The following is a 97,500-nucleotide window of genomic DNA, read 5'->3' as shown; positions in this document are numbered from 1 at the left end:
TGCATCGCCTCATCCAAACGCAGACCCTCGCGGTAGGGCCATTCCAGAATCGGGAAGCGCGTACCGGGCATCTCATCCGGACGGTAGGCGGTTTCAAAGGCCACGTATTTCGCGCCCTCCTGCACACCCGCCATATTCAACAGGTCGGCCAGTTCGAACCCGTTCCACGGAATCACCATCGACCAGGCCTCGACACAGCGGAAGCGGTAGATGCGTTCTTCGACTGTCATCTCGGACATGATGTCCTTGAAGTCATAGGTGCCGGGGCGATCCACCAGACCGTCGATCTGAATGCTCCAAGGTTCGGTCACGAGGGTATGGGCATATTTGGCTGGGTCGTCCTTTCCAGTGCCGAATTCATAGAAATTGTTGTAGCTGGTGATCTCTTCCCAGGTGTTCGGCTCCAGCGCCTCTTGCGCCGTAGTGGGGCGGGCCATCGCAGTCAGCCCGACACCTGCCAGCCCGGCCAAAACCTGCCGCCGGTTCAGAAACGCCGCCCTTGGGGTGACGTCGGCAAGTGTCAAAGTGTTGGTCCAGCGATGCGCCATTTGGGTCTCCGTAATGAATCCGCCTCAGAGTGAGGTAGTCCGCTGATAACACAGAGCCAAGGAAACAGGCGTCACGATTGAGCGAACAGACTGTAACGCAACTGCGTCAGCCCGCGACTAATGCGTTTTGGGCGGCTGGTTCTAACAGTCTCAATTAGGTATGCGGGAATCATCCAATAGTTGATCAGAGTTGATCCCGTGCTCGTATTTCAGGCCTTTCCTTTTTCGCTGTCCGTTTTGTGGCGCTATATCATTGTCTTTCCCGTCCTGCTGGTCGCGCTTATCGTCTACGGGTTGATAGGCGGGATACTGAGCGCGCTGATCGGGCTGCTCATTCCGGGACTGTCGGTTTTGATTTCGTTTTTTGTAGGCGCATCCTCAGGCGTCATCCCGATGTTGGTCGGCAGCCGTTTGGGCCTGCAAGCCTGCGAGGTTTCTCCGAGTAACAGTTACCGCAAGTTTGTCTTTCCGGCGGTTATCTACGGCGCCGTCGAAGCCATTGGGATCAGTGTGGCCGCCGCGCTAATCGCCGCGCTCTCCATCGGTGCCGTCAGCGTAGGGGGCGGCGTTCCCGAGGACCCGGCCGCGTTCTTCGCGACCCTGTCGCCCGTGCATATCATGATGTTCTCGGGTGTTGTGATCCTGCTCTTTGCAGCGATCTGCGCGCTAAGGGCCGGGTTTCTGGTGCCAATTGCGGCGGCATCGATCGGGCGGGACCCCAATGGCCGCCCTTATACCCCATTCAACCATTTCGGTGCTTTCTTTCTGCAGCTTTTCGCCGTGGTGGCGATCAGCTTTGTCGGTGCTATCTTATTCTTTGCTCTGTTTATCGTTGGACTTACCGCAATCTACGGTCCGAGCACACTGGTCAACGACGTTCAATTGATCGGCGAGATGACGGCCGGGACAGCCCCGTTTTCCGTCACTGCGCCGATGATCGCAACTGTCGTGGCCTATATCCTCCTTGCCAGCTGGGCCTTCAGCTATCAATGCGCAGGCGGGGTTCTGGCTTATCTGCGTCTAAGCGGTGGTGCCGTGCGCAAGGCTCCAAGCACTGAGACACTGATTCAACCCGCACCGCAGCCCACGACCAGCTCAGGCCCAAAAATGAGTTCGGAAGAGCTGCGTGCCCTGCGCAAAAGCCGCGAGTTCCGCTAGGACGCCCCGTACGCCACAACAGACAGCACCCTTTACACGAGAGGGGTCAGCGCGGCACTCTACTTGACAGGTGGTACGGTCCGCGACACCGGTCGCCCGACCCTGCCACCCATCAGGGAGGATACCGTATGTGTGATATTTGCGTAATGAATGCCGTCAAAGACAAGATGCTGTCCCGTCGGAGCTTCTTCAAAGCCGCCGCAGCCACTGGCGTGGCAGCCGCCGCAACAGGCGCGAGTGCTCCGGCGGCCTTGGCCGCAGGGCATGGCGGGGTCGAGGACATGACCCACACCCTCAGCCCCGAGTTTCCGACATGGGGAGGAGAACCCGGCGTCTCCGCCGAACAGGCGTTCAACTTTGCGGATCACGGGTTCAACCTGTTCAACTTGTCGATCAACGAACATACTGGCACCCATATCGATGCGCCCCTGCATTTCTCGGCCGACGGAACCTCAGTCGATGAGATTCCAGTGACAGATCTGGTTGCGCCGCTCTGCGTCGTGGATATCGCCGCCCGCGCCGCCGAAGATGCCGATACTCGCGTGACGCCCGATGATCTCAAGGCGTGGATCGCGGCGAACGGAGACATCCCCGACGGCGCCTGTGTCGCCATGCATTCCGGCTGGGGTGGAAAAACGGCGACCGACGAGTTTCGCAATTTCGACGGAGAAGCTCAGCACTATCCCGGCTTCCACGTCGAGGCCGCCCAGATGCTGATGGAGGAAACCGGCGCGCGATCCTTGGCGGTCGACACGCTGTCGCTGGATCACGGCATGTCCGCCGATTTCGCCACCCACTACGCCTGGCTGCCCACCGGCCGGTTCGGGATCGAGTGTCTGGCCAATCTCGACCGCGTCCCAGCCGCCGGGGCCACCCTGGTGATAGGAGCGCCCAAACACAAAGGCGGTACCGGAGGCCCCGCCCGGATTTTCGCGTTGATCTAGAGGTATCTAAACGCAGAGACTTGTTTACGTTCTCTTGTAAGCCGGGTGGATCTGCATCATCGTCCAAAATCCACCCGGTTCCTTGAGAAGACGCAAAACCAATGATCACAAGTCAACAAATGATGGATGCAACGGCCCTGCCCCCCGTGGCCGAACTCTGCTTTGATGCTTTTTCCGAACAGGATCTTGTGAACCTGATCATGCAAAGATCCAGGATTATTTTCGACCAACCTCGCTCTGGTAGAATAACCAAGGCATGGAGCGCCGGAAACGCTGACCCCGCTCTATCGCTGGTCGAAAAACACGGTATCGAGCTGGCCAAGCGAGCCGCTGCTGTCATTTATCTTGAATACCTGCAGATCCGAAACACGATTCAGGGCCTGAATCCACGATCTGTCGCCGACATCGGGTGCGGCTACGCCATGTTTGATCTGTTTTTGTGGAAAGATCGCCAATGCAGCCTGAATCTCATTGATCTGGAAACCTCTGAGGAAAGGCATTTCGGATATCAGGAAAAGGGAGCAGCTTATTCGAGCTTGTCTGTCGCTCATTCTTTTTTGACACAAAATGGCGTCGAAAGTAGCGACATAACTTGCTTGAATCCCAGAACAGACGATCTGGGCGAAGTTGGACCGATCGACCTTGCCATGAGTTTTATCTCCTGCGGCTTTCACTATCCGGTAAAAACCTACGAGACGTTCTTCAAGACCGCCGTCAAACCGGACGGTGCCATAATTCTTGACCTGAGACCGCGTCAATCAAGAGAGGGCAGGCGGATCCTCAAAGAACTTGGATCAGTTTCTAGCCTTATTGACATTGAAACAGGTGGTACGGATCGGGTGCTGGTCAGAAAACAGTAGCAGATTGCCAATCTTTTGCTCATCTGCGTGACTATGAGTAGATCCGCGAACCTTTTGTTTTACAGTCCAGATTGAACGGTTTGGAACTCAACACCTTAAAGTGGCGACCCGCCGCGTTTGGCAGGTCGCCTTTCACTCAACGTGTTTAATGCACCACGGCATCATCCGGGCGGGGCCGGTCAGAGGTGCCCAGCCGGTCGCCGATGATCAGGCCCTCAGCGCCAGCGGTGACGGGGACGGTCTCGCCATCCTTGATCTCACCAGCCAGCAGCGCCTCGGCCAGAGGATTCTGCAACGCGCGCTGGATCACGCGCTTGAGCGGGCGCGCACCGAAGACCGGGTCATAGCCTTCATCGGCAAGCCACTGTTTTGCGCCCTCGTCCAGAACCAGCTCGATCTTGCGAGTGGCCAGACGTTTTTGCAGACGCGCCATCTGGATATCGACGATGCCATCCATATCGGCCCGCTTGAGCCTGTCAAAGATGATCGTCTCGTCCAGTCGGTTTAGGAATTCGGGCCGGAAATGTGCCCGGACCGCATCCATCACATCGCGCCGCGCCTGCGCGCTGTCGGCCCCTTCGGGCAATTGGCTCAGCGCCTGAGAGCCGAGGTTCGACGTCAGGATGATCAGCGTCTGCTTGAAGTCCACGGTGCGACCCTGACCATCAGTCAGCACGCCATCATCCAGAACCTGCAACAGCACGTTGAACACATCCGGGTGCGCTTTTTCGACCTCATCAAACAGCACAACCTGGTAAGGCCTGCGCCGCACGGCTTCGGTCAGCACTCCGCCTTCGTCATAACCGACATAGCCCGGAGGGGCACCGATCAGACGGGCAACCGCGTGTTTCTCCATGAACTCGGACATATCGATGCGAACCATCGCGTTGTCGTCGTCGAAAAGGAAATTCGCTACGGCTTTGGTCAGTTCAGTTTTACCCACACCAGTCGGCCCGAGAAACAGGAACGAGCCCAGCGGGCGGTTCTCATCGTTCAGGCCCGCGCGCGCGCGGCGCACGGCGTTGGCAACGGCGGTCACGGCAGCATCCTGACCAATCACGCGGGAATGTAGATCGTCTTCCATCCGCAGCAGCTTCTCGCGCTCCCCTTCCAGCATCTTGGCAGTCGGGATACCAGTCCAGCGTTCGACCACGGATGCGATCTGTTCCGGGCGCACCGTTTCCTCGGCCATCATGGCGTTGCTTTCGGCGTTTTCGGCCTCGGTCAGCTTTTTCTCAAGCTCGGGGATGATGCCGTAGGACAGCTCACCTGCCTTTGCCAGATTGCCTTCGCGTTTGGCGATTTCCAGATCAGCGCGCGCCTTGTCGAGCTGTTCTTTCAGATCACGCGCACCCGCGAGCTTGTCACGTTCGGCCTGCCACTGGGCGGTCATCTCAGCCGATTGCTCCTGCAGATCGGCCAGATCCTTTTGCAGGGTTTCCAGACGATCCTTCGAGGCCGCGTCGTCTTCCAGTTTAAGCGCCTCTTCCTCGATCTGCATCTGCAGGATCTGGCGATCCAGCTGATCTAGTTCTTCCGGCTTGGAGTCCACCTCCATCCGCAACCGCGACGCCGCCTCATCAACGAGGTCAATGGCCTTGTCGGGTAGGAACCGGTCGGTGATATAGCGATGCGACAAGGTCGCCGCCGACACCAATGCGGAATCCGAGATCCGCACGCCGTGGTGCAGCTCGTACTTTTCCTTGATGCCACGCAGGATGCTGATCGTGTCCTCGACGGTCGGTTCGGTGACCATCACGGGCTGGAACCGGCGCGCAAGGGCCGCGTCTTTTTCCACGTACTTGCGATACTCATCCAACGTGGTCGCGCCGATACAATGCAGCTCACCCCGAGCAAGCGCAGGCTTGATCAGGTTGGCTGCATCCATCGCGCCATCGGATTTACCGGCGCCAACCAGTGTGTGCATCTCATCGATGAACAGGATGATCTCACCCGCTGCCTCGGTGACCTCGGTCAGCACCGCCTTGAGGCGTTCCTCGAACTCACCACGGTATTTTGCGCCAGCGATCAGCGCGCCCATGTCGAGCGCAAGCAGTTTCTTGTCCTTCAGCGATTCTGGCACGTCACCGTTGATGATGCGCAGGGCCATGCCCTCGGCGATCGCGGTTTTACCAACGCCGGGTTCCCCGATCAGAACCGGGTTGTTCTTGGTCCGGCGCGACAGAACCTGCATCGAGCGGCGAATTTCCTCATCCCGCCCGATGATCGGATCGATCTTACCGTCGGCCGCGGCCTCGGTCAGATCGCGCGCATATTTCTTGAGCGCGTCATAACCCTCTTCCGCCGACGCGGTGTCCGCGGTGCGACCCTTACGGATATCATTGATGGCTTCGTTCAGTTTCTGAGCAGAAACGGCCCCGGCTTCCAAAGCGTCCTTGGCTTTGGATTTGACCATGCAGAGCGCCATCAGCACCCGTTCCACGGGCACAAAGCTATCGCCCGCCTTGGTGGCAATCTTCTCGGCCTCGTCCAAAAGCTTGGCGGTCTGGCCATCCATGTAAATCTGGCTCGCGTCACCGCTGACCTTCGGGATTTTCCCCATCGCGGCATCCAACGCCTCAACCACGCGGTTCGGCGCTCCGCCCGCGCGGGTGATCAGGTTGCTCGCCAGCCCCTGATCATCGTCCATCAACGCCTTAAGTATATGTGTAGGCTCCAGCCTCTGGTGCCCCTCGCGCATCGCAATGGTCTGCGCGGCCTGCACGAATCCCCGTGCCCGCTCGGTGAACTTGTTCAAGTCCATAACATTCTCCTTCTCTCAAGCGCCCCGTTTTGATGCGCCCGCTTGGCGGCACGCGTCGATTGAGGCCTCACATTCAATTTGGGTAATGTCGGCGTGTATTCAAGATTGTCTTGGCAGAATAACATGATGCATGCTGGGAACCTGAATGATCTCGGTCAATTGCGAAAAAAACCGTCTTAGGAGCGCGCCTCTATGATCTCAGCCACCGCGCTACGCAGCTGCATTGCAGAACAATGGTCGCCCACCATTGGCGACCCAAGCGTGATCGGTTGGCTCACGGTTGCCGCATACGGTTTCGCCGCACTGCTATGCCTACGCGCAAGGCGAAATTCCCACGTCCGGTGGTTCTGGCTGATCCTCGCGCTGCTGTTGTTTGCTTTGATGATCAACAAACAACTGGATCTGCAATCCGCGCTTACGGCCAGCGCCCGCTGTCTGTCGCAGATGCAAGGCTGGTACGAGGATCGCAAGTCTGTCCAGATCGGCTTTATCATTGTGGTCGTGTTCAGCGGCTTCTGGATCTCGCTTGTCAGCCTCTGGTTCCTTCGTAAACACTTGCGAGAGGTCGGCATCGCCCTGATCGGCTTTGTCACTCTGATCTGCTTTGTGATGATCCGCGCTGCCGGGTTTCACAACTTCGATGCGTTTTTGGGCGCCGAGATCATGTCGATCCGAATGAACTGGCTTTTGGAACTGTCCGGAATCGCCCTAATTGCGGCGAATGCAGCATGGGTGGGCAGACGCCGTCAGCCGCGCGGAATGGAGTATACCGAATAGCCGCCGGTTTGCGCCACCGGCTCTAACGTATATGTCTCGACCAAGGATTGCTCGGCGCTGCTGCCGGTCGGGCACGAGACAAGATCGGCGGTGTGATCCAGAAATTCGACGGTAAAGGCGCTCTCACCTGTAAGCTGGCACCAATCATCCTCGGAACGGTAGCCCCGGACCAGAGGCAGGTTTTCATTGGTCGGCGCTGGCGCCGCGCCTGTGTCGGATGTGCCTGAGGCGGGTTCGTCGCAGGCGCCCATCATCAGCACCACTCCCAGCAAGGCAAGCTTTCTCATGTTCTGTCCCTTCATGTGACCTATTGATCGATTTGAGCCACTGTAACACAGATCATCCTCTTTCGATTGGACGGACCTGCATGGACAGTTGCGCCCGAACCCGCTAGGAGGCAGACGTTTGCCAGCAAGGAGACCCAACATGTCCGATGACCGCCTGATCGTAGCCCTTGACGTCCCGAACGCTCTGCAAGGTTTGGCGATGGCCGAACGGTTGGGTGATGCGGTGTCGTTCTACAAGATCGGGCTGGGAATGCTGACGGGCGGTGGTCTGGCCTTGGCCAATGAGCTGAAACAGGACCATGGCAAGCGCATCTTTTTGGACATGAAGCTGTTCGACATCGGCAACACGGTAGAAAACGCGGTGCGTGGTCTGGCGCAGTTCGATCTTGATTTCCTGACCGTTCATGGCGACCCGCATGTGGTGCGCGCGGCGAAAGAAGGCGCATCCGGCAAGGACCTGAAGATCCTTGCAGTGACTATCCTGACCTCGCTCAACCGTGATGATTTGGATGCCAGCCTGTTGAAGGCAGGCGATGTGCAGGATCTGGTGGTTGAGCGCGCGGCCAAAGCGCTGGAGGCCGGAGCCGACGGTGTGATCGCCAGCCCGCAAGAGGCCGCGCTGATCCGCGCCCTGCCCCAGGCCGAGGGCCGCTTGATCGTGACACCGGGCGTGCGCCCTGCCGGGGCTGCTCTGGGCGATCAAAAACGCGTCGCAACGCCGGCCAGTGCGATCGGAGATGGGGCGGATCATATTGTTGTCGGGCGTCCGATCTATCAGGCGGAGGACCCGAAAGCCGCAGCCGAGGCCGTTCTGGCCGAGTTAAAAACATTGACACGGCACTGATCGCGGACGGGGCTTGAACGCCTCAGATCCCCGAAACGGCAGTGATATCTTTACCTTAGGTCAACAAGGGTGATATTCCCCTGGTTTCCCCCTGTGCCCGAAAACACACAAACCCGGCACAAGTTTTAGGGAATAACGCGGCCACCTATCTAAATATAGCGTTTTGAGCGAATCTGGGGCGGAGTTACTCCCCAACGAACTACCTCTTCCTGTGGTTCGTTACCTTCCCCCCGCCCCAAGCGGGGGGTTTTCTTGACAGTGCGACTCTCAGCTCAAACCACTAGATTTCTGAAGACTGTCCAAGCCTCTGTTGCGTTCACACGAAAGCCGATAGACACTATAGCTTCGAACACCCAGAGCCACCCTTTTCGGGTCGCGAAAAGTAGCCATGCCCACGATCTGCCGCGAATGCCTGACCAGTTTCCCGGACGCGCCGCGCTGCCCGTCCTGCGGTAGCCCGCGGCTGAAATCGCACCCCGAGCTGTTTGACCTGTCGATTGCGCATATGGATTGCGACGCGTTCTATGCCTCGGTTGAAAAGCGCGACAATCCTGAATTGGCGGAAAAGGCAGTGATTGTAGGGGGCGGGAAACGCGGGGTCGTTTCAACCGCTTGCTACGTGGCTCGCATCCGGGGCGTGCGCTCGGCAATGCCGATGTTTAAGGCGCTGCAACTGTGTCCGGACGCCGTGGTGATCAAACCGCGCATGTCGGTCTACGCCGAGGTATCCCGTCAGATCCGTGCGATGATGGATGAGCTGACGCCCAAGGTCGAACCCCTGTCGCTGGATGAGGCTTTCCTCGATCTGTCCGGCACCGAACGTCTGCATGGCGCGCCGCCTGCGGTGATGCTGGCGCGTTTGGTCAAGCGCATGAAGGATGAATTGGGGCTGACTGGTTCCATCGGGTTGAGCCACAACAAGTTTCTGGCCAAGGTCGCCTCGGACCTGGACAAGCCGCGTGGGTTTTCCGTGATCGGGAAGGCGGAGACGGCTGACTTCCTGCACGACAAACCCGTAAGGCTGATCTGGGGCATCGGCCCGGCAGCGCAGGAGTCGTTGGAGCGCGCCGGGATCCGTACCTTCTCGGACCTGCTGCGCTGGGATCAGGAGGCGCTGACCACGCGGTTCGGATCGATGGGGTATCGCCTGTGGCATCTGGCACGCGGTCAGGACAAGCGCCGGGTATCGGCCCATGAACCGATGAAGTCGATCAGCAACGAAACCACGTTTTTCGAAGACACCTCCAACCTCGAGATTCTGGATGGGCATCTGTGGCGCATGGCGCTGAAGGTCTCGGACCGGGCCAAGGCCAAGGATCTGGCGGGTCGGGTGGTGACGCTGAAGCTGAAAAAGGCCAATCACAAGATCATCACGCGCCGTGTTTCGCTACGCGATGCGACCCAGATCGCGGACCGCATCTACAGAACCGCGCGCGGGTTGTTCGATCAGGTCGGCGATCAGGGCCCCTATCGTCTGTTGGGATGCGGGTTGTCCGATCTATGCCCGGCAGAGCAGGCGGATATCTCGGGCGACTTGCTGGACCCGAACGCGACACGCAGGTCTCAGGCCGAGCGCGCTACGGATGAGATTCGCAAACGGTTCGGAAGTGATGCAATCGTGAAAGGCCGCGCGCTGCGGTAACGCCTATTCCGCCGCTAGCCGCTGCGGTTCGGAACCGATCTCGGCAATCTCGGCGATCACTTGCTGCAGTATCTTGGAGAACGCCATGAAATTGGCATTGGGCGAGATCGTATCTTCGTTCATGTAGATCGAGCGGTCGATCTCAACCTGAATCGCGTGTTGTTGACGACCGGGGCGGCCGTAGGTTTGGGTCACATAAGCCCCAGCAAAGGGCGCATTCCGCGCGACGACCAATCCGGCCGTGGAAAAGGCAGCCTCAATTCGGTCCACGATCTCGGTTGATGCCGATGCACCGAAACGATCGCCCAGCACGATCTCGGGGCGTGTGTTCCGCGCGGTGCTGGCCATGGCCACCGCCTCATGCGGCATCGAATGGCAATCGACCAGAATCGCCTGCCCGAATTTCGCATGTGACTCCGCCAACAAAGCCTTGAGGCGGCTGTGATAGGGGCGCCAATAGGTGTCGATGCGTAGGCGCGCCTCATCCATGGTGAGTTTGCCACTATAAATCGCCCGCCCATTTGCCACCACGCGGGGAATCACCCCCAGCCCCGAGGCCACGCGAGGATTGTGCCCTTGCCTCTTCGCACCCTGAATTAAGGCCGGGTCCAGCTCATCCGCGCTGCGATTAAGGTCCAGATAAGCCCGTGGCATCGCCGCCTTGATCAACGGCGCCCCAAAATCCGAGGCCGAGGCAAAGAGCTGATCTACAAAGGCATCTTCCGAGGATCGAATCACATCAGACCCCAAAACCGAGCGCTTCAGAAACGCCTCTGGATAGTCACGGCCACTATGCGGCGATGAAAAAACAACGCATGAACTGCGGTTTTCGGGCATATCCAGAAAATAGGAAGGGTTCTTCATGGTCTCTCCGTGTTCAGGATTAACATAGACTGGAAAATAGTTCTTCCAAACCCCTTGAACCCCTCTGCGACTCCTTTTATAGACCCCGCTACCGGCGCGGGTATCCGCGCCCCATTTCGTTATGGGGCAGGACACGCAAAGGGACGTGGGCGGTTAGCTCAGCGGTAGAGCACTTCGTTGACATCGAAGGGGTCACAAGTTCGATCCTTGTACCGCCCACCATCTATTCACTGCTTCGGCTTGCCGGGGCACCCGACAAACCCAGGCGCTGGCCACGTCTTTGATGAAGGCGCCGCAGATTGGAGACAGACCCATGAAGGTCAAGAACTCGCTCCGCTCGCTCAAGAACCGGCACCGTGATTGCCGTATTGTGCGTCGCAAAGGCCGCGTCTACGTGATCAACAAGACGCAGCGCAAGTTCAAAGCTCGCCAGGGCTAAGAACTGCACATATCTCTTCGAAAAAACCGCGCCTTTGGGTGCGGTTTTTTTGTGCCTGTTGGCTTCGTTCAGCGTCGCCACCCAAAGCGCCTGAGATTTCGCACAATTTTTGTCGGGTTTTACTTGCAAACCAAATCCAATCCGTTAATTGAGTGTTTAACTCGGGTTTACCCCGGTGGAATACTCAATGTTGGGAGCAATCATGTTTAAATCCACGACCTGTATCGCGGCTGGCCTTGCAGCCATGGTCGCCACGTCTGCAGCAGCAGAAGGCGAGCTGAACATCTATTCGTCGCGCCACTACGACACCGACGAGCGCCTTTATTCGGATTTCGAGGATGCAACCGGCATCACCATAAACCGAATCGAAGGTAAGGCAGACGAGCTGATCGCGCGTATGGAAGCCGAGGGCGTGAACTCCCCTGCGGATATTCTGCTGACCGTCGACACCTCGCGGCTTGAGCGCGCTAAGAACGCGGGTGTGCTGCAGACAATTGACAGCGCCGTGTTGGAAGAGCGTATCCCGTCGAACCTTCAGGACAGCGACAACCAGTGGTTCGGTTTCTCGCAGCGGGCGCGTATCATTTTCTACAACAAGGACGCGGTCGCTGAGCCGCCGCAAACCTACGCTGATCTGGCAGACCCCAAATACAAGGGCCAGCTGTGCATCCGCTCCAGCACCAATGTCTACAACCAGACCCTGCTGGCCTCGATCATCGAAAACGCCGGATCCGAAGCCGCCAAAACCTGGGCCGAGGGCGTAGTGGCCAACATGGCGCGCGACCCGCAAGGCGGTGATACCGACCAGCTGCGCGGCGTCGTTTCTGGTGAGTGTGACCTTGCCGTGTCCAACACCTACTACTTTGCCCGTGCGATCCGGAAAGACGTCGATGGCGTCTCGGCCGAGCGTGACGTGATCGGCTGGGTGTTCCCGGATCAGGACGGCAATGGCGCGCATGTGAACCTGTCGGGTGGCGGTGTTGCAGCAAATGCGCCCCATAAGGACAACGCCATCAAGTTCCTGGAGTACCTGGCGAGCGATCAGGCGCAGCAGTATTTCTCGGCCGGCAACGACGAATACCCAACGGTTAAGGGCGTCGCCGTTTCCGAGTCCGTGGCCGAACTGGGCGATTTCAAAGCAGACGATGTTGATCTGTCTGCCGTCGCCAAGAACCTGCCCGAAGCGCAAAAAACCTTCAACGAGGTTGGCTGGAAGTAAGACACCTACACACTTAGGAAGTATAAAGGGCGCGGTGAATTCCGCGCCCGTTTTCTTTTGCAATATTATATTTTGAGGTTATTATTCTCACATACGGAAACTATTCTCACAATTGATCAATGCTAGATTCCCTCTCAAGCCGCCTTGCCATCCGCCTGAAGGAGCTGCGCCAAAGCCGCGGCTGGTCATTGGATCAGCTGGCGGACAACAGCGGCGTCAGCCGGGCAACCTTGTCGCGCATGGAAAAGGCTGGGGTCAGCCCGACGGCAGAAACACTCGGCCGTCTTTGCGCCGCCTACGGTTTGCCCATGTCGCGTTTGCTGATGATGGTGGAGGACAGTTTCGACCCCAAGGTCCCGTTTGAACGGCAACCCGAATGGAGCGATCCAGAAACGGGGTTCACGCGCCGATCCGTCTCGCCCCCTTCCACCGGGTTGAGCGGTGAGGTGCTGGAATGCCACCTGCCGCCGGATACGGTGGTTCGGTACGAAACGCCTCCGAAACCGGGGCAGGAACACCACCTGATCGTTCTGGATGGAAGCCTGACGCTCACCGTGGACGGCACGGCGCATGCGCTCGGTGGAGGTGACTGCCTGCGATACCATCTGTCCGGCCCGACACAATTTGAAACCGGCGCCAGCCGAGGCGCGCGCTACATGCTGGTGCTGATATGATCACACGACTGACCGATGCCACCTTCGACGCGGCACTGAATGACCTGACCGACATCCTGCATGGTTGCGTACATGCGGGTGCGAGTATCGGGTTCATCTTGCCGTTCCACCACGCAGACGCCCAGCGCTATTGGGAGACTCGCGTTCGCCCTGAATTGCGCGCAGGGGCGTTGGACCTGTTTGTTGCAGAAAGCGGAGGACGTATCCGTGGGACGGTACAGTTGATTCCGGCCTCCATGCCCAATCAACCGCACCGCGCCGATGTCGCCAAACTTTTGGTCCATCCAGACGCCCGACGCCAAGGCCTTGGGCGCAGTTTGATGAACACGCTCTTTGCCCGCTCATCTGAGCTGGGCAGAACAATGCTGGTTCTCGATACACGCAGCACCGACCCATCGCGAATTCTCTACCAAGGCCTTGGCTTTCAAACAGCAGGAGAGATTCCGAACTACTGCCGAAATCCATTCGAACCCGCGCTAGAGCCGACAACCTTCATGTTCAAGGACCTTGCCCAGGCGCCGAAGCCACAGACCGGAGTCGCACTGTAAGGTGATCTGTCCGGGTCGTCGGGTTTTCGGACGGAAAGCAGGCGACTCTCGCGACGGATCAAACGGGACTATTTGAACAGAGGCCATGGGTGCCTCGTATCAAGAAGCGCGCGCCCCATGCATGTGACGCATTCCCCCAGCAATTTACTTTTCGATCTTGGTGATCTTTGTACCCTGAAGACCGGCGCCTGCCATAAGCCCTTCTTGCCCAAAGATGATTGGCACGATGTCGCCCTGCAGATCGTTTGTTCCCATCGAGGCCGACCAGCCTTCATCACCGCCAACGAGCGTGGGGCCACTGCCGACCTCCCACCCATCGTTGTTCTGCATATAGGCAAGGGCGTCAGAATTGAGGAAAAACAGCGCGTAAGAGAAATGCTGAATGCCAGCCTGAAAACCATAGGACGCACCGGCAATATTGTAGTACCCGGTCGTGACGCCGTTTTCACGCATCGCACCTTCTCCAAACTGACCCCCAACCATCAGGCCGCCTTTGGTGATCCTGGGAAAAACCAAAACAGCGACTGCTTTGTTGGACAAATCCGCCGCCTCAAGGGAACTCGCGAGAAGTTGCGCCAGTGCTGCATCTACACTGGCGTCGATCTCGGACGCAGTTGCACCGTCCGCTGCATGCAGTACGGTCTCGCCTGCCGATTCAGCGACATCACCAACCTTTTTGGCCGCATCAGAAACCCCTTCTGTCACTTTGTCCAAAAAGTTCTGTGCGTTGGCAGCTGAGCTGTTTGAAAAGTGGAAAAAACCCACCATCGCGATGAAAGCCAAAGGCATAAAGCGCAGCATTTCTTCCTCCTCTCGGTTTTGTTTTTTTCAGAATCGTACCTGAGACCCTTGGCGGTGAAAACCCGTTGGCTGGTATGTGGTACGAACGCTTGCTTCGCACCGCTTTGGTGTCCGAAACCGCCAGCCTTCGGACGATTGTTTTCGCAAGTGAATTTTCCCGGCCAGCCTAGTTGAGATACCGGTTGCGGAGGGTTTCAAAATCCGCGTCCGTCAGCCCGAGGCCCTCACGCAAGTAATCGTCCACCGAGCCGTAGGTTGCCTCAACGCTCTTGTAGAATTCATCAAGATAGGCCTCTCGCACCCCCAGCGATGGCCAGACTGCTTCCGGCGTCATATTTGTCCCTTCGGCCGCATTGACTTCGGCCGCGATCTGTTGGGCCTTGTTGTCCGCGTCCTTGAGCGTATTGCTCATCATGAAATCCGATTGGATCTCGTCTTTGGAAACACCAAGCGCTGTCAGCACAAGCGCGGTCGCGACACCGGTACGATCTTTGCCGCCCGAACAATGATACAGAACCGCCTCACCCTCGGGTTGGTCCAGCAAAACGTCGAAAAGATCGCGATACTCGTCAGTGTAGTCAGTTGCGATATAGCCAAAGGCCCCTAAGAACAAACCATCTGTTTCTGCTTCGGTTGCCGTGCCCGCCTTGATGCTGGCACGCATATCATCAATCATCTGGCTTTCATTCTCCATCACTGGGAAGTGGTGTCGCGCGGGACCCTGCCCTTCGGGCCATTGCGCGGGATGCGCCGTTGCCTCTGACGTTGTTCGCAAATCAACGATTGCGCTGACACCCATGTCGTCCAGGCGCTGCATGCTGTTTGCGCTGATCTGGTCGATCTCACCGGATCTGATGAGCTGCTCTGCCCGTACGGTGCGACCGTCTTCGGTTGTAAGGCCACCCAGGTCGCGCGTATTCAAAACCCCCTCTAGCGGGATGGCGCGATCTTCGGCCGCGAGAACAGGATGAAAGGTACCGGCGACAAACAGCAGGGTCGCAGCACCGATAGATCTGAATAGTCTCATGTCTCTCTCCATTGCTGTATCGAGCGGGACTGTGATCGCCGCGCCCCGAAGGGCGCGCCGTTGTAGGCTATTCTTGCCAGCTCATGAACACCTCGCGGGCCTCTTGGCTTTCAGGCCGCAGGTTCTCGATGCCGCCATATGGGATATCTTTGCCGATCTCGGAGTTCGGATATTTGGCGATCATTTTCTGATGGCGCTTGATCATATCTTGAAAAGAGGCACCGGCCCAAAGAGAGTATCCAACCAGCGGGTGTTCTTCGCGGGGGTCGCGATAGACGTTATAGGTCGGCGCTGCAGCTCCGGGGGCACCCGGCGCGGGCAGATGCATCTTGAACTCCTGCTTAACGACCGAACGCAGAACCGGCCCCTCATAGACATACACGTAGTCGCGGCGGCCATTGCCCTCACCCTCAAGAAGCAGGGCGGTCTGGTCGATCCCGTCAATCACTCGGTCGCGCGGGATGAAATCCGTTGCACCTGCGATGCGGGCCATCGTCGTGTAGATATCCGAGACGTGAAAGATGTCACCGGCAGCACTGTCGGCTTCAATCACTCCGGGCCAGCGGATGAAGGCATCGGTGCGGACCCCGCCCTCAAGATGCTGGGTCTTGCCGCCGCGATAGATCAACTGGTTCAGGCCCGAGGTCCCCTCGTAGTGATACATCAACCCGTTGTCCGCCATGATCATGACGATGGTGTTGTCGGCCTCGCCGGTCTCATCCAGTTTGGCCAGCACCTCTCCGATCCAGCCGTCGAGCAGTTGCAGCTTGTCGGCATGGAAGCCGCCGTTCCGCGACAGCGCCTGATCCGGGTAGGCGAAGTTCAGCGGGTAAAGCGGCCAGTATTGCAGAAAAAACGGCTCATCCTGCGCGGCGACTTGTTCAATCTGCTCCAATGCCTGCGCCTGATAGCGTTCGTTCATCTGTTCGTACTTGGCCTGCGTCCATTCTTCGCCCGCTTCCATGTCAACTTCGCGCGCGGTGCCGCCTGCCTGTGCCTCGACACCGGTGACCAGACCATAGGGCTTGAACCGTTCATCCAGCAGAAACTGGTTGTTCTGCCCCGAGGAGTGATATCCCAGCATGTTGTTGGCCTCCATGGCCTCGCGGGTCATCAGGCTGAGTTGAACCTGCTGGTGCAGCGGAAACACCGCGTAATCAAAGCCCTGATTGTGCGGATAGGCTTCTTCGATATCACCCTGATGCCACTTCCCCACATGCGAGGTGTTGTACCCGGCCTGTTTAAGAATCTCCGGCAGGGTAACCTCGCTCGCGGGCAGTCCCTCGCCGACAAGTGCGACCTTAACTTCCTCTACACCGGCCCGGATCGGGTGCCGACCGGTCAGCATGGCCGTGCGTGTTGGCGTGCAGGAGGGCTCCGTATACATGCGCATCAGCGACATGCCTTCACTGGCGAAGTCGTTGATATTGGGGGTCTCGATCCCCATCACATAGTTCATCTTGCGCTCGCCCATCTGGCCGAAGCTGATGTCGTCGATAAGAATATACAGAAAGTTCGGAGGCTTGCCGTCATTGGCCTCGCGGATCTCGGCCAACCTGGCCTCAATCTCAGCATCCTGCGCGTCCCATTGATCCTCGAACTGGGCCCGCAGGAATTCGAACTCACCATCATGAACGATCGCCTCTTGCTGCGCGCTTGCAGGCATGACGCCCAGCATGGCAAACAAACAGGCTGCAACACTGGTCTTACCTAAGGCTTTAGTCACTCTCGGACCTCCATTTGACACTCGTAGATTCCAACGCCTGAACGATCAGTTCGTGGCATTTTGCGGAAAGGGATTGATTTGATCGTTTTGCCAGCTCTGAAAGCTGGCAATGTTCTGAAGGCGTCAGGAAAGTCACCACCCGTTCGGATCGGGCATCCCCCTTCGGTAGCCGAGGGCGGCCCATTATCGTATCGCTTGAAGACTCCGGCTTCACTTGACATTCCACCTATCGAATTCGTTACATTACCGGTAAACTGTCAGGATCTGGGGGTGGACCACATCAAGAATTCGCCAAATATGCGAAACGCTGCGCCGTCCGGTTGGGGCGGAGCGTCACCGGCGATGGCCCTATCTCTTGATCATCCAAACAGAATCGGAGAGCTCACGCCCTGGGAGATCGACTTTCGGCAGCTCGATCCCGGGCGATTGTCCACGGCGATAACCGTGCGTTCAGGTCAGGCTGTCTCCGCCCTCAACATCGCGATGAACCAGCGCGTCCACCAGCGTGGTGTTTCGCCGGACGGATGGAAGACTTTTGGCATTCCCACGCGCGGTGCCATCGAAAAGTGGCAGGCCAAAGACGTCACGGACAGCGCCTTTCTGGTCTTCGGTGATCGGGATGGCTTTGATGGCATCACGACCGCAGGGTTTTCAGGAAGCGTTGTTTCGTTTGCAACCGAAAGGCTGGAAAAGCTGGCCGAAACCTGCGGGTTTTACATCGAGGGCAACGAACCGGAAGCCCGCAAATTGGGCACCAATGCGGGGTTGGCCAGCATGGCGCGACTGCAGGGGGCTGTCGTCCGGTTGCTGAACGACGCAACTGCCAACTGGTCTCAGGACACTGAAGAGGCGCTGATGCTTGAGGCCCTCAAGATCTTGACCGATACGAGCGCGTATTTTGACAAAAGCCAAGCCGAAACCAGGCGGCGCGCCCTGAGCCGCGCAATTGATCTGATGCTTGCCAATCTGGAGGACCCGATCTCGATCGAGGAAATCTGCAGGGAGTGCGCGGCCTCGTGGCGCACATTGGACCGCACCTTCAAGGAACAGTTCGGCCTTGGCCCGAAGTCGTATTACATGCGGCTCCGGCTGAATCGGGTTCGCGAGGACCTGCTGAACAGATCCTTCGATGGCTCAATAGCGGATGCTGCCAATCGCCGCGGGTTTTGGCATATGGGTCAGTTTGCGAAAGACTACCGACTGTTTTTTGGTGAGCTGCCTTCGGAAACAAAATAAGGTGCCCGCTGGAGGGTGGGATCAATTACATTGATCATACCTGTAGTCCCCGTATTCCAGCCAGTTTGCCGAGCCTTCGCTAAAAATCAGAAACTCGGATCTGTCTTCCCCAAGCAGGGCAACGACAAATCCGGCGGGTGGCTCATAGTTTCCGAAGTAACTGTAGGCCGTCATGGCTCTGATCGACTCGCCGTTGACCGTTACTCGCGCGTCCCATTCTCCCTCCGGGTTATCCAAAATTACGGGTTCGATGACTCGCTCTACCGCTCCGCCACCACAATAGACGATGCCTTCTGGGGGTTCGTAGGAGGCCCCCTGGCTCGCACCTGAATCGCAGACTGAACGAAGCGACCGAATTGCAGCACTGGAACCTTTCAAGTCAAAGATTCCGTAGCTGACATCTTGATCAATCATCGACAGATTAACTGAAGCATTGGCCGCAAGTTGGTCCAGTACAAAACCATAATCCTCCTGACTATTGAAATTGACCTCGACAGGATAATTGTCGACGATCTGCAAGGCAGCGTTTTCGGCGCCAACCTGAAATGCGCCAACTTCGGTGGTGCCGTTCTTCAAAAATCGAATGGAGAGCCCCTGCTTGTCCACAATATCCTGGCTGTCCTCATATCCAGCCGGAGCAAAGCGGATACGGTTACACTGAAGTTCAAGCGTCATGTTTCCGGTCTGAATAAAAGCATTGGGGTTAGGCCCGGAACTGAACGACCACTCCGCTGATGCTGTGGTCGCCATGGCCATCAGTAGCATTCCAATGGAAATCGTTTTGAAACTCATTTTCTCTCTCCATGGTGTTGTGGTTCGTATTGTCATTAAGCCAGAGTGTCCGGCCCGTTACCCGGGCAACAAGGTTAGGAAACAGGTGCGCCGTATTCGTTTGCGCCTTCTTGGGAAGGTCGCGTCAGCCACCAGATCATCAGGATGGACAGAACCAATTGAAGAATTGAGACAACAACAATGCCGGTCACGCCCAGGACGGCCGCAGGTCCTCGCAATGCATCGGGGTTTTCGGTCCCTTGCTCCAATACCGAAAAGAACGCCACCCCACCCAACATAACAAAAAGCGTTGTAATGCTGAGCGCCATCGGCAGCAGCAAGTACCAGCCAGGTCGTCCTGTATCATGCAGCCTTCTCCAACCGGCGGCCAGCATTGGTATGAGAACCGCCAGTTGGAAAACAGAGGACAGAACCCGTGATCCCTGCCCTGTTTCGGGGTTGGTCCCGAATAAGATGGTGTCCAGCACAGCCAAAGCAGCACTCACGAGAACCACAAACAAGAAGAACCACCAGTATTCTGAGCGTATAGCCCGACCGGAGAACTGGAAGTAATTAGAGAAACACGTTTTAACGGCTTCACCAAATCCCATTTTTCAATCCTTTCTTAATTTCTGTGCGGCCTCAGAACGCCTCGCGGACCCAAAAGCACGCCTTCGCCCTTCTGGGTTTTTCCGCCCTCCATTTTTGTTTGAACGCTAAAAACCTATCTTTCAAAAAGGTAGCGAAATTTACGCGCGGAAAAAATGTTGATTTATGAAAAATAAGATTCAAACATGCGAATTCGACTAAGCTTTATTTGACCCCCGTTGTTATCGGCCCCGGCAATCAACTCAATATCGTTCTCCCGACCAATCCGTTGGCGACAAATCTTTGGGATAGGTAAGCACCGGATCGAGCTGTGCTCAATTGGCTGAATAGAAGCGGGCGCTTCAAAAAGGAGTGTCCAAATTCATTAAGTTCGAAGGACCCTGATGGAGAAGAAAATGACCAAAAAGACAGTGATGATTGCAGGCACAACTTTGTTTGCATTGCTTGCGGCATGTGACGAAACGAGTACGTCGGGCGCATCTGCCGAACCCACACCCGCTCAGCAGGCGTGTTTGCGAGATGTGGCCAAAACAACGAACAATTCGCAAGTCGTTGTTCTCTCGTCCGCGTTTAGCGAAGCTGGAACACAAGTCACTGTCGGTGTTGGTGAGGATCGCGCTCCTTGGAATTGTATTGCTTACACGGATGGTGCGACAGCTGGTATCGAGTTCCTGGGCGACGAAGGCGCGCTGTAATCTGGTCGCTGTGTATCTCGAAAGCACCAGTCGTGATCAAATTTGAATACCGGCAAGCTCAGACATTCAAACCTCGTAATAGGATTGGGTTCTAACATGCTCAATCATGCTAAGGTTGTGGAAAATGCCCGTACCAAACTCGGTTGTATTTGCGATCATCTGCACTTTTGTGGCTATTGTATCGGTCCCAAAATACAGCATGGCCCAGACTTGGGACATAGCATCCCAGCACTCTGTAAGCGGCGTAACTGTGTATGATACGGATGAGCTGCTAACTTTTGCCGGTCAATTGGCCTTTGATCGGTCGGGGCGCATCACAGCGGCGGAGGTCGCATCAACGATCACGCAGATCTACCGAGAAGACGGTTACTTCTTGGCTGAGGCCTGGCCTGGTCCCGATGGGCAGAGCATTGTTGTCGATGAGGGACGCATTCAAACCATAGAAATCGAAGGTGTAGATACGCGCACGTTCCAAACTTTGGAAAAGATCTTTCGCCCCCTCACTACCGCATATCCAATAACTCTCAAACGATTTGAGCGTGCGGTTATGCTGGCCGAGGACATACCCGACTTGGACGTGTCGACCGAACTTGATTACCCGGATCAAGCTGGTGCTCGGCTGAGGGTATTGGGAGAGCCCCTGCGCAAACAAGCCGGCAGTGCGACACTTGACAACCCTCCGCGTGAGCTTGGAGAAGCGCTCAGCTTCTATATCGTACAAGAATTTTATTCGACGCTGACCGTCGGGGATTTGCTTCGATTTGAGGGGTCAGGCAACTACAATTGGGACAAAGACGACGAACACTCTTTGTGGGGCGCTGTTACCTATCGCACGCCGCTGAACAGCAATGGTCTGTACGGTGAGATTTTCTACGGAAACATAAACGCAAAACGTGACCTCTCGGGGGATTTTGCAAGAACAGATGTTGATGGCGAGAACTTCACTGTCGCGTTGGGATATCCCGTGATCCGCGATGTGGCCCGCTATGGGTACCTTCTGCTGGATTATCGCATTTCCGAAGCGGACTCAGTCAGTGGTGGCGTTCCACTGTCCAGTGACGCAAGTGTCGTTGGCCTGACATATCTCTACGGCCAAAACTATCCAAAAGGACAAGCTCTGGAAGCGGGGATAACCTTATCTTTTGGTGACAATGACAACGACACGACAGACGCGAATTTCGACGACGGAGACTCTTCGTTCTGGCATCTGCGGGGCGGCATTGGATACGAAAGCCCGCTAACGAGCTTGTCGCCCAACACAGCTTGGCGCACTGAGATTTGGGGGCAGTACACCACCGACCGGCTGCCCTCGGTCGAGGAGTACTTCCTTGGTGATCGTTATGCTTTGCGTGGATATCGGTTTGACGAAGTGGATGGTGATTCCGGGATTTCCGCGATTTTCGAAGTGTCTCACTCCTACTTTCCAAGTTCCCAAAGCATTCATCGCTTAACGCCCTTTGTCTTTTTCGACGTGGGCTACATCTCGAACAATGACCCTGCGAGTTTTGAAGTTGATAATGCTACACTGGCCTCGACAGGTCTGGGTTTGGACATTGAGTTTAAGCAAAACCTATTCCTGTCCGGATATGTCGGTGTCCCTTTGAGAGACGGCCCTTTGACCGACTCTGGAGATCCTGGCGCGTATCTTGCTCTGACAACAAGTTGGTGAGGATGTTATGAAACAGAACCGCATTGCTTTACTTACCGCAGCTTGTTTGTTTGCAGAACTGGCCGCTACGCAGGTCGTCGCACAGGGACATCATTTCGGGTGGTGCCGTGGCGTAGGGAATCCGCACCAGTCGAGCCAAGGATGTGGGCAGGCCGGTGGGCAAGGGGTAGGCAATCAAATTACCGGTCCAACGCAGCCGGTGGCAAATCAGTTGCCACCAAGGGGAACGCCGCAAACGCCCACGTCCGTTGCTGTGCCTGTCCTTGTGCCGGGCGCGGTCCCGAACCCAATTCCCGGTCGGGTTCCGATCGCAACGCCAATAGCGGTTCCGGGGCAAGTTCCAACTCCGATCGTAGCGCCGACCTTAGCTCCGCCCTTAGTGCCAAATCCGACACCAAACCGGGTTCCGACAGCCGTTCCCAATCAGGTTCCGCCATTGGCTACTGTGCCGCCGCAAGTTCCGACCGCGACTCCTAATCAAGTTCCGATAGCTGTTCCTGGCCAGGTTCCGCCTCAACCCAATGTGCCGCCACTTGTGCCGACAGCGACACCCAACCAAATACCAGTCGCCGTTCCTGGTCAGATCCCGCCTCAGCCTACCGGCCAAACTGCTGTGCCACCGCTTGTCCCAACCCCGACTCCCAATCAGGTTCCCATAGCGGTTCCTGGCCAGGTTCCACAATTGACACCAAGACCCACGGCAACTCATGTAGCCGTCCCAGGACATCAGAATCCACAAGGCGTCGTGACAATCATGCGCCCAAGGCCGAGGCCGACAACCGGCACTGTTCAGCAACCTGGCTCAACACAAGTGACCCACCACTTAACCCACCAAAGCAATTCAAAGAAACACGATCACGTCGCAGCAACACCCGGACGGCATGACCCGCACGACCTACCGAGATTCCGCAGCGCTGCGGCCAAGGAAAACTGGGAATGCGTTGCCAGCGGATTTGGACAGCGACGGTATGATGCTGGTCGAGGCGTGTTGCTGAACAACGGAGCGTTGCGGCACCTTGGAAACGTGGACGCAATGGCACGGGATGTACCTGCAAGGCATCCAAAACACTCGGGCTGCATTATATCGGTCAAACGAAAGCAGCGGTGACGCCAGCTTGGTAGATTGTAGGCGTAAGCATAGCACTTCCCACACCTAAACCTGTCGTAAGTGCGCACGGAACGCTGCAGCCCATAAACGGGCTACATTCAAAAAATTACTGAGTTCTCGCCCATAGCCTTGCGCGTCGTTTGCGTAATTTACCCATAGCTTTGCACTGTTCAAAAGCCGATTCAATTGCTGGCAGTTGTCGTGCAAACCCATCAATTATAGGCGTTATTTCTCAATCAAAGTTGCACTTTGACTAGCAGACTTCAGTCCCTTCGAGAAGGATGCAAGACGACTGACAATGACTTGGGACTAGTTCACCGATCTTCTTGCCGAGCATCAAGACCAGTATTTGGTACAGTCTTGTTACAAGAACAGAAACCTTGATCAGCGTTGGAACCGAGCTGGTCAGCCCCGCCCTTTCACCTCGTTCCTATAAGTCGACGGCGACATCCCAGACCATTTTCGGAAGGCCCTCGAAAACGCGGTGGAGTCTGCGTAACCAAGCCGCAATGCGGTCTCACCAACGGATTTCCCTGCCAGACCCAACAACTTCTTTGCTTCTTCCAGTTTGACACCGGATATGACCTGAGATGCTGATAGCCCATAAGGGGCCAGCCGGTTGTTCAATGTCTCCCGGTGGAAACCGCACAGGCGCGCCAGTTCGTCTACGCCAAATCCCGGCTCGCCTAGATGAATCCGGATTAGGCCCTGAAGCCCGGCTAAGAAATCTTGAGGCGCATGCAGATCGAGGGTAGCGCTTGTCAGGTCTGACGGGTTTTCCAATATTTCCGAGAGCAACTGATGGCTAAGCCAAGGTGAAGGAAACCGGATCGAAAAACCCTGTGGGCCGCACTTGATGGCTTGAACACCATGAAAGTGCCTAGGTAGCACGTCAGGTTCGCTTACCCGTAAAATGATTTGGCTTGGGTCCCACCTGAAATCCAGAGCTCGGTGCAGTAGTGATATCCAAATGCTCGCCAGAAATGCGTCGGTCTGTCCGGGCGAAACCGAAATGTTGAAATTCCGCTTGGCACTGAAATAAGCATGCTCGCCTTCCACAAGCAGCGACTGCGTGACCGCGTTGGATTCTTTCGAGACGGCTTGAGTGTAGCGCGTAAAGAAGTCGCCCAGCGTCAACGCCTCGGCCAACATGTCACCAAGAGGCAGAAACCGAACTAGGTCAATTGATTGACCAACTTGCGCGCAGAAGTCTGGTGATGTTGCGTCAGCAGCGGCTTGATGGATTTTATAAATCGTCTCGTGTGGCAGGAAATTCTGGCGATCCATCACCTGAGCTTCGCTCACGCCCAGAGGGTCCAGAACAAAAGCCGGTTCAACACCGGCGCCACGCAAAGCAGCTACCACGGGTGCAGCAACTGATGCCCGAACCAACGGCAAGGCCTTTTTGGCGTTTTGGTCAAATGCGTCCATGCCGACCTCAAATATCATGAAGGTAACGACAGAAAGACAGAAAGCACACAAAAAGGTGCCAAAAGCATGCAGAATGCCAAATCAATTTGGCCAAGCCCACCATACTGTCAGGCAAAATCCGGCAATCACTCTAAAATCATATTCAGAAACATACATCTGTGATTCGTATTTGGAGGGCCTCAATGACACCGAAATTCAAACACCTGGTGGCCATGACAGCCTTTTCTGCAGGCCTGGCAATCGCGGGCCAAGGTTTGGCGCAGGAAGAGAGCTTTCCGATCCTATTTTCCAACGTGCACGTTTTTAACGGTGTCGATGAACAGCGAATTGAGAACGCAAACGTTCTGGTCGTAGACAACCTGATCGCAGAAGTATCGGTGGAACCACTGGCCGTCGCCAATGCCCAGATCATTGACGGTGGTGGTCGCACGCTGATGCCGGGCTTGATCGATGCGCATGTACATATGGCAATCACCGAGCCCGTCGCGGACCTGAGGGACAATTTTGACTGGATGTATTGGGGCGCGGTTTCCACAATTGAAGCCGAGAAAATGCTACTGCGTGGTTTTACAACCGTTCGGGATGCGGGTGGCCCGGCAATTGGTCTGCAAAAAGCGATTGATCGGGGTAAGGCTATTGGCCCGCGTATCTACGCCTCTGGGCCTGTGATCTCGCAAACCTCGGGGCATGGCGAACATCGGGTCTATACCGAACCCCATCCGAACTTCATGGGGGCGCAGCCGTCTTTCTTCAACCAGCATGTCGAGTTCCTGGCCGATGGCGTGCCTGAAGTACTGCGGGCAACGCGCGAAGCGCTGCGTATGGGCGCGGTGCAGATCAAGGTAATGGCGGGCGGTGGTGTGTCATCTTCGGTTGATCCGTTGCACACCGTTCAAGGATTACCGGAAGAGTTAGAGGCTTCGGTTCGCGCGGCGGCTGATTGGGGAACCTATGTCATGGTCCACGCCTATAACGACGACTCGATCCTGCGGTCGCTCGAAGCGGGCGTCATCAGCATAGAACATGGGCAACTTATGACTGAAGTATCGGCACAGGCCATCAAGGATTCTGGTGCCTGGATTGTCCCGTTTTATTCCCTGCTTGGGCTTGATGAGGAAGTTGTGAAGAAGGCGCTTGGCCCTGCGGCAGCGCCCAAATTCCTTGATGTTCAGGCCGGTGCACGCAACCAGATGAAACTGTTGAAAGAGTATGAGATCGAAAACGTCGCATTCTCGACTGATATCATTGGCGACCCGGTGGCTCTGACCAAGCAAAACGATGAGTTCAAATACCGGCTGGAGGCATGGACTTCGCACGAAATCCTGCAACAGGCGACGTCAAAATCGGCCGAACTTCTGGCACTGTCAGGAAAACTCAATCCCTACACAGCAGGCCCGCTGGGCGTGATCGAACAGGGCGCATACGCCGATCTGTTGCTTGTTGAAGGAAACCCGGTCGAAGATGCCGAGATCCTGGTCGACTACACCAACAACATCGACCTGATCATGAAAGATGGCGTGATCTACAAGAATACACTCGATTGAGTATCGCGCGGGGTGAATTTACCTCGACATCCCGCGCTCCCTTAACTTGGAAAATGGGAGTACTGACACGTGAAAATACTGGCCTCACTGACAGCAATCGCTGGACTTGTTTCCATGGCAGCAAGCGGTGCCTTGGCGCAGGACGCGCTCCCACAAACCTTGTTCACCAACGTGCATATCTTTGACGGAATTAGTGAAGAGCGGATCGAAAACGCGAATATTCTGGTTGAAGGCAATCTCATAAAGACAGTCTCGACTGACGGTATTGATGCGCCTGACGCGACGCTTGTTGACGGAGGTGGGCGCACGCTGATGCCGGGCTTGATTGACAGTCACGTGCACTTTTATGCCACAGGGCTCGTGCAATCCTTCTCGGGCCTTCAGGCCGCCAAATGGGATCAGATCGGGGCCACCGCGGCTGAAAATGCCCGCGACTACCTCTACGATGGTTACACCACGGTGCGGGATACCGGCGGAATGGGATCAGGTCTGCGTGAACTGATCGACAAGGGGATTGTAGACGGCCCGCGCATCTATGCGTCAGGTGCGGCCATCGGCCCGACATCCGGGCATGGTGACTGGCGAAACCCCGAGCAGCGAACCTTCAACATGGGATCGGACGACGTCGCCAATACGTTCAACCTGTCCTATATTGCTGATGGTGCCGAGGAAATCCGGAAGGCATCGCGGCTTAACTTCGCGCACGGGGCGAGTTTCCTGAAACTGATGGCCGGTGGCGGTGTGTCATCCGAGCTCGATCCGCTCTGGTCCGTTGCTTACAACGTTGATGAGATTTCGACAGCGGTCGAGGCTGCGTCGTTCTTTGATACATATGTGACTGTCCACGCCTATACCGACGAAACGGTCACAATGGCTCTGAACGCGGGCGTCAAGTCACTGGAGCACGCTCAGATGGTGAGCGAAGAGACCGTCAAACGTATTGCGGATGAAGGTATCTTCTGGGCCCTGAATGTAGCTGGAATGGATCCAGCGCTGCTTGATCACCCCAATTTCTCCATGCCGACAGTTAAGCCGAAACTGGAAGAATATTTGGTCGGGTCAGAAAACGTCATTGAGTACATCAAGAAGTACAAGCCCAAGATCGTGCATAACGTCGACACCGTGCTATCCACCATTGGATTTGGCCGCGCACACCGGGACTTTGAAAAGTACTATTTCGCTGAATTGCTGGGTAACCATGCCTTCCTAGTTGCAGCGACCTCGACTGGTGGTGAACTCGCTCAACTGACAGGGCGTCGGAACCCTTATCCCAACAAACTGGGCGTGATCGAAGAAGGGGCCCATGCAGACATCCTGATTGTCGATGGAAATCCGCTGGAGGACCTGTCGGTTCTTGGAGCAAATCCAAAGTGGTTTGATGCAGCACCGCGGGATCGGGGTTTCGAGACCATTCGCGTGATCATGAAAGATGGCGTCTTCTACAAGAATACACTCGAATGAGCAGAGTATGCGGGAATTTGACACCTGCGCCTTGCATCGTCGATCCTGAACAGGGGAGCGATCAATGAACAAAGTAATCGCAGTAGCTCTTTGCGTATTTGGGATCGGCGTTACTGAAGCAGCAGCGGAACAAACCCAAAGCCGATACTATCTGGGGATCGGGGAACCAAACCCCGATACCTGGCAAATCATGATCGACAACCCGACCGACCGGGAAAAGGACATGGGCGCTGCACTCGCCGCAATGGGCGGTGAGATGATCAGCTATTTCTGGGGACTGGCCGATGGCAAGAACTACATCACCGTCCGTTTCCCAGACGATCCGGGCATGGTACAGGCCATGTATGTTTCGCGTCTGAGCCAAGGGGTTCTGAAAGACTACAGGTTCATCGAACTGATGACGAGCGCGGACATGGTTGAAGCCCTGAAGCGCGTGCCGGAATTTTCAACTCCGGTCGAATGAAGTTAGGAAGCAAAGGAACAGTCTATGAAGATCGTATACGGAATTCTCGCAGCCTTATCAGTTGTGTTTTTCATCCTTGGAGGCAGCGATGCTTATGCCAAAGACAACAAGGGTAAGAAGCCGAACAAGGGAGGCAAGGACCGTGATGTCAGCATTCAGATCGAAGACAAACCCGGCAAAGGTCCAAAGGCTGTGCCACCTGGTCAGATCAAGCGCTACACGCGCGGTGCCAAGCTCCCATCTGATCTGGAGTTCGAGGAAATCGGGGACCTTTCCAAATGGAAGCTGAAGGAGCCGGGCAACGGAAACCGCTACATTCAGGTCGATGGTGAAGTCCTCGAAGTTACGAATGACCTGTCTACCGTTGTTGATGCCGTCGGCATCGTCGGTGATCTTCTCAACTAGACGAAAGTACGATGTTTCAGGGCAAGAATTACCTCGTTTGCCCTGACGCTGGCCGGGGCGACCTTTCTGTGAACCCCGGCCCAAGGTCAAAACCCGGACACCAGGCCTAGCGATGGAAAAACCGTTCTTGTACTTTTTGCGCTTGCTACCCTTTCGCCAGAACGCGTCGTGCTCGCGCAGGAATCCGTTGGAACTTAATGATGACCTGCCGAAGCAAGTAGCATTGGGCGCTGCTTTGCCGGAAATTTAGGAGCAAAAGACAATGCGTCTTTCCTTTGTAGTAATAGCCGCGTGCTTTTTGGCTTTGCCGGTTCATTCAGAGGTCACACGTGTAGAGTGGTCAGACCTGATCGATGAATCCGCTCAAGACTACGAAGATCCTTTCGTTGAATTGACTGACAAACAGCTTAACACGCTTCGGAAATTGGTCAGGTTGCAAGCACTGCTAGAAAAAGGTGGGGCCACGCCAGAACAGCTGGACCAGATTCAAGTGGATATCGAGGCGATCGAAGCAACCCTTGCTGAGGAAGGCATTGATGCGAACTGGCTGATTTCCCAACGCTGGGTTGTAATGGAAAGACGTGAGAAGGCGGGCACGGCCGCCAATGTCGACATCGATGGCGTGACCGTTTCATTGGGCGGATTTGTGATCCCGGCACCCCGCGACAAAGATGGCTCCCAAATGGCGTATATCGTGCCGGAACGTGGAATGTGCAGCCACGTACCGCCTCCGCCTCCGAACCAGATGGTGCGTTTGCGCCTTAGTGATTCCTGGAGGCCCTCTACGGTTTACGAGCCCATCGTTGTAACCGGTCAAATCAGAATCGACCCGACGCAGAAAGAAATGCTGGTTGTTGATGGTCCCGTCCTCATGAAGGCTGCGTTTACTTTGGAGGTCGATGACGTTCAGATTTTTGGACCAACCAAGACTTCCGAAGAGGCTACGACCAATAGGGCAAGTGTACTGATGGGAAGAATAAAAGCGACTGGCGGGGCTATCAAAGACGAATAGTGACACGGCCCAACTGACCCGAATAAGGTTCAGAAAGGGCATTCAGTTTAGTGGGCCGAATATCTGCTTGTGAGAGACTGAACGGCGAAGGCGGCGATAGGGGAGCGCATGAGGGTTTGGCTTTTTAGGATAATTGGGCTTGTCGCACTTCTCGCTTTCGCAACAGTCGCGTTTGTTTGGTTGTTGTTTGCTGCTCCGATGTTCTCGGACATGCGGCGCGACCTTGTGGAAAGAGTTCTTTCGGAACAAATTGGTCGGCCACTTCTTGTCAATGATGATGTAAGCGTCGTGCTTGGCCGCACGAGTTACATTTACGTCGGTGGTGTGGTCATCCCGAGCCTGACAATGCCGGAGGAAGCTCTTGTGGAATTGAACCTGCTGGAGCTGGAGCTGGATATTGCCGCTTTGGCCAACAGGCGCCTGCACTTTGACAATCTCGTCGTGGAAGGCCTCCAAGCAAATCTTCTGACGGCAGAAGACGGCACCACAAGCTGGCGAAAAGGCGAGCCAACACCCAAGCCAACTTCAGAGGAAACTGTATCAGCGGATGATCAAAAAGACGTCGCTAAAGCTGATGGTACCGATAAGACCGACACGGAAAGCAGTGGAATCCTGAACTTCCTGAGCGACAAGAACGTCAGCTTCAGGTCAATCGGGTTAAACATTGACGACAAGGTCTCGGGCTTCTCTTTTGTATTTGACCTTCAGTCACTCGCGCTCGAACAAGTAGATAATGGACAAAGAACAAATGTCTCTGGTTCCGGCTCCGTCAACGGTCAGGTTTTCGAAATCGAAGGCGACTACCCACACGCCGCACCGTTTACGACACGCGCCAGTTTTGGCGAAATGACCGTAAGCTACGATGGCGAGCCCTTCTCGGCAGACGAAGGGGGCGGTTATCGGGCAGTCTTGGAAATGGACACAGGTGAGTTCGGTGATTTTCTAGACGTCATCGGGCTGGAACGCGTTTTAGAAGGCAATGGTCAGCTGCAAGCAGAACTCGTTTCTCAGGACGCTCTGAAGATCGAGGCGTTTACAACAACTGTAAGCCTGGAGGACGGGCAAAAACTCGAAGCTGAGGGTTCAATAGATGACCTCTACACCGCTCAGGGCGTTGATCTGATCTTCAACGCGCGGCTTCATCCCGAAGGACAGCCTCCGCCAGCAGCAAAAAGTATCCAGGAACTTAAGTTCACTGGATTTGAAATGCATATGGTCGGATCTCTGGCTTCCTTCGAATTTGAGAAGTTGTTGTTCCAAACCAATGCATTTGACCAAGGGCTGGACGTAATCGGCCCAGCCTCAATCGAAAGTATTCGCCGCATGCCAGACGGACGGCTTGCCATGCTGGGCATTGCACTACAAGCGGGTCCAATTGAAGAGCCTGTCCTGAAAGCCGAAGGTGAAATCCTCGATCTGCTTCAGCTTCAGGACGTGACTTTCGATGGTGAGCTAAACGGGCCCGCCAAGTTGATTTTGCCCAACCTCGATGAAGACTACATTGACCAGTTTGGCGGCATCAAAGCCGATTTCAACATATCCAACGCGGGCGGGCCGGTTTCACTCAACAGGTTTAACGCGACCACCTACGGCACCGATCTCTGGGCGCTCGATCTCGCACTATCTGTCAACGAGCTAAAAGGGCTTGCCGGTCTCGATTTTGACGTGGATTTGGACATCGACGACAGCGCCGAGTTTCTGACCGCAGTGAATCTGCAACCTGTCGAAATCGGATCACTGGCTATAGATGCTGAAACAACCAAACAGGGCGAGAACTTTGATGCCGCAATCCAGTTCGAAGCAGGGTCCTCGCATCTTCTTGCGGCTTTGGACGCAAAATTTCCCGAGGGTGCTTCTGTTGTTCGGGGCAACATCACGAGCGAAAGGCTCGATCTCAACGACCTGAAGAACCTGACTGCCGTGCTGGACCAACTGAAAAGCTTGGTAGGCGAGACCACAAAAGAACCTGAAGCCGAAGTTCAACCTTTGGTTTTACCGAAGGAGACAGACGTCCAGCCCTTGGTATTGCCAAAGGAAAAAGGGAAACCTGCCGATCTTCTGGATGTGCAGCGCGTGCTGCGAGAAGCTGACGTCGAGGTACAGATCGAATTCAAAGAGATTGTAGGCCAGCAAGGCGTAACGTCTGTTTCCAGCCAATTGTCTGCAAAAGACGGAACTGTGGATTTCGGACCTCTTCAGATGGCTTATGGCGGTGGAAACTTCAGTCTGCGCGCGGTCATGAATCTGATTGACTCTCCTGATTGGCTTTCATTGTCGGGATCGACCTCGGGATGGGAATTCGGTGAGATCCTTGATGAGTTGGGCATTGGTATTGAGGCTTATGGGCGTTTGAGCGGTGAGTTCAACGTTTCTGGCAGTACCGCCTCGGGCAAGGCCTTCGTCAATTCGATGCGTGGCAATGCGTCGTTGTCGATGTCGCAAGGTTACATTAGTACCAGCCTACTAGAGTTGGCCGGGCTAGGTATTTTCCCCTGGCTCTTTTCAGAAGAGTTCCGACAAGGCTATACCGACATCACTTGCGTGGTCGCCCCGGTTGATATCCAAGCCGGGCGCGTCAGTTCAAACTCCATCGTAATCGAAACAGGATCGGTTCAACTGGTGGCCAGGGGGCAAGTGGACTGGCTGAACGATAGCATCGCATTAAGGGCCGAGCCTCGTCGCGTCGGCAAACCCCTATCCCGGAGTGCTTGGCCATTTGATGTAACGGGTCAGCTTTCGTCGCCAAAGTTCAAGCTGGATGTGGGTGGGTCTAGAAGCAAGGCTCCAGGGGGCGCTGATGCTATGCCTGTCGACAGGCAACCCTGTGTGCCGGACATCAATCAATTGCAATAGTCGGAAGCGACCTAGTTCTTCAGTGGTTCCGGCTGTTCGGCCTGACACGTCAAAACGGCCTCAATCGCTTTTGCGGACCCGCTGAGGTCGAGTTCAACCTCGGCCCCACTTTCGCCAATAATCGTAACGCTTTGGCGTTTTCCAAACTCGGTCACAAACGCCGGGTTGTCGAAAAAGGCGTAGCCACCGGGAACTCCATTCTTGTAGACACCAACCGCTTCGCCTTCGAATTTTGCATCACCAAAGTCGAACTTTACGATGCCGGTCGCACCGTCCTCGATCTGCACCCAAGCCGGATTGTAGGCGGCAAAAAAACCACCGGCCTGATTGGGCGCCGCGCCAATTTCAACGGTCATTTCGTTTTCAAAGGGCTTCCAAGCGAGACAGCCATTGCCCTTTTCGGGATCAATCAGGATTGTCCAGTCACCGGATTCACCCCACCGTTCCATACCAGCGGCCAACACCGCGCCAGTGGAGATCAATGCCATTGCTGTCAGCGCCAACCTTTTCATTTAATACTCCACAAATGTTCCGCTAATCCTTTGATGCAATCAGGTTATCGCGCGGGGTCAATCAAATACAACCAATCGATTTCTGGAATGTTGAACCATCTCTAATGCGCCCTTGCCTTGAAAAAGAAATCATCTTTGGCCTCAGCCGCGAAAACATGACGCTCAAATTCCCTAGAATTTGACAGAGTTGTTCCAAGTCTCTTTCCGGCCAATCTGTTCCTGAACACTCCAGTGTTCGACGATCTTTCCACCCTAGAGCTGGAATAGGTCAAAAACGGCCCAGTCGTGCTCGTCTTGTTTTAAATGGCTAAAAGCGACCACGAAATTTCCTTGGCCGAGTGGTCGGTGAACTTTGACGTATTGCACGTGTTTTCTGCCACTTGTCACCTCTCCAAGATGCTTGTGTAAAGCTTTCAATCCGCCGACTACACTCGTTGATTGTCGCGTGCAGCGATCCGTAGGATTGAGGCCGCGTGTTCAGTACTGCCGTTTCCTTAAAAGTGCGCTTCAGGCCGCTAGCGGCCGAAAGCAGGCCTTGGAAATACGAAAAGCTATTGAAAAACACATCATTTTGCTTCGTGGGAGAGGCTGGCAACACGAAAAATCTGCACGGGGTTACCAATGCCCTTCAGTTCCCGCTCTCCCATTTCTTCTGTCTCCACATTTTCTTCTATGTCTAGAAGCGCCCGTTGGTTCAAAAGGATCTGCCCGTCGCTGGCAAAGTCGCAAAGTCTGGATGCGGTAATTACAACTCCACCTATTGCGGTGTAGTCGGCGCGACCATGAAACCCGATAAGCCCAAGCGTCGCATAACCACTACTGATCCCAATACCCAAACCCATCGCGTGTCCGAGTTTCTGCCAGGGCGCTCGTATTTCTTCGAAAGCTTCGCTTATTGCCTTGGCCAGCCGTACAGCTTGCAGAACAGGCTGATCGCAGGGAACCGGGTCATTGAAGAAGACCATCAATCCGTCTCCTGCACGGTATCCAATTGTTCCCTTGTGTTTGGCAACTAAATGGCCAACTTCATCGTGGAAATGCTGGAGAAGGGTAATGACATCCTCCGGCTCAATCGCCTCGGAAATGGCGGTGAAATTCCGGATGTCGCAGAATAGGCAAGCGATGTATTGACGATGAGTATTCAAAAGCTCGTCAGCGTTTTCTTCGACGACAAGCTCCGCAACTTGAGGCGCAAGGAATTGTCTGAGACGCCCCAGCCTGTCAATCTCGCCTTCCTGGCGCTTTACCTTCTCAGTCAGTCTTTCGTTCAATGCTTCTATTTCATGCGTCTGGTTGCGAACCGTGTGGTTCAAAGCATCGAGTATAAAGTTCTGGTTTAGCAAAGCCGCGATCACCAAAAGCACATAGGCCAAAGCTTCGACGCGTTCATCATAGCCGAAGTACAGTGTGACAATCAGGATGATAGCGGCAATCCCACCGAGGACGAGTGGAAGCTCCTTGGCATGCCGTTTCCGGTCTCTCCATAAGAAACTAACCGCCAACAATGCAAACACCCACATGAGCACCGCTTGCGCATGTGGGTTTATAGAAAGCGCTTCGTAGCCAACCAAATAGGTCAGTAAAATCCCGGAATAGCACGTGGCCAAAGAAGCCAAAGCAGCCAAGACAGCTCCGATCCCGATTGGCATCGAGATTTTGAACTCCTCCGTTGCCACGCCGATACCGTCGGCCACAGCACGCCGCGAAGGCTCCGCAGCGGAGTTATTTCTGTGTTCGGGATCAGGCATGGTCCTCGTTCGCACTTGGTCGCTGGTAGAGTACGTTTGATTTGAGATTGCGTCAAAATCACATGCCAGCATGCGAAAGCTGAGGGTTTCACCAAAACAACGCCCAGCGAAACAGTCTCATGCTTCACAGAACAGACTTGCAATCACCCGTCTCGGCGTAGTCACCTAACTTTAGGGGATGGAGGAAGCTGATGACACGATGGAAGTTAGTGGTCTGTATTTTATGCACGCTGACCCTTCTTGCTTGCGCCCCCAAAACTCGCACATTTGAAAAGACGGTATCGGCTTCGCTGCCGGCGGACTCGCGCACAGCTCTCAGTCGGGCGGCCAATCGGCTTGGCGATCCCAAAGACGGTCGGTCGGGCGTAAAGCTGATCAGTGACGGCGAAGAAGCTCTTGTCTCAAGACTATTGCTCGCTGCGGCGGCCGAGAGAACGATAGACGCGCAATACTACCTTCTACACGACGACCCAACGGGTCACCTATTCGCCGCCAGTCTTTTGCAGGCAGCCGATCGGGGTGTTCGTGTCCGATTGTTGCTGGATGACATGGATACGTCCAGCTATGACGCGATGACAGCCGCATTGGACAATCACAAAAATATTGAGATCCGGCTATTCAATCCATTCTGGCGGGAACAAAGCCTTCTGATCGCAGGTTTGACCGATTTCAAACGCATCAATCGCAGAATGCACAACAAGTCCATGACCGCAGACAACGTGTTCACGATTGTGGGCGGGAGAAACATCGGTGACGAGTACTTTCTCGCGCGAGAAGAAATGAACTACGCTGATCTAGATGTGCTGGCAGCAGGCCCCGTCGTACGCCAGGTGTCGCAAAGCTTTGACTCATACTGGAACAGCGAATTCGCCGTTCCGGCTCGGGTAGTCGTTGGAGAACCACAGGAATTTGACCTTGGTGATGCGCGAGTCAGGTTGAACGAACTGGTCGAGGAAGCGAAGCAGACGCAGTATGGCGCGGCCCTCAGAAAGTCGGCACAAGAGAACTTCGCAGATGGAGCCCTGTCATTGGATTGGCTGCATGCGAAACTCTATGCTGATCCGCCGTCAAAAACCGCAGGTCTCGAGAACTCAGGTCCCGTTCTGGCATCTCAATTGCTTCCGTACTTCGAGAATGCCAGCAGCGAAGTGAACATCGTCTCTGCCTATTTCGTGCCGCGCAACAACGGCGTTAAATGGCTGACCGAACTGGAGAACCGTGGTGTCGACGTGAAGGTTGTAACCAATTCACTTGCATCTAACGACGTCGCACCCGTTTACGCGCACTATGCCAAGAAACGCCGTGCACTTCTACGCGGTGGAGTAGAGCTCTATGAGCTGCGACCGGACGCCTATCAGGTCCAACGCCGCGGTATTAACTGGGCTCAATCCAGGTCAGGCCTGCATTCCAAGGCATTTGCAGTCGATGACCGATACTTGTTCGTAGGATCGTTCAACTGGGATCCGCGATCTGTCAACATCAACACCGAGATGGGAATTCTGATTGACTCGCCAGTATTGGCGACACAGACCATGGGTGCCTTGGACGACGCGCTACCCGCATACACATATAACGTGACTCTCGAGAAAGCTGGTCAGCTTAAATGGACGACAAGAGGCGATGATGGCAACGTTCTTGAGTACCAATCGGAACCGACAGGATCGACCTGGGATCACATAGTTGCCGGATTTTTAAGTATTTTACCAATTGGGTCTCAGCTGTAGGTATTTTGGCAAATACCCGACGCTACCAGAGAACTCCGGCCTGCAAAAACGGCTGGATTGGGTTCAAAACGTCCGTTGCTCCTTTCCAGCCGGTCATTTGGATCATCCGCCCGCCAGAATTTGCAAACTTCGCTTTCAGCGCATTGCAGACCTTCGCGAGAATCCAAGCAGAAAAGCCGCATGGAACCCAAGGGGCCTTAGAGAGGCCCTTTGTGGGGTTGAGCGCCGCAAAGAACCATGGCCGCAATGACTACGACAAAAACTGATTAAATTCGTCGCTAAGGCAGAGAATCGCGCAGCGCAAGACTACAGGCAAACTACGCAAACTTATGGGGTGAGCGTAGTGTTATGCGCAAACCTAAGCATCATGTAAGCGCGCTCATAACGGTGCGGTCCTGCAATTGATTGCATTGATTAAGCTCAAGCGTGTTTGCGAATAACTCTTCACGATTTGCCCAGTAGTTTGCAAACTCCCCCCTACCGGTGTCTGACTACATCCTTCCGAAAGTCTCTTTGAGTTCTGTGACTTGTTCAGCATCCAGTAGGCGGGTTGGCAGACCGCGCAAAGCCACGAGCAGCTTGGCCGTTTCTTCTAGCTCTTCTGCTGCACAGACAGCAGAGAAGAGGTCCTTTCCCGACACGACCGGGCCATGATTAGCCAACAGAACCGCACTGTACTTGCCGCCCAATTCGCGGATCAAATCACCGGATTTCGGGTCACCCGGCTTAACGTATGGAACCAGTTTGACCGTGCCAACGCGCATCACCACGTATGGTGTTAGCGGTGGAATACAGTCATTGGGATCGGTGTCTTCCAAACACGACAGTGCAGTGGCCCAAGTTGAATGCAGATGCACCACGGCGCCCGCTTCTGGCCGCGTCTCGTAGAAGGCTTGGTGCAGAAAGACTTCCTTTGTCGGCTTATCGCCCGAGACGTGGCTGCCATCCAAACTAATCTTGGCGATGCGCTCTGGGTCGATATCGCCCAAGGTCGAATTCGTTGGCGTCATGAGGATCCCGTCATGTAGACGCGCGGAGACATTGCCCGCAGTGCCGACGGAAAAGCCACGCGCAAAAAGCGAGGCGCACAGTTCCGACATTTGCCGTCGCAGTGCCTGTTCTTCAGAACTCATTTGCCTGCCTCCATCATTTTCAGCGCTTTCGAGAAGAAATCTGGAGCGCCAAAGTTTCCAGACTTCAAAGCCAGTGCAATGGGTTCAGATTTTCCAACGCTCAAGACTGGCACGCCCGGATCAATCTCTGGCCCAATTGACATGGCCGGTGACCCCAGTGCCTGTGATACAGCCTTGGCGACAGCTCCAGACGTCTCTCCTCCTGCCACCACAAGGCGCTTGTACCCCGTTTCGGCAAGTTGTCGTGCTGTATCTGCAAAGAGATTGTCCAGCTTTTCCGCCACGGCTTCTTGGCCAAATTGACCTTGGATCGCGCGCACATCATCCGGGCTTCCCGATGAAAACGCGAGTGGCGCGTGATCCGGATGCGTTTTAAAGAAATCCAGAAGCGTTTGCGTGGTCACTTCCCCGGACATGACACCTGGAACATCAATGGCGAACGTCGGATTGGATTCCGCATGAACATCGATCTGCCCGCGTGTCGCACCTGAACAAGACCCTGCAAGGATAGCGGCGGGCCCAGCGATACCAGTGAACGCAATGCCAACACTTTTGGATGAAGCCTCTCTCAAGAAGTTTCTTGGTAACCCCAGTGCTAGGCCGGATCCCCCAGTAATGAGCTGGGCATCCTTTAGAGCCTCACCCCAAGCCAACAAATCTTCGTCCGAAATCGCATCACCGATCACAAATCGTTCGTCGGTGTTCTGCAAAGCTGTCGCAATCGCCTCTGATCCTTGCTTGACGGCGTCGATCGACACCAACCCGACCGGTTCTTTGGTTTGATGCTGCAACCATCGCCTAATGTTGGCATCCGTCATCGGAGTAAGTGGGTGGTTTTCCATTCCGGACTCGTTCAACGGCTTGCCGAACACAAAAAGATGGCCGTGATAAACAGTGCGACCCGTGGTCGGAAAGGCCGGGCAGAAAACCACTTTTTGCGCGCCCAGTTCATTGGCCAGCGCTTCCGCAACGGGACCGATATTTCCCTCCATCGTCGAATCAAAGGTCGAGCAATACTTGAAGATGAACTGCTGGCATCCTTGATCTTTAAGCCAGCGCAGGGCCCGCACGCTGTCCGCAACAGCTTCTTCGACAGATGCGGTGCGGCTCTTGAGTGAGATCACACCCGCTTCAATCTCCTCGTCGGCTGGGGTATTCGGGATACCCGGGAACTGAGCCGTTCGTAGTCCACCTTCCGGCTCGACACCCTTTGCCAAGGTGCTCGCAATATCACTCGCACCGGTAAAATCGTCCGCTATGACGCCGATCTTCATAATTTGATGTCCCTGGTTGGCCCAGGATCCAGCCTATGAATATGCGGTGCCGCTCCGACTGGAAAGATCTCACGCACAAGTGGATCATGGCCGGGCACGACAAGCCGAGGATGCGAGGCCAATCTCTCTAGCGTCTCAAAACCATCCATCATGTCTTGCAGGTCGACGACGATGGGAAAGGCTTTGCGTGCCATGAAATTCTCGTAGTAATGCGAGGCATCAGAGGCGAGTACCATCCACCCAGCTCCTGTTCTTACGCGAACGCATTGCAATCCGCGCGAGTGTCCACCGATGCAGTGCACCGTGACCCCATCTGCAATCTCAGCTTCTCCATCGTAGAACACGACCTTGCCTGAATAGAGACGCTTTACCACCTCGCAGACATGGCCAGCCGTGAAAGGCGCACGCAGGTGGTCATGGCACATGCAGGGACCTGTGGCGAAGGCCATTTCCGCCGACTGCATGTGCAACTTTGCGTTAGGAAACATGTGCAGCCCGCCCGCGTGGTCATAGTGAAGATGGGTCACGATGACCTCGGTCACCGCTTCCGGCGAAATGCCTAGGGGCCGCAAGGCCTCGCGAGGGTCCATCGCGATGGGACGAGCACGCGCGGCAGCCTCATCGGAATCGTAGCCAGTATCCACCAGGATGATTTTGTCGCCACGTTTGAGCACCCAAACGAAATAATCCATCGCATGAGGCGCGTCATGATTATCATCGACGATGAAACTATCAGCGCGTGTCCGGGCATTTCGATCTGCGTACTTCACCGCGTGGATTTCCCAATCGTTCATCGGATGACCTCGGAATACTGGTGAACCACCTTGGTGGCGATCATATCAGCCACTGCCACATCGAAGGACTGAAAATGCGCACTTTCTAGGTGGGCAGAAAACGCCACGCTGTCGTCATAAACCTCATAGAGAAATACTTTCTCGGGATCGTCGCCTAGGCAAACGTCAAACTGATGGCATCCGGGTTCTTCACGCAAAGAGGTTGAAGCGTTTTCGACCATCAACGGCAAAAAGGTGTCTCTCATACCGGGCTTGAGAGTGAAGGTGACAGTAACTACAAGCATCAGACAGAAAGTCCTTTCAGACGTGAGAAAGCGCGCTTTGCGATGGGCAGCTGGCTGAGGATCAGACCAATGTTGAGCACCAGAAGAATGGCCGCACCGGGTCGTGAAAAGAAGACCGAAAGATCCCCATCCGACAGGAACAATGACCGGCGGAAGGTTTCATCAAACAGGCCGCCTAGGATAACACCGATAACCAACGGCGCGATTGGGTACTTCATGAGGTTCATAAAGTAGGCAACGGCGCCGACGCCGAGCATCAAGTATAGATCATTAATGCCACCACCGACGCTGAAAGACCCAATCGTTGTCAGAACCATCACGACTGGCAAGAAGATGGTCTGCGGGATGGCGAGTATCTTGATAAAGACGCGAGCCGTGAAAAGCCCCATAAGAAACATCGTCAGCGACGCGAGCACCAAAATCGCAACCACGCGCAGAATGATTTCGGGATCAATCGCCGGCCCCGGGATCACGTTGTTGATCTTGAACGCCCCCATCAAAGCGGCGGCGGGTGGTGAACCGGGAATACCCAAAACCAAAAGCGGGATCAGCGCGCCGCCAATACAGGCGTTGTTTGCAGTCTCCGAACACAACAGACCTTCCAAGGAGCCTTTTCCGTACTTGTCGCCCTCGGCAGATACGGTCTTTCCAACACCGTAGCTGACCCAACCGGCTACATCTTCGCCTACTCCGGGAAGTGCTCCGACCCCTGTCCCGATCACGCCTGACCGGCCGATGGTTGGCAAGTAGCGTCGAATAGATCGAAGGTTCGGAAGAATACGGCCTTTCAGGGCAAGAACTTTTCCGGCCTCCACGTGCCTCAAACCGTCGATGATTTGGGGGATGGCAAAAGCCCCCATCAAAACAGGCACGACCTGAAACCCGCTCATCAGGTAAGACCAGCCAAAGGTATAGCGCGGCTCAGACAACAGAGGGTCGAGCCCCACCATGGACATCGCAAGCCCGATCAGACCGGCGATCCATCCCTTGATCACCAGGTCTTCGCTCATCAAAGTGCCAGAAAGCAGAATGCCGAAAAGGGCCAATAGTGCTTTCTCCGGGCTTGCGATGTTCTTTGAAACCAAAAGCAGCGCCCAGACAAAAATCAAAAGCGTGATGGTCCCGATAACTGTACCAATAAAACTGGCCGTCGTGGTCAGCCCGAGCGCTTCGCCCCCTCGACCCGCTTTGGCCAAAGGGTAGCCGTCCATGGCCGTCGCCGCGCTGGCTGCTGTGCCAGGTATGTTCAGCAGAATAGACGGATAAGAGCCGCCGTAGATCGCACCGACATAGGCCCCGAGCAACGCGATGAGTGAATAGTCCAATGGGATCTTGTTGCCGAAGAAACCCGTCAGAATCGTCACAGCCAGGGTTGCCGTCAGACCGGGCAATGCGCCGAACGTGATGCCGAGGAACACGGAAGCGATCAAATACAGATAGGTCAGCGGGTCCACTGCCAGGCCCACGAAGGCGGCCCCAAATCCAGCCAGTTGCGAAAGGATAAAGTCCATCCAGTCAATCTTTCCAAAGCGGACGAAGCGTCACGTAGTAGTGGTATTCGATTTGCTTGAAGATCAGCCCGCCGCGCGCGGGCACGTTCTGCCGGAAAACAAAGGCCATCGCGCAAACAAGGATGAGCGGGGCAAGTATTGCCACCAAAGGAACGTACCGCAAAACACGTTCGGAAGCCGCTTTGGTCAACACTACAAATGTTAGCGAGACCCATAGGGCCAGCGTAAACCAATCATCACCGTGTGCGTTCCAGTCCGCCTGCGCGGGAAAAACAGCAAACGCAAATAATCCTGCAGAGACAACCGCGATACAGGCAACCAAAGCACGCCTAGCATGGCCGCCGTAGTAGCCGTAAGTCAAAGCTGTAATCAGCAACCCAGAACACAGAATGAAGTCCACTCTGGGAACGAGCCCGACGACATATGCAAGAAGGATCAAGCCTATTGTTGAAGCTCGATAGGCTTCCGACTTGTCCCACCCGATCCCCAACGCACTGAGCGCGTTTTCTGCCCCACCAGAGCGGATCGAAATAGCCAGTAAAACGAAGGACAACGCAAGCAACCCACCGAAGATGAACAGCGGTACAATTGCAGCCGAGTTGTACCAATCCGACCCGCTTACACCTGCGCGGTTTTCACCCCAAAGGGGGATGTCCAACGTCTTCCAAAGAAAGAAGACGGACGCCGTTATAAGAACAATTGCTGCCCAAAAGTCACGAGTCCGCATGACCAGTGTTTCGTCAGGTTTGTCCATTGCCTGCCTCCTGAGGGAAAGGGCGCGATCCAGCGCGCCCTTTCAAAAGTGATCGGATTAGGGCTTCTCAATACCCAGCGAGGCCGGATCGACGGTCGCGGCGCCTAGATCTTGCAAGGTGTAGGCAAAGGTAGCTTCGAGGTTCGCAAACAGTTCTTGAGCCTCTTCGCCGTGCTGACCACCGACGTCGTAGTTGTTTGCCGCAGCCCATTCGGCGACGGTGTCGGAAGCAATAGCTTGCTCGAACGCATCGCCTAAGGCAGCCTTAACGTCATCCCCGGCCGAGCTGTGAACCGCAAACCCGATCGCCTGTTTGAGCGGCAAATACTGATCGAGACCGTCATAAACTCCAAAGGCAGAAGGTACGGTTGCCCCAGCAATCTGCGCGTCTTCGGGCGTCAACATAGCGAGCGGTTTAAGTTGACCGCCTTCGATCAACGGTGCCTGTTCAGCCAGTGAAGTCACAACCAACGCAACTTCACCCGCTATCGCTGCCTCCTGCCCGGGCGCGGAGCCTTTGTATGGCACAAACTTGAATTCTGCACCGGACCCTTTTTCGATCGCCAGAAGGTTCAAGTGGTGGATCGAACCTGCGCCGGAAGCCGCGGCGGGAATAGTGCCCGGAGCAGCTTTCGCGGCGTCGACCAGTTCTTCCAGAGTATTGTAAGGGCTGTCCGCCGGAACCGAGATCAGATCAGGTGATCCGCCAACAATGAATGGATACCAAAAGTCAAATTTCTTATCCCAACCACCCTGCACAGCAGCGGTGACATTCGATTCAGACAGACCAACCAGTGTGTAGCCATCGTCTGGTTGGTTCATAACGTAGACCATACCGTTGGAGCCTGCGACACCACCTGTTTGATTGATCACATTGATCGAGACCGGAAGGTGTTTTTCCATCTCGGCCATGATCATACGGTTGATCGTGTCCGTACCGCCACCGGCCCCCCAGACCACAGCTGTGGTGATATCACGATAGGGGTAATCCTGCGCAGCAGCTGCGCCTGCAATACTGGTCGCCATCACAGCTGCGGCCGCCAACCGCCCTAGCATTAGTTTCATTTCCAAGTCCTCCCAAACAACTTCGCGTTTATTATTGCATTTATTTGCGTATACATTAAAGAATGCGTTGTCAACGGACTGTAGTGAAAGCTGCGATCGCGCTATGAATGCGAAACAGGAAGGAAGCGGGGCAAAATGAAAAAGACTTACGATATTGCAGTGTTCCACGGGGACGGGATTGGCCCAGAAATTATGGGCCCCACGCTTGAAATCCTGCGCCAGCTCTCGCTCAGCAATCCCACCTATGAACTGGTGTTTACAGACGCTCCGGCAGGCGCAGGCCACTACGCCAAAACTGGAGAATCATTTCCGGCAGGATCACTCGAAACTGCCCGTAATGCTGACGCGATTCTGCTGTCGGCAATGGGTTTGCCGGATGTTCGATACCCTGACGGAACCGAGATTTCGCCGCAGATCGATCTGCGCAAGCAACTAGGACTTTTCGCTGGTGTGCGACCAGTAAAGGTTAGCAGCGGACAAATGACCCCATTGGCGCTGCCTCCGGGAAAAGAGATCGACTTTGTCTTGATACGCGAAAGCACAGAAGGGCTGTTTTTCACCCAAGGCGCTGGCGAGGTCACCGAACATGAAGCACGTGAGACCTTGCTGATCACGCGTGAGGTGTCTGAAAAACTATTCCGTTTCGCGTTTGAACTTGCCCAGAACCGCAAAAGAACCGGGCGCGGCCGGGGGCGAGTTACATGTGTCGACAAGGCCAATGTATTCCGCGCCTTTGCGTTTTTCAGATCGATGTTTGATGCAGAAGCCACCCATCATCCCGAATTGCAGGCAGACCGTGCTTATGTTGATGCCACCGCTCTGTGGATGGTTCAAAAACCTTGGGAATTTGATGTTTTGGTCACTGAGAACATGTTCGGAGACATACTCTCCGACCTTGGTGCCGGTCTCATGGGTGGTCTTGGGCTGGCTCCCTCAGCGGATATCGGGTTGAATCATGCAGTATTCCAACCCTGCCACGGTTCCGCTCCGGACATTGCGGGACAGGGTATCGCCAACCCTTTTGCAATGATCCTGTCCGCAGCAATGATGCTTGAATGGTTGGGGCTGACCCATGATCACCCAGGCCTGTCCAACGACGGCGAACGATTGCGTGAAGCCGTGGAAAAGGTGACTGCGAACGGACAGAACCTGACGCGTGACCTAGGTGGCACCGCCGGAACACAGGATGCAGCCGCATCGGTATTGGAAGCACTACGGGCATGAATACTCGACAAACCATCAGGGTTGCTTGTGTGGGCGCGGGATATTTCAGCAGGTTCCACTACGAAAGCTGGTCCCGAATGCCCGGAGCGGTTCCGATTGCGTCCTGCAACCGTGATATCAACAAGGCTAAAGAAACAGGACTTGCCGCTTACGATGATCTGTCACAAATGCTGGAGGCGGAAAAACCAGATCTCGTGGACATCATCCTTCCACCTGTAGCGCAGGCCGAAGCCATCCGAACGGTACTGAACTCTGGTATCAAGTGGCTGATCTGTCAAAAGCCATTCTGCATGTCTCTGGATGAAGCGGAGAAGATCGTCTCCGAGGCTGAAGCGGTAGGCGCAACTATTGTCGTGCATGAGAATTTTCGATTTCAGCCCTGGTATCGTGCGATCAAGGTGGCAATGACCGAGGGTCGAATTGGCACACCTCTTCAAGCGACTTTCCGGCTTCGGCCAGGCGACGGACAGGGACCACGAGCCTACCTTGACCGGCAGCCGTACTTTCAGGAAATGCCGCGTTTCCTGGTGCATGAAACAGCGGTTCACTGGGTAGACACATTCCGATTTTTGTTCGATGCGCCCAGCGCAGTTTATGCGGACTTGCGCCAAGTTAACCCCTTTATCGCTGGCGAGGATGCAGGTTTCATCCTATTTGATCACCCCAACGGCTTGAAAGCCCTTTTCGATGGCAACAGATGCCTTGACCACAGTGCCGAAAACCTGCGTCAAACCATGGGTGAGGCTCTCATCGAAGGAACCGAAGGATCACTGGTTCTCAACGGCGACGGTTCAGTTGACCTCCGCGCTTTTGGTAAACAGGAGCGACAGCAGATTTTACCTCCGAGCGATCATGATGGGTTTGGAGGAGACTGCGTACACGCCTTGCAAAGTCACGTCGTTTCAGGCCTTGTAGAGGGCACGCCGCTGGAAAACACGGCCCGAGACTATTTGGACGTGATCCGCATCGAAGAGAACATCTATCTCTCGGCTGCGGAGGGACGAAAGATCAACCTGGAGACGCCGTGAAGGGTCAGGACGCAAAAACTCTTTCCAATACCCAACGCGCTGTTAGGGATTTGCGACAGATGATCCTGTCTGGCGAACTAGCAGCCGGAACTGACCATCTGGAATCGGAACTCGCCGAGACCCTTGGCATGTCCCGCACCCCGATACGGGAAGCTGCGCTGATGTTGGAGAGTAAGGGCTTGCTTGAAATGCGGCCCCGTAAGGGCGTGCGGATACTGCCTGTTTCATCAGATGATATGCGTGAAATCTACGACATCCTGACGGAACTCGAGAGTCTCGCAGCACAGCGCGCTGCCGAAGCGGGTTATTCAGAAGATGAACTGGCGGTCCTTGCTGGATCAATTGCCAAGATGGATCAAGCCATCGAAGCCGAAGACCTTGAAGCCTGGGCCGAGGCTGACGAGTTGTTTCATCAGGAGCTCGTTCGGTTGGGCGGCAACAAACGGGTCGAAGCGATTGTCGCCATGATGAGCGACCAGGTGCGCCGCGCACGCGCAACGACGTTGTTCATCAGGCCCCTGCCCGTCAAATCCAACGAAGATCACCGGGTTGTTTTTCAAGCGATTAGTGAAGGTCGACCGGATGTTGCCCGTGAACGTCATCGAGAACACAGGCTGCAAGCACAGGCTATGCTTTGCGGGATACTCGAAAAGCATCGGCTCAACAGCCTCTGATCTTCTCGTATCCGATCGTTAATCAACTAAAATAACTGCTTTTTTGGCGACATAAAAGGCGCTCCGAGTACTTGTCGATGGCGGCAGTCCGCGGTTGCGTCCGGCTGTTCTGCTTTCCTTTTTTAAATCACTTAACCAATCACTACATCGATTGGGGTTGAATTAGTACGATTTCGTATTATTTAGTTCGATATCGTACTATTGGAGGCTCAAGATGCCAAATCGAAGACGTTTTCTTAAGATTCTAGGCGGAGGCACAATTCTGGCGGCAACGGGCGCGGTTGGGTTCCTCGCTACACGCACGCCGCATGACGCGCTGGCTCCGTGGACGCCAAAACCGTATGACGACCCACGCAAAGCTGCTTTGTCCTACGCAATTCTCGCCCCCAATCCGCACAACTTGCAACCTTGGCTGGTCGAGTTGGTTGGGCAAGACACGGTGCGCATCCACCGTGATCCTGATCGCGAACTTCCGGAAACCGATCCTTACCACCGCCAGCTCTTTATTGGCCTCGGCGCATTTGTTGAGACACTGATCCTGGCGGCAGGTGCACAGGGATTTGATACCGAAGTCAAACTACTGCCAGATGGAGATGACGGACCAATCGCAGAAGCAGTGTTTGTTCCTGGCAGAGCGCTCGATCCACTCTCAGATCAAATCCTCAAACGGCATTCCAACAAAGAACCGTACACTGAACAGCGCCTCTCTGCCGATCAGGTGTCTACGCTTGGCAACTATGCAACTTTGATTACCGATGAAGATTTGGTGGCGAGTGTTCAAGACCTCACGAAACGCGCTTTCGAAATCGAAATGCGAACACCGCAGACCCTGAAAGAATCCGTAGACCTCATGCGGATCGGGAAAGCAGAAATCAACGCCAATCCGGACGGGATTGAATTGCGCGATCCCATGCTGGAAACGCTGCGACTTACCGGCCTATTGGACAATGAAACCCTTATGAATGTTGATCACCCAGGCACTCAGTCTCACATGCGAGGCTACTTCGCTATGCTAGACGCGACGCCGCAATACGCAGTCCTCACGACAGCTACAAATACGCGTAGTGATCAACTCGATGCCGGGCGTCAATTGATGCGTTTTTACCTGAAGACAACCGAAATGGGGCTAGGCGTGCATCCCGTCAGTCAAGCACTTCAGGAATATCCTGAGATGGCCGATGAATACGCTCTGGCGCATGAGCTTCTTGCGTCACCCGGTCACACGGTGCAAATGTTGCTGCGTTTGGGGTATGGACCCGAGCCAATTGCCACACCCCGCTGGCCTCTGGAGACACGAATACTGAATGAAGCCTGAAGATGAGACCAACGAAATCTACCGGTTCTTCACCGAGGTCGGGATCATCAACCAGCTGATCTCGACCAAGCTTGAGGCGTTCTTACCTGGCAGAATGACCGCAACCCAATTTGGCATATTGGGTCACCTGGTCCGGCGCCCCGAGGGGGAAACGCCACTACAGCTATCGAACGCGTTTCAAGTGCCCAAGACGTCAATGACGCACATGCTCGCGAGCCTTGAAAATCATGCTCTGATTACCCTTGAAACCAACCCCAATGACAAGCGTTCGAAAATAGCCCGGTCCACGTCGCAAGGAGCGGAGTTTTTGAAAGCTTGTACCGAGCGGATGTCGGAATCCCTAGCTCCAGTTTTGTCCGAACTCGGGTCAGGTCCGTTTCACAATTCGCTGCCGAATCTGACGCTCATACGCGAAGCTTTGGATAGCGAACGGGACTAGGCAAAAACCAGTGTTGGCCAGAATACGAAACCAAATTCTCAGAACATCATGCAATCTCCGCCCGGCGGAAGCGGCGGAGATCCTTCAGGCAAGGTGGGCGTGTAGTCAAATGTCACAATCTTCGCGCCGCCGTCGAATGCTACAAACAGTTGGTTAGATCCCGGCCTGATGGCGATGCCTTCAGGGTCAGTTCCGAATTCCAACAGGCTTTGCTGGGCGAGCAGTTGACCATCTGCCGTGAACTCATACAAGCTGTTTGACCCTTCCCAGTCATCAACAATCAACATGTGACCGGTGCGTGGGTCAATCGCGATGCCTTGTGCCTCACTTAAGGGGGGAGAGAGCTTCATGGTATCCAACCTCGCCGTCAAAGCACCCTCTGAAGTGAACCAGGACAACCGTTCCGGGTCATCTTCTACGGTCACGATCTGCCCCTTCGCGTTGATCGCGATCCCCTCGGTGTCTGCGAATCCGCCATCCAGTTTGAAAGGCGCTCCGAGTGGCTCTCCATCTTTGGTGACACGTTGAAGACTGCCGATACCATCGCCCAGCAACAAGTGATCCCCTTCGATAGCAATTGCTTTGATACGGAAGAGATCGCTGGATATTCGGCGCAATTCATCCCCTTGCAATGTAACGAGAATGGCCTCGGGCCCTTCATTCGCAATCCACAACCCGCAAAACGTCGGATCGTAGTCAAGACTTGCGGGTTGATTGAGCTCATACCGCCCTGTTTCGCGAAGCTGCAGTGCCGTGGCCGGGGTCGACACAGCAAAAATTAATAAGGCAGTGGTCCTCACAAACACTCAGGATGCTCCTAACTGAGTTAGAAAGGTGGGGCGGTGTCGTGACGGGTCAATGCAAAGAACGATTGGTCTCCTAACAACAGAGGCCATCACATTGCCTCACCAGAGGAACGGAGAACGCCAAGAATCGGCCCAAGGTTGCGTGAGTTTGAAATATCCATCGACACAAACCAAGGCGATGAACTGGTGCAGTTTCTTGCATCGAAGCGGGACAGGAGGTTCCCTACCACGCAGTACTTATAGACGAGTCTGTCGCGTCACCACTCTCGGCATCGAGTGCTGTTTGGCTTTGGTGCTACCAATTGCAGAATTCGATCTGCTTTAACCAAATTCACAGAAAGTTTGGTGTTGTGCCCCGAATCGCTCAAGCTTCCGCGATCATTGTGCCCCAGCTGGAAAAGCCATCGTCTGTCTCACAGATGATCGTCTCCATCCCGGTTACCGCATCGTTCCCAAAATAGCATTCGGCGAACGCACCAGTACCAACAAATGATAGGGTCAGGGCAACAAGGCCCAAGGCTGTAATCCTCTTCATGATACTCACTCCTTTAGATGAGCTTCATGTGGGAGTTGTCTTTTGCTGAATGTATTTTGCTTTGATTAAGTTTTTTTAACTGAAGACTGCCTGTGGAGTTGTCTCTTCAGAACGCAGCACGCTTCAAGTGTTTGCTCAGAAAAGACAGGTTGAGCATCTAAAATGAAGAAACAGCACATCTACGTTCAGGCATTGGCACAACTCGATCTCAACCGGTGTCAAGCAGACCTATCTGAATATCACAGCCCTCTCTTTGGAGATCTTCAATAGAAACCAATCTCACTGACATCTACGCGGGCCTTGTGATCGCGCCCGAAGGCTACAACTCCAATTGAAGTGATTTCATCAGCAACGGGAATAGCGCGCAATATGGCGCCTGAAGCCTTGAAACCTGATAGAGGCAAATAAACTTCGGTCCAGTCTTCAGAAGTTGCGAACTCGGCCTGATAGTATTGCCACGGAAGCACCGTGCCACGCGTTCTGAGGTGAACGAAGTATGGCTCACCGTTCCCCCGTACCAATAGCCTGACGCCTGATACACCCTCATCTGGTCGATCAGACAACTTGCGTCGGAATTGGATGAAACCGCCGTTGTTTTCTGTACTGACGGTTCCGGTCAGCCGCGCGAATGCTACATCACCTTCCGAACGAAATTGCACCTGTCCTGAGGAAACACCTCCCATGACGGTGTCGGCTACGTAGTCCCAACGCGTCTCCGGAGACTTGGAGAAGTCTTCAGTCAGTTTTCCATCAGCCTGAGCCATTGTGCATCCGATGATAGCAAGACCTGAAACAAGCCCAACGAAGTTGGCACGCATATTGTTCCTTCTCAGTTCAATATCGCAATGGAAAGGTTAAGCGCCGTGGCAAATGCGACCCATGCAAAATACGGCAGGAAGGCCAGTGCGGAAACCCGATCCGAATTCCTGACCCGAGCAATGAACATGACGATCACAGCCAACAACGCAACAATGACAACAAGGGCAAACCACGGCAGTTGCAGTACGAAAAAGGCTGGGGACCACAAAAAGTTCAGAACCATCTGCGCCCACCACAGCTTCATGGCGGTCGAGCTTCGGTCCGCTTCGAACTGACGCCAACCCACCATGGCGATCAAGACATAAAGCACCGTCCAAACCGGTCCAAAAATCCAATTTGGTGGGTTGAAAGCCGGTTTAGAAAGCTGCGCGTACCATTCGCCAGGTGCGGTCAGTGTCCCGATCAGGATGCCGCCGCCCACCATGAGCGCAAGGAATGCTATGCGGATCAACCAATTCGACATTGTAGGAGAGTTTTCAGCAGTCCTTGGTTGTTACGTTGACAAGTGCTTCAGAAGAGAAGGTCGCCGTACTGGTTTTATCTGCATCGGTAAATGACACTGTGGCGCCTTCGATCTCCGACCCCGTTACGGTGATTTCGCGTTGCCCGATGGTATCATCGACATCGATGGTAAAGGCGAGTTTGTCCCCGGCTGCGAGGGAGGCGATCTCAAGTTCAATTGTATCTTGCCCATCCTCGACCGCTGGAATTTGCCGCAGAGCATCCGCGCCCTCAACGAATTCGAGAGGTTGGAAGACCTCTACACCCGCGCCTTTGTCGGTAACGTCGAAAATCAGACGTCCCGCAGATTTCGACAAGTCAATTTTGACTGTCGAAGCTTCTACTTCGCAAGCTCCGACGTTTGTCAGAACAAAACGGTCCTTGGGTGCGCCTTCTATAAAGCGAATTTGTACACCAGCCTGAAGGGACGTGGCTGCAAATAGTCCAACGGTGGCTGTAAGAATACTTTTCGAGAACATATTTATCTCCTAATTAAACGGTTCTTGATAGATACGCCTCGGCGGGTTTCCTGGATCAGACTTATACCCTTTGACTATCGTGGTTTAGCAGACAGGAGCTTTCGAAGTTCAATGCTCCGCAGTCAGAACTGCGAAGTCAAAACATGCCATTGTCATTCTCGCTTTTTGCTGGAACTTCCTGAAGAACGTCCCAGTGTTCGACAACCTTGCCATCAGCATCCAGGCGAAAAATATCGATCCCTGCGTACTCGAGACCATCGGGCCAGATCTGATGGCAATGCAGAATAACGTGATCGTCTTCAGCAAAGGCACGTTTGATATCCACACGCTTTCCCGGGTATTCGGCGGCCATGCGCTCAAAATAGTCAACAAAAGCTTGCTTGCCGTCGCCAACATGCGGGTTGTGCTGCGTATAGGTTTCCCCAACAAAGGTCGCTATGGCCTCAGCAGGTCGACACGCGTTGAACATCATCTCGTAGAAGGCGATGACGTTTTTCTTGTTTGTTTCGAGGTCCGGCATGCTGATCTCCAAATCGAAGTTATTACCGCCCAAAAATGTTGACCCACGTAATTCTTGGAAGCGACCCGGCAAGGATCTCGACCACTAATCGGCAAGAGGTTACACGCTTGATTATGCGTTCCGACTATTTCGAGGGTAAGCCACTTACTCGGTTTCTTCGAAGTCTATATGAATATGATTTCCATCAGGATCGGCCACGTGGATTTGGACCATTCTAGTCCCCGGGACGTCAGTTTTGCGATACTGGACCTGATTCGAGCTCAGTTTTTCTTCGAATGCGCTCAACCCCGTGGCTGAGAGCGCAAAATGCTCGAGCTTGAGCTTCACTTCGGAACCGACATTTGGCGTTCCTTGGTGACCCACAAGGTGGACCACGGCGTCATCACCCGCATACAACCATGCTCCGGGAAACGGAAAATCAGGGCGGGTCCCAGGTTTCAAACCCAGGACCTCTTCATACCAAGCAACCATCTCAGGCAACCTTGTCGTCACGATATTCACATGATCCAACCGCTCTATTCTCATCTAAAACCCCTCAAGCACGAGCTTTCCTTTGGCCTTGCCGCTTTCGAGGATAGCATGCGCTTTCATTAAGTTTGTAGCATTGATCCTACCGAGTGTATCGGTCGCTGTGGATCTGATCTTTCCATCATCTATCAACCCGGCGACCTGATTCAGGATTTCACTTTGACGATTCATATCTCCAGTCCCGAAAAGCGACCGAGTGTACATGAACTCCCAATGCAATGAGATCGATTTGGCTTTGAACGGCGCGATGTCGAAGGTCTCAGGATCATCGATCAACCCAAAGCGACCTTGGGGTGTCATCACCTCTCCAGCTTGAGACGTATAAAGCTGGGAATGGTTTGTCGAAAAAATGAAATCCACGCTATCGATACCGAGAGCCTCGAGTTGTGTGCCAAAAGGTTCCGCGTGGTTGATGACATGGTGTGCGCCAAGCTCTCGAGCCCAGTCTTGTGTCTCGGGTCGGGACGCAGTGGCTATCACTTTTAAGTCAGTGAGAGCCCGCGCCAATTGAATGGTGATCGACCCGACACCGCCTGCGCCACCAATAACCAGCAAAGTACTGGTTCCACCTGGCACGGTATCCAGGACTCGCAAGCGGTCGAACAGCATCTCAAAAGCAGTAAGCGTCGTGAGCGGCATAGCCGCCGCCGCTTTCGCAGGTATGGATTTTGGCGCGGCTCCGACAATACGTTCATCCACCAGATGAAACTCGGCATTGGTTCCCGGTCGGTTGATCGCCCCGGCATACCAAACTGTATCTCCTGGTCTGAAAGTCTCAACCATTTCGCCAACTGCTTCGACGACGCCTACTGCGTCCCACCCCAAAATATCAGGTGCTGGACCAACAGGAGCACGGTTTTGCCGAATTTTCGTATCGACCGGGTTTACTGAAACGGCCTGCACCTTCACCAACAAGTCGCGCCCCTTCGGCGTCGGTTTGTCGGCCTCGAAGTCGACTAAGGCGTCCGCCCGATCAATTGACCCTGTCTCGCGGTATCCCACGGCTTTCATAGCTTGCTCCTTTGTCCGGTTCTGTATCAACCGATGATTGTCATCTCATTCAACGTGAATTCTGCAACGGCGCCCTCTGTTGCTTCCAGGTAAGCCGCAAGGTGCGGAGCACCCATGTGGGTTTGCCAAAGTTCTCGGCTTTCCCAGTTTTCGTAGAACACGAAATGAACCGGGTTGTCGTTGTCCTGGTGCAGGTCGTAGTTAATGCAACCCTCTTCGGCACGGGTTGTGTCGATGAGCTTGATCAGCTGACCCTTTACGAGGTCGATCTTGTCGGGGTTGGCTTTGATGTTGGCGAGGATTGTCAGCTTGGCCATTGGAATAGATCCCTTGTGTTCTTGAGCGATGCGCAAGATTTACGCCGCAGTACTTTCGGGATAAACAGGGCAAGATCGAACATATAATCCGGAAATTCCGTTTAATGCTTTTAGACAACCTTCGCTTGTTTCTGACCATAGCCGAGAAAGGCAGTCTTGTGGCGGCGGCGCGCGAGACAGGGATGTCGAGCACGACAGTGTCCGAGCGGCTCGCGGCTCTGGAGGCACATTACGGTGTGGTTTTGTTCAACCGCACCACCCGTTCCATTAGCCTGACCGAAGAAGGACGAGTACTAGCCGATGGGGCAAGAAACGTTCTCAGTGAGGTTGCGGACCTGGATACACTAGTTCGGCACGGCGCCGAAACTCTGTCTGGTCCAATTCGCATAAGCGCGCCCATTGATTTGGGACGGAGCATTGTCTCCAAGGTTATTGCCGAATTCACCGAAGAGAACCCTGCCGTCTCAATCGAACTTTCCCTCTCAGACGGTTATGTCGATCTTGTCGGCCAGGGTTTCGACCTCGCCGTTCGCTTCGGCAACATCACAGACAGCTCGCTCAGGTTGCGAAATCTAGGAAGCTACCAACGTTTCGTGTGTGCGTCCCCAAGTTATCTGGCCTCATTCGGAACGCCTGAAAAACCAGAAGATCTATTGAACCACAACTGCTTGGTCATGAGGTTTGGCGACATGATCGACAACGTTTGGGAGTTTGGGTCAGGACCAAATGCCCAGCGCGTATCGGTAAAGGGAAGTCGAATAGTCAATGATGGTTCACTGATCCGCGATTGGGCGATCGCAGGCCATGGGGTCGTCTTGAAGTCCGAGCTGGATGTCGGCGACGATGTTCGATCTGGCAGACTTGTTTCTGTCTTGCGCAACTTCCTCCCACCGCCGAAACCTTTGCAAATGATGTTTCCGCCGAGCCGAGCCCAACCACGTCGCATAACGGCCTTGGCCGAGCATTTGCGTCGCAAATTTGGTGTGCGTCAGAGCCGTAGGGGAAGTCACTAATCTGACAGCCGCTATGTTTGCTCAATGAATTTCAACGTTGCGTGTGCTAGCTCTCTGCCAGCATCTTCTTGAATGAAGTGCCCGGCTCTTGGCACAACGATATGATTATGACCAACTGCCCCGGGGATCGACTTTTGGAACAGTTTGTCTACCCCCGCCATGACGCTGTCATCTTCTCCAAAAACAGTCAGAAACGGAGTGTTCAGGGTCTTGAGGGTTTCCCATGCGGCTCGGTTGGCTTCTGAAGCTGGATTGTCAGGCGTGTCGGGCACCAACACTGGAAACTCACGAGCGCCTGCCAGATAGCGCGCATCCGGGAACGGTGCGTTATAGGCTGCGACCTCTTCATCTGAAATCTTGGATGTTGTGCCACCGAATACGATGCGTCCCGAATTAAATTCCGGCACGGATTGCGAGTATTCCCGCCATGAAAGAAATGCCTCACCCAAGGGCACGTCACCGGTAGGTAGGGCCGTGTTCGCCACAACCACACGAGAGAACCGCTCGGGCATACTCGCAACCAGCCGCAAGCCAATGAGTCCGCCCCAGTCTTGGCAAACCAATGTGATGCCCGTCAGGTCAACTTTCCGCAACCACTCGGACATCCAGTCTACATGGCGTTGGTAGGTGTAGTCGGATCGCTCAGTGGGCTTGTCCGACCGGCCAAACCCAATCAAATCAGGAGCCAGAACTCGATGGCCCGCATCTTTGAATAACGGAATCATGTGCCGATACAGGAAGCACCAGGTTGGCTCTCCGTGCATCAACAACACTGGCGGTGCCTGCGCCGGTCCCTCGTCCAAATAGTGCAGACGGAGAAGACCGCCCTCGGTATCATCCACATCAAGATAGTTCGGGCCAAAGTCGAAATCTGGCAATCCGTCAAACTGGTGGTCCGGTGTACGAAGGAACTTCATCGTGAACTCTCCAAAATTGCCGACGGTCTTGGTCCGACAACAGTGATTGATAAAACTAAAACGGTCCAGTTCCAGCGTTTACCGACTTCAGGTTTGGTTGACTTCGACGCATTGCTTCGGTCCCTCGCGGCGGAGGTTCTTTTTTGCAGACGTCTTGAATCTAACATCCGACAAAAAAATTTGGTCTCAAAAACCCTATATTATGAGTTCATCTGTACGGATCGCCGAGAGGCGGCTCAGAAGAAAATCGCAAGTCCAGTCATTGAAACAACCAAGAAAAGCAGAGTCATGATACCGCCCGAGCGAACAAAATCGACCACCCTGTAACCTGCCGGGCCCATGATCAACGCGTTCACCTGGTGTGTTGGGATCAAAAATGAGTTGGACGTTGAAATTGCCACGGTGAGAGCAAATACAGCCGGGTTTCCACCCGCCGATACAGCAATAGAAACTGCTAGCGGCACCAGCAGAACAGTTGCACCTACGTTCGACATGACCAGCGTGAACGCCGTCGCCAAAACGGCTATTCCTGCTTGCAAAGACCAGATCGGCCACCCCTTCAAAAGGGCCAACACATGCGCTGCAATCCAATCCGCAGTGCCGGTGTTCTGAACCGCCTGCCCCAACGGGATCAGTGAAGCGAGTAGAAAAACTGTGCTCCAACTTATCGACTCGTAAGCCTCATCAATCGACAGCACCCGGCTCAAAACCATGCCAACAGCGCCAACTAACAGGCACAACGACAAGCGCAGTTCAGAAAATAGAATTAAGCTCAACGCTATCAGGAAGAAAGCGAGCGCCCATCCGACCTTGTGTGGCCGCAACTCTTCCTGGGGAAAGTCCGAGGTGACAACGACGAAATCCCGGTCTGCCTTCACTCGTGTCAGACGGTCCCACTGCACGTGCACCACACACGTGTCGCCGGCTTGCAAAGGAACTTGCCCGATATGCGTAGCTGAATGATCTTCGGTCTCAACGTGGCTTAGTGTTTCTTCGCCACGCTGAATGGCCAACAAAGACAAACCATGTGTTTGGCGGAGACGTAAATCGATCGGAGTCTGGCCGATCACCGAAGAACCGGGAGGAATAACAACCTCGGCCACCCCCGATTGGGTCGCGGCGAAATCGTCTGCAAAGACATCTAGTTGGGGCAGGATCTCCAAGCCGTAAGGCTCAGCAAACTGGTGCTCAACCACCCGACGCAGGCCAAGCACGGCAAGCCGCGCCGGGGCTTCGATCTTGGTATCAGCCATCGGCGCGATGACCTTGTGGCCGCGATAAGATGTGCCCAGAATGTACATGTTATGGGCGACCATCAGATCCGAAAGCTTTTGCCCGATGATGATCGAGCCTTCAGGGACACGTATCTCAAACATATCGGCCCTAAGCCCGTATGTGTTTTCGACGTAAGCCTGCATGGACCGCGCCGAGCTTGCATCTTCTCCACGCTCCCGCTGCGCTGGGAGGACCCAACGACCAAAGAGCACAAAGTAAAGCACCCCTGTCAGCACCAGCATCACACCGATAGGCGTGACTGAAAACAACCCAAATGTCTCCATTTGTTGGTCAGCTGGAAGGGATGAGTTTGCCGAAACAATCAGGTCGTTCAGCAGGATAAGGGGCGACGACCCAACCAATGTGATCGTACCACCCAGAATCGCGCAAAACCCCATGGGCATCAGCAACCTACTCATCGGGATTTCCGTACGTGCCGAGATGCGGCTCACAACAGGCAGAAAAAGCGCAGCAGCTCCGACGTTCTGCATGAAGGAGCTGATGACACCAACCGTTGTTGATATAATTGGGATGATCCGGGCTTCTGTCGTGCCACCGTTCTTAAGGATCAAGGCCGCAACCTTTGACATAAGTCCGGTCTTATCAAGCCCAGCCCCTATTATCATAACTGCGATGATTGACATCACAGCGTTCGAGGAAAAACCTTCAAAGAGCCTAGAGACATCGGCAAGATTGCCCAGCCCCGGTAGATAGCTCAGTGCGCCAAGCAGCACCATTACGAGAATTGCTGCGACGTCGATCCGTATAATCTCGGTAATAAAAAGTAAGACTGTAAAAGATAGTAGACTCAGTACGGCTATCATTTCGTACGTCAGTGCTGGTAATTCCATATCGTACTCCCAACCTAACGTTAATTGATTGGCAGCAAATGCGAAGGACCAACTCTGCGCCGAAGGTAAGGCCAAAATCCATCAGGCCGGCTCACGCAACTTTTTTTCGGACATGGTATCTGCTGAAACATGGAATCCGCCAACTCAAAGAGACCCTGATGATAAACTCAAAAGCGTCTCTTAGTCACCGCAATTGGAGGTAAGTCGTCCGTTCGCAGACTTGTGATAAATCCCCACTTCCAGAATAGGTATTGCCTTACCCGCGAAAAGAGCGCGCCCAAACTGGCGCGCTCACTCTATTTGCTATTGCCTGTCACCAAAGAGTTAAGAGTGATGCATCACTCTGCGGCAACCGCTTCCTCTCCCAGTGCCGGGTAGTCGGTGTATCCTTTTTCATTCCCACCGTAGAGGGTCGTTTCATCCAACTCATTCAGCGAGGCGTCTTTCTCCAGCCGTCTGACAAGATCCAGGTTGGAAATGAAAGGTCGGCCAAAGGCCACCAGGTCGACGGCTCCGATCTCAACCGCTTCAATCGCCATTTCGCGGTCATAGGCGTTGTTACCCATTTTCGCACCATCAAACAAATCATAGAGCGCCTTTAGATCGCCACCTTCGGGAATATCACGCGGGCCGCCGGTCTTTCCTTCTACGAGATGGAGGTAAGCCAACCGATAAATTGTTGTAAGTACAAGCACATCGCTACATTCCTATATTTGATTTTATTCAGAATATTTGGGTGTCTTTGCCCGTAGTTTTGCACAGCATTTGCGTACAACTATGCAGGATTTGCGCGCAACGTTGCATGAATGGTCATAGCGCATTAACGTCGAACCGATCTGTTCATCCTGCGTGGTCCTCCCGCGTTCATACGTTCCAACAAAGGTCCCGTCTTTGTTGCAATAGCGGTTCGGGATTGGATCGCAGCCGTAGGCTCTCAAACAGCCTACATCGAATCGGAATCGCCGTGGGAAAACGGATACTGTGAAAGCTTCAATGGCTGGTTCCGAGACGAACTCCTAAACGGGGAGATTTTCTATACCCTGCGCGACGCCCAGATATTGATCGAAGAATGGAGAAAACACTACAATGCGAAGAGACCACACAGTGCATTGGGCTACCATCCACCAGCGCCAGAAACCATCATCCCGATGGAACTGAGGCCAATCATGCACTAACCATCAAATCGGACCAGTCAGATGGGGGCTGCTCAGGAGTTTAGATGGCATCCCATAGAAGTCACAGAGTTTCTTTGAGGGTTATGCTCCAAGCGCTTCAATCAATGAGTGTATGGGTTGACCATGGGTAGAACAAGCGCGGTCAAACTGATGTTGGGGGCAGCTTTGAAACTCCTTTCATACGTGATCACAGCTGGTTCTTTTGCAATAGGGATGATGAGCCTGTAACCGCTACACTCAACCTGAATGATACTTAATCTGGCATTGTTCGAAGCGAGCGCGGCCGTAAGCCTCGCATCAATACAGTGTTGTGCGGCACCCAAGCGACTTTTGAAGACTTATGTTCAGGTACTCCCAGCTGAACGTGAAAAACTTAGTTCTCATTGTCCGCTTGGGGCTGACTGCGCTTCTTGGGTGAAACAAAGCGGATGGCGACAAAGTCCGCGGAGCAGATGTTGAGTCGAATTCAAGGAACGACTGCTTCTAGCCCATTCCTTTTAATGTCGCGGTTCAGCCGAAAGTCCGCTTTCATTCAAAGCATTCGTCACTGACTGCGCCATCGCAATGACCCTAAGCCAACGTGGAATAAACTTCGGCAACTCGCTGAAAGGTCCAAAAGCAGGCGATAGCCGCACATCCACCGGCTAAGCCCACTCGTAGGGACATCCACAAACTGGAGTTCACGCGCCGACACATTATCAAGGCAGGCCAGAGCGCAAGAATAATGGCGACTTGGCCAAGCTCGACGCCAAGATTGAAAGCAAGCAGGCTTTGCCAGATGTTTGGAGATGTGACCTGCAAGATCTTGTGCAACACAAAGCTAAACCCAAGCCCGTGCAAGAGGCCAATCAGCGTTGTCAGAAGCACCATCGTGACTTCAGAGCGCGCATTGTCCTTAAAACTCATAAACGCTGCGACGGCTGCAAATATTATAGAAAGCGCGATCCCGGTTTCGACGGCGGGAACAAACCACGCGCCCGATGGTACAAACCCGAAAAACCCCAGCGACAGCGTTACACTATGCCCAACGGTAAAACCGGTTGCACGCAGCAATAGCGCCCTGAGGGTCTGCGCTCCAATGACCAAACACACAACAAACAAAACATGATCCAATCCTTCGAGGATATGTCGTATGCCTTCCCAGACGAAACTGAGGAATCCTCCGTATCCTTGTTGCTGAACAACCAATGGTTCAGTCATCAGACCCCGAGATCGGAATACCTGAGCTGTGTCTGACGCGTAGTCGAGAATGAGGTTGGCCGTTTGGTCCTGATCCGGCAAGCCGGGGTCCAGCAGGTTCGCAATGCTATACGATTGGACCGGACCGTAAGTATCATAATGCAGGACGAGATCAACAACTGTGTCACCAACAAAAAGCGGTGGCATGAGGGCCGTTTCGGTTTCCACGGCCTGTTGAGCTTCGGCCAAAGTTGCAAATCCGGGCTCATTTCCGACGCGATGCAAGCGAACGGTCTCAACTGTTCCTCTTAAGCGCCGATTGTCGACCAACAGATGTAGTCCACCTTCGGCGAATTGCCCCAGCCCATTGGGATCGCTCAAGGCAGCCTGCAAGTCGACAAAGTGGACCAACTGACCGTCGCTCATGGCATTAGTCGTGAATGGTGCAGCGTCCGGCAAGGCATCACCATTCTGATCACCGACCTTATCTGCAACCAAATAGGGCATGGGCGTGCGCATGTAGATACGTAGACCGTCTTCGGAATGCTCGACATGCGAAATTCGAACGTTGAGGTTAAGCAAAAAATGCGCCGAGGCCGACAGTGTCAGTGACAAAAACACACCGACAAACAAAGCGCCGAAAGCAAAAATCTTAGCTTTTAAACACTTATGCATTTGGATCGCGAGCCTCGATTACAGTTAATCCATCTAGCTTCCAATGGCCTGACTCAGGTATGATCTCCGCCAGCACCCGAAACGTAACGGCGCGCATGTGGGCGTGCCCCCAATGACCGCCTTGTGCTTTCACTGTCCATTTGGCCAGAGTGCTAAATCCACCCGGTGTGAGGGTTGGGTTAATGCGCTCTAATTCCAGTTCGCTGATATCAGTAACCGTAGCAAGACTACCTCCTGGCGTTCGGATCGCGAGCCCACGTTCAACCTCTGTTGCAATGTCACCCAGAGACGCTTCCGACACAATATGTGCCAGCTCTGACTTTCTTGCGGCCGGCGAAACTTCCAGAGTCACCGTGCTCAAGTTCTCGACCATTGAGCGCAGTATATCTTCCGCAACCTGCTGTTCAGGGGGCTCGGGCTTATTCCACGGTAATTCCAGCAAATATCCCGAAAATGCCAGGGTTGCCGAAGCAGCGACAATAACGGTTAGGCAACTTACACGCTTTGCAACTTTGCCCTTGCACAGCAGGAAAAAAGCAAGTGAGGCGGCACTGATCATCCCGGAGATCAAAGCCATTGCCGGGCTCTGCCGTTTCTGTTGCTCGACTGGAATCTGAGTAACAGATGCTCTTTCGTATTGGAGCAAGTGGTTCTGCCAATGAAACTGAGGACCTGCTGGTGTCACAGCTCCAAAGAATGGCCCGGCGATATCGTTTGAAATGGTCGCAACGCGGGAAATTTCCTCGTCAAACATATCCCATGTGACTGTCACCTGATCGGGAAGGTCTGCCGATGAGAAAGACAGGATAGCTCCGATAAACGCATTGTTCACGAACACTTGCTTTCCCGGCTCTACAACCTGAAAACCCTGCGATGTGAGCTCCAGGAGTTTTGCTGTAGCGTTTGACGGTTGCACTAATTTGCCATCAATTGACACCGGGTTACGAGAAATCAAAAAGGACGCCGCCTGGTTTACGACCAAGGCGCTATGCTGTGGCGAAAGCGTTTGCCCCACTTCGAAGGTTTCACCAATCCAAGGCGCCAGTTCACGCAAGCGGATCAGCGTCTCATGCCGAACTTCACGGGGTTCGATGTAAAGAAACGTGGAGGTCCCGTCCTGCGCTTTTCGATTCAGGCTTTCAGCAGAAAAGCGGCTATCCCACGGATCAGGCCAGTGAATCTTTAACTCTGCCGGCTTTGACAAGAAGCTGAAATCCGTGACCGGAACCTCACGGTCAAAAACCTGCATCCCGATAGTCACCAGTGGTTCGCCATCCCGCGATGGAGGCACAATAGTCAGCTCCTTGGGAACTGAGTTTTGAAACGGAAAGAACAGTTCGACGAAGAGAACGCGCGGATCTTTGGGCGGGCTGGGAACAATTTGACCCGAGAAGGGATCGCGCTGACCTGCAAGCGGCGAGGCCCGGTTTATGCGCGTTCGGTATTCCACCTTTCTGATATCAGCGTTTAGGGCCCGTTCGTCGCTTCCAACAATCGACAGCGCCCGGCCTTCGGCTTGCGCATAACCTTGATTGGTATCTTGTTCAGCCTCCGGCTCACCTCCGACGAAATCTGATGACCATCCTATTGGCAACATTTCCGCAAACAATGGAATATCTTCGACATAGATCTCAAGGTCGACGTAGACCCCATCATCTTTGACATGAAGGACAGCGATATTGGGGGCGACTTCTGATCCGTTAGTCAGAATGACATCCGCCGAAACGGCCTGTGCACTTGAGGCCATCAGGCTCAGCATCAGGAATAGTCGGTACAGATACTGCCAAATCGGAATTTTGCTCACCCCTGAAGGTTAATTATCCGGCATTGGCGGTGGCGTGTAACCCTCCCATTTTCCCGCATTGACTTTGTCGGATGGCTCTTTTTCTTTTGAACGCGGGGCATTGATGTACTCGTCGCTCACAGCGGGTGGCAACGCATATTCATCAACACTCGCTTCCCGAACAACGATCTGGTCCTTGGTCACGTTGATCACCTGTAGATCTCGCGCGAGCGTGAGCGGCCCATCGTAAGTCGAACGGACGCCTTCCAAAATCGCCTGATAATTTTCGGGAGAAAGAACAGAGTGATATCCGAGGGCCATACGCGGTTCGACCGCAGACATCACTTTGCCAAAAGCCGCAGGTTCGGTATGAACGCGCGTCGCGACATAGGTCGCCTGTTTCATGTCCCAGCCAAAATACGGGGCCAAAGCATCAGGTGGAAGAAACGCCTCGTGAGAAGCGATGTCCGCCCCTTTGGCATATTCTACATACCATTTGTTCGGGTAGGTATCTCCGCCAAAGACGTATTTCAGCCCATTCCATTCCAGAGAATAACTTACCGAGCCATCTAAGCTGTGGATAGCAGGCCAAGACCGGATCGTGACGTCGTTCTCCTGATAAACGATCTCGTTTTCCTGCATGTAATCGAATTCAGTGACTTCAAGCTTGGCGCCATCATCCGGCAGTGCGCCCGTTCGCGTGGCCAAGTCCCAGGCGTAAGCTTTGGACATGCCATCAACATAGGCTCTAGTGCCCAGCTCATCTTCTGATCCGGACGGGCCGAAGATGCGGAGCGGGGTATATCTACCTGAAAGCCACCCCCCAACGTGGAGGCCCATGAAATCTCCAACGTGGTCAACATGCAAATGGCTGAAGAAGACCTTGTCGATCTTCGCAAAGTCCGGTCGCAGCGAGAACAGGTTTCCCGTTGCGCCAGTTCCTACGTCAAAAAGAAAAACGTCCCCATTCCCAAGTTCCACATAAAACGAAATCGAGACGGCTGCCTTGGTTTGGTTAGGCATACCTGTCCCCAATGCCGTGATACGCATTTCATCCGCGCCAAGGATTTCAGTGTTGGGAAAGTATGACGCGGGATAAACACCATTTTCTATTGCAGAAGCAGTTCGACCAGTCGGCAGCGCATTTTGCGCTGAAGCGGTGCCAGCCAACGACAATCCCAAAGCCAATAATGCGCCAGTCGTGGAATGCATAATGCTTTTCATTGATCCCCCCATTTCTGCATGGCGTTTCTGAGAGCACGACGTCGTGAACTCCCAGTTGCCCATAGACTTCTCTACGGTACGACCATAGACTACTCTATGTCAAATAATGAATGCTATAATCTGAATGTCAGAAACTGTCACCCGAACCTCACCCAAAAACGCCGCGACCAAGGAAGACTGGATATTGCTGGCCTACAAAGTCCTCAACGAGGGTGGCGTTTCCGCGATAAAAGTCGTGCCAATGGCAAAGCGACTGAACCTGACAAGCGGTAGCTTTTACTGGCATTTCAAGAACGTCCGAGAGCTTTTGGATGAGGTTCTCAGATATTGGGAGCAGGAACTGACTGACAAAATGATCGCACAGGCAAAGACATTTGGCGGTCCCCCGGAAGACCGCATTCTTCTTCTTATGAAAAAGGTCATAGAAGAGGACGCTGCCTTGCCGGATCACGCTGTCTCAGTGTGGGCGAATACCGATGACAAGGTGAAAGAATCGTATCAAAGAACCATCGGCAAACGGTTCCACTTCGCCGCCTGGATGTTTGAACAGGCCGGGTTTTCGAAAGAAGAAGCGAAAGCGCGCGGAAGATTGATGGTGACTTCGCTAATGGGAGATTCTTCGACCGGTCTGAAAACGCAAGGCGATTGGGAAAGGGTTATCGAACGGGAACACGCAGTTCTTATGGGAAAGTAGAAGAAAAGTCAGGCTGTTGCCCTGCATTGGATGTTTGCTGAAATCGAACCACCGATTTTCCTAAGTGCACTGTGAAAAGACCGCACAGATGGATACTAAAGGCGACATTCGGCCTGTGCCCCTTGAGGTTTACTTCGCCCCTGTTTTGGTGCGTTTGTCCATCGTGTAATTTTGCTCACGCAGCGAATGGCAAGTTGGACGGACGCATCGCATCATCACCAAGTCAAGGCCAACGGAAATTGTTGGCCGTCCACCAAAGTTTGCAAAGTTCTCTATCTCTGTTTTCGATTTCAAGGGCGGGTTTAGATCGCATCGGGGTCATGGTTCTCTCCGGGGTCGAATGAGCCGCCCTATCATGGCGTTGGTGACGGGATGCCTTCCAAAAGCCCGCTGCGAAGTCACCCGTTGAGGTGCTTCGACTTTGCATCACGAGGTCGTCCTGTCTCCGTCCCGATAGAACAAGTTTTCCCCGGTTTGCGGAACTCTGTGTTTCAAATCACGCGTGCAAAGCCTCCTTTGTCCATGCAAACTCGGTTCCATCTCACCAAAAAGGATCATGCGAGATCTGGACTACAGCCACCTGGACCGAGTTATGAACCGGCGAAGGAAGGGGTAGCGGGATGTTGAAGGTGGTTGTCTATGTTGGTGATCAAGAGGTCGCCCGAGCTGTGGCTGAGAACGATTCAGAACTCGCGGACTTGTCCGATCACAATATCCGGTTGAACGAGCGTTCTGCCGAGCAATTTGGCATTAAAGAAAAAGGTCTCGGCGGCCGGATTAAAGGCCACCCTCGAAACCAGTCGGCCTGGGCGCTCGTCCGCAAGATCGCAGACCTTTGGCTTACGGGGACCGGCGCGGGCGAAGAAAAAGTTGATGCAGAGCTGCTGCCGATGATCCGCAAGTCTAACCGTAACGAATATGCCATAAACTGATTGAATGCGTCGCTAGTGCAGACAAACGCGCAGCGCAAAACTATGGGCAAACTACGCAAACTTATGGGGTGCGCGAAGTGCTATGCGCAAACCCACAAGTTTTGTAGGACACCGCGAACACGTTCGCATCGCCTCTCAAAAACATTGAGAAAATTTGCGTACAACAACCCAAAGAAATTCGCGCCGATTGCCCAAAACAATTCGCGATTCAATCTCGCTCGTGAACTCCCAAGGCAGAAAACAAAGTCATTTTGCGAGATTCACAAACGAACCCATTTCCCTAGTTTTCCATCCGAACAGCCTGAACATAGAAAGATGATTTTGCGCATTTTCTTGAGGCTTCGGGGATCACTAATGCCTATACAGTGCCGTCATCCCGAGCGTCTGAACTCTCGAGCCCAAAAGCTACGCATCCACAGTTTCCATGCGCACATGTAGCACCAATTAGTGACCTGCTTAGACGGAACACGCGTTTCAAGCGAGGCATGGAAGAATGGATCTGTTTGGGAGAACTACTGGAAGAGGTGCTCAAGGCGCATCTGAAGCTTGAAAAGAGGGTGCCGCCAGAGCAGCCGACGACGCGACCTCTGTTCGAGTCCCGGCTTTTTCTCAAAGAGCTCCTTCATCATCTCATCGGGTGTCTTGGCAACACAGTTCTGTGGGTTCACTGATTCAGGAAACGCCTGAGGTCGCGAAGCTTGAATCGACGTCTTTAGGTTGAAACCAGCAGCGTTGCTACAAGGCCCTGCCGTTTAAGGATAGCTTGGCGAAACTCCATTCTTCTCCATCTTTCGTCATTTACAAATTAAAACATTCATTTTATTGATTGTGTATGGGTAAAAGTTCATTTTCTCGACGTACTTTCTTACACAACGCCGCGTGTCTCGCGGCACTTGGTGTTCAATCCAAAATCGCTTGGGCAGAGCTACAACTCGGTTTTTCGGCTCGGATTGCAACTATGTCAGACGGGTACCTGTCATTGCCGCCGGAAATGGTCTTCGGCGCCATGCCGAAGGAAGAACTCAGGCAGCTTCTGGACAGCTATAAGGTGGACGCAACCAAGTACGAGCCAGAGTGCAATGTGGCACTTTATCGAGATGGTCAAAACACGGTGCTGTTCGATGTGGGAGCTGGACCCGATTTCATGCCAACATCTGGCAAGCTTCTGGAATCTCTTGAAACTATCAACCTGTCGCCCGAAGACATCTCGCACGTGATCTTCACCCATGCGCACCCGGATCACATCTGGGGCGTTTTGGATGATTTCGATGACCTTCTTTTCCCCAACGCCACGCATCACTTTGGCCGCGATGAGTGGGATTACTGGTGGAACCCCTCGACGGTGGATACCATTGGAGAAGATCGCGCTGCGTTCGCTTTAGGCGCGAAGCGGCGTATGGCGGCAATTGAGGATCAGGTCGCGTTCTTTGACGACGGACAAGAGATCCTTCCCGGTATTGCCGCACGCGCAAGCTTTGGACACACGCCCGGCCACATGGCGTTTGAAATTCGCAGCGGCAGTGAATCCGTGATGATTGTCGGCGACGCGTTGGGAAATCCACACGTAGCTTTTGAACGCCCCGACTGGCACAGCGGCACGGATCAGGATCAACAAGCAGCCGCAGCAACTCGAAACTCGCTGCTGGATCAAATTTCCCACGAGCAAATGAAAATAATTGGGTTCCACCTGCCGAATGGTGGGATCGGCCGGGTCGAGAAGACTGGCTCTGCTTATAAGTTTAAGTTCATTGGAGAGCCATAATGATGCGATCGCTGGCGATTGTCTTGACCCTGGCCACACCAGCTTGGGCAAGCGAGGATATTGCAGACCAATACCCGCAAAGTGTGCTGTATTCCAAACCGGTCGAATACATCCCCGGCGTCTACTCTGCCATTGGCGCAACCGCCCCGCCGACCTACGAGAACTCTGGTCATAACAACAATCTCAGTTTTATCGTAACCGGGGAGGGCGTGATCGTCATAAACGGCGGCGCGGCCTATGTGCTTGCTGAAGCGCTTCACCAGGAAATTCAGTCGATCACGGATCAGCCGGTTAAGCTTGTCTTCAACGAGAATGGCCAGGGGCACGCGATGCTTGGCAACGCCTACTGGTCAGAGCTCGGCGTTCCAATTATCGCCCATTCGGATGCTGCGGCTGAATTCGAGGAATACGGCCCTCAGATCCTTGAAGGAATGCAACGGTACAATCAGGACAAGGCGGAAAGAACGTTTCTGGCTGGCCCAACCGAGACATTCGAGGATGAATACGTAGTTGAAATGGGTGATTTCCGGATTGAGGCCAAATATCTCGGACCGGCCCATAGTCCCGGCGATATCTCGATTTGGCTGCCCAACCAAAACCTAGTCATCGCGGGTGACATGGCGTTTCACGAGCGCATGCTGCCGATCTTTCAGGAAACCTACACGGCAGATTGGCTTGAGACTTGGGACAACGAGTTCGAAGCTTTGGGAGCCACATATGTCATCCCCGGCCACGGTCATCCGACAAACATGGATCAGGTGCGCCGCTATACACGCGACTACCTGATCTATCTGCGCGGCAAGATCCAAGAGCATATGGATGCCGGCGGCGATCTGGCAGAGGCTTACTACGTCGATCAGTCACCATATGCCCATTTGGACACGTTTGAGGAACTGGCGACAAAAAATGCCGGGCGCGTTTTTGAGCAGATGGAATTCGAATAGCTCAGGACGTTTGTGGAACAGGCATTCGCCTCAATAACCTATGCGTGCTGATTGCTCCAACCCACATGAAGAAAACGGCAAGCCATGCCGTCAATGACAGTGCGGACCCTCCGGAAAGCCCTGCTCCCACGGCGCAACCTCCGGCCAGCATGGCTCCAAACCCCATGAGGACAGCTCCAGCAAGGTAGCGCTCCATCGGAGTATCCGGGCCAAACCGTTCGATCTTCCACTCCCCTGCAGTTAAGGCCGCGCCTGCGGCACCAATTGCTACGCCTGGAACGAGGCCGATACCGAAGGACAACACGACGTTCCTCTCGGCAACCAACGCCATTAGTGTATCCGTGGCCGGTCCTGTAAATGTGATTGACGACACAGGCACGACGTCAAAAGATGCTAGCGCGATCGCAAAGGTCATCATCCAGCCAAGCGCCACAGCCACGCCAACGCCTGCGGCTGTAACGACCCTGATAAGCGTGACTCTCCGGTGGAATGCGAATGCAATTGCCGACACCAATCCCAACGCTGCAACGGCTGTATAAGCCACGGGCGAAAATCCAAGTATTTCTGAAAGATCTCTCGAGGCGCCTCCTGAGACAGTCCAGATCCCGGAAAGCAATTCGCGGGCGGGACTAAGAACGCCCGTGTAGGCCGCCTGAGCAACTAGGGTTAAAACCAATCCTGTAATCAGGGCGCGCAGATTACCGCAGGAGGCCAATACCAATAGGCGAGATGCACACCCACGCGCAAGAACCATGCCAACGCCGAACATCGCCCCGCCAATTATTGCGCCGCTAAGACTGCCCGTCGACGCGATCGCGCGTGTCTCAGAAAGGTTTAACCACTCAAACGCGACAAACGCCTGTACTAAGGTGAGCGCAGCGGTGAAGGCGATCAGCCAAACCGCCAGGCGGGGACCAAGCTCGCCTTCGGCGACTTCGATGGTCGACGCTCGCAAACAAAAGTGAGACTTCTGAGCTGTCACGCCGAACAAGATACCGACAATCGCACCGGCAAATGCCAAAGCGCCAGGGTCTCCCAACAAATCGATGAGCCTTTCCATCAACAGAAACTCTCACTTCGTTGCTTGCGCGTCCATGTCCTCGGTCAAGTTGTCATTGTCACTGTGCAGCCATTGGCCTGCGCGCCAATTGGCATTGAGCCCACAACTCACCCAAGGCAGATACCAGTCGATCCACGTCTTCCGTGGAATGCACTGGCGAAGGTGTAATCCGTAGACGTTCCGTTCCCTTGGGCACGGTTGGATAGTTGATCGGCTGGATGTAAATCCCATAGTCACGCATCAGCACGTCAGAGATGAAGCGACACTTGACCGGATCGCCGACCATGACCGGAATGATGTGACTTGGGTTTGGTGTATGCGGAATGTCCAGATCGTCCAGCCTGTCTCGCACCTCGCGCACGCGCTGCTGGTGTAGATGTCGTTCCGAATTACTTTGCTTCAGGTGCCGAACCGAAGCGGCAGCTCCTGCGGCCACGGCAGGCGGCAATGCAGTGGTAAAGATAAATCCACTGGCGAAGGATCGGACAAAGTCGACTAGCTCTTTCGACGCCGCGATGTATCCACCAACCACGCCGAATGCTTTGCCCAATGTCCCCTCGATGACGGTTATCCGATCCATCAGGCCTTCGCGCTCAGCTATGCCGCCTCCGCGCGGGCCATAAAGCCCTACGGCGTGAACCTCATCCAAATAGGTCATCGCGCCGTAGCGATCGGCCAGATCACAGATCTCGGCAATTGGTGCAATATCGCCATCCATGGAATAGACGCTCTCAAACGCAATGAGCTTCGGTGCGTTGGCAGGCAGTTCAGCAAGGTGCCTTTCAAGGTCCGCCACGTCGTTGTGTTTCCAGATACGCTTCTGACATCGACTGTGGCGAATGCCCTCGATCATCGAGGCATGGTTCAACTCATCAGACAAGACTGTGATGCCAGGTATGCGAGACGCCAAGGTTCCCAAGGCAGCCCAGTTCGAGACGTACCCGGACGTAAACAGAAGCGCAGCGTCCTTGCCATGCAAATCAGCAAGCTCTTGCTCCAGCAAAACATGCTGGTGGGTGGTTCCAGAGATATTCCGCGTTCCTCCCGCCCCGGCACCAACCTCATCGATCACCTTGTGCATTGCTGCGACAACACTGGGGTGCTGACCCATTCCCAGATAGTCATTTGAGCACCACACAGTGACTTTTTCGGGGCCATTTTCCGCGTAGCTACGTGCTGTCGGGAACGCGCCACGCTGCCTTTCGAGATCCGCAAAGACCCGGTAGTTCCCTTCCTCCCGAAGCTGGTCGAGTAGACCACGAAAAAACTGCTGATAGTTCATTTCAGTTCCCAACGGCTTCTTCGACGATTCCTGACAACAGAGACTGGACCTTTTGCATCGGTCCGTCCGGGTAACTTCGGTATCCCACCATCACGCCACTGTCGTCTTCAGCGACAAAAATTCCGTAGGGGCAGAAGCCGATATTCATCGGGTCCGCTTCCATCACTTCACGCGAGATTTTTGCCGAGCAGAAAATGAAGATGTCTGCGGCCGCAAATATCTGCTTGTCGCTGCCAACATCTGCGCCTGTTCGATTCAGCATTTCCCCAACATGGCTCACATAGTCGATGACCAGCCCTTGTCCCACAATCGCGGACTCCACGGCGAACGTTGCATCATCAAAACTGCCGTCGAAGGGGATAGTGATGATCTCTTCTGCAAGCCCTTGGCTCGCCAGAACAGTGGAAAACGCGGCTGCGGCGATAAAGTGTTTCATGGTTTTAGTCCTCCTCCTAAACCGCATTTTCTCAGATTGATCGTCGGGGTCTTTGACACCGGTCAAAGCCCCGATTGCCTCAACCAAACATGTCCGACGTGATACCGGCGTACCAACCAAGAGACTCTTCGTATGTTGCTTTCCTCAGGTCGGCATCCTCTCCGGTCTGGCTGATAAATCCGTCGACTTTAGCGATCTTTTCAGGCGTCGCCTCATAAGTCGCGCCAACTTTCACTCCATCATCGGTGTCAATGAGCGACCAGCATGTGTTCGAGAACTTGGCCGGGAATACTTTAGACCCGGTCAACGCACCTCTTACTGCGTTCGCACATACCTTTGCCTGGCTGTTTGCTGAAAAACCGGATTTGGGCATGTCACCCTGCTGACTGGCATCACCAAGAACGTAGATATCCGGATCGGCTTTGGAAGACATGTCCGCAGCGTTTACTGGTGCCCAGTTGCCATCGGTCACTCCCGCCATTTCCGCAATTCGACCGGCTTTCATCGCCGGTATCACATTGCAAACATCGACCTTTGTCTCTTCGCCGTCGATGGTCACCGTCATTGCTTCCGGATTCACGGATACATTGCCGCCGCCGAAATCCTCGCCGATCCAGTCGACCATTCCTTCATAGTTGTTTCCCCAGCCTTCTTGGAACAAAGCCATTTTCGAGAATTTGGGCTTCGGATCGGCTACAATGATCTTTGCTGTTGGGTTGTTTGCCTTCAGCACGTGCGCCACCATCGAAACCCTTTCATACGGCCCCGGCGGGCAACGGTACGGGTTAGGAGGAGCGACCATCGCGAAGGTACCTCCTTCGGGCATCGCCATGATCTGCGCTTTCAAAAGCTCAGTCTGAGAACCTGCCTTGTACGCATGTGGCATCTTGTTTTGGGCCGATAGGTCCCAGCCCTCGACCGCGCCATCAACAAAGTCGATACCCGGGCTGAGGATCAGTTTGTCGTAAGGAACTGACCCGCCACCTGCCAAGGACACCGTCTTTGCGTCGCGGTCGACCCCAGTGGCCCAATCATGCACGACGTTGATACCGTAGTTCGCGGCAAGCGTGCCATAGCTGTGGGCGATGTCCGAAAGCTCCTGAAAACCTCCCAAATAAAGGTTTGAGAAGAAACAGGTGTAGTAGGTCCGAGACGGCTCAATCAGCGTCACGTCGACCTCACCTTTGCTGTCCTTTGCAATGTACCGCGCGGCAGTTGCACCGCCTGCACCGCCACCAACAACCACTACACGGGGCTTGCCTTGAGCTAGCACCATCGGAGCAGATAGTCCGGCGGCCACTACCCCGGCGGCTCCAAGAAATACTCGTCTATTGAGTGTCATCGCGTTTCCTCCCCTTAGGCACTTTCACTCTGGATTATTGAAGTAGGCGGCCAATGCCGCGATCTCGTCATTGCTCAGCCGTCCGGCGATCATCTGCATGACCGGATGTGGCCGCTGTTTATCCTTGTAAGCGTGCATGGCGACCACGAAGTCTTCGTCAGGCCAATACACAATCGAAGGAATGCCCTCATCGCCTCCTTCAATCTGGTGGCATGTCGTACATTCGCTGCTGAGATATGCGCCGTACTCAGGATCTCCTTGTATCGCCAGGATCGCGGGATCGATCGAATGATCCGTGCCTTTCGCCGTTGGGTCCGCTTCTGGGATGTCCTGAGGATTGTCCGAAAACGCCCGCAAATAGGCGATCACGTTGGCTCGGTCTTCCGGGTCTTTCAAACCGGGAAAACTCATCCGCGTGCCTGACGCAAATGCGCGTGGGTTTTCGATGTAGGCGGACAGAGTATCAGCGTGCCATTCCAGACCCGAGTTACCCGCACGCTCTAGGCTTTTTGAGTAATTGAAACCGTCCAGACCAGCAGCCTTGCGCCCAAAGACACCATTCAAATGCGGCCCGATTTTGTTTTTGGCTCCATCTCCAACCTGATGACAGCCTTTGCATTTGGCGAACACTTCTTTTCCGGCTTCGGCGTCGCCGAGGCCTTCGGTGGCGTGGGTCGATGGGGCAACAGCAACCATAACCGCCGCGCAGGTCAAAAAAATGTTCAACCACCGCATGATCAGCTTCCGAACGACTTGAGGTAAACGATCACGGCTTCAATATCGTCTGGTTTCTTAAGCCCAGCAAAGGACATGCGTGTGCCCTTCATGTAGTCCTTGGGTTTTGCCAGGAAGGCCGCCATTTCTTCTTCGGTCCAAACAAGACCAGCCTCGGCAGCTGTTTTCATAGCTTTGGAGTATTTGAACCCTTCAACCGAACCTGCGTTGGCCCCGATAACCCCGTTCAGCGCAGGGCCCGTACTGTCCTTTGCACCGTCACCAACCTGATGGCAGGACTTACACTTCTTGAAGACCTTCTCACCAGCTGCGAACAGTTCCGTAGTCTGGTCAGCCTCGTCGATTTCCTGAACATCCGGTGTTGCGGCGGCTTCTTCCTCAGGCTTTGGCGCTGCGGCTGGAATGAACGAGGGCCCTTCCGCCGTGAACGTCGGTAACCCGTCCGCGCTGGCTTCATTCATGACCGAATTCGAACCGCCTTCTGGTGGCGTCTCAACCAGAAAGACAGAACGCATAGTAACCGCTGCCTCTGTCTTGCAGTTCTCCATGCAAGGTTCCTCTCGCCATTCCGCGTATTCCGTCTCGGGTCGAACATCGACGACAAAACCGTCCATATTGTACATCTCGAATTCGGCGAAGTTTTCGTTATTAAGAACGAAGTCGTCATCCACCAGATCATTGGAATAAAGGATGTAGGCGACGATTGCGTAGGTCTCATCCGCCGTAAGAGTGCCCGCTTCACCAAACGGCATTGAGCGGGAAATGTAATCCCAAGCAGTCGACAAATGCGGCCAATAAGACCCAACAGTTTTCACAGGATCTTCGTCGGCAAGTGTGTCGAAACCGCCGGCCAGAACAGGCCAATTGTCGGCGCCTTCGGCAAACTCTCCGTGACAAGACGCACAGCGATCGACAAACACTTCTTCTCCGGTCCAGACATCGCCTGATCCAACCGGCAAACCGCGCCCATCGGGCAATACGTCAACGTCCCAGGCTGCGATCTCTTGCTCCAGCGCGGGGCGCCCAAGCCCGTATGTGCCCTCGCTGCTGGGCGCAGGCGCGGTCAGGTTCATCCCGTTTGCGATCCGTTCGGCCGCTGCGGTCTGGATTTCTTCGACCTTGGCCGCCAGTTCGGCTGCCCGGCTGGCCTCTGCTTGCGCGTTTTCCTGGGCTGTAGCTGCATGCGCCTCAACCTGACTGATCCGGGTTTCCAAGGTTTCTATCTGCGATTGGCCGTAATTCCGGTTCGCAATAGCCACTGCCGCCGCAAGCACCAACGCCGTGCCGCCGAATACAGGCAGGAAAACATGACTAAGAGACTTCGACATTCTCGGCGATCCCTTCTGCGCTCACGTACCAAGTCTGGATACAGTTGTTGTGGTAGACCGAGTTCTCTCCGCGCTTTTCGCGCAGTTGGTCTTTGGTCGGCTGCACATAGCCGGTCTCATCTATCGCCCGGGCCTGTAACAACATTGGTGCTCCGTCCCAGTTCGTGTCGAGATAGAAGCGCGTCAAAGCCTTGCTGTCGCCCTGCTTACCAAGACGCGCCGTCTCCCAGGTGATCCCACCGTCCTTGGACACATCGACCCGCGTAATTTGACCGTGGCCTGACCAGGCAAGTCCGGAAATAACCAAAGGTCCCGGTCCATGTTTGATGGGCATTTGCGGACTGGGTGAAGTGATGACGGATTTTGCATCCATCACCCACGTCCATTTCTGGGCCCTGCCATCGGCGTAGACATCAGTGTATTTTGATGTTTCTTCGCGGCTTTCGACCGCCATATCGACGATCTCAATGCGGCGCAGCCACTTGACCCACATGTTGCCTTCCCAACCCGGAACAACCAGTCGCACGGGATATCCGTGCTCCATGCGCAGTGCCTCACCATTTGCCTTGAAAGCCACCAGCACGTCATCCAGCGCTTTTTCCATCGGGATGGAGCGGCCATTGGATGACGCATCTGCGCCCTCAACATAGACCCATTTATCTGGTGAGATATCGGCGCCTGCTTCCTGCAACAGCGTACGCAGCGGAACACCGGTGTATTCCATGTTGTGAATCATGCCATGGGTGAATTGGACGCCGTTGAGTTGCGCACCCGCCCACTCCATACCCGTATTCGCCGCACATTCGCAGAAATACACGTGATTTTCGCGCGGAAACCGCTCAATGTCGTCGTAGGTAAAGACCAGCGGGCGATCGACCAGCCCGTTGATCATCAGGCGATAGTCCTCTTTGCGCAGCTCAATCGCGCCCGAATGATGACGCTCAAAGGCGCATCCTTGCGGAGTGATCGTGCCATCAAGCGCGTGGATCGGCGTGAAGTTGATCGACGAAATCGGAGAGGCGGTCAGCCATTCCACGTTGCGCCGAACAACGTGGGATTCGAAGCTGATCGGCAGGCCATAAGGTGACTCATCGACACCGGCGCCCGTGTAAGATGCCCAATCCTGAAGCTCTGTTATCAGTGGGTCGGGCGTATCTGCCACTGCTGCCCCTGCAACGGACCCTGCGGCGACCGCGGCGCTGCCTTTCAGGAAGGCCCGGCGGGACGGTTTGAACGCGTCATCCATATCTCTTAGGTCTCCATCTGTTTCTTAAGCGCCGACAACATCGACACTGGTGTTCTCTTGCACCTTTACAGTGCCAAGGTTGCGAATGTGGTTTTCGACGACATCCCAGATCGGCGGACCCTCGGTGCCTTCGTTGACACTGGCCCAACCAGTCACGACGTAGGTCTTCGATGGATCAATCGCTTCACCGGTTTTGAGCAGAGTCATTTCGCTGATCCGTTGCCCTTGTGGTTTGGTCACATCGATGCGGTAGCCAAGCCCACCAACGCGGACCATATCGCCGCCCTGCTGGTAGTAAGGGTCGGGATTGAACAGGTTGTCACCGACATCCTCAAGGATCACATGGATGAATTCGCCTGTCATTTCTGTGCGATAGGCATTGGGATACGACATCGATGTGACGTTCCAGATGTCCTCGCGCGTGATATCTTGTCCCGGCAGGATTGAGGGTCCCCAACGGACGCCAGGCGACATCGCGATGTCTGCCTCACGCTCATTGATCAGGGCATCGCAAATCAGGTCATCCCAAGTGCCGTTAAAGTTGCCGCGGCGGTAGAGTAACGAATCCGTTTTGCCAATCACCTCACTCAGCGCAGCTTCATAAGGCGCGCGCTGATCATTTATCAGAGCGGTGATCGCAGGATCAGGAGCGATGACGTCAGAGAAGATCGGGATCAGCTTGTGCTTCAGCCCCATCATCTGCCCGTCCCTAACGTCGAGATCGACGCGGCTGACGAATTTTCCGTTCGAGCCAGACGCGATGATATGCGTTTTTCCGACCAGAACCGGCTCGGGAAGTGCGTCATGGGTGTGACCGCTGAGGATCACGTCGATCCCTTGCACGCGGCCCGCCATCTTCTTGTCCACGTCAAAGCCGTTATGGCTGAGGACGACAACGACATCGGCACCGGCATCGCGAACCTCGTCGACCATGGCCTGCATGTTTTCATCCCGGATACCGAATGAGTACTCGGGGAACATCCAACCTGGGTTCGCGATTGGCATGTAAGGAAACGCTTGCCCGATAACAGCGACCTTTGCACCGCCCCGATCAAAGAACTTATAGGGTTGGAACAATTCTGCAGGTTCGTCCCACTCGGCATCAAAGATGTTCTGACCCAAGGCTGCAAAGGGCAAACTTTGGACGATTTCGTTAATCCTGTCGCTGCCCAACGTGAACTCCCAATGGAAGGTCATAGCATCGGGTTTCAGCGCGTTCATGACGTTGATCATGTCCTGACCGGCCGTTTGATAGCAGGTGTAGGAACCGTGCCAGGTATCGCCCCCGTCCAGTAGAAGGGCATCAGGACGGTCAGCACGAATGGCGTTGATGACAGTTGAGACGCGGTCCAATCCACCAACCCGACCGTAGGTCTTGGCCAGCGCAGAGAAATCATTGTAGGTCAGCGCATAGGCCGACGGGCTCCCATCTTCGATCCCATAGGCCTTGCGGAAAGCCGCCCCTGTGACATGCGGCATCTGCCCTCGCGCATCGCCAATACCAAGGTTTATCTCAGGTTCGCGGAAATAGATCGGTTTGAGTTGCGCGTGAATATCGGTGACATGGATCAAGCTGATATTGCCGAAGGTCTCGAACTCCAGCAATTGACCCTGCGCTAGGCTTTGCTGCGCAGCGAGCCTGGACCAATTGCCAAACCCGGACGCCCCGTACAGAGCCGAGGCTGCCATTGAAACCTGCAAGAAGTCACGTCGAGAAATCATCTATCAGCTTTCCTATATCACATATAAATGTGTGAATGTTATTTGCACGAAAAACCCGCGCAGGACAACGCCCGCGCGGCTCGTTCGTTATTGACGTACAGCAGGAGTTTCGACTGAAAGCCCGTTGCCACGCGAGGCCACGTAGAGCTCAAGCGCGCGAAACTCGTCCGATCCTTCGGCAAAAGTTTCCGCCCGCGTATCGCGAATACAGCCGCGGAAACGATTGTGACGCGAGATCAGCTTGGCCTGTTTCAGACGATAAGTCGGGAATCCATTGATCATACCTTGGCTCAGGTGGTCGGCGCGGATCATGTTGCCCCAGTTGTCTTCATGACAATTGGCGCAGCTCAACTCCAACTGACCATAGCGGGTATAATACATCTCTTTGCCCTGCTCCCAGTACGGGGCGGCATCGCCATCAATCGCTACGTTCATAGGCAACCCACGTGATTGCAGACCGATCAAAGCGACCATACCTTGCATATCGCCCCCGGACCATTTCCAGGCATCCGCTTCCATGCGGTCCGTACGACACTTGTTGATCAGATCTTCCATGACGACCAGCTTGCCGGTTTCGGCATCCACCTTCGGCATGGACGCCTGCAATCCTTTGAAGCTTTCCACCCCATCGTGGCATGAAGCACAGCTCTCGCCAGCGGCGCCATCAACGGTCTCGAAGAGATCGGCGGCCTGATCGACGAAGATCATTGCAGGATTGTCGAAGTCATCAATTTGAAGCGCTTGCGTTTCATCCGTGCGAAAATGCCAACCCGAATAGATTGTGTCCAAATTTTCCAGATGTGCCGGAGCTTCAGTGACCGAGGTCATGTCCAGCTCATCATTGATCGTGAGATTGTCTTCGTCCGGTCCAGCCATCGCTGCAGCCGGGAAAACCAGAATTGCCGCGATCGCCGTAATTGCCTTGGTATTCATTGCGTTCCTCCCTTGGTGGATCAGCGCCAATTCCTCGGACCCGCGCTGATCTGCCTTAGTCGTCGAGCCGTCAGGCGATCTCGATCGTTTTCTTCTCATCGTAGACAGAGCCGTCATCATCGTACCAGGTGAAGACAAACTCACCGGCCTCGGGTACAGTCGCTTCGAACTGAAAGTACGGGTTGGTCGAAATCGCCGGCTCCATCGTCACATCAACCACCATTTCTCCGTTAAACTCGCAGGTGAAACGGTTAATGATCGAACGCGGGATGACGTTGCCTTCTTTGTCCTTGCGCTGGCCGCTTTCCATCTTGTGGCTGATCAATGTCTTGATCGTAACGGTTTCTCCAGCAGCGGCTGTCTTTGGAACCTTGACGCGGGGTTTAACACCGGATGCCATTGGTTAGTCTCCTGTTCTTCAGGGCGCGTGGCGATCAGCCGCCGCAGCCGCCGATTGTCACTTTTACGGTCGCGGACGCTTTGGCAAAGCTGCCATCTGCCATCTTCGCCACGGCAATGACATCCTGCGTTCCGGCAAGACGAATACGGGTTGATGCGGCTTGTTCAGCAGCCAACGGACCGAAATTGAAAGTTGCAACGCCCGGTTCGGGGTTACCTGCAGCCACGATCAGAATTGCAGCTGCGCCCGGAGCACTGACTTCGATTGGTACGGTATTGCCGTTTTCTGCGATTTCCGGTGCAGTCAATGTAACACCGCCGTCAGCCACATCTGCGCCGCCTGTAAATGCCGCGATGGCATCTTCAGCAGCTGCATTTGCGCGTAGCGGCATAATTGTCAGGAACGCGGCGCCCAGCCCAAGGGCCAGTGTCTCGCGGCGAGAGAGTTCCATTTTCAATCTCCTTTGAAACTTCGAAAATTCACGCATCAATGCGCGACTATTCCTCTTTCAGGGTCGCAAGAAACGCGACCACGTCCTCGATTTCCTGCGCTGTCAGGATCGACGTCAAAGGCGCGGTTGGAGCTTTTCCGGTATAGGCGTCACCCGGGCGGATATAGCCGTCATCCTTGTAGAAAGCTGGCATCACCGTGCCTTCAAATGTCATCTTTGCGTTTGCGACCAACCCTCGAAGCTCTGCTTCGGTCCAACGATCACCGGCACCATCCAGCATCGGGCCGACTTCACCGTGGAACGGGATGTCTGCTAAAACCGTGACCGCGTGGCACGCGACGCAGTTGCCTTTTGACTTGTCACCAACGATGAGCGCGCCATTAGCCGCGTCGCCAGCAGCACCGGTCAACGAAGCCTCAATGGCACCATAGTCGTCATAGGTTACGTCCTGCGGATCTGTATCTGCCGCATATGCAGCAACGCCCGTCATTGCGCAGACCAATGTTAAGAGTCTCAGCTTCATGATCCCTCCCGTTTGCTAACGCGCCGACGGCGCCTTGCGACCCAAAGCCTTTGTGTACCGTAGTCGACGAGTACCGCTTGTCGCAACATTAAATTCATAATAATGAATTTTTTTATTTATAACGGCAGTGCTCAATCCTGAGAAACATTGTTTCGCTCTTGAATGCGCCGCGCATGATACCGTTGGAAATCTTCACCATTATCAAGCTCATATCGTTTTTCGTCGACCCAGGTGAAAAGGTCCAAGGTTGTTCCTTTTGAGAACGCTCCGGGCATAACAGCGACCGCGGCATCGATGGCTGTAGCGTCCTCTGGCACCTCTTCAGGAAGAAAAACAAGCGTCGGGGTAAACAGAATCCCCCATTTTCGCATCAGCGCTCTTTGCTCATTCTCTTCCCCGTCAAAGTCGGTAGCTGTAGTGCTGCCATGCAAATCCAGTTGGACGACAAAGAAATTCTCTTCGATGAAAGCAGCAAGGTCAGGCTGGGGGAACACCTCTTCATGCATCTTTTTGCAGTAGATGCAGCCCTGCTGTTCAATGAACAAAACAAGCCGTTTGTCTTCGCTTGAGGCCTCTTCGAGATCCTCTCGGAGGTCTTTGAACGTGTCGCGCATCCACGGTGTTTTATGCAAACCGTCGTCGCCCAGCTCAGCGGCGGAAACTGTCCCGCCGATCAGACACGCGATCAATACTGACAAAACTCGTTTCATGTCTTCCTCCCGGATTATCCAATGGCTGCGAGCCAAGGCATATGGTCGAGCATCCATTGTGCGATGTAGTTGATGGAATTGGTTGCGATGAGGATGCCGAAGAGCACCAGAAAGCCACCCATGGCCTTTTCGATGAGGGGCAAGTGCTTTCTGAACTGCGCCATCCATTGCATGAAAGGGCGGACCAGAAAGGCCGCCAGAACAAACGGTGCGGTCATTCCAACCCCGTAGACGAATAGAAGTACCGCTCCACGCCAAGCCGTCTCGGTTCCGGCCGCTGTAAACAGGATCGCAGCGAGCACTGGCCCAACACAGGGTGTCCAGCCAAAAGCAAATGCCAATCCAAGAACATATGCCCCAACAAGGCTTACATTTGATGTCTCACCGATGTCCGCACGAAATTGGCGATACAGGAACCCAATGCGAATGAACCCCAGGAAATGCAGCCCCATCGCAATGATGATGGCCGCTGCAATCCAGCGCAGGATGTCGAAATACTCTCGGACCAGCTGCCCGAATATCGAAGCTGTCGCCCCCAGCGCCATGAAGATCGTTATGATCCCAGCTGCAAACGCTATTGCAGAAAGCGTTGCCCTGCGACGAACGCCGGCGGAAAGTGTTGAGCCCGCAGATATCTGATCAATCCCGACACCGGCCAGATAGCTAAGATAAAACGGCACAATGGGTAGGATGCAGGGCGACAGGAAAGACAACAGTCCTGCGACCAAAGCTCCTGCAAATGTAATGTCGAGCATGGTCAAACCTGTCCTGGCACGCTATCATTCACATATTCAAAATAATAAAGATATGTCGCTGCGGTCAATCGGAGCTTAAGATGCGCCACTTAATTCTGCTTTTACTTGCAATCACGTTGCTTGTTTCTCCGGTGATTTCACGGGCAGAAATGACGCTCCTGATGGCCGAAGAAGATGGGTGTATGTGGTGCGCACGTTGGGACACCGAAATCTCGGAGATCTATCCCAAGACACCCGAAGGACATGCGGCGCCACTTCAACGCATCGATATCCACGCAGCTATGCCTGAAGGCATCGCATTGGAGCGGCCTCTCTACTACACGCCAACGTTTGTTCTGCTGGACAATGGTCAAGAGGTTGGACGGATCGAAGGCTATCCCGGCGAAGATTTTTTCTGGGGGTTGCTGGGCGTTTTGCTGCGTGACGCCGGGGTGCCGATTGAGACCTCTGGATAAAACGTGGCCAATAAAATAAACTGTTTCGAATGCGTGAAGCTATGAAAGCGAGGCGATCTTGTTGGACAAATCTTCGAAACTGCCTGTGTTCTCCAAGGACATGTGCGCCGAAGACCTGGACAGAATGATGGAAAATGCTCAGACGGCGTCAAATTTTCTCAAGGCAATCAGCCATGAAGGGCGCCTGATGATCTTGTGCTATCTGTCCTCGGGTGAAAAATCTGTCACGCAGATGGAAGAAATGCTCTCGGCACGCCAGGCCGCCGTGTCTCAGCAACTATCTCGCCTGCGCTTCGAGGGCTTGGTCAAAACGCGACGCGAAGGGAAAACGATCTACTACAGATTGGCGGATGATCGATCGACACAGATTCTGGAAGTCGTCTACGATCTATTCTGCAGAGAAAAGTAGAAGCCGACAAAAATACCCGCCAGCTTTGGGAGGAGACTGGCAATGCTTGAAGCATTGGGAGACGCCAACACCGTCGCCCTGATCGGTTTGATCGGTGGCATTGTATTGGGCTTGGCCGCACGCATTGGCCGTTTTTGCACGCTGGGTGCAATCGAAGACTACCTTTACGCAGATGACGACCGGCGGCTGCGCATGTGGGCAATTGCGATCGGCGTAGCAATTGTCGGCAGCCACTTGGCTATGGCTTTCGGGTGGCTGGACCCTGTTGGAACAAGGTATCTTGCACAGACCTGGAACCCAATTGGGTCGATCGTAGGTGGCCTCATGTTCGGCTACGGAATGGCCATCAGCGGAAACTGCGGCTATGGCGCGCTTGCAAGGCTTGGGGGCGGCGACCTTCGATCATTCGTCATAGTATTGATCATGGGTTTATCTGCTTACGTTGTCATGTCCGGGCCCCTGGCCTATTTGCGCGTTTGGGTCTTCCCCGAGGAGATGGGTCTTAGTGGCCCCCAAAGCATCAGCTTCCTTGCCGAACAACTGACCTCTATCCCAGCTTGGCTCATTGGTTCCGTTATTGGCGTTGCATTGGTGATTTTCGCCTTGGCAAACCAGCGTTTCCGCCGCACTCCAGCACAGGTGTTCTGGGGATCTGTAGTTGGACTGGCGATCGTATCTGGGTGGCTCGGTACGAATTGGGTGGCGACGCACGGTTTCGACGGTGAGCCAGTTCAAACCCATACCTTCGCTGCGCCCCTTGGCGACACAATATTCTACCTAATGACAGCCTCCGGAAACACTTTGTCCTTTGCGGTAGGATCAGTCTCCGGCGTTCTCATTGGCGCATTCTTGGGGTCCTGGTCCAAAGGTCATTTCAGATGGGAAGCATGCGAGGATCCACGTGAACTCAAGCGTCAGATGCTCGGCGCGGCGATCATGGGGCCAGGCGCGATCATCGCGGTCGGTTGCAGCGTCGGACAAGGTATATCTGCCTTCTCACTTTTGGCCTACAGCGCGCCTGTAACATTCGCTGCCATATTCGCCGGTGCGGCGATTGGTTTGAAACAACTCGTGTCTGGGCTTTCCTTCATAGCTGAGCGTTGACGTCACAGTTCAAACTAGAATTCACGTGTGGAGGACGGTTTCGGCGGTTCTCTATTGTTCAGAACCCGATCGTTTTTGAAGGCGCATAGTCCGTCAGCCAAGCCCCCGTTATCAGCTCGGTAAATCAGATGGCCGCCGCTGTGCACGCCGCCGGTGTTTAAGCGACAGACCGGCAACTTCCGGTTCAAGCCTCAAGACCTTCCCCTGTGTTTTTCTCATCGCAGCGGTGTTGTTCACCATAGGAGACATCCGCTGCGTTGGAGAGTTGGCGATGAATGCGAATCATCGGATCGTGAAATCTTTCACACGTGGAGCAAGGCTAACCACCAGGACGAAAATGAGCTCGCGTCGATCTTGCTGGAGGTGATCCGTTTGACAGGCCCGACAATCCATTGATTATGTGCGCATGACCAAAGCTCAAAGACCGCCAAAGCCAAAACCCATTCCCTACACCCCGGAGCCGGACCGCTATGAGCGGATGGTGTATCGGCGATGTGGGCGGTCCGGAGTGAAGCTTCCTGTTGTCAGCCTAGGGCTGTGGCACAATTTTGGAGCGGACTCGACGCACGAAAACAAGCGCGCCATGTGTCGGACCGCGTTCGACCATGGGATCACTCACTTTGATCTGGCGAATAACTACGGTCCACCACCCGGATCGGCCGAAGAGGCATTTGGCGAGATCCTCAAAACGGATTTCGCGGGTTACAGGGATGAGCTGATCATTTCCTCCAAAGCAGGCTACGACATGTGGCCGGGACCTTACGGTGAATGGGGGTCGCGCAAGTACATGATCGCGTCTTGTGACCAATCACTCGCGCGCATGGGGCTTGATTATGTCGACATCTTTTATTCTCACCGCTTTGACCCCGATACCCCGCTCGAAGAAACAATGGGCGCGTTGGATTATATCGTACGATCGGGCCGCGCACTCTACGCAGGTATCTCGAGCTACAACTCCCAACGCACGCGCGAGGCGGTGAAAATTCTCAACGACCTTGGGACACCTTGTCTGATTCACCAGCCTTCTTACAATTTGCTCAATCGGTGGGTGGAGCGGGACGGTTTGCTCGATACTCTGGATGATCTTGGGGTTGGGTCGATTGCGTTCACGCCGCTGGCACAAGGCATTCTGACTTCCAAATATCTGACCGATATTCCGAGTGGCAGCCGTGCCACGCAAGGGAAGTCATTGCTTGATGGCATGATCAACGAGCGGTCTCTGGCAAGTGTCCATGCTCTGAACGACATGGCCGAGGCACGCGGGCAGACTCTGGCGCAAATGGCGCTGGCCTGGGTACTCAGAGGTGGACGGGTGACGACCGCTCTGATTGGTGCGTCTCGGCCGGAACAGATCGTAGATTGCGCAGGCGTCGTTGATAATCTCGACTTCAGTGCTGACGAACTGAGAAAGATCGATCAAATAAGTTCAGAAGAAGATATCAATTTGTGGGCGCGCTCGTCAGAAACAGAGTGACCATCCTTAGAACGTACGCAAAACCCTAGTCCTTTGACGCTTGCGATCTTTGGCGGATTGAACGTTTTTGGTTCGGCCTACCTGCTAACATGAGCCATCGGCCCTATATGCTCATTGGCCAATGAACCACTCTTCGGCAATGTGGCCCTCCCAAACTACCATTCGCTGCAGCAGCATGAATTGATGGAGAGTGAAGACACAACGTTTGTACAGAAATCACTACTCAGATCAAAAAGAGGGCCGTTATCGCTAGTCTGTTGACAGACAAGCAGCATACTAAAAAATATTGATCTAATCATGTTGCATGAAAATTTGAAAATGAAGCCTCTTTGGAATGGGGTTTCAGGTCCAACTAAAACGCTAGGGCTACGCTTCTTTTTTTTAGTAGTAGTTCTAGGCGTAGCTTCATGCATTCGACCTCCAGAACTCGTAGGCGTCGAAAATCCCCAATATCCTGCGTCAGATGTAATTGAGGCTAAACGCCAGACAGTCTTTATTGCCACAACGCGACAGGCGTCTGGAGCAGAGGGTGTTTTTTATTCGGGCGACCGCAGCGATACACTTGGACTAGCTTCGGTGGTAGTCACCGTTCCGCCAAATCACAAAGTTGGCAAAATAGAAAGAACCAGCGCTCTCCCCCCCAACCCTTCGAAGCATTTCACTATCATCGACCCAAAGGTTTATGCATCGGAAAACGCTTTTGTTTCGGACATTGACAAACAACTTCTTGCACTTGGTGCTTCGGAGCGAAACGTCTTATTTTTTGTTCACGGCTACAATACGACTCTAAGTGACGCCATTCTTAGATTGGCCCAATTTGTCGAGGATACTGAGTACGATGGTGTTCCGGTGTTAATGTCTTGGGCATCTGCGGCAGAAACCCTTAAATATGTTTACGACATCAACAGTGCGCTTGCTGCTAGATCGGACTTCTTGAGAGCTGGTGAAATAGTTACGCGCTCAAAAGCTCAGCAATTCGATATTCTTGCATTCTCAATGGGAGCGTTTCTTACAATGGAAGCGATCTCGCAAGCGGAATTAGCCGGAGAATTCAATCCTCGAAAAAGAGTGCGAAACATTATTCTTGCGGCGCCGGATATAGATTTGGCCGTTTTTGAGAACCAGCTTTCCAAGATAAAACACGATAATCAAAAGATTTTTGTCTTAGTTTCGTCAGACGACAGGATTCTAAACTTCTCAAAATTCGTTTCTGGTGGAGTAGATCGCGTTGGCGCAACAGATGCAGCGGAACTCGCGAAATCTGGAGTAACCGTTATCGACCTAAGCCAAGTAAGCGATTCCAAGAGCACCAGTCACTCAAAATTCGCTGCTTCGCCAGAAGTCGTTCGAATATCTGGTGAAGCAATCCGGACAAGTAGACGTTCCAGTAGACGATCAACTGTAGAACTTCAGGATCTAATCGGTGACGCTTCTGTGGAAATCGTGGGCACAAGGTAGTCTGATCGTTTTCCCCTATATAATAAGTCTTCCTCGACTAGAAATGTAAACGGCGGCTTTGTCCGCAATGCTGTCATTGGCGCCAAGCGCAGCGAATGCCTGCTTTCCGCCCGCAAACGACATTGGGGTACAGCTAGGTGAGAAATTTCAAGCGAAGTCTAGGGCATTCCTTTTGCAAGATTGCGTTAGTGTCAGTAATGGTTACTACCAAAGCCAACAACGCTTGCCATAGTACGTTCTCGAACGATTTTGCGTAATCCTACAAGTTCTGTAGGTGCGCGCAAAACGCTGCATACCTACCATTGATTTTGTTCAGAAAATCTGGGGTATTCGCCCATAACTATGCGCAGCATTTGCGCATAAGCTTGCACGATTTGCCCATAATTTTGCGCGGTCCACTGTACGCGCTCAATCTTCGATTGGCGTAGCGCAATTCGATCAACTTTAACACACGTAATCTCAATCAAAAGTGCATTCTGACTGATAAAGTTCAACACAAAACCGAACAACACAGCTCAATTGCGAGGTCGCGGCAGATCCCTTTCAACGTAGCGCGGCTCGGTCGGCCTTGAATGTCTACTCACCGTGGCTCAATCAAAAAACGGTTCAAAGTTGCATAGACATTTCGTGCCAAGTCATTCCTCCATGATCAGAGGTTGATGGGCGAAGATACTTGTACCCAAATCTCTGATAAAGCGGGACGTGATGCTCTTTGCACATAAGGTAGATCGCGGATTTGCCCATTTTTCTCATACGGCCGACGAATTCAGTCATCAATGCCCGCGATAGGCCTTTTCCTTGATGCTCCGGATCCACGACGACAGACATAATAACGACATTTGGCGCGTCGGGGTCATGCCCTACAAGCTCTTTGAATTCCTCATCAGACATTTCGACGTCGTATGCACATCCACAATTCACAAAGCCGACGATCTCGCCTTCGACCTCAAGAACAAGGAAACCATCGGGATAGACCTCGATTCTCTTTGCTATCTTTTCAAGGGTAGCCGCTTCGCCGCCTTCATAGGCATCAGTCTCGATCTCAAAGCATGGAATTGCATCAGAGGGTTGGGCGTTTCGAATTCGGCTCATGCATCTACACTATGAACGATAGGTCAAGTTGTATAGCCGCCGTTGGTTCTGCTCGCACCATTGCTCAATCTGCGCGCGGTGCAGCCTTTCTCTGAACACACCCCTCGCGGCAGCATTGCGGGCAATGCTGCCCTAGGCGCGAACACATGCTTTTCACTACACAGCAACGCAGCACACCCTTGACCGCAATCAGTTGCACATTTAGTCAAGTTTGATCTGCCCGCTGGGACGACTCGGCCAAGCAAGGGCGTTTTTTTTCAGGACGACCTGGCAAATTAGATGTCGAACATGACAACTAAAACCAAACAAGCCAGGAAACTGATCGAGGGTAGACCTGCCCTAATCGTAATCGACATTCAAAAGAGCACGTTTATTGATGACAGCGAAGTACGCTCCATCGACAACATGCCGGGCTACAAAGAGCGCATGATCGCTGCGCGTGATTTGGTTGATGCCGCACATGATTACAATGTGCCAGTCATTTTCATCCAAGAAGTCCATCGTCCCGATAGGATAGACTTCGGCCGTGAACTGGATGGTGACGAAGACATACACTGTTTCGAAGGTGATCCAAGAACGGAAGTTGCAAAAGATGAGATGGGATATCGCAAAGGTGACTACATTGTCCCGAAGCGACGGTATTCTGCCTTTTTTGGAACCGATTTCGAAATCCTGCTGCGCGGTTTAAAGGTAGACACACTTTTGTTGTGCGGCGGGCTGACAGATGTTTGTGTGCACTACACATTCGTCGATGGCCACCAATCAGACTACTTCTGCCGCGTTGTAGAAGATTGCGTTGGCGGGTCATCTGTCCAAGCCCATGAAGCTGCTCTCAAAGCAATGGAGTATCAACAAACCGGCGCTGTTCAGAACCGAGAAGCAGTGATCAAGGCCATCTCGTCGCTCTAAATTGCAATCGAAACGTTAATGCCAGTTGAGGTATATAGTTTTTTGGGTGGAGAAACTTGAGGAGATTTTTTGTCGCTTGCGCGAGTGCTTGATCCAACACTTCTGTTCCATGTGCAAACCAACTTAGTAGCAATCCGGCTACCTATTCTTTGACGCAGTTAAACACCCCATTACGGCAGACTCCAAACAGCGGCAGTTAGTCTATCGTGAACAGCTCCTGTCTTTCAGCAACACCGCGCAATCTATATTGCCCCAGAGAAACAAGGTTTGGAATGGAGCCCACCAAGTCGCCGGCCACCTTGTCGGAAACCACAATGTTCTGATCAAGCGCGCTGCACATGCCTAAAATGCGCGAAGTTGTATTTACCGCTGGGCCGACCACTGTGAAATCCAAGCGAGACCTACCGCCAATATTGCCGTAAAGAACATCGCCTGCGTGCAACGAGAGAGTGAAGCCGGTCGTTGGCAAACCATCAGCTTGCCGTCGTTGGTTGAGTTCCTCAAAGGTATTTCGCAACTCCGCGGCCGCTTGAATTGCGACGCGGCGAGCGTCCGGAACTTGATTGATATCGAAGATGGCAAGCATTCCATCTCCCATGAATTTCAGAACGTTACCGCCATTGCGTTCGACTACGTCAACAGCTTCCGCGAAGTAGTCGTTTAGCAATTCTATGATTGAGTCCCCCGGAAGCGCCTCTGATAATTTGGTAAATCCTTGCAGGTCAAAATACCAAATCACCGCTGAAATAGTTTCCGATGAACCTCGGGTGATGTCCCCGGAAAGAACGCGCCTACTGGCGTCCTTGCCCAGATATGCGGCTGTAATGTCTTCAGCCATCAATCGGTTCGCCCCACATTTCAGCGTCAGGCAAAGTGGAGATATCAGTTGACGCAAACCATCAAGTTGCTCGCTTGTGAAGCCCCCGTTCGCGTCGGTTGTCAACGAGATTATGGCACCTTCATAGGCCTGCATTGGATCAACTGGCGTAGTATTGTCCTGAATAAGGAAGAACCGTTTAACAGCGAAGTAGTCAGTTGCACCGCGCTCGCGAAGTTCGTCGAAGATCGGAAAGTTGAGCGCGGGTTCTTCGACAGTCAGGTCTTGTCTGATCTCTTCAACGTTGTTTGCCAAAAGATAGTAAATCGGGCTTAGAACGTATTCCTCAGGCGCATCCGTTCTCCGGACAAAGTTCTCTCGCTCATGACCGCCATCCCTGTGCCAGCGAAAAGCGACAGTCCCAATCTCGGGATGATGAGCGCGAACAGTGATGTTTGCTCTTTGAAGCGGAATTCCTGCCGAAACAAGACGGTTGCAGAATGCTTCAAGCCAGAGCTCCACAGGCGCATTCTCTAAGCCCTGTTGAACCAGCCAATCTGCTATGTCCTTAACGGCGGCAGTCAGTTCCCAGTTTTGGACTAAAGGAGCTGCCATGATGTCCTCTTAATGAGCTATCTGAACAGTTGGCTCTTAGTCTAATTCACTTCAAGGACACATCAACTTCAATTTCCAGCGGTTCTCACTGCTCAAAGCGGACAAAGCTGCCGTCTTCATTCATCTCACGCTTTTTTATTTGAAGGCAAACACAGAAAGAGCAATTTTCTAGGCACCCATGATTCCGAAAGATCGCTTGGATACAGCGGGGGTCGAAACGTCAACCTTATCCTATTGCCTCAGTTGATCTATATCCGGAACACAGGATCTTCGGTTTTCGGGTAACTCTGTCGCTCCGTCCGCGCGTTTCTGGAAAACGTTGTGGTGAAGAAGCTTGATTTTCGGATGCGTCAGCGACCCAACGACCTCGAACGGCCACGCGCTCCGCGACAGGGGCCTGCCGAGTTTTCGGGCCTCGGCCTGAATTGAAATCGTGTTTTTTATCCAATCCAAATCGCCGTGGGCAACAAGCTGTACCTTTTTGGTTTCTGCGACAAAAGAGCTGAAGGAAACGTCACCAGCATCGATTTTAATGGGAGCGGCGAGGCACGTGATCTTGCTGTAACCTTTTCTCAGTTCTTCAGAAATTAACCAAGGAAAAATGCCAAGACCGGACAGTTCGAGAAGACTGGTTGATATTCCACCATTTGTCATCAAGATAGATGCAGAGCCTCTCATCGAGTTAAAAAAGGTCTCAACCGAGCGCCTGTTTCCGGTAAACTCAAAATTCCCATGAAGCTGGCCTACTGCCGAGTATTTGGTATTAAACTCGTTGAACAAGGTTGCCAGATTCCAATCCTTTATTGTGCCTTGAAGTGAAAGCAACTGCGGGCTCTTCACCATATTCATTTTTGCCGTAGCGGAGAAATGACCTCCATCATAGGCGACATCGACGGGCCCAAGCTGGGCAAGGCCGTTCTTTGCCTTTAGATGGCTGGACAGGCTGGTTATTCCCTGTTCGCCCTCGATTTTTTTGATATCAATGGACACATCAACATCCTGATCGAGCAGAAAGTCTTCTACCTCGACAAGATCACTGACTTTGCCTTTCGACACCTTGTGCTTTACGCCACTGGTTCCGGGTTGGCGAAAGCTTGTTGCAATGCGTGAGACAAAAGCAAAAGCGTTTCTAACGTCTTGAAGTTCAATACTCTGACTGGAAACCTTGCCTTGCGTCAGTGGACGCGCGCCAGACGTGGATGTCTCAAGTTTGGCACTCAGTTGCGACTTTCCGGATGTTAGCGCAAGTACGCTTGAGAAGTTGTCTTGTTTTCCGTTTGCGGACAGGCTGACCTTTAATTGCCCGGCTTTGATTGTTTTCTGCCCGATGGCCGCTAGGAAACGGGCGCTGTCTTCGACATCCAGATTGAAATCGAAGGACAGGTTTTCAAATTCGTTTACATTCCCGAGCTTGGCCTGGGTTTTCAGCGCCCATATTTCGGTATCAATGGTCTGTGCATCGAATTTGTTGAGGCTTAGGAACCCCTTTAGATCGTCCACCGAAAAACTGCCTTCGACGATGCCAAGCGATTTTGCGCTTAGGCCTTGGAAAAACAGCGATGACGGTATCGACATCGTACCGCTAAAGTCGACCTCTTTCAGGCGCAACAGGTCTTTTATGTTGCCTTTGGCCAAAAAGTAGGGTCGATCCTGTGGTCCCGCCTGCAAGCTAATATTTTCCAGCATCAGATTACCAGTGTCAGCGCGAAATACGCGGCCGAAGCGAACCGGACCTATCTGTTTTAATTCATTGTCAAACGCATTTGTCGTCAGAGTGAGGTTCTGGAACTCCAGCGCGTTTTCAGTGCCGGCAACGTGGGCTGAAAGGTCGGTGAGCTTTAAGTCCTTTAGATCCGTGGCCGTTTCAGGTGGATCACCCTGCGGATAGAGGCGTCCGTCAACTGCAAGATCGACACCTTCAAAGCCGATCAGATTTTCGATAGAGCCATCCGCTTTCAGCAATTGACCTTTTGAAAGGTTTAAGGCCGTGCTGAGATCTGAGACTTTCAGCTTTGGGTTCTGGCTTTCTATGTCGGCCGCTAGATTTGCCCGACCTTCAATATCGCGATCCAGTCGGAGAAGTTCCAGAAGATCGCCGATTTCACCAGTATCCAATGTCAATTTGCCTTTGAAACCGCCACCATTCTCCTCCGAGATAGGGCTGCCGTTGAAGTCAAGCTGCAACGCTCCGAAACTCGCGTTTGTTGTGAATGGCTGGCCTCGTGGATAATCACCTTTGATCAGAAAGCTCTGCCCGTTCACGGTTCCATGGCTTGTCACTGTTGCACCGGAATTGTCACCGAGTTGATCCAAATGCAGATTTTCCAATTCGAAATCGAATTCGAAACCAGTTGTCTCATTGTCCGCGATCAGGGAAACGGACGTGAAAGCTGCTGTCTTGTCGCTCAGGAAATCTAGAATACCACCCGTATCATTCTGTATCCCTAATGCTGTCGTACTAACCTGAGGCCGATTGGTCGCAACCCAGCTTTGCATCCCGTCTGCGTCGGTCAGTAGTCGAACTTTCAGTCCATCGATGATCAAGTTGTCGATGTCGATCTGACCTGAAATCAACGCTGGCAGGTTTAGTTCCAGTTCCAGAACTTCTAGAGCTGCCAAATTCACGTTTTCTATTGTCTCGCTGGGCACTTCCACTTTGGTTGCGCGGACGTGAGTTGTTGATCCTAGAACGACGCTCACATCCCCTCTAATATACACTGTCTGTCCGATTTGTTCTGAAAGCATCTTTTCCAGAACCGGCGTTCGAAAGCCGGAGAAAACAGGCAACGCTAAGGCAGTCCAGAAAAGCGCAATGACGACAACAATGAGCAGGGCGGCGTGTCCAGCTATACGCAAAATCAGTTTCATGGAACCCAACACCTTCGCCTCACATCGCCCAAGCTAACAAACGTCTGCTCAAAGAGACACTGCCTTTGGCAGTTGTGGAGACGTCCATTGAAATGCCAAATTCATTTGTTCCAAAATTAACAACGTGCATGTTTTTTGGACAATGCATCAATCTGAAGACGAGAAAGAGCGATGAGCCTTTGGAAAATCGTTTTGACCTCAGCCTTGCTTGCTTTCCCGTTTGCGATGGGCTTGCTTGCTTTGTTTGGCGCTTTCACCACTGTGGTTGAGTTGGAAGACTATTCGACTTCAGGGTTGCTTTTTGCGTTATTCACAGCCCTAATGCTTGTCCTTTCGGCACCCCTCTTTTTGCCGCTGTTTTTCGTCATTGTGTCTTGGGTCGCCTTGATACCGATGATCGCAGTTCTTGCGTCATCCGTTGCTGTCCGAGTACAAAATCAGCCCAAGAAAATCCTTTTTGCAATCTGGCTTATTGCTTGGATCGCTGTTTTTGCCGCCGCTATTTCAACAGGAAAGATATCTACTTGAAGTAAGTGTAGACAAATTCCATTGAGAGTGGGTTCGTTTGCTTTTTGAACTAACAACGCAATCCTGGTTCAAGCGAGCGATAAGGCTCTGCGAAAAGAACAAATTGTGTTTTAAGTTTTGGCTATCGACCGAGAGCTTATTTAGGAATGTCAGGTGGTTGTGAGATCGAAATTTGATTGCGATGGTATAAAACTAGCTGTGCACGGCGAGTTCACAGATGACACCATGGTGTTTCAACACGGCTTGTGCGACACCGCTGAATATCCAATTGAGGCTTTTCCGCAAGATACAGATACAAGTGTTGTAGCGATGGAGTTTCGCGGACATGGCGACTCAGAAGCCGGGCCCGCTGATGACTTCTCGATCAGACGATTCACAGACGACGTGATTGCGCTCATAGAGGCAAAAGCTTCCCGGCCTGTCGTAATCGGTGGTATTTCCATGGGTTCTGCCGTTGCTCTGCGTGTGGCCGTTCAGCGACCTGAGCTTATCAGAGCATTGGTGGTGGGTCGTCCAGCCTGGCTGATGTCTCAAGCACCATCAAACTTGCTTCCACTACTGCTTATCGGACGGTCTCTTCGTCAGGATCCCCAAAAAGCACTGAGCAAATTTCGGAGAAGTGAACTCCACAGCATGTTGTCAGAGCATTTTTCTCACAATTTGAGTGCACTTCTCGGGCTTTTCGACAGACAACCGCTCGATATCACTGCGGAACTGCTTACGCGGATTTCCATGGACGGACCAAGTTTGAGTGTCGACGATGTCGCTTCGATAAATGTGCCGACCCTGGTGGTTGGAACTGACAATGACATCATTCATCCGCTTGATTATGCGTCGTCACTTTCAAAAATGATCCCTAACGCAGAATTGTCAGTTATTACCCCAAAATTTGATGATGTAGACCAATATCGAGTAGATTTTCAAAGTGTTCTATCAAGCTTCTTGCGCAGGCTTTGAACAGAGAAACGATTGCAAAAACAGCGTGATATCACCTAAAGCGTCGTCTGATTTTCGTTAGGCAGATCCCTTGAGACCAAGTCGTTTGCGATAGCGAGAGTTCCCGTAAAGGGATGAGTAGAGCACTTAAAACTGGGCTAGCCTCGCCGCAGGAGAAAACCGTTGCGCCGCCGTCCTGATGCGGAGATAGTCGAATGAATCTAGCAAAAGGGCGGCCTTTTGAAACCTTCTGATCTGCTTGGTTCAATACTCTTTTACTTGTTTCTGCCGGCAATGGCAGCGGCTCAATCCGAAGCGACTGTTCCCAGCGTGATGGTGGCATCAGCGACGCTAGAGGATTTGCAAAAACAAGATCAGTTCGTCGGTCGCGTGGTTGCAGATCAAAGCGTCGATCTGCAAGCACGGGTGGAAGGTTTTTTAGAGGAGGTCAATTTTGTCGAGGGTGGAACGGTGTCGAAAGGCGATGTTCTATTCCGCATAGAAAAGAATAAATATGCTGCCAGCGTAGATAGGGCTTCGGCCGCGCTTAAAAGCGCAGAAGCCAGCGCTCAGGCGGGTAAGACCGAATTGGATCGGCAAAAGGCCTTGTTCGATAAGGGAGATATACCGCAGTCGGTGCTGGACACTGCGTTAGCAGATTACGCATCAGAGCAAGCGGCGGTAGATGAAGCACAGGCAAATCTCAAGATTGCGCAGATCGATCTGAATTATACCGAAATCGTCAGCCCGATTGATGGACGCATCGGGTTGTCTGTTGTTGATGCAGGCAATCTTGTGAGTTCGGACACCGGTGTTCTGGCGACTGTAAACAGTATTGATCCGATGCTAGTTAGCTTTTTTATCTCTGAGCCTGTTCTACAGCAGGAGCGTCGGAAAGGGCTCATTGACAAAGGCAATATCAAGCTGACGACCCAAATTAGATTGGCGGATGGAGAGACCTATCCAGCGGAGGGTAAGGTCATTTTCGTCGGCGACAGCGTCAATCAGGATACTGACACCATTGAACTACGCGCTAGCTTTGACAATCCGGAAGGAGTTTTGATTCCAGGTCAGTTCGTGAGTGTTGGTCTGACTGGATCCGACGACCTGAAGGTGCTGACCGTGCCGCGTAACGCTGTGCAATTTGATAAGCAGGGATACTTTGTGTTTTTAGTCGATGATCAGAGTAAAGCGAACCGACGGAATATTGAGATCGGCACCCAAACGTCTACCAAAACCGAGGTCACAAATGGTCTGACCCAAGGTGACCGTGTGGTAGTCCAAGGTCTTCAAAAAATTCATGATGGTTTGGTCGTGAAAGCGGTCGAAAGTCAAGGTTAGGGTCCGGCTTGATCGCGCGCTACTTCATCAACAGGCCGCATTTTGCAGCAGTTATAGCGATATTGATGGTTGCATTCGGAGCGGTCTGTGTCCGTCTCATCCCGATCACCGAATATCCGCACATCACGCCTCCACAGATCTATGTTGATACCTCTTATCCGGGCGCGGATGCACAAGTCATTTTGGAATCTGTGGCTACTCCCATTGAAGAGCGCGTAAACGGTATACCGGGTATGTTGTCTTTGGCGTCCAAAAGCGCGAACGATGGCACCTACATGCTGAATGTGTCCTTTGAACTGGGCACTGATCCCGACGTAGCCGCTGTTGAGGTTCAAAACCGTATCGCGCTAGCCAGCTCCGAACTGCCATCGGCCGTTTTGCAGCAGGGTATTGAGGTGACCAAGCGGTCTGGAAATATGATCGTTGTCATTAACCTGACCTCGCCAAACGGATCGCGAGATGAATTGTATCTTAGCAACTATGCCGCTGATTTCCTTCACGATCCTTTGCAAAGGTTGCCAGGGGTAGGCGCAGTTCGGCAGTTCGGCCAGCTGGAATATAGCATGCGGGTCTGGATCAATCCGGTGCGTATGGCTGCGCTAGGTATTACTGCGGCCGAGGTGGCCGACGCGATCAAGGATCAGAACGTCATCGCGGCCGCTGGACAAGTTGGAGCACCACCGTTCGCAGATGGCCAAACGGACTTTCAGTTCAAGCTGCGGGCGGAGGGCTTGCTGCGGGATGCAGAGGAATTCGGGCGAATTATCGTCGCTTCGGACGCAAATGGGTCGGTAACTCGACTAGAGGATATCGCTCGGGTCGAGTTAGGTTCCGCAACCTATTCCGGTTCGACTAAATTGAACGGAAAAGACTCTGCAACCGTCGCCGTGTATCAAGAAAGCTCAGCCAATGCGCTAGAAATCTCGAACAACCTGCACGCATTGGTGAAGGACTTGTCAAAAAAGTTCCCGCCGGGCGTGTCCTATGAAATTACGTATGACGTCACGGATGCAGTGCGTGTTTCAATCCGGGACATCTTGAAAACTTTGGCTTTGACAGCCGGACTTGTTGTCACGGTGACCTTCTTGTTTCTGGCCAGCGTGCGCGGCACCATCGTACCAGCCATTGCTATTCCCGTCTCGCTTTTGGGGACGGTAGCGCTGATCTATGGCATCGGTTTCAGCGCAAACATGATAACGCTGTTTGCTCTCGTGCTGGCAATCACGTTGGTTGTGGACGATGCAATCATCATTGTCGAGAACTGTCCGTTGTCAGGGGTTTTGGGACGGATGGCGGCGTGATCTAAGAGAGTATCTGTCTCATCTGGTTAGATTGATTATGCGGCGGTTTTGCGGTGAAGCAAGCGCCGGGTTTCGATAGTCTTTCGTTTGATCCTTTCTCGTTGTTTTAGAATGGTCTGCCCGCGTCCGAAGTAGACATCAGCGGGCGTGAGGTTTTGCAGGCTCTCGTGATAACGCCGGTGATTGTAGTGCTCGACGAAGGCGTCAATCTGCTGCGTGAGATCACCGGGCAGATAGTAGTTTTCCAACAGGATGCGGTTCTTGAGCGTCTGGTGCCAGCGCTCGATCTTTCCCTGAGTTTGCGGATGGTATGGTGCCCCTCGAACATGATCCATTTTCTGATCTTCCAGCCATTCGGCAAGCTCACCAGAGATGTAACTGGACCCGTTGTCGCTGAGCAGACGTGGCTTGTGCAGCACCGTTGCCTGATCACAGCCTGAGGCGTGCAGGGCGAGGTCCAGTGTGTCGGTCACATCCTCGGTCTTCATCGTCGTGCAAAGCTTCCAGGCGATGATGTAGCGGCTGTAATCGTCCAGGATCGTGCTGAGATAGAACCAGCCCCAGCCGATCACCTTGAGATAGGTAAAATCGGTCTGCCAGAGTTGGTTCGGTCGTGTTGTCTTGTCCTGGAACTCGTCTGCGGCTGACAAAACCACATAGGCTGGGCTGGTGATCAGATCGTAAGACTTGAGGATGCGGTAGACCGAAGCCTCTGACACAAAGTACTTTTCTGTGTCAGTGAAGCGAACAGCCAATTCACGCGGGGAAAGCTCACTTTCCTTCAGAGCCAGATCCTTGATCTTCTCGCGCACTGGCGTGGGAATGCGGTTCCAGACCCGTGACGGCGTGGGTCTACGATCTTCAAGCGCCTCGGGGCCGCCGACGAGATATCGGTCGTACCAGCGATAGAAGGTGGTCTTCGGAATGCCCAGCTTCTCCAAAGTGCGCTTGGTCGGCAGATGCGATTGCTCAACCAAGCGGATGACTTCCAGTTTTTCGGATGCGGGATATCTCATGCGTCGTCGTCCCCATCCGCGATCATGCTTTTTTTGAGCAACCGCAGTTCAAGAGCCTGTTCGGCAACCACCTCCTTCAGATCACGGGCTTCCCGTCTCAGATCCTTCACTTCGGTGGAAGTTGCCGCGCGGGCCGTGTCGCCTGCCAGACGTTTCTTGCCGGCCTCCAGAAATTCCTTGGACCAGCTGTAATAAAGGCTCTGCGCGATGACCTCACGACGGCACAGCTCTGCAATGCTGTCCTCGCCTTTTAGGCCGTCCAGCACGATCCTGATCTTCTCTTCTGCGGAATACTGTTTGCGGGTCGCACGGCGAATGTCCTTTACGACCTTCTCACCGTGGCTCTGCTTGGTTCCGGGTTTCTTTCTCATCTCCACTCCTTGGCGGTTACGATGAGCCAGAAACCCTCTCTTATCAAATCGACCTAAACTGTCCCATTGGCGCTGACGTCAGACA

The 97,500-nt window shown here is 53.8% G+C and carries 91 protein-coding genes, 1 tRNA gene and 2 pseudogenes (1 of these 94 only partly in view); 42 read left to right on the top strand and 52 right to left on the bottom strand.

Going from position 1 to position 97,500, the window contains the following annotated elements:
- Nucleotides 1–548, bottom strand: the 5' portion of a protein-coding gene (gene msrP, locus ACP15L_RS19580) for a protein-methionine-sulfoxide reductase catalytic subunit MsrP (protein ID WP_425085466.1). It extends 355 nt beyond the left edge of the window; the window shows 548 of its 903 coding nt (coding positions 1–548); the start codon lies at nt 546–548; the stop codon falls past the left edge of the window.
- A gap of 198 nt (nt 549–746) precedes the next feature.
- Here msrP and ACP15L_RS19575 point away from each other — a divergent pair, with 198 nt between their 5' ends.
- The 3 genes from ACP15L_RS19575 to ACP15L_RS19565 all read left to right on the top strand — a co-directional run bounded on the left by ACP15L_RS19575 (nt 747) and on the right by ACP15L_RS19565 (nt 3,510).
- The gene (locus ACP15L_RS19575) at nt 747–1,706 is read left to right on the top strand and encodes a hypothetical protein (protein WP_425085465.1); all 960 of its coding nucleotides are present in this window, start codon (nt 747–749) and stop codon (nt 1,704–1,706) included.
- Between the two features lie 128 nt (nt 1,707–1,834).
- Nucleotides 1,835–2,650, top strand: a complete 816-nt coding sequence (locus ACP15L_RS19570) for a cyclase family protein (protein WP_170380122.1) — start codon at nt 1,835–1,837, stop codon at nt 2,648–2,650.
- A 101-nt stretch (nt 2,651–2,751) separates the two neighbouring features.
- Nucleotides 2,752–3,510, top strand: coding sequence for a class I SAM-dependent methyltransferase (locus tag ACP15L_RS19565; protein WP_425085464.1), 759 nt, complete (start codon nt 2,752–2,754; stop codon nt 3,508–3,510).
- 145 nt (nt 3,511–3,655) lie between these two features.
- Here the strand turns inward: ACP15L_RS19565 and clpB are convergent, their stop codons facing one another.
- Nucleotides 3,656–6,274 carry an ATP-dependent chaperone ClpB gene (gene clpB, locus ACP15L_RS19560; protein ID WP_425085463.1) on the bottom strand — a complete coding sequence of 873 codons (2,619 nt, stop codon included), beginning with the start codon at nt 6,272–6,274 and terminating at the stop codon, nt 3,656–3,658.
- Between the two features lie 192 nt (nt 6,275–6,466).
- Here clpB and ACP15L_RS19555 point away from each other — a divergent pair, with 192 nt between their 5' ends.
- Nucleotides 6,467–7,051, top strand: a complete 585-nt coding sequence (locus ACP15L_RS19555) for an isopropylmalate isomerase (protein WP_425085462.1) — start codon at nt 6,467–6,469, stop codon at nt 7,049–7,051.
- On the opposite strand, the gene ACP15L_RS19550 is transcribed toward ACP15L_RS19555, so the two are convergent.
- On the bottom strand, nt 7,021–7,338 hold the full coding sequence (locus ACP15L_RS19550) for a hypothetical protein (RefSeq protein ID WP_425085461.1): 318 nt from the start codon (nt 7,336–7,338) through the stop codon (nt 7,021–7,023). The genes ACP15L_RS19555 and ACP15L_RS19550 overlap by 31 nt on opposite strands.
- Nucleotides 7,339–7,477: 139 nt before the next feature.
- Between ACP15L_RS19550 and pyrF the strand changes: the two genes are divergently transcribed.
- Both pyrF and ACP15L_RS19540 read left to right on the top strand, forming a co-directional pair.
- Nucleotides 7,478–8,182 carry an orotidine-5'-phosphate decarboxylase gene (pyrF, locus tag ACP15L_RS19545; RefSeq protein WP_425085460.1) on the top strand — a complete coding sequence of 235 codons (705 nt, stop codon included), beginning with the start codon at nt 7,478–7,480 and terminating at the stop codon, nt 8,180–8,182.
- 388 nt (nt 8,183–8,570) lie between these two features.
- A complete protein-coding gene (locus tag ACP15L_RS19540) occupies nt 8,571–9,824 on the top strand; it encodes a DNA polymerase IV (RefSeq protein ID WP_425085459.1) in 1,254 nt (417 codons plus the stop codon).
- A gap of 3 nt (nt 9,825–9,827) precedes the next feature.
- Here ACP15L_RS19540 and ACP15L_RS19535 read toward each other — a convergent pair whose 3' ends face one another.
- Nucleotides 9,828–10,688 (bottom strand): N-formylglutamate amidohydrolase, encoded by an 861-nt coding sequence (locus ACP15L_RS19535; RefSeq protein ID WP_425085458.1) that lies wholly within the window; start codon nt 10,686–10,688, stop codon nt 9,828–9,830.
- A gap of 147 nt (nt 10,689–10,835) precedes the next feature.
- Here ACP15L_RS19535 and ACP15L_RS19530 point away from each other — a divergent pair.
- From ACP15L_RS19530 to ACP15L_RS19510, 5 genes are all read left to right on the top strand, one after another.
- Nucleotides 10,836–10,910 (top strand) — tRNA-Val (locus ACP15L_RS19530).
- A gap of 91 nt (nt 10,911–11,001) precedes the next feature.
- Nucleotides 11,002–11,127, top strand: a complete 126-nt coding sequence (ykgO, locus tag ACP15L_RS19525; RefSeq protein ID WP_008755722.1) for a type B 50S ribosomal protein L36 — start codon at nt 11,002–11,004, stop codon at nt 11,125–11,127.
- A gap of 202 nt (nt 11,128–11,329) precedes the next feature.
- The gene (locus ACP15L_RS19520) at nt 11,330–12,346 is read left to right on the top strand and encodes a Fe(3+) ABC transporter substrate-binding protein (protein WP_425085457.1); all 1,017 of its coding nucleotides are present in this window, start codon (nt 11,330–11,332) and stop codon (nt 12,344–12,346) included.
- A gap of 119 nt (nt 12,347–12,465) precedes the next feature.
- On the top strand, nt 12,466–13,020 hold the full coding sequence (locus ACP15L_RS19515) for a helix-turn-helix domain-containing protein (RefSeq protein ID WP_425085456.1): 555 nt from the start codon (nt 12,466–12,468) through the stop codon (nt 13,018–13,020).
- Entirely contained in the window at nt 13,017–13,568 is a 552-nt protein-coding gene (locus ACP15L_RS19510; protein ID WP_425085455.1) for an N-acetyltransferase family protein, read from the top strand. Before ACP15L_RS19515 ends, ACP15L_RS19510 begins: the two co-directional genes overlap by 4 nt.
- Before the next feature lie 144 nt (nt 13,569–13,712).
- Here the strand turns inward: ACP15L_RS19510 and ACP15L_RS19505 are convergent, their stop codons facing one another.
- From ACP15L_RS19505 to ACP15L_RS19495, 3 genes are all read right to left on the bottom strand, one after another.
- Complete coding sequence (locus ACP15L_RS19505; protein ID WP_425085454.1) at nt 13,713–14,369, bottom strand: twin-arginine translocation pathway signal; 657 nt, start codon at nt 14,367–14,369, stop codon at nt 13,713–13,715.
- A gap of 166 nt (nt 14,370–14,535) precedes the next feature.
- Entirely contained in the window at nt 14,536–15,396 is an 861-nt protein-coding gene (locus tag ACP15L_RS19500; RefSeq protein ID WP_425085453.1) for a tyrosine-protein phosphatase, read from the bottom strand.
- A gap of 67 nt (nt 15,397–15,463) precedes the next feature.
- Nucleotides 15,464–17,122, bottom strand: coding sequence for a sulfatase-like hydrolase/transferase (locus ACP15L_RS19495; protein ID WP_425085452.1), 1,659 nt, complete (start codon nt 17,120–17,122; stop codon nt 15,464–15,466).
- A gap of 342 nt (nt 17,123–17,464) precedes the next feature.
- Between ACP15L_RS19495 and ACP15L_RS19490 the strand changes: the two genes are divergently transcribed.
- Nucleotides 17,465–18,358, top strand: coding sequence for a helix-turn-helix domain-containing protein (locus ACP15L_RS19490; RefSeq protein WP_425085451.1), 894 nt, complete (start codon nt 17,465–17,467; stop codon nt 18,356–18,358).
- Nucleotides 18,359–18,379: 21 nt separating this feature from the next.
- Here the strand turns inward: ACP15L_RS19490 and ACP15L_RS19485 are convergent, their stop codons facing one another.
- Together ACP15L_RS19485 and ACP15L_RS19480 are read right to left on the bottom strand one after the other, a co-directional pair.
- Nucleotides 18,380–19,150 (bottom strand): hypothetical protein, encoded by a 771-nt coding sequence (locus ACP15L_RS19485; RefSeq protein WP_425085450.1) that lies wholly within the window; start codon nt 19,148–19,150, stop codon nt 18,380–18,382.
- A 74-nt stretch (nt 19,151–19,224) separates the two neighbouring features.
- Nucleotides 19,225–19,740, bottom strand: a complete 516-nt coding sequence (locus tag ACP15L_RS19480; protein WP_170380108.1) for a DUF805 domain-containing protein — start codon at nt 19,738–19,740, stop codon at nt 19,225–19,227.
- Between the two features lie 393 nt (nt 19,741–20,133).
- Between ACP15L_RS19480 and ACP15L_RS19475 the strand changes: the two genes are divergently transcribed.
- Together ACP15L_RS19475 and ACP15L_RS19470 are read left to right on the top strand one after the other, a co-directional pair.
- Entirely contained in the window at nt 20,134–20,433 is a 300-nt protein-coding gene (locus tag ACP15L_RS19475; RefSeq protein ID WP_170550033.1) for a hypothetical protein, read from the top strand.
- Nucleotides 20,434–20,557: 124 nt separating this feature from the next.
- On the top strand, nt 20,558–22,102 hold the full coding sequence (locus tag ACP15L_RS19470) for a ShlB/FhaC/HecB family hemolysin secretion/activation protein (protein ID WP_425085449.1): 1,545 nt from the start codon (nt 20,558–20,560) through the stop codon (nt 22,100–22,102).
- Nucleotides 22,103–23,615: 1,513 nt separating this feature from the next.
- Here the strand turns inward: ACP15L_RS19470 and ACP15L_RS19465 are convergent.
- On the bottom strand, nt 23,616–24,641 hold the full coding sequence (locus ACP15L_RS19465) for a helix-turn-helix domain-containing protein (RefSeq protein ID WP_425085448.1): 1,026 nt from the start codon (nt 24,639–24,641) through the stop codon (nt 23,616–23,618).
- Between the two features lie 182 nt (nt 24,642–24,823).
- On the opposite strand from ACP15L_RS19465, the gene ACP15L_RS19460 reads away from it, so the two are divergent.
- The 6 genes from ACP15L_RS19460 to ACP15L_RS19435 all read left to right on the top strand — a co-directional run bounded on the left by ACP15L_RS19460 (nt 24,824) and on the right by ACP15L_RS19435 (nt 32,379).
- Nucleotides 24,824–26,185, top strand: a complete 1,362-nt coding sequence (locus tag ACP15L_RS19460) for an amidohydrolase family protein (protein ID WP_425085447.1) — start codon at nt 24,824–24,826, stop codon at nt 26,183–26,185.
- Between the two features lie 114 nt (nt 26,186–26,299).
- On the top strand, nt 26,300–27,646 hold the full coding sequence (locus tag ACP15L_RS19455; protein ID WP_425085446.1) for an amidohydrolase family protein: 1,347 nt from the start codon (nt 26,300–26,302) through the stop codon (nt 27,644–27,646).
- Between the two features lie 64 nt (nt 27,647–27,710).
- Nucleotides 27,711–28,109, top strand: a complete 399-nt coding sequence (locus tag ACP15L_RS19450; protein ID WP_425085445.1) for a hypothetical protein — start codon at nt 27,711–27,713, stop codon at nt 28,107–28,109.
- Nucleotides 28,110–28,133: 24 nt separating this feature from the next.
- The gene (locus tag ACP15L_RS19445) at nt 28,134–28,514 is read left to right on the top strand and encodes a hypothetical protein (protein ID WP_170463054.1); all 381 of its coding nucleotides are present in this window, start codon (nt 28,134–28,136) and stop codon (nt 28,512–28,514) included.
- Nucleotides 28,515–28,776: 262 nt separating this feature from the next.
- Nucleotides 28,777–29,526 (top strand): DUF3299 domain-containing protein, encoded by a 750-nt coding sequence (locus ACP15L_RS19440; protein WP_425085444.1) that lies wholly within the window; start codon nt 28,777–28,779, stop codon nt 29,524–29,526.
- A 108-nt stretch (nt 29,527–29,634) separates the two neighbouring features.
- On the top strand, nt 29,635–32,379 hold the full coding sequence (locus ACP15L_RS19435) for an AsmA-like C-terminal region-containing protein (RefSeq protein WP_425085443.1): 2,745 nt from the start codon (nt 29,635–29,637) through the stop codon (nt 32,377–32,379).
- A gap of 11 nt (nt 32,380–32,390) precedes the next feature.
- On the opposite strand, the gene ACP15L_RS19430 is transcribed toward ACP15L_RS19435, so the two are convergent.
- Nucleotides 32,391–32,891 (bottom strand): hypothetical protein, encoded by a 501-nt coding sequence (locus ACP15L_RS19430; RefSeq protein WP_170380096.1) that lies wholly within the window; start codon nt 32,889–32,891, stop codon nt 32,391–32,393.
- A gap of 566 nt (nt 32,892–33,457) precedes the next feature.
- Complete coding sequence (locus ACP15L_RS19425; protein WP_425085442.1) at nt 33,458–34,639, bottom strand: adenylate/guanylate cyclase domain-containing protein; 1,182 nt, start codon at nt 34,637–34,639, stop codon at nt 33,458–33,460.
- Nucleotides 34,640–34,830: 191 nt separating this feature from the next.
- On the opposite strand from ACP15L_RS19425, the gene ACP15L_RS19420 reads away from it, so the two are divergent.
- Nucleotides 34,831–36,363 carry a phospholipase D family protein gene (locus tag ACP15L_RS19420; RefSeq protein ID WP_425085441.1) on the top strand — a complete coding sequence of 511 codons (1,533 nt, stop codon included), beginning with the start codon at nt 34,831–34,833 and terminating at the stop codon, nt 36,361–36,363.
- Nucleotides 36,364–36,854: 491 nt separating this feature from the next.
- Here the strand turns inward: ACP15L_RS19420 and otnC are convergent, their stop codons facing one another.
- Genes otnC through ACP15L_RS19385 form a run of 7 tightly spaced genes read right to left on the bottom strand, consistent with a single transcriptional unit; the run spans nt 36,855 to nt 43,178 of the window.
- Nucleotides 36,855–37,496, bottom strand: coding sequence for a 3-oxo-tetronate 4-phosphate decarboxylase (gene otnC, locus ACP15L_RS19415; RefSeq protein ID WP_425085440.1), 642 nt, complete (start codon nt 37,494–37,496; stop codon nt 36,855–36,857).
- Entirely contained in the window at nt 37,493–38,770 is a 1,278-nt protein-coding gene (gene otnK / locus ACP15L_RS19410; RefSeq protein ID WP_425085439.1) for a 3-oxo-tetronate kinase, read from the bottom strand. The genes otnC and otnK overlap by 4 nt, the downstream gene beginning before the upstream one ends.
- Nucleotides 38,767–39,564 carry an N-acyl homoserine lactonase family protein gene (locus ACP15L_RS19405; protein WP_425085438.1) on the bottom strand — a complete coding sequence of 266 codons (798 nt, stop codon included), beginning with the start codon at nt 39,562–39,564 and terminating at the stop codon, nt 38,767–38,769. Before ACP15L_RS19405 ends, otnK begins: the two co-directional genes overlap by 4 nt.
- Nucleotides 39,561–39,848 (bottom strand): putative quinol monooxygenase, encoded by a 288-nt coding sequence (locus tag ACP15L_RS19400; RefSeq protein WP_425085437.1) that lies wholly within the window; start codon nt 39,846–39,848, stop codon nt 39,561–39,563. The genes ACP15L_RS19405 and ACP15L_RS19400 overlap by 4 nt, the downstream gene beginning before the upstream one ends.
- Nucleotides 39,848–41,359, bottom strand: coding sequence for a tripartite tricarboxylate transporter permease (locus ACP15L_RS19395; RefSeq protein WP_425085436.1), 1,512 nt, complete (start codon nt 41,357–41,359; stop codon nt 39,848–39,850). The genes ACP15L_RS19400 and ACP15L_RS19395 overlap by 1 nt, the downstream gene beginning before the upstream one ends.
- 4 nt (nt 41,360–41,363) lie before the next feature.
- Nucleotides 41,364–42,113 (bottom strand): hypothetical protein, encoded by a 750-nt coding sequence (locus ACP15L_RS19390; RefSeq protein ID WP_170641694.1) that lies wholly within the window; start codon nt 42,111–42,113, stop codon nt 41,364–41,366.
- 57 nt (nt 42,114–42,170) lie between these two features.
- Complete coding sequence (locus ACP15L_RS19385; protein WP_425085435.1) at nt 42,171–43,178, bottom strand: Bug family tripartite tricarboxylate transporter substrate binding protein; 1,008 nt, start codon at nt 43,176–43,178, stop codon at nt 42,171–42,173.
- A gap of 135 nt (nt 43,179–43,313) precedes the next feature.
- Between ACP15L_RS19385 and ACP15L_RS19380 the strand changes: the two genes are divergently transcribed.
- The 5 genes from ACP15L_RS19380 to ACP15L_RS19360 all read left to right on the top strand — a co-directional run bounded on the left by ACP15L_RS19380 (nt 43,314) and on the right by ACP15L_RS19360 (nt 47,858).
- Nucleotides 43,314–44,402 carry an isocitrate/isopropylmalate dehydrogenase family protein gene (locus ACP15L_RS19380; protein ID WP_425085434.1) on the top strand — a complete coding sequence of 363 codons (1,089 nt, stop codon included), beginning with the start codon at nt 43,314–43,316 and terminating at the stop codon, nt 44,400–44,402.
- Nucleotides 44,399–45,430, top strand: coding sequence for a Gfo/Idh/MocA family protein (locus ACP15L_RS19375; RefSeq protein WP_425085433.1), 1,032 nt, complete (start codon nt 44,399–44,401; stop codon nt 45,428–45,430). Before ACP15L_RS19380 ends, ACP15L_RS19375 begins: the two co-directional genes overlap by 4 nt.
- Nucleotides 45,427–46,104, top strand: coding sequence for a GntR family transcriptional regulator (locus tag ACP15L_RS19370; protein WP_170643587.1), 678 nt, complete (start codon nt 45,427–45,429; stop codon nt 46,102–46,104). The genes ACP15L_RS19375 and ACP15L_RS19370 overlap by 4 nt, the downstream gene beginning before the upstream one ends.
- 364 nt (nt 46,105–46,468) lie before the next feature.
- Complete coding sequence (locus tag ACP15L_RS19365) at nt 46,469–47,419, top strand: Acg family FMN-binding oxidoreductase (protein WP_425085432.1); 951 nt, start codon at nt 46,469–46,471, stop codon at nt 47,417–47,419.
- Complete coding sequence (locus tag ACP15L_RS19360; protein ID WP_425085431.1) at nt 47,409–47,858, top strand: MarR family winged helix-turn-helix transcriptional regulator; 450 nt, start codon at nt 47,409–47,411, stop codon at nt 47,856–47,858. Before ACP15L_RS19365 ends, ACP15L_RS19360 begins: the two co-directional genes overlap by 11 nt.
- A gap of 38 nt (nt 47,859–47,896) precedes the next feature.
- Here ACP15L_RS19360 and ACP15L_RS19355 read toward each other — a convergent pair whose 3' ends face one another.
- From ACP15L_RS19355 to ACP15L_RS19315, 9 genes are all read right to left on the bottom strand, one after another.
- Entirely contained in the window at nt 47,897–48,664 is a 768-nt protein-coding gene (locus ACP15L_RS19355) for a hypothetical protein (protein ID WP_425085430.1), read from the bottom strand.
- 364 nt (nt 48,665–49,028) lie between these two features.
- The gene (locus ACP15L_RS19350) at nt 49,029–49,199 is read right to left on the bottom strand and encodes a hypothetical protein (protein WP_425085429.1); all 171 of its coding nucleotides are present in this window, start codon (nt 49,197–49,199) and stop codon (nt 49,029–49,031) included.
- 263 nt (nt 49,200–49,462) lie between these two features.
- Nucleotides 49,463–50,017, bottom strand: a complete 555-nt coding sequence (locus ACP15L_RS19345) for a CIA30 family protein (protein WP_170643585.1) — start codon at nt 50,015–50,017, stop codon at nt 49,463–49,465.
- An 11-nt stretch (nt 50,018–50,028) separates the two neighbouring features.
- Nucleotides 50,029–50,481, bottom strand: coding sequence for a TspO/MBR family protein (locus ACP15L_RS19340; protein ID WP_425085428.1), 453 nt, complete (start codon nt 50,479–50,481; stop codon nt 50,029–50,031).
- 13 nt (nt 50,482–50,494) lie between these two features.
- Nucleotides 50,495–50,998, bottom strand: coding sequence for an aggregation factor core (locus tag ACP15L_RS19335; RefSeq protein WP_170764772.1), 504 nt, complete (start codon nt 50,996–50,998; stop codon nt 50,495–50,497).
- A gap of 136 nt (nt 50,999–51,134) precedes the next feature.
- Entirely contained in the window at nt 51,135–51,518 is a 384-nt protein-coding gene (locus ACP15L_RS19330; RefSeq protein ID WP_425085471.1) for a nuclear transport factor 2 family protein, read from the bottom strand.
- A gap of 144 nt (nt 51,519–51,662) precedes the next feature.
- Entirely contained in the window at nt 51,663–52,043 is a 381-nt protein-coding gene (locus ACP15L_RS19325; protein ID WP_425085427.1) for a VOC family protein, read from the bottom strand.
- On the bottom strand, nt 52,044–53,057 hold the full coding sequence (locus tag ACP15L_RS19320; protein ID WP_425085426.1) for a zinc-binding alcohol dehydrogenase family protein: 1,014 nt from the start codon (nt 53,055–53,057) through the stop codon (nt 52,044–52,046). It abuts the gene before it with no gap.
- A 26-nt stretch (nt 53,058–53,083) separates the two neighbouring features.
- Nucleotides 53,084–53,374 (bottom strand): putative quinol monooxygenase, encoded by a 291-nt coding sequence (locus ACP15L_RS19315; protein ID WP_425085425.1) that lies wholly within the window; start codon nt 53,372–53,374, stop codon nt 53,084–53,086.
- Between the two features lie 104 nt (nt 53,375–53,478).
- On the opposite strand from ACP15L_RS19315, the gene ACP15L_RS19310 reads away from it, so the two are divergent.
- Nucleotides 53,479–54,387 (top strand): LysR family transcriptional regulator, encoded by a 909-nt coding sequence (locus tag ACP15L_RS19310; protein ID WP_425085424.1) that lies wholly within the window; start codon nt 53,479–53,481, stop codon nt 54,385–54,387.
- 11 nt (nt 54,388–54,398) lie between these two features.
- Here ACP15L_RS19310 and ACP15L_RS19305 read toward each other — a convergent pair whose 3' ends face one another.
- From ACP15L_RS19305 to ACP15L_RS19295, 3 genes and pseudogenes are all read right to left on the bottom strand, one after another.
- Entirely contained in the window at nt 54,399–55,304 is a 906-nt protein-coding gene (locus ACP15L_RS19305; protein WP_425085423.1) for a haloalkane dehalogenase, read from the bottom strand.
- A gap of 236 nt (nt 55,305–55,540) precedes the next feature.
- Nucleotides 55,541–57,430 (bottom strand): SLC13 family permease, encoded by a 1,890-nt coding sequence (locus ACP15L_RS19300; protein ID WP_425085422.1) that lies wholly within the window; start codon nt 57,428–57,430, stop codon nt 55,541–55,543.
- A gap of 338 nt (nt 57,431–57,768) precedes the next feature.
- Nucleotides 57,769–58,104: pseudogene (locus ACP15L_RS19295) on the bottom strand (alkene reductase); the annotation flags it as partial.
- Nucleotides 58,105–58,260: 156 nt separating this feature from the next.
- Here ACP15L_RS19295 and ACP15L_RS19290 point away from each other — a divergent pair.
- Nucleotides 58,261–58,605, top strand: a pseudogene (locus ACP15L_RS19290) (integrase core domain-containing protein); the annotation flags it as partial.
- 570 nt (nt 58,606–59,175) lie between these two features.
- Here the strand turns inward: ACP15L_RS19290 and ACP15L_RS19285 are convergent.
- From ACP15L_RS19285 to gntH, 3 genes are read right to left on the bottom strand one after another with little or no spacing between them, the layout of a single operon-like run.
- Nucleotides 59,176–60,399 (bottom strand): HupE/UreJ family protein, encoded by a 1,224-nt coding sequence (locus ACP15L_RS19285; protein WP_425085421.1) that lies wholly within the window; start codon nt 60,397–60,399, stop codon nt 59,176–59,178.
- A gap of 52 nt (nt 60,400–60,451) precedes the next feature.
- A complete protein-coding gene (locus ACP15L_RS19280; protein WP_425085420.1) occupies nt 60,452–62,263 on the bottom strand; it encodes a hypothetical protein in 1,812 nt (603 codons plus the stop codon).
- Between the two features lie 9 nt (nt 62,264–62,272).
- Complete coding sequence (gntH, locus tag ACP15L_RS19275; protein WP_425085419.1) at nt 62,273–63,466, bottom strand: guanitoxin biosynthesis MBL fold metallo-hydrolase GntH; 1,194 nt, start codon at nt 63,464–63,466, stop codon at nt 62,273–62,275.
- 184 nt (nt 63,467–63,650) lie between these two features.
- Here gntH and ACP15L_RS19270 point away from each other — a divergent pair, with 184 nt between their 5' ends.
- The 4 genes from ACP15L_RS19270 to ACP15L_RS19255 all read left to right on the top strand — a co-directional run bounded on the left by ACP15L_RS19270 (nt 63,651) and on the right by ACP15L_RS19255 (nt 67,798).
- A complete protein-coding gene (locus ACP15L_RS19270; protein WP_425085418.1) occupies nt 63,651–64,160 on the top strand; it encodes a TetR/AcrR family transcriptional regulator in 510 nt (169 codons plus the stop codon).
- Between the two features lie 620 nt (nt 64,161–64,780).
- Nucleotides 64,781–65,092: a hypothetical protein gene (locus ACP15L_RS19265; RefSeq protein ID WP_425085417.1), complete on the top strand. Its 312-nt coding sequence runs from the start codon at nt 64,781–64,783 to the stop codon at nt 65,090–65,092.
- Between the two features lie 958 nt (nt 65,093–66,050).
- The gene (locus ACP15L_RS19260; RefSeq protein ID WP_425085416.1) at nt 66,051–66,854 is read left to right on the top strand and encodes an MBL fold metallo-hydrolase; all 804 of its coding nucleotides are present in this window, start codon (nt 66,051–66,053) and stop codon (nt 66,852–66,854) included.
- Between the two features lie 2 nt (nt 66,855–66,856).
- Nucleotides 66,857–67,798 carry an MBL fold metallo-hydrolase gene (locus tag ACP15L_RS19255; protein ID WP_425085470.1) on the top strand — a complete coding sequence of 314 codons (942 nt, stop codon included), beginning with the start codon at nt 66,857–66,859 and terminating at the stop codon, nt 67,796–67,798.
- A gap of 1 nt (nt 67,799) precedes the next feature.
- Here the strand turns inward: ACP15L_RS19255 and ACP15L_RS19250 are convergent, their stop codons facing one another.
- The 14 genes from ACP15L_RS19250 to ACP15L_RS19185 form a co-directional block, all read right to left on the bottom strand.
- A complete protein-coding gene (locus ACP15L_RS19250) occupies nt 67,800–68,858 on the bottom strand; it encodes a YeeE/YedE family protein (RefSeq protein ID WP_425085415.1) in 1,059 nt (352 codons plus the stop codon).
- A gap of 58 nt (nt 68,859–68,916) precedes the next feature.
- Nucleotides 68,917–70,140, bottom strand: coding sequence for a 5-aminolevulinate synthase (gene hemA, locus ACP15L_RS19245; RefSeq protein ID WP_425085414.1), 1,224 nt, complete (start codon nt 70,138–70,140; stop codon nt 68,917–68,919).
- Between the two features lies 1 nt (nt 70,141).
- Nucleotides 70,142–70,576 carry a DUF302 domain-containing protein gene (locus tag ACP15L_RS19240; RefSeq protein WP_425085469.1) on the bottom strand — a complete coding sequence of 145 codons (435 nt, stop codon included), beginning with the start codon at nt 70,574–70,576 and terminating at the stop codon, nt 70,142–70,144.
- 79 nt (nt 70,577–70,655) lie between these two features.
- Nucleotides 70,656–71,918: an FCSD flavin-binding domain-containing protein gene (locus ACP15L_RS19235; protein WP_425085413.1), complete on the bottom strand. Its 1,263-nt coding sequence runs from the start codon at nt 71,916–71,918 to the stop codon at nt 70,656–70,658.
- A 24-nt stretch (nt 71,919–71,942) separates the two neighbouring features.
- Nucleotides 71,943–72,653 (bottom strand): c-type cytochrome, encoded by a 711-nt coding sequence (locus tag ACP15L_RS19230; RefSeq protein WP_170471072.1) that lies wholly within the window; start codon nt 72,651–72,653, stop codon nt 71,943–71,945.
- A 2-nt stretch (nt 72,654–72,655) separates the two neighbouring features.
- Complete coding sequence (locus tag ACP15L_RS19225) at nt 72,656–73,981, bottom strand: c-type cytochrome (protein ID WP_425085412.1); 1,326 nt, start codon at nt 73,979–73,981, stop codon at nt 72,656–72,658.
- On the bottom strand, nt 73,965–75,227 hold the full coding sequence (gene soxC, locus ACP15L_RS19220; protein ID WP_425085411.1) for a sulfite dehydrogenase: 1,263 nt from the start codon (nt 75,225–75,227) through the stop codon (nt 73,965–73,967). Before soxC ends, ACP15L_RS19225 begins: the two co-directional genes overlap by 17 nt.
- Before the next feature lie 24 nt (nt 75,228–75,251).
- On the bottom strand, nt 75,252–76,949 hold the full coding sequence (gene soxB / locus ACP15L_RS19215; protein WP_425085410.1) for a thiosulfohydrolase SoxB: 1,698 nt from the start codon (nt 76,947–76,949) through the stop codon (nt 75,252–75,254).
- Nucleotides 76,950–77,036: 87 nt separating this feature from the next.
- Nucleotides 77,037–77,882 (bottom strand): sulfur oxidation c-type cytochrome SoxA, encoded by an 846-nt coding sequence (gene soxA, locus ACP15L_RS19210; RefSeq protein ID WP_170471064.1) that lies wholly within the window; start codon nt 77,880–77,882, stop codon nt 77,037–77,039.
- Between the two features lie 70 nt (nt 77,883–77,952).
- Nucleotides 77,953–78,282, bottom strand: a complete 330-nt coding sequence (gene soxZ, locus ACP15L_RS19205; RefSeq protein WP_170380046.1) for a thiosulfate oxidation carrier complex protein SoxZ — start codon at nt 78,280–78,282, stop codon at nt 77,953–77,955.
- A 34-nt stretch (nt 78,283–78,316) separates the two neighbouring features.
- The gene (soxY, locus tag ACP15L_RS19200; protein ID WP_058275041.1) at nt 78,317–78,733 is read right to left on the bottom strand and encodes a thiosulfate oxidation carrier protein SoxY; all 417 of its coding nucleotides are present in this window, start codon (nt 78,731–78,733) and stop codon (nt 78,317–78,319) included.
- Nucleotides 78,734–78,779: 46 nt separating this feature from the next.
- Nucleotides 78,780–79,256 (bottom strand): sulfur oxidation c-type cytochrome SoxX, encoded by a 477-nt coding sequence (soxX, locus tag ACP15L_RS19195; RefSeq protein WP_170380044.1) that lies wholly within the window; start codon nt 79,254–79,256, stop codon nt 78,780–78,782.
- 131 nt (nt 79,257–79,387) lie between these two features.
- Nucleotides 79,388–79,966, bottom strand: a complete 579-nt coding sequence (locus ACP15L_RS19190) for a thioredoxin family protein (protein WP_425085409.1) — start codon at nt 79,964–79,966, stop codon at nt 79,388–79,390.
- Nucleotides 79,967–79,980: 14 nt separating this feature from the next.
- The gene (locus ACP15L_RS19185; protein ID WP_425085408.1) at nt 79,981–80,721 is read right to left on the bottom strand and encodes a cytochrome c biogenesis CcdA family protein; all 741 of its coding nucleotides are present in this window, start codon (nt 80,719–80,721) and stop codon (nt 79,981–79,983) included.
- Between the two features lie 80 nt (nt 80,722–80,801).
- Here ACP15L_RS19185 and ACP15L_RS19180 point away from each other — a divergent pair, with 80 nt between their 5' ends.
- The 5 genes from ACP15L_RS19180 to ACP15L_RS19160 all read left to right on the top strand — a co-directional run bounded on the left by ACP15L_RS19180 (nt 80,802) and on the right by ACP15L_RS19160 (nt 85,621).
- A complete protein-coding gene (locus ACP15L_RS19180; RefSeq protein WP_170380041.1) occupies nt 80,802–81,176 on the top strand; it encodes a hypothetical protein in 375 nt (124 codons plus the stop codon).
- A gap of 100 nt (nt 81,177–81,276) precedes the next feature.
- Nucleotides 81,277–81,585: an ArsR/SmtB family transcription factor gene (locus tag ACP15L_RS19175; protein WP_170380040.1), complete on the top strand. Its 309-nt coding sequence runs from the start codon at nt 81,277–81,279 to the stop codon at nt 81,583–81,585.
- A 42-nt stretch (nt 81,586–81,627) separates the two neighbouring features.
- Nucleotides 81,628–82,689, top strand: a complete 1,062-nt coding sequence (locus ACP15L_RS19170; protein WP_425085407.1) for a YeeE/YedE family protein — start codon at nt 81,628–81,630, stop codon at nt 82,687–82,689.
- 442 nt (nt 82,690–83,131) lie between these two features.
- On the top strand, nt 83,132–84,163 hold the full coding sequence (gene mgrA / locus ACP15L_RS19165) for an L-glyceraldehyde 3-phosphate reductase (protein WP_425085468.1): 1,032 nt from the start codon (nt 83,132–83,134) through the stop codon (nt 84,161–84,163).
- A gap of 297 nt (nt 84,164–84,460) precedes the next feature.
- Nucleotides 84,461–85,621, top strand: a complete 1,161-nt coding sequence (locus ACP15L_RS19160; RefSeq protein WP_425085406.1) for an alpha/beta hydrolase — start codon at nt 84,461–84,463, stop codon at nt 85,619–85,621.
- 606 nt (nt 85,622–86,227) lie between these two features.
- Here ACP15L_RS19160 and ACP15L_RS19155 read toward each other — a convergent pair.
- The gene (locus ACP15L_RS19155; RefSeq protein WP_425085405.1) at nt 86,228–86,713 is read right to left on the bottom strand and encodes a GNAT family N-acetyltransferase; all 486 of its coding nucleotides are present in this window, start codon (nt 86,711–86,713) and stop codon (nt 86,228–86,230) included.
- Nucleotides 86,714–87,001: 288 nt separating this feature from the next.
- Here ACP15L_RS19155 and ACP15L_RS19150 point away from each other — a divergent pair, with 288 nt between their 5' ends.
- Nucleotides 87,002–87,622: a cysteine hydrolase gene (locus ACP15L_RS19150; RefSeq protein WP_425085404.1), complete on the top strand. Its 621-nt coding sequence runs from the start codon at nt 87,002–87,004 to the stop codon at nt 87,620–87,622.
- Nucleotides 87,623–87,818: 196 nt separating this feature from the next.
- Here the strand turns inward: ACP15L_RS19150 and ACP15L_RS19145 are convergent, their stop codons facing one another.
- The gene (locus ACP15L_RS19145) at nt 87,819–89,054 is read right to left on the bottom strand and encodes an adenylate/guanylate cyclase domain-containing protein (RefSeq protein ID WP_425085403.1); all 1,236 of its coding nucleotides are present in this window, start codon (nt 89,052–89,054) and stop codon (nt 87,819–87,821) included.
- A 231-nt stretch (nt 89,055–89,285) separates the two neighbouring features.
- On the bottom strand, nt 89,286–91,922 hold the full coding sequence (locus ACP15L_RS19140) for an AsmA family protein (RefSeq protein ID WP_425085402.1): 2,637 nt from the start codon (nt 91,920–91,922) through the stop codon (nt 89,286–89,288).
- 171 nt (nt 91,923–92,093) lie between these two features.
- On the opposite strand from ACP15L_RS19140, the gene ACP15L_RS19135 reads away from it, so the two are divergent.
- The 4 genes from ACP15L_RS19135 to ACP15L_RS19120 all read left to right on the top strand — a co-directional run bounded on the left by ACP15L_RS19135 (nt 92,094) and on the right by ACP15L_RS19120 (nt 96,028).
- Nucleotides 92,094–92,450: a hypothetical protein gene (locus ACP15L_RS19135; protein ID WP_425085401.1), complete on the top strand. Its 357-nt coding sequence runs from the start codon at nt 92,094–92,096 to the stop codon at nt 92,448–92,450.
- A 153-nt stretch (nt 92,451–92,603) separates the two neighbouring features.
- A complete protein-coding gene (locus ACP15L_RS19130; protein ID WP_425085400.1) occupies nt 92,604–93,407 on the top strand; it encodes an alpha/beta fold hydrolase in 804 nt (267 codons plus the stop codon).
- Nucleotides 93,408–93,626: 219 nt separating this feature from the next.
- A complete protein-coding gene (locus ACP15L_RS19125) occupies nt 93,627–94,727 on the top strand; it encodes an efflux RND transporter periplasmic adaptor subunit (RefSeq protein WP_425085399.1) in 1,101 nt (366 codons plus the stop codon).
- An 8-nt stretch (nt 94,728–94,735) separates the two neighbouring features.
- Entirely contained in the window at nt 94,736–96,028 is a 1,293-nt protein-coding gene (locus ACP15L_RS19120) for an efflux RND transporter permease subunit (RefSeq protein ID WP_425085398.1), read from the top strand.
- A gap of 35 nt (nt 96,029–96,063) precedes the next feature.
- Here ACP15L_RS19120 and ACP15L_RS19115 read toward each other — a convergent pair.
- A protein-coding gene (locus ACP15L_RS19115) for an IS3 family transposase (RefSeq protein ID WP_425084199.1) occupies nt 96,064–97,415 on the bottom strand; the annotation gives its coding sequence in 2 pieces (ribosomal slippage) (nt 96,064–97,079 and nt 97,079–97,415; 1,353 coding nt in all).
- Nucleotides 97,416–97,500 lie beyond the last annotated feature (85 nt).

This window comes from Ruegeria profundi (assembly GCF_049800715.1).
Classification (GTDB): domain Bacteria; phylum Pseudomonadota; class Alphaproteobacteria; order Rhodobacterales; family Rhodobacteraceae; genus Ruegeria; species Ruegeria profundi_A.
Note: the sequence above shows the minus strand (reverse complement) of the source record. Positions and strands in the feature narration are given on the sequence as shown.

What these genes read in the sequence shown, in the direction of transcription:
- ACP15L_RS19570 (WP_170380122.1), top strand. Translation starts at nt 1,835, where the DNA reads ATGTGTGATATTTGCGTAATGAATGCCGTCAAAGACAAGATGCTGTCC.
- ACP15L_RS19565 (WP_425085464.1), top strand. Translation starts at nt 2,752, where the DNA reads ATGATCACAAGTCAACAAATGATGGATGCAACGGCCCTGCCCCCCGTG.
- clpB (WP_425085463.1), bottom strand. Translation starts at nt 6,274, where the DNA reads ATGGACTTGAACAAGTTCACCGAGCGGGCACGGGGATTCGTGCAGGCC.
- ACP15L_RS19555 (WP_425085462.1), top strand. Translation starts at nt 6,467, where the DNA reads ATGATCTCAGCCACCGCGCTACGCAGCTGCATTGCAGAACAATGGTCG.
- ACP15L_RS19550 (WP_425085461.1), bottom strand. Translation starts at nt 7,338, where the DNA reads ATGAGAAAGCTTGCCTTGCTGGGAGTGGTGCTGATGATGGGCGCCTGC.
- pyrF (WP_425085460.1), top strand. Translation starts at nt 7,478, where the DNA reads ATGTCCGATGACCGCCTGATCGTAGCCCTTGACGTCCCGAACGCTCTG.
- ACP15L_RS19540 (WP_425085459.1), top strand. Translation starts at nt 8,571, where the DNA reads ATGCCCACGATCTGCCGCGAATGCCTGACCAGTTTCCCGGACGCGCCG.
- ACP15L_RS19535 (WP_425085458.1), bottom strand. Translation starts at nt 10,688, where the DNA reads ATGAAGAACCCTTCCTATTTTCTGGATATGCCCGAAAACCGCAGTTCA.
- ykgO (WP_008755722.1), top strand. Translation starts at nt 11,002, where the DNA reads ATGAAGGTCAAGAACTCGCTCCGCTCGCTCAAGAACCGGCACCGTGAT.
- ACP15L_RS19520 (WP_425085457.1), top strand. Translation starts at nt 11,330, where the DNA reads ATGTTTAAATCCACGACCTGTATCGCGGCTGGCCTTGCAGCCATGGTC.
- ACP15L_RS19515 (WP_425085456.1), top strand. Translation starts at nt 12,466, where the DNA reads ATGCTAGATTCCCTCTCAAGCCGCCTTGCCATCCGCCTGAAGGAGCTG.
- ACP15L_RS19510 (WP_425085455.1), top strand. Translation starts at nt 13,017, where the DNA reads ATGATCACACGACTGACCGATGCCACCTTCGACGCGGCACTGAATGAC.
- ACP15L_RS19505 (WP_425085454.1), bottom strand. Translation starts at nt 14,369, where the DNA reads ATGCTGCGCTTTATGCCTTTGGCTTTCATCGCGATGGTGGGTTTTTTC.
- ACP15L_RS19500 (WP_425085453.1), bottom strand. Translation starts at nt 15,396, where the DNA reads ATGAGACTATTCAGATCTATCGGTGCTGCGACCCTGCTGTTTGTCGCC.
- ACP15L_RS19490 (WP_425085451.1), top strand. Translation starts at nt 17,465, where the DNA reads ATGGCCCTATCTCTTGATCATCCAAACAGAATCGGAGAGCTCACGCCC.
- ACP15L_RS19485 (WP_425085450.1), bottom strand. Translation starts at nt 19,150, where the DNA reads ATGAGTTTCAAAACGATTTCCATTGGAATGCTACTGATGGCCATGGCG.
- ACP15L_RS19480 (WP_170380108.1), bottom strand. Translation starts at nt 19,740, where the DNA reads ATGGGATTTGGTGAAGCCGTTAAAACGTGTTTCTCTAATTACTTCCAG.
- ACP15L_RS19475 (WP_170550033.1), top strand. Translation starts at nt 20,134, where the DNA reads ATGACCAAAAAGACAGTGATGATTGCAGGCACAACTTTGTTTGCATTG.
- ACP15L_RS19470 (WP_425085449.1), top strand. Translation starts at nt 20,558, where the DNA reads ATGCCCGTACCAAACTCGGTTGTATTTGCGATCATCTGCACTTTTGTG.
- ACP15L_RS19465 (WP_425085448.1), bottom strand. Translation starts at nt 24,641, where the DNA reads ATGGACGCATTTGACCAAAACGCCAAAAAGGCCTTGCCGTTGGTTCGG.
- ACP15L_RS19460 (WP_425085447.1), top strand. Translation starts at nt 24,824, where the DNA reads ATGACACCGAAATTCAAACACCTGGTGGCCATGACAGCCTTTTCTGCA.
- ACP15L_RS19455 (WP_425085446.1), top strand. Translation starts at nt 26,300, where the DNA reads ATGGCAGCAAGCGGTGCCTTGGCGCAGGACGCGCTCCCACAAACCTTG.
- ACP15L_RS19450 (WP_425085445.1), top strand. Translation starts at nt 27,711, where the DNA reads ATGAACAAAGTAATCGCAGTAGCTCTTTGCGTATTTGGGATCGGCGTT.
- ACP15L_RS19445 (WP_170463054.1), top strand. Translation starts at nt 28,134, where the DNA reads ATGAAGATCGTATACGGAATTCTCGCAGCCTTATCAGTTGTGTTTTTC.
- ACP15L_RS19440 (WP_425085444.1), top strand. Translation starts at nt 28,777, where the DNA reads ATGCGTCTTTCCTTTGTAGTAATAGCCGCGTGCTTTTTGGCTTTGCCG.
- ACP15L_RS19435 (WP_425085443.1), top strand. Translation starts at nt 29,635, where the DNA reads ATGAGGGTTTGGCTTTTTAGGATAATTGGGCTTGTCGCACTTCTCGCT.
- ACP15L_RS19430 (WP_170380096.1), bottom strand. Translation starts at nt 32,891, where the DNA reads ATGAAAAGGTTGGCGCTGACAGCAATGGCATTGATCTCCACTGGCGCG.
- ACP15L_RS19425 (WP_425085442.1), bottom strand. Translation starts at nt 34,639, where the DNA reads ATGCCTGATCCCGAACACAGAAATAACTCCGCTGCGGAGCCTTCGCGG.
- ACP15L_RS19420 (WP_425085441.1), top strand. Translation starts at nt 34,831, where the DNA reads ATGACACGATGGAAGTTAGTGGTCTGTATTTTATGCACGCTGACCCTT.
- otnC (WP_425085440.1), bottom strand. Translation starts at nt 37,496, where the DNA reads ATGAGTTCTGAAGAACAGGCACTGCGACGGCAAATGTCGGAACTGTGC.
- otnK (WP_425085439.1), bottom strand. Translation starts at nt 38,770, where the DNA reads ATGAAGATCGGCGTCATAGCGGACGATTTTACCGGTGCGAGTGATATT.
- ACP15L_RS19405 (WP_425085438.1), bottom strand. Translation starts at nt 39,564, where the DNA reads ATGAACGATTGGGAAATCCACGCGGTGAAGTACGCAGATCGAAATGCC.
- ACP15L_RS19400 (WP_425085437.1), bottom strand. Translation starts at nt 39,848, where the DNA reads ATGCTTGTAGTTACTGTCACCTTCACTCTCAAGCCCGGTATGAGAGAC.
- ACP15L_RS19395 (WP_425085436.1), bottom strand. Translation starts at nt 41,359, where the DNA reads ATGGACTTTATCCTTTCGCAACTGGCTGGATTTGGGGCCGCCTTCGTG.
- ACP15L_RS19390 (WP_170641694.1), bottom strand. Translation starts at nt 42,113, where the DNA reads ATGGACAAACCTGACGAAACACTGGTCATGCGGACTCGTGACTTTTGG.
- ACP15L_RS19385 (WP_425085435.1), bottom strand. Translation starts at nt 43,178, where the DNA reads ATGAAACTAATGCTAGGGCGGTTGGCGGCCGCAGCTGTGATGGCGACC.
- ACP15L_RS19380 (WP_425085434.1), top strand. Translation starts at nt 43,314, where the DNA reads ATGAAAAAGACTTACGATATTGCAGTGTTCCACGGGGACGGGATTGGC.
- ACP15L_RS19375 (WP_425085433.1), top strand. Translation starts at nt 44,399, where the DNA reads ATGAATACTCGACAAACCATCAGGGTTGCTTGTGTGGGCGCGGGATAT.
- ACP15L_RS19360 (WP_425085431.1), top strand. Translation starts at nt 47,409, where the DNA reads ATGAAGCCTGAAGATGAGACCAACGAAATCTACCGGTTCTTCACCGAG.
- ACP15L_RS19350 (WP_425085429.1), bottom strand. Translation starts at nt 49,199, where the DNA reads ATGAAGAGGATTACAGCCTTGGGCCTTGTTGCCCTGACCCTATCATTT.
- ACP15L_RS19345 (WP_170643585.1), bottom strand. Translation starts at nt 50,017, where the DNA reads ATGCGTGCCAACTTCGTTGGGCTTGTTTCAGGTCTTGCTATCATCGGA.
- ACP15L_RS19340 (WP_425085428.1), bottom strand. Translation starts at nt 50,481, where the DNA reads ATGTCGAATTGGTTGATCCGCATAGCATTCCTTGCGCTCATGGTGGGC.
- ACP15L_RS19335 (WP_170764772.1), bottom strand. Translation starts at nt 50,998, where the DNA reads ATGTTCTCGAAAAGTATTCTTACAGCCACCGTTGGACTATTTGCAGCC.
- ACP15L_RS19330 (WP_425085471.1), bottom strand. Translation starts at nt 51,518, where the DNA reads ATGCCGGACCTCGAAACAAACAAGAAAAACGTCATCGCCTTCTACGAG.
- ACP15L_RS19325 (WP_425085427.1), bottom strand. Translation starts at nt 52,043, where the DNA reads ATGAGAATAGAGCGGTTGGATCATGTGAATATCGTGACGACAAGGTTG.
- ACP15L_RS19320 (WP_425085426.1), bottom strand. Translation starts at nt 53,057, where the DNA reads ATGAAAGCCGTGGGATACCGCGAGACAGGGTCAATTGATCGGGCGGAC.
- ACP15L_RS19315 (WP_425085425.1), bottom strand. Translation starts at nt 53,374, where the DNA reads ATGGCCAAGCTGACAATCCTCGCCAACATCAAAGCCAACCCCGACAAG.
- ACP15L_RS19310 (WP_425085424.1), top strand. Translation starts at nt 53,479, where the DNA reads ATGCTTTTAGACAACCTTCGCTTGTTTCTGACCATAGCCGAGAAAGGC.
- ACP15L_RS19305 (WP_425085423.1), bottom strand. Translation starts at nt 55,304, where the DNA reads ATGAAGTTCCTTCGTACACCGGACCACCAGTTTGACGGATTGCCAGAT.
- ACP15L_RS19300 (WP_425085422.1), bottom strand. Translation starts at nt 57,430, where the DNA reads ATGGAATTACCAGCACTGACGTACGAAATGATAGCCGTACTGAGTCTA.
- gntH (WP_425085419.1), bottom strand. Translation starts at nt 63,466, where the DNA reads ATGAAAAGCATTATGCATTCCACGACTGGCGCATTATTGGCTTTGGGA.
- ACP15L_RS19265 (WP_425085417.1), top strand. Translation starts at nt 64,781, where the DNA reads ATGTTGAAGGTGGTTGTCTATGTTGGTGATCAAGAGGTCGCCCGAGCT.
- ACP15L_RS19260 (WP_425085416.1), top strand. Translation starts at nt 66,051, where the DNA reads ATGTCAGACGGGTACCTGTCATTGCCGCCGGAAATGGTCTTCGGCGCC.
- ACP15L_RS19255 (WP_425085470.1), top strand. Translation starts at nt 66,857, where the DNA reads ATGCGATCGCTGGCGATTGTCTTGACCCTGGCCACACCAGCTTGGGCA.
- ACP15L_RS19250 (WP_425085415.1), bottom strand. Translation starts at nt 68,858, where the DNA reads ATGGAAAGGCTCATCGATTTGTTGGGAGACCCTGGCGCTTTGGCATTT.
- hemA (WP_425085414.1), bottom strand. Translation starts at nt 70,140, where the DNA reads ATGAACTATCAGCAGTTTTTTCGTGGTCTACTCGACCAGCTTCGGGAG.
- ACP15L_RS19240 (WP_425085469.1), bottom strand. Translation starts at nt 70,576, where the DNA reads ATGAAACACTTTATCGCCGCAGCCGCGTTTTCCACTGTTCTGGCGAGC.
- ACP15L_RS19235 (WP_425085413.1), bottom strand. Translation starts at nt 71,918, where the DNA reads ATGACACTCAATAGACGAGTATTTCTTGGAGCCGCCGGGGTAGTGGCC.
- ACP15L_RS19230 (WP_170471072.1), bottom strand. Translation starts at nt 72,653, where the DNA reads ATGCGGTGGTTGAACATTTTTTTGACCTGCGCGGCGGTTATGGTTGCT.
- ACP15L_RS19225 (WP_425085412.1), bottom strand. Translation starts at nt 73,981, where the DNA reads ATGTCGAAGTCTCTTAGTCATGTTTTCCTGCCTGTATTCGGCGGCACG.
- soxC (WP_425085411.1), bottom strand. Translation starts at nt 75,227, where the DNA reads ATGGATGACGCGTTCAAACCGTCCCGCCGGGCCTTCCTGAAAGGCAGC.
- soxB (WP_425085410.1), bottom strand. Translation starts at nt 76,949, where the DNA reads ATGATTTCTCGACGTGACTTCTTGCAGGTTTCAATGGCAGCCTCGGCT.
- soxA (WP_170471064.1), bottom strand. Translation starts at nt 77,882, where the DNA reads ATGAATACCAAGGCAATTACGGCGATCGCGGCAATTCTGGTTTTCCCG.
- soxZ (WP_170380046.1), bottom strand. Translation starts at nt 78,282, where the DNA reads ATGGCATCCGGTGTTAAACCCCGCGTCAAGGTTCCAAAGACAGCCGCT.
- soxY (WP_058275041.1), bottom strand. Translation starts at nt 78,733, where the DNA reads ATGGAACTCTCTCGCCGCGAGACACTGGCCCTTGGGCTGGGCGCCGCG.
- soxX (WP_170380044.1), bottom strand. Translation starts at nt 79,256, where the DNA reads ATGAAGCTGAGACTCTTAACATTGGTCTGCGCAATGACGGGCGTTGCT.
- ACP15L_RS19190 (WP_425085409.1), bottom strand. Translation starts at nt 79,966, where the DNA reads ATGAAACGAGTTTTGTCAGTATTGATCGCGTGTCTGATCGGCGGGACA.
- ACP15L_RS19185 (WP_425085408.1), bottom strand. Translation starts at nt 80,721, where the DNA reads ATGCTCGACATTACATTTGCAGGAGCTTTGGTCGCAGGACTGTTGTCT.
- ACP15L_RS19180 (WP_170380041.1), top strand. Translation starts at nt 80,802, where the DNA reads ATGCGCCACTTAATTCTGCTTTTACTTGCAATCACGTTGCTTGTTTCT.
- ACP15L_RS19175 (WP_170380040.1), top strand. Translation starts at nt 81,277, where the DNA reads ATGTGCGCCGAAGACCTGGACAGAATGATGGAAAATGCTCAGACGGCG.
- ACP15L_RS19170 (WP_425085407.1), top strand. Translation starts at nt 81,628, where the DNA reads ATGCTTGAAGCATTGGGAGACGCCAACACCGTCGCCCTGATCGGTTTG.
- ACP15L_RS19160 (WP_425085406.1), top strand. Translation starts at nt 84,461, where the DNA reads ATGTTGCATGAAAATTTGAAAATGAAGCCTCTTTGGAATGGGGTTTCA.
- ACP15L_RS19155 (WP_425085405.1), bottom strand. Translation starts at nt 86,713, where the DNA reads ATGAGCCGAATTCGAAACGCCCAACCCTCTGATGCAATTCCATGCTTT.
- ACP15L_RS19150 (WP_425085404.1), top strand. Translation starts at nt 87,002, where the DNA reads ATGACAACTAAAACCAAACAAGCCAGGAAACTGATCGAGGGTAGACCT.
- ACP15L_RS19145 (WP_425085403.1), bottom strand. Translation starts at nt 89,054, where the DNA reads ATGGCAGCTCCTTTAGTCCAAAACTGGGAACTGACTGCCGCCGTTAAG.
- ACP15L_RS19140 (WP_425085402.1), bottom strand. Translation starts at nt 91,922, where the DNA reads ATGAAACTGATTTTGCGTATAGCTGGACACGCCGCCCTGCTCATTGTT.
- ACP15L_RS19135 (WP_425085401.1), top strand. Translation starts at nt 92,094, where the DNA reads ATGAGCCTTTGGAAAATCGTTTTGACCTCAGCCTTGCTTGCTTTCCCG.